Origin of the sequence: Streptomyces sp. NPDC058741 (assembly GCF_042746715.1) — a bacterium.
Taxonomy (GTDB): Bacteria; Actinomycetota; Actinomycetes; order Streptomycetales; family Streptomycetaceae; genus Streptomyces.
On sequence record NZ_JBHYQH010000024.1, the window covers coordinates 1 to 95,629 of the forward strand.

Sequence of the window (95,629 nt, forward strand, 5' to 3'; positions counted from 1 at the left end):
AACCGGGACTTCTACCTCAAGAAGCGCGGCGAAGGCTGCAGACATGTCCAGGCCGTCATTGCCCTGGCGCGGCGTCGGGCGAGCGTTCTGTGGGCCCTCTTGCGCGACAACAGGGTGTTCACCCCCGAGCTGCCGGTCGCGCAGGCGGCTTGACTTCGTCATTGAGACTCCCTCCGGGGTCACGGTCGGGCGACAGGTCGTCCGGGAGCGCCGTTCCAGCGCACTCCCGAAAGGCACGACCATGCGCTTCACTTCCGAACACCGCCTCGACGACGGCGTCCTCGAGCGCGCGTTCACCCTGGGCGAGATCCCCGGCACCCTGTGGACGCCCGGCTCCGCACCGGCCCCGCTGGTCCTGATGGCCCACAACCGGCCCCCCAGGCGGATCCCCGGCTGGTGGCCCGGGCCCGGTACACCGCGGGGCGCGGCTACGCGGTGGCGACCATCGACGCCGTCGGGTGCGGTGACCGCCCCCGTTCCGCCGCCGACGAGCAGGCCCGTGCCGACCTCCGGCGGGCGATGCGGGCGGGCGAGCAGGTCGACGGGATCCTCGAGTCCTTCATCCGCCCGCTGGTCGAGAACGCGGTCCCCGAGTGGGTGACCGCTCTGGGCGCCCTCCTCGACCTGCCCGGGATCCACGGCCCGGTCGGGTACTCCGGCGGGTGGGCCGCCCTCGGCATCCCGCTGGCGGTGGCCGAGCCGCGCATCACCGCCGCCGGCCTCTTCGCCGGCGGGTACCTGCCCCGCGCCCAGCGCGAGGAGGCCCGGCGGATCACCGTTCCGCTGCTGTTCCTGCCGCAGTGGGACGACGAAGGGAACCCCCGGCAACGGGCCCTGGACCTGTTCGACGCCTTCGGCAGCAAGGAGAAGACGCTGCACGCCAATCCGGGAGGGCACACCGGGACCCCGTGGTTCGAACTGGAGGACGGGTGCCGTTTTCTGGACCGGCACCTGAAGTGAGGCCGAGCCGCACGGCCGTCACCTGACGGCCGTGCGGTGCCGGCCAGGCCGTCGTGGAGGACGGGCGCCCACCGGCCCTCCTCGACGGCGGCGGCGTCGAACGGATTCCCCTGTTCATCGAAGCCCATCAGCCGTCACATGCTCGGTGAATGTGGGGCCCGTTCCGGCATCGGCTGCGGTCGGCGATGAACGCACACGTCGGACGCGACTCGCGCACGGTCACCGCCCGCGCCGGCAGCCGGTGGCGACGGGTGCGGACGCGGGAGAGGGCTTAGGGGGCACGGGCGCCAGTGACTGTTCCGTCCAGATGACCTTTCCCCGAGGGGTGTACCGGGTCCCCCACCGCTGGACCAGCTGGGCGACCAGGAACAGCCCCCGGCCGCCCTCGTCGGTGTCCGCGGCCCGGCGCAGGTGCGGTGAGGTGCTGCTGCCGTCGGCGACCTCGCAGATCAGCGTGCGGTCGCGGAGCAGACGCAGCGAGATGGGTTCGCTGCCGTGGCGGAGCGCGTTGGTCAGCAGCTCGCTGACCGTGAGTTCGGTGGAGAAGAGCAGGTCGTCCAGGCCCCATCGGTCCAGCTGCGCGGTGACCTCCGCGCGGACCCGCGGGACTTCCGCGGGGTCGGCGGCCAGCTCCCAGGTGGCGACCTGGTCACCGCCCAGGGCCCGGGTGCGGGCGACGAGGAGCGCGACGTCGTCGGCGGGGTCCGCCGGAAGCCGGGACAGCAGCAGGTCCAGCTGGTGGCAGGTCTGCTCGGGTGTCCCCCGGGCCCCGGTGAGGACGTCACGGAGCCGGTCCATTCCCAGACCGACGTCCCGGTGGCCCAGGTGCTCGATGAGTCCGTCGGTGTAGAGGACGAGCTGGCTGCCCTCGGGGATCTCCAGTTCGGCCGTTTCGAAGGGGTATCCTCCCACGCCCAGGGGCGGCCCTCCCGGCAGGTCCGGATACTCCACGGTGCCGTCGGGCCCGACCAGCGCGGGCGGAGGGTGACCGGCCCGCGCGATGGTGCAGCGCCGTGCGACCGGGTCGTAGACGGCGTAGAGACAGCTCGCGCCGACGATCTCGTCGGTGCCGGTCCCGGCCGGCTCCTGGTCGGCGTCGAGCCGGGCGACGAGGTCGTCGAGGTGGGCGAGGACCTCATCGGCGGCGAGGTCGAGGGCGGAGAAGTTGTGGACCGCGGTGCGCAGTCGGCCCATGGTGGCGGCCGCGTGCAGTCCGTGGCCGACGACGTCCCCGACGACCAGCGCCACCCGCGCGCCGGACAGCGGGATGACGTCGAACCAGTCGCCGCCGACCCCGGAACGCGCCGGCAGGTAGCGGTGGGCCGCCTCGACCGCGTGCTGCGCGGGGAGCCCGCGCGGCAGCAGACTCCGCTGGAGTGCCAGCGCCACGGTGTGCTCACGGGTGAAACGCCGGGCGTTGTCGATGCTCAGCGCGGCGCGGCCGACCAGCTCCTCGGCGAGCAGCAGATCGTCCTCCGTGAAGGGCTCCCGGCGCTCGGAGCGGTAGAAGCTGACCACGCCCAGCAGCGCACCGCGGGCCCGCATCGGCACCGCGATGAGCGAGTGGGCACCGGCTCGCAGAGCCTGCTCGCTGCGCGCCGCTCCCGGGTGGCGGCGGGCGTCGGTCGTCGCCCGTTCCGGTTCCAGGACCGGGCTCTCGGTCGTCAGGCACCTCGCCTGGGGCGTGGACGGCCCGTAGTGGATCTGGTCACCGGCCGCACTCAGCGGGGAATCCTCGCGCACCCCCATGAGTGCGACGCGGCGCAGAGCGCCGTCCACCCGTACCGGTTCCTCACCGGCCGGCATGGCCTCCGGCACGTCGACGGCGGTGAAGTCGGCGAACCGCGGGACGACCACCTTGGTCAGCTCCTCTGCGGTCCGGACGACGTCGAGCGTGGTGCCGACACACGCGGAGGCGTCGTGCAGCAGCCCGAGGCGCTCGCGTGCCTGCAGGGCCAGCGTGCCGATCAGCGGTTCGCCGACCGCCACGAGCCAGGTGTCGCGGCTGCTGTCTCCCGGCTCGGCGTCCGTCCGGGACTCGGGCTGCCCGGACGGCGGCGGGGGCGGCGGCCCGGCGCGGGCCGCGGGCTGCCGCGGGGGCGCGGGAGCCCCCGGGCGGCGCGTGGGGCGGGGGGTGAGAACAGCAGGAGTGCCGCCGTCCGTCAGGACGGCGACGCGCCGGCGGACGCCGGAGGGAAGGGCCGCCTCGACGGCGATCCCGTTGACGCCGGACGGTGTCGTGACCGGCCGGCTGCGCAGGATGGCCGTGCGTCCGCCCGCCAGCCGCACCTCCACGAGGCCGGTGTGCCCGGACGAGATCAACTCCGTCGCACGCTCCTCGATGACGAATCGATCGTTGCGTTCGAGCCACTCGTCGACCACGGTGCCCGGGCCTTCCGCTCCCCCGTCCGGCGCGGGGCGGGCCGCCCGGAACGCCTGGAGCAGGTCGCGCTCGCGGACGGAGGCCTGGGCCAGGAGCCGCTGCTCGACGGCGTGGGCCGCCTCCAGCGTCATGGTGAGCATGGCCGGGTCCGCGTTGGCCCGCATGCTGGTCAGGTTGAGCGCGCCGACGAGCTGCCCGCTGAGCGGGTCGCGCACCGGTGCCCCCGTGCAGGCGAGATCCGCCCAGTAGTCGCCGTAGTGCTCGCGGCCGCAGATGAAGACGGGCCGCCGTGTCACCAGCGCGGTGCCGATGCCGTTGGTGCCCAGTACGCTCTCGGGGACGCTGAAACCGGGCGCGAGCTGCAACGCGTCGAGTCGCCGGTACAGCGCGGTATAGCCCGCTCGCCGGTCGAGCAGCCGGGCCCGCTCGTCGGCGAGGAACACGGCCGTGCGAGTGCCCGAGAGCCGTGACTCCAGCGTCTCCAGCACGGGCCCGGCGGCCTCCGTGAGGTTCCGAGCGTCCTCCAGGTCCTCGTGGTAGGGGAGGTCTCCCTTGTGCTTCTCGGCCAGCCCCTGGGAGCGGCACCTGCGCCAGGAGGCCAGGACCGGTTCCCGTACGGGCAGCGCGGCGACGGGCTCACCCGCCTGCAGTTGGTCGTAAGCCCAGCCGAGGGCGACTTCGTCGTCCCACTTCATAGACACGAGCGCACATCCTCAGCCGGTGCTTGGTACCCCCAGTCTCCTCCCCGAACGGCGTAAAGCAAGACATATCACCCTATTCGATGCCGGCGGGGACGCGCGTGGCGTGCCGGGCTGCGGCTTCTTCCGGGGGGCGGAGGCGGAGGCAGGCCGTCAGGACAGGGCCGCTCGTGCGGCCGGACGGCACCTGGTCCCGCCGGCTGACCAGGGCGGCGTCCCGGCAGGCGGTGGGCCGGCAGACGGTCGGTCGATGCGTGGCCGGGTGGGGTCAGGACCGGATTGCGCCGGGGTCCGGCCACGGGCGGCCCCCGCCATTCGCAGTCCGGATCGCGCCCTCGGAGTCGTCGGCGCACCGGTCGGGCCAGGCCCTGCCCACCGTGACGGTCCGGGTCGGCACGCCGCCGGCGATCTCCTGCACCCCGCACCACCAGACCGAGCTCCTTGTCCCGTCCCCGGGGGTTTCCCCGCGGACCTCAGGGACAAGTCGAGCACGCCGAACCGGTGGGCGTGCAAGAGGAACCGTTCCAGGTCCCCTGGGACACAGGCGGTCAACTGCCTTACCCATGGCGACTCTTGGGGCCCGCGCAGCGCGTCGGCCGCGACGCAGGACAGGCGGCTGCCGACGAAGTGGGCTTCCGCCGCCATCGGCGACCTCCTGGCACGGCACCAGGCTCGAGACCGCCCACGCCCGGGCGGGGCCGGTGACGAGGTGCCACCGGCCGCCGGGGTGAGGGTCAGCGTCTGCGGGCCCGGCCGCCGCCCACGCCGGCCACCTGCAGTGCCAGGCACATCAATCCCAGCAGCATGAGATTCGTCGAAGAGAACACATCGTTGGTGCCGATCTCCGCCGCATTGATCAAGAACGCGATGAAGAACAGCACCGCCGCGGCTGTGCCGAGCATGAACCGAGCTCCTCTCGAAGGGGGTGAAGCCCGTATGCCCCGCCCGCGCCCCCGCAGACACCGGGAGTCCGCTCCGTGCCGGGAGGGGCAGCCGCTCGGGATGGCCTCACATGTCGGCGGCGTCCACCACGTCGCCCAGGTCGACGAACTTGAAGCCGGTCGCGGTCCGCGTGCCGCCCTCGCCGTCGGGGACCTCGGGGGTCTCGCTGCCGTCCTGGACGACCAGCAGGCCGTTCGGGAAGCGGCTGCCGAGCGGGGCGTTCAGGACGGCGGCGCCGTCGCACTCCTCCGACCCGTCGAGGGCCGCCGAGGCCGCGCCGACGCGGAACCCGCCCTCGTACTCGTTGTCCTCGCCCACCTCGCGGTCGTACAACGCGAAGGTGCTGTCACCCTGGCTGGAGGCGAGCAGGTAGCCGTCTCCGTCCGCCTCCTGAAAGAGGGTCAGGCCCTCGACGTCGGCGGCCAGCCGCTCACCGCCGTAGCCGGGGTCGGCGCCGGCCGCGCACTCCTCGGTCTCCTCGTCGTAGACGCCGGTGACGCCGAACTCGCGGACCTTGTCGATCAGGACCGGCTCTCCGGTGAGGGCGGCGGGAATCCGCCAGATGCCGACGTCCTCCTGGCCGGCGTAGAGGGTGCCGTCGGCGGGGTCGACCACCATGCCCTCGACCTGCGGGAGTTCGCCGGGTTCGGCGCAGGGGGACCAGGTGGTGCCGTCGGGGAGGCGGAAGGACGCGGGCAGGTCGAGGGTGCGGACCTTCCGGTAGGTGACGGTGCCGCTCGCGGTCGGCCTCAGCTCGACCAGCGCGAGGCTCGTCCGCTCCCGCCGGCTGACCAGGGCGTAGGCGCGTCCGGTGGACCTGTCCCGCCACGTGGCGAGTCCGTAGGCGGTGCGCTGCTCGTTGATCTCGGCCTGGCCGGCGGAGAACACGGGGGCGGCGGACGGGTCGGTGATGTCGGTCAGCGGGCCGCCGGGCTTCGAGGGGTCGATGCGGAAGATCCGCAGCCGGTCGTTGCCGCGATCGCTCACGACGGCGACGTCGGCCCGGCCGGTGGGGGTGCGCAGACCGGTGACGAGATCGACGTTGTTGTAGCGTCCCGGGGCGTCGTCCTCGTCGGGCGGGCGGGGAGCGGGCAGCGACTGCACCAGGCGGGCCTCCAGGTCGTACACCCGCAGGCCGCCCTCCTTGGCGGTCGCGACGACGAGGCTGCGGCCCGCGTCTGCCGCGTTGCGCCAGATCGCCGGGTCGTCCGCGTCGGAGTCGCCGCCCGCCGCGTCGTCGTGGAGGGCGGGGGTCTCCCCGACGGGGGTCACCGTCGGCAGGTCCTCGGCGGCCCCCGCCGGGGCGGGGGTCAGGAGGGCGAGCACGGCGGCGCCCAGGGCGAGGGCGGCGGTCCGGTACGGCGTGCGATGCGGTCTCATGAGCACTTCCCCGGTAGGCGACGAGGGCACGCCAAGGCTGCCGGGGGAACTTTGCGTGGAAGGGACGGCAGCCTGTACATGTGACCACCGCAGAGCTGTCGGCAGGTCAACTCCCGTTCAGTACGGCCGGATCCTGGCGTACCGCGCTGCCACCCCGCGCACCTGTCCGCCGTGCCGGACGCACCGGTCCTCGCCGGCTCCCCGGCCAAGATCGACTGTCAGTGGTGGGTGAGAAGGTGGATGCACCAAGCCGGGAACGAGGGGGAGTCCGTGATGTCCGGAAGCCAGAACTACATCAACCACGTCGCACTGGTGCTGGACGCCAGTTCGTCCATGGCGCACCTGAGCCGCAAGGTCGTCGAGGTGGCCGACCAGCAGATCGCCTACCTCGCCCGCCGTTCGAGGGAGCTGGACCAGGAAACCCGTGTCACGGTGTACGTGTTCGCGGACGCCGTGGAGTGCGTCATCTACGACAAGGACGTGCTGCGCATGCCGTCCCTCAAGGAGCTGTACCGGGCCGGTGGGATGACGGCCCTCCTGGCTGCCGCGCTGAAGTCGCAGCGGGAGCTCGCGCAGACGGCCCAGCTGTACGGCGATCACAGCTTCCTGACCTTCGTGCTGACCGACGGCCAGGAGAACGCGAGCCACCGCTGCGAGGACGCTCCCAGCAGGGACGCGCGGGAGCTGGTCACGGCCGTGGCCGACATGATGGAGACCCAGCAGGACAACTGGACGCTGGCCGTCCTGGTGCCCGACCAGATGGGCAAGCGCGAGGCCATGCAGTGCGGTTTCCCCAGGGACAACATTGCCGTCTGGGACGCCACCAGCACGCGGGGCCTGGAGGAGGCCGGGCAGGTGATCCGGCAGGCCACCGAGAACTTCATGGTGGGCCGCACGCAGGGCATCCGGGGGTCGCGGGCGGTGTTCTCCACCGGTGCGGACGCGGTCAACAAGGACACCATCAAGGCAGCCGGCCTGACCCCGGTCGACCCGTCGGCGTACCAGCTGATCCCGGTGTCCCGGGACGCGGCGATCCGGGACTGGGTCGTCGAGTGCGGGCACACCTACCGCACCGGCGGGGCGTTCTACCAGCTGAGCAAGTCGGAGAGGATCCAGGCGCGCAAGCGGATAGCGGTGCTGGAGAAGAAGACGGACCGGGTGTACTCGGGCCCCGAGGCCCGGGCCCTGCTCGGTCTTCCGGACACGGAGGTCCGCGTCAGGCCGGACCACAACGACCACTTCACCATCTTCGTGCAGAGCACCAGCGTCAACCGGAAACTCGTGCCCCACACGCGACTGCTGCTCATGCTCTGAGCGCTCGGGGGACCGGGGGGACTCCGGGGGCTTCCCGGCCCCCGGAATCCTCCTGTCAGGCCGGTGACGGGGGACGGACGAGGGTGTTGTCGCCGGTGCGGCCCGAGAAGTAGTCGCTCACGTTGGTCATCGTCGTCTCGGCGATCTGGCCGACCGCGTCGCGGGTGAAGTACGCCTGGTGGGAGGTGACGAGGACGTTGGAGAAGGTCATCAGCCGGGCGAGCCGCTCGTCGGTCATCACCTCCAGGGACTTGTCGAGGAAGAACACGCCGGCCTCCTCCTCGTACACGTCCAGGCCGACGCCGGTGAGCCGCCCCGCGCGCAGTGCCGCCAGCAGGGCGTCGGTGTCCACCAGTCCGCCCCGGCTGGAGTTGATCAGGATCGCGTCGTCCTTCATCAGCGCCAGCGCCTGGGCGTTCACCAGGTGGTGGGTGTCGGGCAGCAGGGGGACGTGCAGGCTCACCAGGTCGGATTCGGCGAACAGCCGCTCGCGCGGGACGTACTCCATGCCGAACGCCACGCACTCGGGGTTCTCCGCGATGTCCCAGCCCAGCAGCCGCATGCCGAAACCGTGTGCGATCCGGGCGAAGGCCGCGCCGATCTTGCCGGTCCCCACCACTCCGGCGGTACGTCCGCGGAAGTCACGGCCCAGCAGACCGTCGAGCCGGAAGTCGAACTCACGGGTGCGGTGGGCCGCCCGGACGATCCTGCGGTTGACGGCGAGGGCGAGCGCCCAGGCGAACTCGGCGACCGAGTACGGCGAGTAGAACGAGACCCGGGCGACGGTCAGCCCCAGCTTCTCGGCGGCGGGCAGGTCGATGTTGTTGTAGCCGGTGGACCGCTGGGCGATCATCCGGGTGCCGCCGTCGGCGAGGGTCTGCAGCACCTGCCCGTCGAGGACGTCGTTGACGCTGCTGAGCACCACCTCGTGGCCCACCGCGGTGGGGGCGGTGTCCCGGTCCAGGAACATCCTCAGGCACCGCAGCTCATGGCGTCCGGCGAACACCTTGTCGAACGCCTGCCGCAGCAGGGCCTCCTCGTCCGCGAGGACGCCGTAAGCGACGATTTCCACGTGCTCTCCTTACGAGAGGGATGACGAGTCCAGCCTAGATCTCCGCCCGCCGTGCCGGCTCTCCGTGACGCGGCGCGGCTCCCCGGCCTTCCCGAGACGGGACGGGTGCTCCCGCTGCTGGCCGGCGGTGCCGGAGTACCACCGGGCGAGCGGCGGTACCCCGACGGCGAGGCTGCGATCGGAGCAGCCGACGGTCGCGGTCGACGGGGGGCAGGCGGGCAGGGCGGTGCCCGGAGTCCCGTCGACTCTCGTCGGCGTCGACCTCGATGTCCCGGTCCCCGTCCGGGGGCGCAGGGGCTGCGGGACCGCAAGGGCGGGGCCAAACGTTCCCGCCCTGACGACCCGGGGGGCCTTTCCGGGAGCTCGGCGAGCACAAGGGGCATGGTGGGAAGCGGCCCGCCGTCCCGGGCCCGGCCCCCGCCGGTCGGACGCGCGGGGAGGGCCGCTCGGCCCTGCTGTCTGCCCGCTCAGCCCTGGGAGCGCGGGCGCCGGTGCCGGACGCTGGAAGCCCGGGGCGGTTCCGCCGGACGGCGTGTCCGGTTCGCCCGTCGCACGGCCGCGGAAGGCCGTGCCGGTTGCCGCACGGACGGAGGCAGGCCACGCGAGCCGGCCGGGTCGAACCGGTCCCGCAGCACCGAGGAGGAGGGCCATGAAACCCACGGAGATCGGGGCGCTGATGGCCCGTGACGTCGTCACGGCCGAGTACGGCACACCGTTCAAGGAAGTCGTCCGGCTGCTCGGTGAGCACCGCATCAGCGGACTCCCGGTCATCGACGAGGACGACAGGGTCATCGGGGTCGTCTCGGAGACGGACCTGATGCTCCGCCAGGCGGCGACGGGAGCGGAGACCTGGCTCACCTGGCTGCGCCGCCTGCGCCACAGCCCTGAGTCGCAGGCCGCGAGCCGAGCCCTCCCCCGGGCCTGGCGTCAGTCGGCCGGAAGCACCCCCGTGGCCGGCGGGCTCATGTCGGCGCCCGCCGTGATCGTACGGGCCGAGGCCACCGTCCCCGAGGCCGCGCGCCTGATGGCCGGGCACGGCATCGAGCGGCTGCCCGTGGTGGACGAGGAGGACCGGCTCATCGGCATCGTCACGCGTTGGCCGGGCGGACACCAGGCCCCAGGCGGACGCAAGGTCGCCGGGCAGGGCCGCCCGCCCGCTCCCCCGGCGATGTCCCGGATCGGTTCGGGCCCGCCGGTGAGAAGGACCAGCGGTCCGGGTCGCAAGGCCGGGTGGCCCTGGGAGCGGGCGAGGTGGGCACGGGAAGCTGGAGCCGCAGGGCGATCACAAGGAGCAGCACATGACCGTCAGGGACAGCAGCGCCGAGCAGGCCCTCGCCGCCGTACGGGTCCGGGCCGAGGGCGATGTCACCGAGCAGGACCTCGCGTACGTCCGCGGGAAGGTCGGCGCGGTCCTGGACCGGCCGGGACTGCCGGACGTCAGCGGTGAGGTGCGGATCGCGAAGGCCGTCGCCCGCCACGTCGAGGAACCGTGGTCGGCCGGCGCCGAACTGCGGGTCGGGCACGACCTCGTGGTCGTCCACGCCCGTGGGACCGGCTCCCGGGAGGTCGCGGACCGTCTGCAGGACAGGCTCCGCGGCAAGGTGGAGCGTCTCGCGCACCGCGCGGACTCGACCCGCAGGTCGGCCGCACGACCACCGTGGCGCGGCGGCCCGGCGGAGGAGGCCGAGCAGGAGTAGGGACGCGGGTACCTCGCCGGAGTACCTCTTGCGCGCGACGCGAGGACCCGGGCGGCCGTTTCCGGCCGCCCGGGTCCTGTTGCGCGGTCACCTCGCAGGCCGCGGGCGACTCACAGGGCACACGCCTCACTTCTCGTCGAGCACGATCGCGACCGGGCGGGCGGAGTGGTGCAGGGCGGGGAGTGGTGCAGGGCGGTGTGGGCGACGGAACCGATGGACGCCGAGCGGGCCGTGGCGCACGCGCCGGCCGACCACGACGAGGGACGCGTCGCCGGAGGCGTCGACCAGGTGGTTGGCGGGGCTGCCGAGGCGGCAGGTCTCGACGACCTCGACGTCCGGGTACTTGCGCCGCCAGGGCAGCAGCGCCTCGGTGAGCTCCGCGGCCCGCTGGCGGCTGAGGTCCTCCCGGGGATCGACGCCTGCCGTCAGGCTGTACACGGAGGAGGGCGGCAGGCTTCAGCCCTGGACGACGGTCAGCGCGGTGCCGCGCAACCGCGCCTCCTCGAAGGCGAGGGCGGTCACGGTCTCATCGGGGCTGTCGGCATCCAGGCCCAGGACGACGGGCCGGAACGCGGTCGCGTCGGACGGGATGCCGACGGCGTCCTCGACGTGCTCGTCGGCGGCCTCCTCCCCGGCGCGGACAAGGACGATGGGCGCCTCGGCCCGGGCGACCACGGACTGGCCGACGGACCCCACGAGGAAGCCGGAGAGCCCGCTCAGTCCACGGGAGCCGAGGACCAGGAGCTCCGTGTCCTCGGTGGCCTTGAGCAGCGCCGGGACGGGCTGACCGGGTATCTCGTCGGCGTCGATCCGCAGGGTGGGACGGCTGCGCGCGACACGTGCGCGCGCCTCGGCCAGCATCTGCCGCGCCCCCGCGCCCTGCTGCTCGGTCGGCGGCACGGGCATGGTGAGGCCGGCCGACGGAAGGGAGGCCGAAGGCGGCGGCTCCCAGGCGTGCACCAGACGCAGTGGCAGCCGTCGTCGGCCCAGCGCCGCCCCAGCGCGCCGTGCTCCATGGTGCCGACGAGGGCGTGTTCCGCACCGTCGAGCGGAGCCCCGCGGTAGGTCAGGGGCACGAGGTACGTGGTCCGGTCGGGGCCGGAGGCGTCGGTGACCACGATGAACTCGATCCCGACCTCGCCCTGCGGATCGTCCAGCCGGAAGCCACCGGCTTTGACCAGCAGCGGTGCGTCCGCTCCACCGCGGTACCACGGCCGGGAGGGCAGCCAGGAGGTCAGCAGTTCCAGCTTGCTCGGCCTGAGGACGGTTCGGTGGATGACGGCCATGACCGACGGTGCCCTCTCGTCGCGGGGAGGTGACTCCCCACACCCTCGCGTCCGGGCGGCGTCGGGCGAGCCTGGTTTTCCCGCGGTCCCCTCGGTCCTGCGGGAACGAGGCAACCCGGTCGGCGCGGTGGACGTCTGTCCTCGTGAACGGGTACGACCTGCCTGCCCGCCCGAACACGCGACGAGGACGAGGATGAGTGACAAGGGCCGCAGACTGTTCGAGGCGCTCGACCTCGATCACGACGGACTGCTCACCCGGGAAGAGGTGATCGTGGCCCTGCGGACGAAGGGACCGTCCCTGGCGGCCGTGGGGGTGCTGCCGTTCTGGGGGGTGCAGGACGCCGACGCTTCCTCCGCGCTGTTCGACTCCGCCGACCAGAACGGCGACTCGGTGCTGACGCTCGAGGAGTTCACCGCGGTGGTGGACCGCCGGTTCGGCTGGAGCTGACGCGCGGGGCTCCTGGGCCCCCAGCGAGGAACATGCGGCGGCGTCCTTCGGCTCCGGCGGTGAGGCTCCGGCGAGGACCGCCGACAGGCAGGGCGAGAGCGCAGCTCGACGACGATGCTCACCCCGGCATCATGCCCGAGGCCCGTGCACCGTGGGGCCCGGGCCGGTCACCGCCCCGCCGCGTCCGGAGCCGCCGTTCCGTACCCTGACGACATGCGCATGCGCCCCACTGTGAGCTGGACCCCGGCCGACGACCTGCCGCCGGGCACCACGGACCTGGAGCCGGTCGCCGAGGCGCTGCGCGCCGGTGGGGTGCTGGTGCTCAGCGGAGCGGGCATCTCGACGGAGTCGGGCATCCCCGACTACCGGGGCGAGGGCGGGAGCCTGAGCCGGCACACGCCGATGACTTTCCAGGACTTCACCGCGAGCGCGCAGGCCCGGCGCCGGTACTGGGCCCGCAGTCACCTCGGGTGGCGCACGTTCGGCCGCGCCCGCCCCAATGCCGGGCACCGGGCCGTGTCCGCCTTCGGGCGGCACGGTCTGCTGACGGGTGCGATCACTCAGAACGTGGACGGCCTGCACCAGGCCGCAGGCAGCGAGGACGTGGTGGAGCTCCACGGGACCCTGGCCCGGGTCGTCTGCCTCTCCTGCGGTGCCCTCAGCCCGCGGCGTGAACTCGCCCGCCGGCTGGAGGAGGCCAATCCGGACTTCGCGCCGGTGGCCGCGGGGATCAACCCGGACGGCGACGCCGACCTCACGGACGCACAGGTCGAAGGCTTCCGGGTGGTGCCCTGCGCGGTGTGCGGGGGCGTCCTCAAGCCGGACGTCGTCTTCTTCGGCGAGAACGTGCCCACGTCCCGCGTCGAGCACTGCCGCGCACTGGTCAGCGCGGCGACCTCGCTGCTGGTCCTCGGCTCCTCACTGACGGTGATGTCCGGGCTCCGGTTCGTCCGCGAGGCGGCCCGGGCCGGGAAGCCGGTGCTGATCGTGAACCGGGACCCGACCCGCGGCGACCAGCACGCCCTGACCAGGGTCGCGCTCCCCCTGGGACCGGCACTCAGCGCCGTGGCGGAACGGCTGGGTGTTCCCCTGGACGGCCGGGCGTCTGTGAGCTCGTGACCGCCGGCGGCATGACCGCCGTCCTGGCGCTTGCCGGGCTCGCCACCCTGGGCGGCAGCCTCTGGTACGCGTACACCGTGATCATGGACGCGTTCATCGGCTGACGTCCGACGCACGAGCTCCACAGGAGCCGGTGGGTCTCAGATCCCCCTGCACATCGGGGCAGTTCTCCCGCTTGGCCGCGTTTGAGTTGCGAGGCCCGTACACGTCGAAGAACAGCAGCGGTCGGCTCGCGGTCTCCCCTTGCCCTGCTCGGCACCGGGTGTGCCGGTGGAGGCGCGGCTGCGGCGAGGGCCTCGGCAACGCACCTGGCGCGATGTGATGCTCGCGCCGCGGCGGGAAGCGCCAGGACGTGAGTCGACGCCAGGTCGCCGCGCCATACCGGCAGCGCCGCGCCCCCGCTGACAGCGGGTCAAGCAATGCTTCCTCAAACCTTCCGCGATGGCACTGTGTGCCTTCTCACGCTCCCCCACCCCTGCCCACGTTGTCTGCATCACAGCGCAAATGTCCTTTTGGCGTCCATGCTCGGAACGGAAAGACGCTCCCGAAGTGGAGCCCGCAGTCACCCTCTTGGGCACGTGACGTTCACGTGGCCCATGACACAGCACGCCTGACCTTCCCCTGTTCTTCTCGCTCTTCTTCTTTCCGTTCTGCTTCCCCTTGGAAGGTGCCCCACCATGGCCGCTTACCTCTGCCCCCCTGCCGTGATACACGGCGAGCACTCCGTGAAGACCAGCCAGATCGTGACGGAGGTGCGTGACCGGCACCCGCATGCGCCCTGGGCGCCGCGCATCGACGCCATCGCGGCCAGTACGGGCATCGAGGCCCGCGGGTGGATGCTGCCGCTGGAGACCGCCGTGGCGCCCGGCAGGGGCAACGCCCTGAGCTCCGTCGGTGTCGAGTCGGCCCAACAGGCCCTGGTGCGCGAAGGGTTCGGCCCGCAGGACGTGGAGCGCGTCGTCGCCGCCCTGGGGACCGTGCCCGCGCCGCAGACCGTGCAGGAGCGCACCGCTCCGGCCTGGGAGGCCGTGCAGGCCTACGGCGAGCGCGCGGCGCGCGGGGCCTTGCAGACAGCCGGTCTGGACGCCTCCGACGTCGACTGTCTGATCACCAGTCACTCCACCACCCCGGCACTGCCGGGACTGGACATGGCCCTGGCCAACACGCTCGGGCTCCGCAGCGACACGATGCTGCTGCCCGCCACGCAGTGGGCCTGCATCGCGGGCACCCGCTCGCTGGCGCTGGCGGCCGACCTCGTGGCCGCCGACCCCGACCGGGTGGTCCTGGTCGTCATCTCGGAGGCGCTGAGCACGACCTATCAGCCCGCGGACGACACTCTCGAGTCCCTGATCGTCCGGTTGCTGTTCGCGGACACGGCGGTCGCCGCGGTGGTCACGGGCCGCCGGCGGCCCGAGTCGGTGCTCAGGCTGGACGCGGCCTGGCACCACACCCTGCCCGGCACCCAGGACCTGCACCGCCTGGAGACGCGGGAGGACGGCACGCACTTCGTGATGGACCGGCGCGGACCGCGCGCCGTCCAGGAGACGGTCACGGCGATGTGGGAGTGGCTGCGCGCCCGCTACCAGGACGAGCCCGACGCCTGGCACCCCGACGTCCTGCTCGCGCACCCCGGAGGCACCCGGGTGCTGGAGTACATGGAGCAGACGATGCCCGACGCGTGGCCGTCGGGGCTGCTGGACTACAGCCGGGAGAGCTACACCAGCGGCAACCGCGGTGGCGCCGCGGTGTTCGACATCCTGCGGCGGGCGTACGACGCCGGGCGGCAGAAGGCCGGCGACCGCGCGGTGCTGTACGCGGCGGCACCGGGTCTGACCGCCACCGCCCTGGAAGGACAGTGGCTGTAGGCGTGCCGCGTACGGCGGAACGGCCCGCCCCCGGAAGGGGTGGGCCCCGTCACCTCGCGACTTCCGCCCAGACGACCTTCCCGGTGTCCGTCCACCGCACGCCCCACCGGGAGGTGAGCCGGTGCACGATGCCCAGGCCGCGGCCGCCGTCGTCGAGCAGATCGGCCCGCCGCAGGCGCGGCCTGCCGTTGCCGGTGTCCCCCACCTCGCACAGCACGCCGTCGCCGGACCTGATCAGCCGTACGGTGACGGGACCGGCGGCGAAGCGCACCGCGTTCGTGACCAGTTCACTGACGAGCAGCAGCACGTTGTCCCGGGTGTCGTCCCGGGTGCGCCACTGCTTCAGCAGCGCCGAGACGTGCGCGCGGGCACGGGCGGGGGCGTCGGTGCGGGCGGGCAGCCGCCAGGTCGCCGTGTCCTCCTTGCGGTAGCCGATCATGCGCGCGAGCAGCAGGGTCACGTCGTCACGCTGGCGCGCGGGAGCCAAGGTGGACACGACGTGCCGTGCGGCCTGCTGCAGGCGGTCCCAGGGATGCACCGTGGAGACCGCGGCCGCCACCCGGGCGATGCCCTCGTCGATGGACAGGGCGGGATCCTCCACCAGACCGTCGGTGTAGAGGGCGAGCAGGGATCCCGGGGGCACTCTGAACGTGTGGACGTCGAACGGCTCCCGCAGTGCGAACTCGGCTCCCAGGCCCGGGTGGGGACGGACCGCCAGCGGTCCCGCCCGGCCGTCGGGGGTGACCAGGACCGGGGGGAGGTGCCCGGCGCTGGCCAGCACCACCTGGTGGGTGACCGGGTCGTAGAGGGCGATGCAGCAGGTCGAGCCGAGGGCGCTGTAACCGGCGGTCAGTCCGGACTCCGCGTCGTCCAGCAGCGACACGGTCTCGTCCAGGTGCTCCAGCACCTCGTCGGGCGCGAGCCCCGCGGACAGCAGCGCGCGGGCCTCCATGCTCAGCTGGCCCATGGTGGCCGCGGCTCCCAGGCCGTGCCCGACGACGTCGCCGACGACCAGCGCGGTCCGTCCGTCCGGCAGCGGGAAGCTGTTCACCCAGTCGCCGCCGACGCCCGCGCTGTCGGGGGTGGCGGGCTGGTAGACGCTGGCGATCTCGACCGTGTCGCCGCCGGTGCGGGGCAGGAGCCGGCGCTGCAGGGCCAGCACCTGCGTGTGCTCGCGCTGGTGCCGGCGGGCCAGGTCGACGTGGTGGGCGGTCCTGGCCACCAGTTCCTGCAGTTCGAACAGCTCACTGTCACGGAAGGGGCTGTCCGCCCGCCGCCAGACCTCCGCCACGCCCAGGACGACGGGCGGCGTGCCGTCCAGGACCAGGGGGATGCACGCGACCCCCGCCGACCGCTCGCCGGGCACCAGGGCGCGCACGACGCGCGGGCTGCCCAGCACCCGCTCGATCGTCGCCCGGTCGGGTATGACGATGGTCTGCGGGGCGTCGTCCCGCAGGACGGCCTGCGCCAGCATGCGGCTGGCGTCGCCGGGAAGGTCGTCGCCCGGAGTCACGTACCCCTCCGGCCACGCCCGGTCGGGCACCAGGGCCGCCCTGCGCAGCCGGATGCGCCGCTGGCCCTGCCCGGTGACGCCCTCGCCCGTCCACACGGCGAAGTCGAGGTCGACGGCGGCCACGTCGCCCCAGGCCAGCAGGGACTCCGCCAGCGACTGCGCGGTCTCGCCGATGTCCAGCGAGGTGCCGATCGCGGTCTCGGCCGCGTACAGGTGCAGCCTCCTGGCCATGGCGATCAGGGAGACGGTCAGGCCCTCCTCCGGGGCGGCGGCGGGCAGGATGCTCATCGAGACCACCAGCTCCGACCCGTCGCCGCGCCGCAGGCGCTGGATCCGGGCGACGTGCGCCTCACCGGTCTCCAGGACCTGCCGCAACCGGCGGGTGACCGTGGGCACGTCCCCGGGGGGCAGGAAGTCGACGAGAGGCCGCCCGGCCTCGACGTGCAGGCCCTCGAAGACCGGAGCCTCCAGGTTGCAGCGGGTGATGACCAGGTCCTTGTTCAGGTTGACCGCCCCGAGGATCTGCTCCTGACGGCCGGTCTCCGGGGAGTCGGTCACCCGCCGGGGCAGGGGCCGGTCCTCGGGCGCGGCGGCGGAGCCGGTGGCCGCTGCCGCTCCACCACGCGGGATGTAGCGCCCCAGGGCCCGGCTGACCAGGTTGAACGCCGATGAGGACGAGGAGGAGGGCGAGGGTGTGGAGTCCATGCGGCTCTCTCAGCAGTCCCCGACACGGTGCCGGGGCGGTACTCGGACTCGTGCGACGGGGCCCCGAGATCCCTGACCGCACACCTCATTGAATAACACGCGGCGCCGCTTCGCCCACACCATGCGCCTGGTCCGCGCAGCCGGCCGAGGGGCCGGGGCGGGTGTCGCCGGTGACGTCGCCGGTGACGTGGACACGGGCGTTCACCGACCGGGGCGAGCCGGCCGTCCCGCGCGAGGACCGGAGGCGGCACGGTGGTGGACGGTTCCGTGCGGGCCCGCCCGGGCGGGCCCGCCGTTTCCGGGCCGCCGGCGCCCCGGCCCGGATGGCAGGGGTGTGGGCGCCGGTGGACGCTGGAGACATGGAAGACGTCCTCGCCTACGCACCTCCGCGGTCCTGGTCGGGCTGTGGGGGGTGTCGCACGCGATCCCGCCCCAGGGCGTCGTCGCCGGATTCGGGAACGTCTCCACGGACAACCGCCGGGTGCTGGTCCAGGAGTGGCTGGCCGAGGCGGTGACCATGTGGTCGTTCGCCGTGCTGGTCGTCGTGGTCACCGCGGTCGGCGGCGGGACGTCCACCGCCGACTGGGTCTACCGCCTCGTCGCCGGGGCGCTGCTGGTCCTGGCCGGACTGACGGCACTGACCGGCGCCCGCACGGAGGTGATCTGGTTCAGGATCTGCCCGGTGCTGCTGGGCGGCTCGGCGGCCCTGCTGCTGGTGGCCGGGCTCCTCTGAGCCGGGCCACCCCAGCCGTGGCACAGTGGCTCCATGTGCGGTCGTTACGTCTCCACCCGCAGTCCCCAGGACCTGAACCGGCTCTTCCACATCACCCAGTGGCACCCCGAGGAGACGCTGGCACCCAGCTGGAACGTGGCCCCGACGGACGACGTCTACGTCGTGCTCGAACGCGCTCCCCGCGGTGACGCCGGGGCGTCGGTGCGCCGGGAGCTGCGGCCGATGCGCTGGGGTCTCGTGCCGTCCTGGGCGAAGGATCCGAAGATCGGCTCCAGGATGATCAACGCGCGGGTGGAGACGGCGCACGAGAAGCCCGCCTACCGCCGCGCCTTCGCCAAGCGCCGCTGCCTGCTTCCGGCGGACGGCTTCTACGAGTGGCAGCCGCTCACGGACGAACGAACCGGCAGGACCCGGAAGCAGCCGTACTTCCTCCACGCAGAGGACGGACAGGTGCTGGCCCTCGCGGGTCTGTACGAGTACTGGCGCGACCCGGAGGTGACGGACGACGAGGATCCGGCCGCCTGGCTGATGAGCTGCACCGTCATCACCACCGAGGCCACCGACGCGGCCGGCCGCATCCACCCCCGCATGCCGCTCGCCCTCGCCCCCGACCGCTACGACGCGTGGCTGGACCCCCGGCGCGAGGACACCGACGCCCTGCGCGCCCTGCTCGCCCAGCCCGCGGACGGGCACCTCGACGCCCGGCCCGTCTCGACCGCCGTGAACGACACCCGCAACGACGGCCCCCAACTCCTGGACGAGGTCGCGGACTGACGGACTTCTCGTGATCGCCCCGCTCGGCTGACTCAGCCGGGGGGCTGCCGCCCAGCGGCTCCCCCCTGGGCCCGAGTGCGGCCGCGGGAAAGATGAACGTCCTGATCTCGGGCAGATGATGCAGATGATCTTCTCATCGTCCAGCAGGGGGCATCTCTTGACCACACCCGCACGTCGGACGCCGGCCGCACACCGTCGGCACCGGTTCGATCTCCGCTCGACGGCGATGTTCTTCGTCCTGCTCGCGTTGGTCGTGTGCGCCCTGGGGGCCACGGTCCGCATGGTGGCCGGTGCCGTCGAGCGGCGGCCCGGCTGGGTGTGCGTCCTGGTCGTGCTGGGCATGGCGGTGTGCGGGGGCCTGGGGCGCCGGTGGCGCGTGGGCAGGGCGGCACGCCGGGCCGCGGCGGCGCTGGACGAGGCGGCGCGTGAGGCGGCCGACGCGCTCGAGACGCCCGTGATCCCGCAACCGCGTCCGGCCGTCGAGGTCACCACGGACCACGACGCGCTGACGCCCGACGAGTTCGAGAGCGCGATCGCCGTGCTGTGCGAGCGGGACGGCTGCTCCGCGGTCGAGGTGGTGGGAGGCGCCGGCGACCTGGGCGCCGATGTGCTCGCCGTGACGCCCGACGGGCGCCGGATCGTCGTCCAGTGCAAGCGGTACGACCGGTCCAACCGGGTGGGCTCCCAGGACCTCCAGCGATTCGGCGGCACGTGCTTCACGGTCCACGAGGCCGATGTCGCCGTGGTGGTGACCACGAGCGAATTCACCGCGCCCGCCCTGGAGTACGCCGACCGGTGCGGCATCGTGTGCGTGGACCGGGAGGCCCTGCGGACGTGGTCGGACGGCACCGGTCCGCTCCCCTGGGACGCCGCACCCGGCGGCTGGATCGCGGGGCCCGGACTGGCCGGCGCCGAGTCATGAACCGTGCGAACCGCGCGAGCGGGGTGCCCGGAGTCCCGGGGGCCGGGCCGCCCGGCGGCGCCGCGGACAGCGGCCGGCGGGTCACCGGTGAGGCCGCGGGAGGCGTGAGGTGTGTGCGGCGCCCCGACCCGGGTAGCCGTACGGAACAGGCCGGTGGACGACACAGCGAGCGACAAGGAACGAGCCCAGATGGTCATCCCGCTTATGAAGCAGGCGGGTGAGCGGGACAGGGACGAGCACGTCGCACTGCACTTCGGTGCGGCGTGGGCCGAGGGTGCTGCCTGCGCGGGCGTCGCGCGCAGGGCCCTGCGTGCCTTTCTCGTCCATGCCCGGCGCACCGGCCACGCTGCCGTACCGACCCCCTTGGCCGTGGATGCAGAGCTCGCCGTCAGCGAACTGGTCACGAACGCGATCCGGCACGCGCCCGGGCCGTGCGGGATGAACCTGCGGCTGTCTCGGGAAGAGCTGGCCATCACCGTGTGGGACGCCTTCGCCCGGGAACCGGTCCTGAGGGAGAAGGACTGGAACCGGCTCGGCGGTCACGGCATGCGGTTGGTGCACACGGTGAGCAGCAAGGTCGCCGTCGTGCCCCGCGCCGGCGGGAAGCACGTGACCGCCTATCTGTCCCTGGCCTCCCCCGCGAAGGCGGGCATCGGCGCCAGGACCGTGCTGTCGTCGCCCCTGACGGGCAGCACGCCGCGGCAGCCCTCCTGAGGGTTCCGGCTTCGTGGCGGCCACCCGGGCCCGGCGCGGAAGACTTCCGCGCCGGGCCCGTCGCCCGTCGCACGCGGTGTGCCCGGTGCCCGTCAGGCGTGGGACAGCGCGAAGGAGAGCAGGAAACCGCCGACGGTGACCAGGCCGATCGCCAGATGGGCCTCCTCGAACGCCTCGGGGATCATCGTGTCGGCGATCATCGCCAGGATCGCGCCGGCCGCCACCGCTGTCACCGCCGCCACCACGGCGGGCGAGAAGCTCCCGACCACGGTGTAGCCCAGCACCGCCGACAGGGTGCCGGCGGCGGCGATCGCCCCCCAGACCCCGAACACGTACCCCTTGCCGCGGCCGGCCTTCTTCATCCCGGCCGAACTCGACAGCCCTTCGGGGACGTTGCTGATGAACACCGCCACCACCGTGACGAGGCTCACGGCACCGCCTTCGAGCAGGCTCAGGCCGATGACCGCGGACTCGGGGACGCCGTCCAGCAGTGCTCCGAGCGCCAGGGCCAGGCCGGATCCGCTCTGTTGCTCCTCGGACGGCTGGCACTGCGCGGTGTGGTGACCGGACCGCTTGCGATGGCGGGCGCCCCGGCGTGCCAGCCACACGTTGCCGGCCGTGTAGGCCGCTGCCCCGGCCAGCGTGCCCACGGCCGCGGGGACGAGTCCGCCCTCGCCGTAGGCCTCCTGCACCAGCTCGAAGGAGACGGCCGACAGCAGCACACCCGAGCCGAAGGCCATCACCAGGGCGATGACCTTCTGCGGAACGCAGAGCGCGTAGCCGAAGGCCGCGCCCAGCAGCAGCGCCGATCCGGCCAGCAGTCCCCAGCCCCCTGCCTCCATGACGTCCATGGCGCACCGACTACCCGCGAGGGCGGTCCCGACTCCCGGCGGTGGCACGCGTTGTGTCCCGGTGGGGGGTGCGCCGCCGGCCGGCCGGCGCGGTGCGGTGGTCGAGCTCGATGGCGAGGGGGGCGGTGAAGACGGAGGAGTACGTGCCGACGGCGAGGCCGATGAGCAGGGCCAGGGCGAAGTCGGTGAGGGTGTCCCCCCGAGCACCGCCAGGGCGGACGGTGAGCTGCGCGGTGCGGCCCAGGACGTCGGCCGCCTGCTTCGGGTCCTGCACGCCGGGCAGTTCGACGATGATCCGGTTGCTGCCGGACCGCTGCAGGGTGGGTTCGGCGACGCAGGCCGCGTCGACGCGGCCGCGCACGGACGGTACGTACGGCACCTGCCCGGGCTGCGCCGAGCCCGTCCCGGCGGAGCGTCTGGAGATCCTCCCCTACACCCCCTACTGCGTTGCCTGCCAGCGCCGCGCCGCCGCCTGACCGGCGCGCCGGTCCCCGCCGTCCTTCGCGATCGCCCTGCCCAAGGGGTGCAGTGGTGAACCACCAGCTCGTCGCCGACCCTTCGGCACACCTGGCGGGACGGACGGCTCTGACGGCTTCGCCGGCCTCGCGGTCATGAAGCGGCGCCGGCGGAAGACCCTCTCGCGTGGTCCCCCGGACACGATCCTCAGGGCCGACCCCGCCCGCGTGGAGGCGCTGCTGCGGCGCGGAGCGCGCCCGGAGCGCGGGAGGGCGACGCCACCACGCCTCTGTATGCGCCGCGGTCCTCGTCGCGGCGGGGCACGGTCCGCGAACGAACCGTCCCCCGGCTCATGGTCCTTCACGGCGGTGCCGGCCCGTGCCGGTGGCCGGCGCCGCGTCGCCGCCGCTCGTACCGCTCGTGCCGGTCGTGCCGTCCTCATCGTCTCCCGCGCCGCCGGTCCGGTCGCGGGTGGCGATGAGGGACCAGGCGATGGAGACCGTGATGGTGGCGGCGATGACGCCCAGGGTGAGGGGGATGGGCAGCTTGCCGACCGGCGTCTCGGACAGGATGAGCTTGACGCCGGCGAAGGCGAGCAGGACCGCCAGGCCGTAGTGCAGGTACTGGAAGCGCCGCAGGAGCCCGGCGAGGCAGAAGTACAGGCTGCGCAGCCCGAGGACGGCGAACGCGTTGGCGGTCCAGACGATGAAGGTGTTGGTGGTGATGGCCAGCACCGCGGCGACGGAGTCGACGGCGAAGACCAGGTCGGTGGCCTCGATCGCGACCAGCACCACGAACAGCAGCGTGGCCACGCGCCGGCCGTTGACGCGCAGGAAGAACTTGTCGCCGTGGAACTGCGGATCGGTGGGGATGACCTTCTTGACCAGCCGGACGACGGGGTTGCGGTCGGGGTGGACCTCCTCGTCCTTGGAGACGGCCATCTTGTAGCCGGTCCAGATCAGGAACGCGCCGAAGAGGTAGGCGGTCCAGAAGAACACCTGGAGCAGTTCGGCCCCGATGAAGATGAACACCAGCCTCGCGCCGAGGGCGCCGATGACACCCCAGAACAGGACCTTGTGCTGGTAGGCGTCGGGTACGGCGAAGAAGGAGAAGACCAGCGCGAAGACGAAGACGTTGTCGATCGACAGCGCCTTCTCGATCAGGTAGCCGGCGTAGTAGGTGGAGGCGGTCTCGCCACCCTGCCAGGCGAGCAGGATCAGGCCGAAGCCCAGGCCGATGGCGATCCACAGCCCGCTCCACACCGCGGCTTCGCGGAAGCCGATCACGTGGTTGTCGCGGTGGGCCAGCAGGTCGACGGCGAGCATCACGCCGATGCCGACGGTGACCGCGGCCCACACCCACAGCGGGACGGCGAACGACAGTTCATTCATGCTTGGTGGACTTCCTCGGTCGACGTCGTACGGACGGACGGTGCAGGGTCGCCGTGGTGATGGCCGGGCCCGTGCGGTACGGAGGGGAGCAGGGCCCGGCCGCTGGTCTCACATGGGCACTCACCTCCCAGGTTGCGGCATGTCCGGGGCAGGCGCTCCGCCGGGCGGCGGCGGCCCGGCGGCGCGGACGCCTCGCGAGGGCGAGCCACAGACCGACGACGACCAGGTCCACCAGCGCCAGCAGCCACCACGGCGCGAGCGCGGTCAGTGCGCTCATGACGCCTCCTCGGCCTCGCCGCTCGCGAGCGGGCTCCGCCGGGCCGGCGGCCCGGCGGTGCTCACCCGGAGCGGCGGCCCCTCGGCCGGTGCCCGTCCGGCACCGGCCACGAGGGGCACCGCCCGGGTGGGTGCGACGGCGTGCACGTGCGGCCCGCCGCGCATCGCCGAGGCGGCGATCAGGCTGTGTGCGTCCAGACCCGCGGGACCCCGGGTCGAGGCCACCACCAGGGGCGAGTGGTGGCGGGCGGCCAAGGCCAGCACCCCGCCCGCGGCCCCCGTCCCGGGCTGCCCGGCGTGCTCGGCCGGGACGCGGTGGGTGACGGGGATGTAGCCCACCCCGGCCCCCCGCAGCCGGGGCAGCACCCTCGCCAGGAGCGTCCGGGCGGTGGCGGCGTCCACGCGGGACCGCGCCGGGGTCCGCCCCCGGGTGGCCAGGACGGCGACCAGCAGGACCGGGGCCTTGCGCGGTGCCGCCAGGCGGACCGCGGCGTCCACCACGGCCAGGTCGTCGGGACGGTTCGTCATCACCGCGGTCACCGGGTGCGTCAGGGCCTGCGCACCGGTGACAGCCGGGGCCGGGTGGGCCGGTAGGGAGTGCTTGGACGGCATCGGACCCCCTTTCAGCGGGGTCGTAGGGGGTGGCGGGGTTGTGTCCAGGTTCACCTGGCCGACCGATGCCCGTCAAGAGTTACGTGAAAAGTTTTTCGCCAATGAGTTTTCGCGAAATGGGCTGGACGCGCGAGGGGGGCTTCGTATGATGAAGGCCATGAGCCAGCCCTCCAGCCAGCGCGGCGACCAGTGGACCTTCCTCACCAACCACGCGCGCGTCCTGATCGCCCTCGCCCGTGATCCCGACGCACGCGGGCGGGACGTCGCCGACGCCATCGGCATCACCGAACGGGCCGTGCAGCTGATCGTCGCGGACCTCGAGGCTTCCGGATACCTCACCCGCACTCGCGTGGGCCGGCGCAACCGCTACACCATCGACCCGACCGTCGCCCTGCGCCACCCCAGCGAGGCCGACCACCCGGTCGGCGACCTGCTGGCCACCTTCCTGCACCGCGAGGACTCCCCCGCCGCCGACCCGGAGCGGGCTGCTTCGTAGAGGGGACGCGGGGCGGCCGTGCGCCGGCGTGCGGATCAGCCCGGCTGCCGCTCGGGCGCCGGCCGGAGCACCTCGGCGAGGCGGCGTTCACCGGTGCGGTGCTCGGCGAGCGGGATATGGGTCCGCAGTCCGCAGGCGGTCGCGCCGCCGTCCCCAGCGTGCTGGCCGCCGTGCAACAGGCCGTGGACGCCTTCGCCGAGGGGTTCGAGCGCGCGCAGCGGCAGGCGGTGCGTCAGGAGGAGGCCGCCCGGCGCGAGTTCATCGACGACCTGCTCTACGGCCGCAGCGACCTGGGGCGTCTCGCCGAACGGGCCGAACGCTTCGGGTTGCGCCTGGCCCAGGCCCATGCCGTCGCCGTCGCGCAGGGCCCCACCGCCTACGAGGAGGGCGACCCCGTCCCCCGCCAGGTGGAACGGGCCCTCATCTCCCGCTTCGGCGACCGCAGCACCCTGCTGACGACCAAGGGCGGTCGGCTGCTGTGCGTCGCCCCCGGTCATCAGGACGAGGTGCTCACCCACTTCGCGAAGCACGCCCATGCCGCCACCGACGGCGGCCGGGTGGCCATCGGCCGGCCGCGGCCCGGCCCCGGCGGGGTCGTCCACTCCTACGAGGAGGCGCTCAACACCCTCGAACTCGCCGAGCGCCTGGACCTGGAGGACCCGGTGCTGCGGGCGGCCGACCTGCTCGTCTACCCCGTCCTGGCCCGCGACCGGCAGGCCATGGCCGAACTCGTCCTCGCCACGCTCGGCCCGCTCACCACGGCCCGCGGCGGACCCCGGCCCCTGCTGGACACCCTCACCGCCTACTTCGACTCCGGCTGCGTGGCCGCGGAGGCGGCCCGCCGGCTCGCCCTCAGCGTGCGTGCCCTGACCTACCGGCTGGAGCGCATCCACCGGCTCACCGGCGCCAACCCGGCCGATCCGGCCCACCGTTACATGCTCCAGACGGCGGTGATCGGCGCGCGGCTGCTGGACTGGCCCGACCAGGACCTCTGACGCGGCCCGGCAGGCATCGGGTGCACGAGTCCGGCTCCGCCGAAGGACACGTCGAAGCGGTCCCACCGGATGGTGACGCCGGTGCAGCGGGACGGGTCTCGCGGTCACCGGGACCACCGACACCACCGCGTCCCTGACCTGGAAGCAGGTCGACGGCGCCGCCCCCTACGTCGTCCGCCGCGGCGGCACCGAGGCGGGCACCACGGCGTCCGCCTCCTACACCGACACCGGGCTGGACACGGCTACGGCGTACACCTACACGGTGGCGGCCGTGGACGCGGCGGGCGCCACGGGCGCCTTCTCCGCGGCCGTGACGGCGACCACCACCGGGTTCACCCCGACGTGCCACACGGCCAGCAACCACGACCACACGGTCGCCGAACGCGCCTACCAGAGCAGCGGCCAGACCTACGCCACAGGCTTCGGGCAGGCCATGGGGCTGTGGAACACCTTCACCACGCACACCCTCGAACAGACCGCGCCCGGCTACTGCGTCGTCGCCGACCACGGCTGCCCGGCCTGAGCCCGCCGCCGCGGCCCGGGCGGGTCACGTCACCGCCGGGGCGGCGGTGTCAGCCGAGCCGTCTGCGCAGGGCCGCCGTCAGCCGGACCGGCGCCACGCGCAGCACCAGGGCCCCTTCCCGGCCGTGGCGGAGGGGCTTGGCGTAGTACGGGCGGCCGAGCCGCGACGCCCGGAACCAGCGTGTGCCGGTCAGTCCCTCGGGGGGCGGCACGGGCAGCCAGGTGTCCGGTTCGCCGGTGCGCAAGGTCAGCGCCCACTGCCCCGGGGGCAGCCGGTCGGCCCGCAGGCGAGCCGTGAGGCCGCCTGGGCCGCCGTCCGGTGCGGGCCGCAGCGGGACCTCCCGCGTCGCGCCCGAGCCGTTCTCGGCGCGCAGGGCTGTGAACCCGGGGCGGCGGTCCGCCGTCTGGTTCAGCTGTGCGGTGACGACGAGCGTGTGAGGGGCGAAGGGGTCCCAGGCGATCGAGGTCACGCGGCATGCGGGCTCGTCCTCGGTCCGCCGGATCTCCAGGGAGAAGTCGCCGTGCGGGGTGAGGAAGGGACGTGCGGTGGCGGGTCCGGGGCCCGGGGGCAGGTGCCGTTCGGGCGGGGCGGTCGTCCTGCCTCCCGGGGCGGTGCGGAGCCGGACGGTCCGGCTGACTCCCTCGGCGCGCACGTCCAGGTACAGGTCCCAGACGCCGGTGCCGAGCGGCCTTCCCGAGGTGGCGTGCGCCAGGTCGATGTCGACGGTGAAGCCCGCTGTCGCCGCGTCGGGTGTGCCCGCCCCGGCATCGGGCCGGCCGGCGGCGGGGGCGACGGTGACGGGCACGTGGATGTCGGGATGCGCGGCGCCGCGGGCCCGCAGCATCAGGCGGCTGGTGGGATCGAGGGGGCCGACGGAGTCGATGCGCGCGTGGCCGGTGAGCCGGAGGACACCGCCGCCGCCCGTCCACGCCGCTCCGGTCAGGTCATGGCGGACGGGGAGCCGGTCGGTGGCGTCGAAGCAGACGTCCGGTACGGCTTTGGCGGGGTCGCGGAAGAAGGGGTGCAGCCAGTACACGCGCCCCTTGTCGACGAGGTGCCCGCGGGCCCCGTCCTCCTTGGCGTGCCGGGCCACGGTCATGAGGTCGTCGTAGCGGTCCGCGCACAGCAGGTGGACGATCAGGCGGTCCGGCGGGGCGAGGAGCCGGACGAGGCCGTCGGTGACGTAGGTGAGGGCCCACTCCCGGAACTGCGGGTAGAAGTGCTCCCGGGCCCGCTGGTCGCTCTCCCGGGGCAGCAGGGCGCGCAGCGGCCCGCACAGTTCCCACTCCACGTGCCGGCGCATGATCCGGTCCCGGCGCGGGCCGGGCTCCAGGTACCGGGCGACCGTCTCGAAGCACAGCCGCGTGCCGTCCATGCGGTGGACGAGGGAGGCGGCCGTGAGGGTGAGGTTGTTGCCGTTCTGGCGGTTGCGCGAGTAGTAGCAGTCGTAGTCGGCGACGACCGAGATGCCGTCGGCGTTGAGGAACGCGGCGGCGGTGAACGGCTTGTCCTCGCAGTTGCGGTAGGGCGGGAAGCGCAGCTCCAGCCGTTCGATGAGCGAGCGGCGGAACAGCTTCCAGCAGCCCAGGGTGCGGTAGGCGTGCGACGAGAAGACGTCGGTGCGGGGCTGGTCGTGGGAGAAGACTGCCGTCGGCACGGCGCGTCCGCCCACGGAGACCATCTTGCCGAGGACCACGTCGGTGCGGTTCTCGTCCGCCATCGCGACCATGCGGCGCAGGGCGTCCGGGCCGAGGTAGTCGTCGGAGTCCAGGAAGAAGACGTAGTCGCCGCGGGCCAGGTCGAGGCCGGTGTTGCGGGGGCCTCCGGCTCCTCCGCTGTTGGGCTGGTGGACGACGCGCAGGCTCGGGCAGGCGCGGGCGAGCCGGTCCAGTTCGGCTCCGGTGCCGTCGGTCGACCCGTCGTCGACGGCGATGATCTCGATCGCGTCCAGGCCGAGGGTCTGCTCCATGGCGGAGGTGACGCACTGCGTCAGTTCCGGCATGGAGTTGTACGCGGGGATGATCACGCTCACGCGCGGCGGGTTCGTACGGGGCATGCTGACTCCTCCCACCGGGCACGGCCGGGCCGGCGGCCGCGGTGACGGAGGCCGGGGACGGACGGTCACTGCTGTCCATGGAGCCCGCGCCGGGGTGCGGGCGCCCCCGCACGGGCGTCCTCGTTGCGCCGGCAGGGTGCGTGGATCACCCGGCCGGGCGTCCGCGCCGGCCTGGATCGTTCCGGAACCGGGGGACGCCGAGCGGCCACCGTGCCCCAGATGGTCACATATCGTCGTTCATGTGGTGAATGGTGGAGACGGGTGGGGCAGCGAGGCGGCTCCGGACGAGGCGCTCAGTGCCACGGTGCCGCGCACGCGGGCGTCGGCGGGAGGCGTGTACCTGCTGCCGACGCCCGAGCCGATGCTGGGCCTGGCGGCCGTCTGCACCCGCGGTGAGCGGCCGGCCGGACCGCTCAGGGCACGAGGCCCTCGCCCTCCGCCTCGTCCTCGACGGTCATGCCCGCGATGTGCGCGGTGACGGTGCCGAGGACGTCCGCCCACGCCGCGTCGTCGCCGAGGACGAGGTAGTTGAGGGTCAGGCCGTCGGTCACGGCGGCCAGGTAGCGCGCCACCGCGGGGACCGGTACCCGCAGCCGCAGGCCCATGGTCCGTCGCAGCTGGTCGATGAGGTCGGCGTAGGTCTCGGCGTACAGCTCGTACTGGCGCCGCGCCAGGTGCTCGAAGCCGGGCCGGCGCAGGGCGTACCGGGTGAGTTCGTAGGTGAGCATGTGCTCGTCGGGGTGGGCGCGGACGTGGTCCCAGTACGCCTCGAAGCCGGCCCGTACGGTCTCCTCGAGGGTGGCTCTGGGCCGCAGGGCCCGCTTCACCAGCGTCACGTAGTGGCCGGTGATGGCGGTGATGACGGACTCGATCAGCTCCTGCTTGGAGTCGAAGCAGTAGTGGAAGACGCTCAGCGAGACGCCCGCCTCGGCGGCGATGGACCGGGGCGTCGTCCTGGGGACGCCGTCCCGGGCCATCACCCTGATCGCCGCTTCGGTGAGCTGTCGCCGCCGCCCGGCGGACGGCAACCGTGCCATGGGTTCCTTCCCCGGGCGGGAGTCAGGTGCCGTGGACGCCGACCTCGCGCAGGGAGTAACCCCACTCGGTGCCGCGCCGCACCCCTTGGACGCGCACGTACCGGGCCGGACCGGCGGTGAACTTCGCCGTGTCCAGTCCGCCGTCGCCGGCTGTCGTGGACCAGGCGGTGCGCCAGGTCACGCCGTCGGTGGAGAGGTCGATGCGGTACGACGCGTCGTCCGCGCGTTCCCAGTCGAGGGTGACGCGTGCGACGGTCCGGGTGGCTCCGAGGTCGACGCGGTACCACTGGTCGTCGCTCCAGTCGCTCGCCCATCGGGTGCCGCGGTCGCCGTCCACGGCCCGGTGAGGTCCTAGCTCGTGAACAGGCTCCGTTCCGAGGAACCGGCCGAGGCGGCCGCGCCGCGCGCGAGGTCGGCCGGGGGCTTGTGGCCCTCGGACGCGGCCCAGGTGTCGGGGGACCTCCACGCCGGCCGGGAGCCTCTTCTCGGCCTCGGCCGCGGTGGCGTCGCCGATGGGGTTGTCGTGCTGGGGGCCGGTGCACTTCTCGGTCTTCCAGAAGGTGCCGGTCGACGGGAACTGGCCGACGTTGATGGCGGTTCCGAGGGTGCCCGAGTCGAAGCGGACCCCGCACAGCGCGTTGTCGAACTTGTGGCACAGGAACATGCTGCGCACGCCCAGCGCGTGCAGTTCGTCCAGGCCCTCGTCGATGTCGGCCTTGTCGCACTGCGCGATGTCGAGGACCTGCGGAGGAGCGACACCACGGTGGCGTTCTTGCGTCTGCGGTACGGGCGTCCGGAACCGGTCACGGCCCACGTCCCTCGGTCGGCGGGATGACGAGGCCGGTGAGCCGGAACGCCGTCCGCCGCCCGAGGGGCCGGGAAAGCCGCGTCGACTTGTCATGACCTCATCCAGGGTGTTGCGAGAATCGCCACTCCCCGGGGTGTGAGTCAAGAGTCCGGGACGGATGACCTACTGACGGGCCATCAGTTCCGCAGGATCACAAGGGCCCCCTCAAACAGACCAGTTGAGGGGGTCGAGGGTGCGTGGGCCCGACGAGCACCCGGAGCCGGGCCCACCGTCAGGGCTCGGCGCCGGACAGCGGGAAGTCCCGGAACGTGGTGCCGCCGCGGTGGACGAACGTCACGGCGGGACCCGGCCCCTCACGGGAGGCCGGGTGCGGAACGAACCGCGTGGGGCTGCCGGCTACAGGACGGGCCCCGGGCCGGTGCCGGAGTCGCCCGGCTGGATGCGGCCCCGCCAGGCACCGGACTCGGCGCCGCGCTCCTCGATGTACTGCTTGAAGCGCTTCATGTCGCCCTTGATCCGCCGGTCGATCGTGCCGGTCATGTCCGCGGCCTTCTCGGCGGCCCCGCTGGTCTCGATGTCCATCACCAGCTCCACCCGGGTGTGGGTGTCGTCCACGCGCTCGAAGCGCACGGAGCCCCTCTGGTGGATGTCCCCGCTGGTCGTGCGCCAGGTGACCCGCTCGTCGACGAGCTGGTCGACGATCTCCGTGTCGAACTCGCGGCGCACTCCGGCGATCTTCGTCGTCCAGTGGTTGTGGCGGTCGTCCACCTGCCTGATCTCTTCGACGCCCTCCATGAAGTTCGGGAACTCCTCGAACTGCGTCCACTGGTTGTAGGCGGTGTGGACGGGGACGTCGACTTCCACGGTTTCCTTGACGGTGCTCATCCGTATGCCTCCGTATCTCACCGATCGACTGCGGAAGGCCTCTCGGCCCGCAACGGTCCGGGACCGCGGCGACCGGGTACCCGTGATGTCCCGGTTGCCACATCGAATTCGGCCGAGGAGCCACAACGGCCCTCACGGCACCGGTCGAACGCGGCTACGATCCCGGCGTGCGCCTTCCCCACTCCGCCTCGGGCTGGACCATGGCCGTCTTCGGCATACTCGCCGCCGCCCTCGGGGCGCTGGGGCTGGTCTCCCCCGTCGCCCAGCTGTCGCTTCTCGGGCTCCCCGCTCCCGGCGGGCGCGCTGCGGGCGACTTCACCCCGGCCTTCATGACGGCGTCGTCGATGGCGGCGCTGAACATGGGGGTCTACTACATCCTGGCGGCGCTGGCCGACTGGCGGGCCTTCTTCCACTGGACGGTGCCGTTCCGGCTGCTGACCTGCACGGTCTTCGTCGTCGCGGCGGTCGGCGGGAGGGCGCCGGGCGCCTTCGTGGGGGTCGGGCTGTGGGAGGGCCTGGGGGCGGTCGCGACGGCCGCGGCCCTGCGGTTCGACCGGCGGCGTGCGACCGGGAACGCCCGTACGGCACCGACGGGCTGACCGGCGCCGCCCGGCCGTGGGACCTCGTCATGGGACGGCACGACGACCGGTCGCGGTGCGCTCGTGCGGGCGGCGTGAACGCGGCGGACGGCACTCCCCCGCGCGGCGGACGGACCCCGGGAGCGCGGAGGCGGTGCTCACGGCCGGCTGCGGGAGCGGCGTCCGGCCGGTGTGTTCAGTAACGCTGCTGCTGCGGTTGGCCGTGCGCCTGGCCGCCCTGGCCGCCCGCGCTCTGGATCCGCAGCTGCTCGGCCTGCTCCTTGGTCACCTTCTGCTCCGCACCGCAGAACGTGCACTGCGTGGCGTACTTCGTCGAGATCGGGAACAAGGGCACGAAGAACAGGGTGAACTTCGTGACGCGCTTCCTCAGGGTGTGTGCGGACGGGTTGCCGCACTGGCCGCACACCAGCGTCAGTATCGCCAGCTGGTGGAGATAGCCCTTGGTGCCGAAGATGATCACGTGTCGGTCCTTCCCGGGTCGGATCTTCCTCCAGTGTCCTGCATCGCGACATCCCGGGCGCGCGGGCCCCTCGTTCGTGTGGAGAGCCCGGCGGGGTGCGGGCCGGACGGGTGACGGCGGCCCGGGGGCCGTGCGGTGCGCCGGTACGGTTCCGCGGTGACCTCGATCTCACCCGAAACGCAGTCCGTGCAGACCGACGACCTGGGCTCCCTCGTCGTCCTGTCCTGGCGGGGCACCGCCCCCGAAGGGGACGTCCCCTACCTCCTGGCCTGCTCCCTCGGAGACGGTGCGAACGGTCCGGAGGCCACGTCGAAGGCCATCGAGGAACTGCTGGCCGACGCGGGCCTCCCCGTCGGCGAGGGCCTCGTCCACGCGACGCAGCGGCCGAGCCTTCCGGTGAGCCTGCTCGTCGTGCCCGGTTCGGCCGTCCTCACGGTGCGGCACCTCAGGGCCCAGTTCGTACCGCCGGAGAACTGGCTGGAGGCCGTGGCCGAAGTCGGTCACGCCTACCTCATCTTCGCGACCCTCCCCTGGCCGGAGGGGGGCGAACCCGGTGACGCCAGGACGCTGGCGGCCTTCACCTCGGACGAGGACGTGATCAGGTCGGCGGCGCACGTCGTCCTGCCCGCCCGGCGCCTGCGCAGCTGACGTACGAGGCCGCCCGGGCCGCCGTGAGGGCGGCCCGGGCTGTCGCGCGTCACGGCGAGGTCAGCCGGACAGCGCCGCCAGCACCACGCCCTTGGCCTCCTCCTGGACCCGGCCGAGGTGGTCGGGGCCGAGGAACGACTCGGCGTAGATCTTGTAGACGTCCTCGGTGCCCGAGGGGCGGGCCGCGAACCAGGCGTTGTCCGTGGTCACCTTGATGCCGCCGATGGCGGCACCGTTGCCCGGGGCCTCGGTGAGCACCGCGGTGACCGGGTCCCCGGCCAGGGTGTCCGCGCTGACCTGCGCCGGGGAGAGCCGGGCGAGCAGGGCCTTCTCCTCGCGGGACGCCGGGGCGTCGATCCGGGCGTAGGCGGGCTCCCCGAAGCGGGTGGTCAGCGCCGCGTAGTGCTCCGAGGGGGTCTTGCCGGTGACGGCCGTGATCTCGGAGGCCAGCAGCGCCAGGATGATGCCGTCCTTGTCGGTGGTCCACACCGAGCCGTCCCGGCGCAGGAAGGACGCCCCGGCCGACTCCTCCCCGCCGAAGCCGAGGGTGCCGCCGGCCAGCCCGTCCACGAACCACTTGAAGCCGACGGGCACCTCGACCAGCTCGCGGCCCAGATCGGCGGCGACCCGGTCGATCATGGCGGAGGACACCAGGGTCTTGCCGACGCCGGTGCCCGCGGGCCAGCGGTCGCGGTGGGCGTACAGGTAGGAGATGGCGACGGCCAGGTAGTGGTTGGGGTTCATCAGGCCCGCGTCCGGGGTGACGATGCCGTGCCTGTCGGCGTCCGCGTCGTTGCCGGTGGCGATGTCGAAGCGGTCGCGCTGCCCGATGAGCGAGGCCATCGCGTACGGCGACGAGCAGTCCATACGGATCTTGCCGTCCCAGTCCAGCGTCATGAACCGCCAGGTGGGGTCGGTGTGCGGGTTGACCACCGTGAGGTCGAGGCCGTGCTGTTCGGCGATGCGGCCCCAGTAGGCGACCGAGGCCCCGCCGAGCGGGTCGGCGCCGATGCGCACCCCGGCCGAGCGGATCGCGTCCAGGTCGAGCACGCCGGGCAGGTCGGCGACGTACGTGCCGAGGAAGTCGTAACGTGCGGTCGTGGGGGCGGCCAGGGCGCGGGGGTACGGGACGCGCCGTACGTCCTTCAGGCCGCCGCGGATGATCTCGTTGGCGCGGTCCTGGATCCGGGAGGTGGCGTCGGAGGCGGCGGGGCCGCCGCTGGGCGGGTTGTACTTGAACCCCCCGTCGGCGGGCGGGTTGTGGGAGGGGGTGACCACGACGCCGTCGGCGAGGCCGGTGGTGCGGCCGCGGTTGTGGGCGAGGATGGCGTGCGAGACGGCCGGGGTCGGCGCGTAGCCGTCCGCGGCGTCGATCAGCACCGTCACCTCGTTGGCGGCGAACACCTCAAGGGCGGTGACGCGCGCGGGCTCCGACAGGGCGTGGGTGTCGGCGCCGAGGAAGAGGGGGCCGTCGGTGCCCTGGGCGGCGCGGTACTCGCAGATGGCCTGGCTGGTCGCGGCGATGTGGTCGTCGTTGAACGCGGCCGCCAGCGACGAACCGCGGTGTCCGGAGGTCCCGAACGCGACGCGCTGCCCCGGGTCGTCGAGGTCGGGACGGAGTGCGTAGTACGCCGTCACCAGCCGAGCGACATCGACGAGATCTTCGGGACCGGCCGGACTGCCCGCTCGCTCGTGCTGCATGGCCCGCTCCTCCGTAAGGGTCGAATCTTCGTGTGCGCTCTCATCCTTCCCCGTCGTCACGGTGACGCGCGAGGGGGGCACTCCGGGAAGGGCCGGATGTGCGCCACGCCACGAGGAGGCGCCGTCGCACGGGTCGCGCGCACGGAGGAGGCGACGCTGCGGACCACCGGGCCGGTGGTGCGCGGCGCCGCCGGCTCCCCTCGTGGCCGTCGCGCCGAAGGCGCGTCGGCGGAGGTCAGATCCGCCCGCCGGTGAGCCGGGTGAGCGGGCCGTACGTCCCGCGCTCCGCGCGGCGGCCCACGGCGTACGACGCGGCGGTCAGGGCGGTGATGCCGGCCCCGACGCCCGCGGCGACGAGCTTGCGGTGGGCGATGACCGTCCAGGCGGTCATCGCCGTGGCCGCGACCTGGCCGGAGGCCGTGACGACCGCCTGGCGGCCCGACTCGACGCCCCGGGCCGCGGTCTGCGCAGCCGCCTTCGTGGTCTGGGCCGTGCGCTGGGCGCCCGACTTGACCGTCTCGGCGGAGCGCTGGGCGCCCGACGTGGCGGTCGACGCCGCGTCATCGGCCTTGCCCGCCGCGCTCTTCGCCGCCTGGGACGCCGACGAGGTCGCCTTGTCCGCCGCGCCGCGCGCCTTCGACCCGGTCTCCCGTGTCGTGGTGGCCTTCTGATTCGTGCGCTTGTTCTCTTCACTCATGGAGACCGCCTTGCCTCTGTCCCGTCCGGCAAACAAGTTCGCCTCACGCCCGGTCGGGTGGTGAGGTGCCTGAGGGTGCCGCCGGGGGGTAGGCGGAGTACGGACGGATACACCGGAGCACGAAGGAAGGAACGTCATGGCCGGAATGCTGAACCGCATCAAGCAGTTCGCCCGCAGCCCGCAGGGGCAGCGGACGATGGAGCAGGCGCGGCGGGCCGCGGCCGACCCCCGCAAGCGGGCCCAGGCCCAGCGTCTGCTCGGCAGGCTCCGCGGCCGCCACTGAAGGAACTGGTCCGACGGGCAGGGCGGGCAACGGCAGGAGGGCACGCGGGCGGTGCGCTCGGCCCATGCCGGGACGGCCGAGGGGAAGACCGCGCGCGTGGCACTGGCGTACTGCGGGACGAGCGGGGCCGGGGGCGGAACTGACCGCACCCACCGCCCGCCGCGAGGGCTCAGCCTGCGCGGATGCGGCATCGGGCAGGATGGGGCGCATGAGCGTAGTCAAGATCAATGTGCTGACCGTACCCGCCGAGCAGCGGGAGACGCTGGAGAAGCGGTTCGCCTCCCGGGCGCACGCCGTGGAGAACTCCGACGGGTTCGAGTGGTTCGAGCTCCTCCGCCCGGTCGAGGGCACCGACACCTACCTCGTGTACACGCGGTGGCGTGACGAGGAGTCCTTCAAGGCCTGGATGGAGGGGCCGATGAAGGCCGCTCACCAGGGCGGCGGCGAGGGCGGCGAGCGGCCCAGGCCCGCCGCGAGCGACGCGACCCTCTGGTCGTTCGAGGTCGTGCAGCAGGCGGCCCCGAAGGGCGCCTGACCCCCGTACGGACGAGGTCCCCCGCCCCGCGGCAGGCGCGGGGGACCTCGTCCGTGGTGCTCAGCCGTGCCGGGAGCGCGACGGGGCGGCCGTACGGCCGACCGCGGCCGCCAGTTTGCGCAGCCGGCGCCAGTCCAGACGCGGCGGCGCCTCGGGGACTCCCGGCCGGTCGCGGGGCACCCGGACCCGCAGGGCGCGCCGTGCGATACGGCAGTGGACGGGAGCCGGCAGGGTGAGCGCCTCGCCGTCGAGGCCCACCTCCAGCCGCGGTTCGTCGGCCTCGACGACGACGTGCTGGGCGGTGAGCACCGTGAGGCCCTCCGGGCGCGGGGAGAGCAGGAGTCCGGCAGCCTCCACGGCACTGTCCACACGGACGGCGAGCACGCCCAGCTTCCCGGAGTTCAGCCGGTCCCGCCGGCCGAAGCCGAACGGATCGTCCATGCGGTAGGCGTTGTTGCTCACCAGGACGGCCTGCGGGTCGGGGATGGTGGTGCCGTCGGCGCGGGCGGTCAGCCGGGGACCGGCCTGCCGGGTGAGGAGCTCGGGCAGCCGCTCCAGCGCCGCGCCCACCTTGCCCTCGCGGTAGCCCGGGCTCTGCACGACGGCCCCGTACACACCGAAGGAGGCGTTGTTGACGAACGGGTGGTCCGCGGCGAAGCCGAGGTCGACGCGGAGTTCGACGCCGTCGGTGAGGGCGTCGAGGCAGGTGGACGGGTCGTCGCGGTCCAGGCCCAGGTCCATCGCGAAGTGGTTGCGGGTGCCGGCGGCGATCACGAGGAACGGCAGGCCGTGTTCCGCGGCGACGGCGGCGACCAGGGCCTGGGTGCCGTCACCGCCCGCGACGCCCAGCAGGTCGGCCCCGTCGGCGACGGCGGCCCGGGCGAGAGCGGTGACGTCCTGGTGCTGCTCGGGATCGAGCAGCACCACCCGGGCGCCGAGCGCCTCGGCCTTCTGCCGGAGGTCGAACTTCTCGACCTTGCCGCCGCCGGAGCGCGGGTTGAGCAGCAGGAAGGGCCGCTGCGGCGGCGGTGTCCTGTACTCCTTGAGGCGCACACGCCTCAGGCCCGTGCTGCGCAGGGCGTAGCGGCCGCTCCAGACGGCCCCGCACCACAGCAGCAGCGACAGGAAGACCACCCACAGCAGGTTCGCCGCGGCGAAGAGGATGACGAGGCCGACCGGAGCGACCAGGGCCAGCGTGGCGGCCGCTATCCGCAGCACGCCGCGCCGGGACAGCACCCACCACAGGGCGGCGGCGGTCAGGGCGAGGCCCGCCAGACCGGCCACGAGCAGCAGCAGGCCCAGCAGGCCGCCGGCGACGAGGGGCATCAGCACCGCCGAGGCGGCGGCGGCCAGGGCTCCCCTGGCGGCCCATCTCTGCCGGCGGTGGTCCCCCACGCTCGACGCCGATCCCATGTCGTCCCTCCGCTCGAAGGCCGGCGCGGGCGGCCCGCGCGACCACGTCCGGCCGTGACCATGGTGCCCGCCGGCGGTCCGGCCCGGCCACTGGCGACCCTGACGGCTCCCCCGCCGAACGGCAGGCCAGAGGTGAAGATCCGCCCGGGGGCCATGCGTAGCGTACGCGGCTCACCGGGCACACCGGTTCCGGACGGCACCCGCTCCGGACATGCGGGCGCCGGAGGCGGGAGCGGGGGTGGCTGGGCGACCGCGCTGATCACCGGCCGACACGCACACCAAGGGGGTTCTCGGTGCGGGCGATGGCGCATGTGACGGACGGGGTGCGGGTGACGAGGCCGGCGCTCGCCTGCCCGCCTGGCGAGCGCCGCCACCTCGTGGTCGGACCGGACGGGCGGTGCCGGTCCGGGACGACAGGGTGGACGTCAGGGCACCGAAGCCGGAGGAGGTACCGGGCGTGGGGGGCGGCAGCCGGGGCTGTCGTACTGTCGCGGCGGCGTGGGTGGTTCCGGAGGGACCGGGCTGGGCGGCCTGGGCGCCCGGGTGCCGGGATCCGGGACCCGGGCGCCCCTGGGGTCAGCTCGTGCCCGTCCAGCTGTGGGCGACGTCCACGATCACCCGGTCCTCCAGCTGGAGCACCCGGAACGGCAGCCGGGCGCGGACGCCGAGGCCGATCTGGGTGTCTCCCTCGAAGCTTCCTGCGAACCGGGTGTCCCGGAACGTGCGGTAGCCGGTGAGGTCGACGCCCGGCAGCGGCCGGCTCACCCGGCCGGGATAGGTGGCGGCCCCGGTCTCCGGGTCGTAGGCGGGCGCGGCCACCCGCACCTCGATGACCGCACCCCCGGCGACGGGGATGAGCCGGCCCGATCCGTCCTGGTGGAGTTCGTCGACGTACTGGACGGTGTAGCCGACGCCGCTGCCCGCTCCGGGCACGTCGACGACCATCCGGTCGAAGCAGGTGTGGCGCCCGGTCCTGATGTTCCGCAGCGGCGCCGCCGTGGCGCCGGCGTCGGTCTTGGCGAGGCTCCCCCACCCGGTCGGGCACGCCGTGGCCGCCTGCGCGGTGGTCTGCTGGGCGGCCGCAGGTGCGGCGCCGGCCGGGATCGCGGCCACGCCGAGCGTGGCGCCGACGAGCGCGAGAGTCGCGCATGCTCTTCCGATGGTTGCCATGGCCGCCCCCGAGGTGTGCAGGTCACTGTTACCCGATGAGACATCCGGCCGGGCCGAAAGGTTGCACTCGTCGCGCCGGACCGCCGACCATGGCACATCCTGGTGGGGAGCGATTGGTGTCCGGTGCGTCCGTACCGGGAGGACGCGACATGGATGAGGCAACCGCCGTACCGGACGGCCCGCGGGCATCCCGTGGCCGGAACCGGGGCGGCGGGGGTGCCGGCGCGGGCCGGGCCGGGGACGCGGAGCGGATCGAGGACGCCCTGACGGCCCCGCTGATCACTGCCGTACGGGATCTCGACGGCTACGGCGGACTCGTCTACCTGCGCTCCCGCGACCGGCGTTCGCTCGTGCTGACGATGGTCACCGGCGTCCCCAGGTCGCTGCTGAGGAGCTGGTGGCGGGTGCCGGTGGGCGGTGCCCTGCCGATGGCGGAGGCCTTCCGTCGTGACGAGACGCTGTGGCTGCCCGACGAGCGCGCCGCCATGGTCCGTTTCCCGCGCTTCACCGCCGGGCTGCCCTACTCCTTCGGCTCCGCCCACCAGCCCGTCCGGTGCGGCGGCGAGTCCGTCGGGGTGCTGGTCGTGCTGCGGTCGGCGGCCCGGACGCCGATGGACGCGGAGGCGGTCGGCCTCGCGCTGCGCCCCGCCGAGCGGGAGATGGGGCAGCGCCTCGCCCGCCTCGTCCCCCACGGGCCGGGGCCCGCCGCGCAGGGGGTCGAGTACGACGACGAGCCCGTCAGCGTGCGGTTGCCGACCCCGGCCGTCCACCCGGTCCGGGTCGGGCTCTTCGAGTGGGACCTGGACAGCGGCCGGTGCACCCTGGACGACGAGGCCCTCGCGCTGCTCGGCGTCGCCCGGGCGGACTTCGGCGGCACCATGGCCGACGTCGAGGCCCGGGTCAGCCCCGACGACCTGCCCGAACTGCGGGCGAGCCGGCGCGACGCGCTCACGACCGGCCGGGTCCGCTACCGGCACTTCCGGGTGCTCGAAGCGTCCCCGGCCGGTGAGGAGACCCGGTACCGGCCCGTCGAGCTGTGGGGCCACTTCGTCGCCGGCGGCGGCACGGCCCGGACGCTGGTGGGTGCCCTGGTCGACGCGGCCGGCGGGCTGACCGCGTCCGAGGCCGCCGAACGGCTGCCCGACGGACTGTTCTCCCTGGACCAGGACGGCCGTCTCACGTACGTCAACCGGTGTTGCGAGGAACTGCTGGACTGCGGCCGGGAGGCGCTGCTGGGCCGGTATCCGTGGGAGGTGATCACCTGGCTGCGGGACCCCGCCTACGAGGACCGCTACCGGGCGGCGATGCTGTCGCAGGAGCAGGTGTCCTTCCTCGTGCGGCACCAGGGCGGGCACTGGCTGAGCTTCGTGCTCCACCCGGACGTGCACGGACTGACCGGCCGCGTGTACCCGACCGGGCCGCCCCCGGGCGGGGAGCCGGCGCGTGCGGGCGGGGCGGGCGCCGTGACCGCCGCCGGGGGCCCGGCCGGGGCTCCGCCGGTCGGGCCGGTGACCGCGGCGCGGGCCGGGGCGTTGTACCACGTGGTGCAGATGGCGAGCGTGCTCACCGAGGCGGTCACCGTCCGGGACGTGTGCCGGGCCGTGTCCGAGCAGCTGCTGCCGGCGTTCGGGGCCCGCGAACTGGCCCTGTACACCGTCCGCGAGGGCCGGATGTACCTGCTGTGGGAGTCGGGCTACCCGGAGGGCTTCCTCACCCCGTTCGAGGGCACCACCCTCGACACGCAGCTGCCGGGCGTGCACGCGCTGACCACGCGCCTCCCGCTGTTCTTCGAGTCGCCGCAGGAGCTGTCCGTCGCCTATCCGGGCATCGCTCTGGACCGGATGAGCGCCTGGTCGTTCCTGCCGCTGATCGCCTCCGGGCACCCGGTCGGGTCCTGCATCCTCGGCTGGGACGCCCCGCACCGGTTCACGCCCGACGAGCGCTCGGCCCTCACCGCGCTGAGCGGGCTGACCGCGCAGGCCATGGAGCGGGCCCGGCTCTACGACGCGGAGTCCGCCGTCGCCCGCGGCCTGCAGGAGGGCCTGCTGCCGCACCGGCTGCCCGCGGTGGAGGGGCTGCGCACCACCGGCCGCTACCTGCCCGGCACCCAGGGCATGGCCATCGGCGGCGACTGGTACGACGTGATCACCACGGGCCGCGGGGTGGCCCTGGTCATCGGGGACGTCGAAGGGCACAGCGTCGGGGCGGCGGCGGTGATGGGGCAGCTGCGCAGTGCCGTGCACGCCTTCGCGGCGAGCGAGCGCCCCCCGCAGGAGGTCGTCACGCACACCAACCGGCTGCTGGCCGACCTGGAGTCGGACGCCTTCGCCACCTGCTGCTACATCGAGCTGGACCCCCGCACGGGGCACGCCCTCGCCGTGCGCGCGGGCCATCCCCCGCCGCTGCTGCGCCACCCGGACGGGCACTCCGAGACCCTGGACCTCGCGGGCGGGGTGATGCTGGGGGTGCAGCCCGACTCGGTCTACCCCGTCACCGAACTCGTCCTGGATCCCGGCAGCGTGCTCGTCCTGTACACCGACGGGCTGGTGGAGTGGCCCGGCAGTGACATCGAGACCGGGATCGACCGGGTCCGCCGCTGTCTGGCCAAGACCCCGGCCGACTCGGTGGAGCACCTCGCCGACCTGCTGATGCGCACCGCCCGGACCGCGCGGGAGCGTCCGGACGACGTGGCGCTGCTGCTGACGGGATACCGCTGACCGGCACCGGGGGACGGTGCGGGCCGGCCGCGCGTGTCCCCGCGGCACCTGGCCTGGAGTAGTGTTGACGTGCCCGGGTCTGTCGGCGAGGCGGTGGTCGGTGGTGGAGTGGCAGAGGTACGCCGAGCAGATGGCGCTGCTCGCGCGCGATCTGCTGGCGCAGGATTCCGTCCAGGCGACGCTGGACGCGATCGCGGAGTCCGCGGTGAAACTGATCGAGGGCTGTGACGCGGCGGGCATCCTGACGGTGTCCAAGGGCCGGACCGTGACCCTGGCCGCCTGCGGCGACGTGGTCGAGGAGTCGGACCGGATGCAGGGCGAGCTGGGCGAGGGCCCGTGCTTCGACGCCGCGCAGCGGGTGGACGGCGAGCGGCTGTTCCGCATCGCCGACATGACGCTTCCGCAGCCGTCCTGGCCGCGCTACTCCCAGGTGGCCCGCGACCTGGGCATCGGCAGCATGACCGGGGTGCTCCTCTACACCGACCAGCAGAACTTCGGCGCGCTCAACCTCTACTCGTACCGCCCCGGGGCGTTCGGCAAGGACATCGAGTCCGCGGGCTGGCTGCTGGCCTCGCACGCCGCCGTCGCGCTGTCCAGCGCCCGCACGGTCGAGCAGCTGGAGCACGCCCTGGAGACCCGGCACGCGATCGGCGAGGCCATGGGGATCCTCATGGAACGCCACCGGCTGAGCCAGGACGATGCCTTCACCGTGCTGCGGCGCCTGTCCCAGGAGCACAACATCAAGCTGCGCGACGTGGCGGGCCACGTCCGGGCCGACGCCGCCCCGCAGAGCTGACCGACCGGCGCGGACGGGACCCGGACCGGGCGATCCGGCAGGGCTCGGACGCTGCTCGCCGGCCGTACCGGATCCGAGGGGGGCTCCGCTCTTCTCGTGGCCGGGGCCAGACCGTCCCCTCCCCCGGCCCTCGCGCCCGGCCGCTCAGAGGCAGTAGCGGACGAGCCACTCGTCCTGGTTGTACGCGGTGCGCGCGGGATCGAGCGTGCCGGCCGGGCGCTCCTCGACCATGTCCTCCACGCGGACCGGCTCCGGGAGTGACCCGAAGCGGGCCCGGCGTGCGGCGGCCTCCGTCTCGCTGCTCTGCTGCGACCTCGCCTCGTCCATGGCGCATCCCCTCTCCGCTGGCCTGCCCGACCGATCGGCTCTGCCTGGGCACAGAGTTGACGCGTGGGGCGCTCCCTTGGTTCCCGTACGGCCGGTCAGCCGTGGACGTCGCGCCGGCGGTGGCCGGGGAGGACGGCCGGTCGGAGTTCCCGTGGGCCGGGCCGTCTCCTCAGACCCGGTGAACTTCCGCCGGGGCGGTTCCCAGTGCGCCCGTCCGACGGCGGTAAACCTTCCTGTCGGTTCCGCGCGGCCGGCCCCCTTCCCACCCCCCACCCTGCTCGGAGGCACCGTGAGACACCCGTCCGTCCCGCCCTCTCGCCGCACCGCCCTCGCGCTGTTCGGCGCGGTCACCGGCAGCCCGTTCCTGCGGCCCGCCCACGCCGCGGCCTCCGTGCGCGCGGGTGGTCCGTCAAACAGCCGTCGAAGTGGACCTCCGGCCGGGCCGTCGTGCTGCCTAGCGTCACGGCCATGAACGCCACCACCACGCGGGGATCCCTGCTCGCCGCGCTCGCCTGTGTCCTCGTCGGAGGGTCCTTCACCGCCAACAGCGTCCTCGGTGACTACCCGTACGCGGGCGGCCAGTTCCTGCGGTACGGGCTGGCGTGCCTGCTGCTGGTCCCGTCGGCCGGGAGGGGCGCCGCCGCCCGTCTGAGGGCCCTCGGGGCACGGCAGTGGGCCCGTCTCCCCCTGCTCGCGGCGGTCGGCATGGTCGGATTCAACCTGGCCGTCATCGCCGCGGAGCGCACGGCCGAACCGGCCGTCCCCGGTGTCCTCGTGGGCTGTGCGCCCGTGGCCGTCGCCGTACTGGTGCCCCTGCTCGACGGCCGCCGGCCGCAACGGCTGGTCCTGTACGGGGCGTTGCTCGTGGCCGCAGGTGCCTTCACCGTCCAGGGCTGGGGGCGCGCGGACGGCGCGGGACTGGCCTTCTCGGTGTGCGCGCTCGCCGGCGAGGTCGGTTTCGCCGTGCTGGCCGTGCCCGTGCTGCGGCCCCTCGGGCCCCGGCTGCTGTCGGCGACGGTGTGCGCGGTCGCGGCGCTGGAGTCGGCGGCGGTCGGCGTCCTGGTGGACGGGGCCGGCTGGCTGCGGCCTCCGGACGCCGTGGAGACCGGGGCGCTGCTGTGGCAGGCGGTGGTGGTCACCGTGATCGGCTTCGTCTGCTGGTACATCGGCATGCAGCGCATCGGCGCGGAACGCGCCACCCTGTTCTCCGGCCTCATCCCCGTCGCAGCCGCCTGCACGGCACCACTCGTCGGCACGGGCTCCTACGGTCCCGCGCAGGCGGCGGGCAGCGCGCTGGTCGGCCTCGGGGTGGCCCTGGGATCCGGGGCGCTCACACGGGCGGGGGGACACCGGGGGACCCCGATCCCCGACCTCCCCGAACAGGCACCGGCACTGCCCCGGCAGCCCCCTCGCCAGGGCACGGCCGCAGGCGGGCGCGCGCAGTCCGCGCCGGAGTGATCGCGCGGTCCTCCGGCGGACGGCAGCGCACCTCCGGCCGGCGCGGGAGCCGAGCGCGGACACGCGAACGGCGGCGGGACCGGTCCGGGTCCCGCCGCCGTCGCGCACCCGCTCCGGGCGTTCGGCTCAGGTGCGCCGCACGCGGCGCAGCACCACGAGGCCCGCGATCACCAGGACCGCGCCCGCCGCTCCCGGCCAGAGCTGGGCTCCGGTGTCCGCCAGGCCGCCCTGACCGACCGCCTGCGGCTCCGTCCGCGACGGGGCCGACGGAGTCGCGGCGGCGCTGGTGGCCGCGCCGACCGCCTGGCCCCCGCCGCCGTCACCGCCGTCGTCTGCCACGTCACCCGCGTCGTCCTTCCTGCCGCCCGCGTCGCCGCCGTCGGGCGACGTCGTGGTGAGGGTCCCGGGCGCGGTCGTGGCGGGAGCCGCGGAGATGTCGCCGGGCTCCGGCTTGTCCGCCGGGGGCTCGGAGGCCTCGCCCCTGCCGTCGCCCTGGTCACCGCCGTCGCCGGGCTTGCCGCCGGCGTTGTCGCCCCCGTTCCCGTTCTGCGGGGCCCCGGGGGCCTTCGTCGGCTGCTCCTGCGGGGCCTCGGGCGTCTGCGTCGGCTCCTCCTTCGGGGGCTCGGGCGCCTGCGACGGCTCCTCGCCGGGCTGCTCGCCCGCGCCGACGCCGCACTTGCGGCCCTCGTTGATGCAGTCGACCATCTCCTGCATCAGTTTCTCGTCGAAGACGTTGACGAAGTCGCCGTGGTCGGTGACCGGCTTGTGCAGCTGCTCGGGGAAGGAGTCCACCGCGAACAGCGGGGTCGTCCGGCCGCCGTCCTGGAGGCTGGGCGCGTCGACGTCGTAGACGATGCGCTGGACCAGCTGCGGGATGGGCCGGAAACCGGACGGGCAGGCGCCGGCGGCGTCTGCGAACGCCACGTGCGTACGGTGGTTGGCGCTGTCGATGTTGCGGCCGTCCCAGCAGCTCTGGAACGTGAACGTCCGCACGACGTCGCTGCCCTGCGGGCACAGCGGGTACTTGTCCTTCAGCTGCCGGTCCTCGAAGCCGGTGCAGCTCCAGGACGCGTTGGCGTTGGCGGGTCCGTTGAGGAAGGCCTTGGCGTCGCCGGTGATGATGCGCAGCAGCCGCGGCATGGCCGTGACCTTCCCGCGCGGGTTGCCGACGAAGTCCAGCGTGACCTGCTTGGGCGTGACGATCTCGCCGGCGTTGCCCTCGATGCCGCCCCCGGGCTTGTCGGCGTCCTGCTCCCGGGTGCCGTTCTGCAGGCGCAGCACGGGCCAGTAGTAGGTGGACTTGTCGCCCTGGTCGACGCAGCTGGTCTCGGCGTTCTCGAGGTCCCGGTCGCTGGCGAAGGCGTTGTTGGCCTGGTTGCCGACGTAGTCGTGGAAGTGGTGGGCGCCGTTGGAGACGCCCGGGGCCACGATGATGTTGTCGGAGTTGAACAGCCCGTTCTCGTTGACTCCGCACCTGGTGGCGAAGGAACCGCGGGAGGCGTCGCCGCCCTGCTGGGGGCTGTCGGCGTTGGGCTGGACCTTCCTGATGTCCGTGAAGTCGGCGGCGACGGGGCCGTTGCCGGCCTGCCCGCCGTTGCTGCCCTGGCCCTGCTCCTGGCCGCCCGGTTCCTGGCCCGGCTGTTGACCGCCGTCCCCGGCCCGGCCTTCGCCCTGGGCGGGGGCCTGGTTGCCGGACTCCCGTACGGTGCAGGCCGCGAGGGCCTCTAGTCCTTCGGGCCGGTCCCCGACGCGGTCGATGGCGATCGAGATGCGTTCGAGGGTCGCGGCCCGCTTCTCCTTCAGCGGGTTCGTGATCGCGTCGTCGGCGAAGCCGGAGTCCCGCTGAATCTCCTGGGCCGACTCGCTCAGCCGCTGGTAGGCCTGGGTGATCTGCTCGTCCAGAAGGGCGAGTTCCTTGTCGACCTCGGACCTCGCCTGGTCGGGGACCGAGGTCAGCTTGCTGCCCACGTCCGGGCAGTCGATCGTCGTGCCCGCGGTCGGAACCCCCGTGCCGGAACGTGTCTCGGCGGCCTCACCGCCCGAACCGCCGTCCGTGGCCGAGGCGTAGACGTTGGCCGCCATGAGTCCGCCTCCGCCCAGGATCAGCGCGAATGCGGCGAAGGTCGCGCGTCGTGGGCCTGTAGGGCGTCTTCGCGTGTTGCGTCCCAAGGGTGCTCTCCTGCGCTTGTGGCGTGCGGGCATGAAAATCCCCTCGCCCCATACGCACGGGAGACCCGGCGCGTTCAGGTGCCCCGAAGATTTTCGGAACACTCTCATGAGGCACGCACGGCCCGGGTCCCCGCCGGACCTCCCCGCCCGGCGGGGAGGCGCAGGTCAGCGGAAGTTCACGTCACTGCACAGGAAGTACGTCTGGTCCCTGTGCGAGGCCTGCCAGATCGTGTGGACGACGTGCCTGCCGCTCAGTCCGGACGTGTTCACGGGGATCGAGTAGTTCCGGCTGGGGCGTACTTGCCGGAGCGGGCCACCAGTTGGAGGTCGCTCCACTTCAGCGACTGGGTGACGGGGGCGAAGCCCCGCCGGGTGACGTAGACCAGGAAGCAGTCGGCGCCGTGGCCGGCCTGGTCGTAGGGCTTCACGGTGAAGTTGGCGGTGACGTCCGTCGTCTTCCAGGCGGCCACCCGTGTCCGGGGAGTCGTGGCGGCCACCCTCGGTCCGGCCGCCGCTGCACAGCTGGCCGTCGGGGACGACGGCCTGGAAGTGCCCGGCCGACCGGTTGCGGTACAGCCCGTTCCGGTTCCACATGGCGTTCGGACGTCGGGAGTGTGGTGCTTGCGGTGTGCCGTTCCGTTCATGGGATTGCGCCACTTCCGTGCCTCCTGGCCGTCTCGTGGCGCGTTCGACGCGTTCGACGGAAGAGCCGTCAGAGTTGTTCGAGTTCCTTGGTGGTGCGTCCGAGGAAGGTGGTCGGCCCGGGGTCGCGGACGTGGAGCTCGTGGAAGCCCATGCGGTCGTAGAAGGCCCGGGCCGGCGTGTTGCCGGTCGCCATGGCCAGATGGACGGCGGGGACGCCCCGGTTCTGGAGGGTCGCGAGGAAGGTCCGCATCAGACGCCGCCCGAAGCCGCGCCCCTGCCAGTCCGGCAGCAGGTCGATGTGCAGGTGCGCGGGGTGGGCGGCCAGCTCGGGCAGGACCATGCGCTCGGGGTGGTGCAGCAGGTGGGCGATCTCCTCGTCCTTGCTGCGGGGCGGCTCGGGCGGCTTCGGGTAGCGGTCGGCGACCAGGGGCAGCCAGGTGTCGCGGAAGGCTTCGGCGAAACGCGGGGTGTCGGCGGCGCCGACGATGTAGCCGACGGCGCCGCCCCGGCCGTCGTCCAGCACGAAGGCCAGTTCCGGCTCCAGGTGGACGTAGGGGGCGGCGAAGGTCGCCGGGAGGACGCCCGGGTCGGTGCAGTGGGGGCGGCCGTCCTGGCCGCGGTGCGCGGTGCGGACGCAGATGTCGTCGAGGGCCGGGCGGTCCTCGGGGCGGTACGGGCGAATGGCGGGGGACGTGGTCATGACGGCATCGTGCCGCGCATGGGAGCGCTCCCTCAAGCAGGGGCGCCGGGTCGGCCCCCTCGGGCCGGCGTCCTCGCGGTGTGTCCCGCTGCTCCGGTCCAGGCCCTCGCGGCACCGCCGCGTGCGGCGGCACATTCGCCGTCAACGACACGGCTTAAGGGCACGACCTGGGGTTACTCGAATCACATGGTGAAGCTGCATATTCCCGGACGAAAAGAACACAAGGCGGACGAGTCTCCGCCTCGGGCCGCCGAGCCCGGCCCCCAGCAACCCGGGCCGGGCCCTGACGTGGAGCGCGCCGCTCCCGACTCGCCGACCGACCTGCCGAAGAAGTCGTGGGGCGCGATCCTGAAGGGCAGCCTGCGGGAGTTCAAGGACGACGAGCTCACCGACCGGGCCGCCGCGCTGACGTACTACGGGGTGCTGGCGCTGTTCCCGGCGCTGCTGGTGCTGGTGTCGCTGCTGGGTCTCACCGGGCGGTCGACCACGGACAAGGTGCTCGACAACCTCCGGCAGCTCGCCCCCGGCCCGGCCCGGGACATCATCACCCGGGCGGTCGAGCAGTTGCAGGGCAACGCCGGCATCGGCTCGCTGATGGCGATCGTCGGTCTGCTCCTGTCGCTGTGGTCGGCCTCCGGCTACGTGGGGGCGTTCATCCGCTCCGCGAACGCCGTCTACGACATGCCCGAGGGCCGGCCGATATGGAAGCTGCTGCCGGTGCGGCTGGGTGTCACGGTGGTGCTGATGGTGCTGGCCGTCATCAGCGCGCTGATCGTGGTCTTCACCGGCGGGCTGGCGCAACAGGCGGGCACGGCGCTGGGGATCGGTGACACCGCGCTGACGGTGTGGGCGATCGCCAAGTGGCCCGTCCTCGTGGTGCTGGTCACCATCATGATCGCGCTGCTGTACTGGGCGACCCCGAACGCCAAGGTGAAGGGGTTCCGCTGGATCACCCCGGGCAGTCTGCTGGCCCTGCTGATCTGGCTGGTCGCATCGGCCGGTTTCGCGGTCTACGTCGCGAACTTCGCCTCCTACAACAAGACCTACGGCACGATGGCAGGTGTCATCGTCTTCCTGATCTGGCTGTGGATCACCAACCTGGCGATCCTGCTGGGTCTGGAGTTCGACGCGGAGACGGTGCGCCAGCGGGCCATCGCCGGCGGCCACCCGCCGGAGGCCGAGCCGTACACGCAGCCGCGTGACACCCGCACCTGGGATGAACAGGACCGCCGCCGGCTGGAGGAGAACGAGCCCTGAGCCGGACGGTCAGGTCATGAGCCCGGCGGCGACCGTGGCGCCCAGCTCCCAGCACTTCTCGACGTCGCCCTTGTCCGGCTCGCCGGTCACGGTCACGGCCTCGGAGGCACGGCGCCAGCCGAGGCCCGTCGTGACGGTCTCGATCCCGCGCACCGCTCCGGTGACGTCGTTGCCGCCGTGCACCCAGTAGCCGAAGGGGCGTCCGCGGGTCGCGTCGAGGCAGGGGTAGTAGACCTGGTCGAAGAAGTGCTTGAGGGCTCCGGACATGTAGCCGAGGTTGGCGGGGGTGCCCAGGAGGTAGCCGTCGGCGGCGAGGACGTCGGACGCGGTGGCCGACAGCGCGGGCACGCGCACCACGCGCACGTCCTCGATCCCGGGGTCGGTCGCGCCGGAGAGGACTGCTTCGAACAGCGCCCGGCAGTTGGGCGAGGGCGTGTGATGGACGATCAGCAAGGTGGCCACGGCACCCGACCATGCCGTTCCGGCCCCCGTCATCGCAAGCAGCGACGGGGGCCGGTGTCGGTGGCCGGCCCTGGGGTCAGCCCCTGGAGCGGCGGCGGAACAGCAGGAAGGCCACCACGGCGGCGCCGGCCAGCAGGGCGGCCCGGTGGTCGCGCACCTGCTGCGGGGCCTTGTCCTGCCAGACCTGCCCGGCCTGTGCCGCCTTGGCCCTCGCCTCCTCGGCGGCGGCCGCGCCCTTCTGCTTCAGGGGCTCGGGCAGCTTCTCCTCGACCGTCCGGGCGACGTGCGCGGCCTTCGCCCTGGCCTGTCCGCTCCAGGCCTGGGCCTTGGTCCCGGCCTGTTGCCTGACCGCGGCCGCCTTCTCCCGGGCGCGGGCCTTCACGTCGGTCCGGTCCGCCAGCGCCTGGACGGTGTCGCCCAGTTCGTGGCGGGTGCGCTCGACCTGTTCCCGCAGCTCCTCCGGGCTGCTGGTGGTCGGCTCGTCGTGCGGGGGCTGGGTCATCGGTGAGCACTCTCCTTGATCTCGGCCACGTCGGCCTTGACGCTGTCGACGGTCCGCTGCGGGGTGGCGGGTGCGGCGCCGCGCACCTGCCTGCGGCCGGCCAGTGCCGTGACGCCGGTGGCGACGGCCAGGACGGCCGTGACGATCAGCGCCGCGGCCCACACCGGCAGCGGGACGGCCAGAGCGGCGATCACCGTGGCGACCAGGGCCTGCAGGGTCACGAAGCCGAGCACGCCGGCACCGCCGAACAGGCCGCCGCCCTTGCCGAGGCGTTTCCCCTTCTCCGTCATCTCCGCCTGGGCGAGGCGCATTTCGCTCCGCACCAGATCGGAGAGCTGTGCCGTGGCTCGCTGCACCAGCTCGCCCACGGGCTCGTCCCCGGCCGTCTGCGCGGTCCCCGGGCGGGGAGGGGTGGTGGTCCTGCGGTCCGTGTCGGCCATGGCGATCACCTCCGGGTCTGTCGTTGTCGCGGAGCCGGGTACCCCGCGGTCGGCGGAAAGGACACCCCGCCAGGTGAACAAGTCGTGGTGACCAGGAGTGACCGGCGTGCGATCTGGTACCCGTCCCCCGCTTCGGCCCAGATCAGCCGTACGAGAAAGGGAGGTTCCGCCTTGTCGCAGGTAGAGGAATCCATCGAGGTCCGTGTCCCGGTGCACACCGCGTACAACCAGTGGACGCAGTTCGAGTCGTTCCCCCGGTTCATGGACGGCGTCGAGCGGATCGAGCAGCGCACCGACACCCTGACGCACTGGGTGACGAAGGTGGGCGGCCAGAAGCGTGAGTTCGACGCGGAGATCACCGAGCAGATCCCCGACGAGCGGGTCGCCTGGACGACCGTGAGCGGTGAGGCCGAGCAGGCCGGTGTGGTGACGTTCCACCGCATCCAGGACGACACGACCAAGGTCATGCTGCAGATGGACGTCGACCCCACCGGCCTGGCCGAGACGGTGGGCGACAAGCTCGGCTTCGTGCAGCGTCAGGTCGCCGGTGACCTGCGGCGGTTCAAGGAGTTCATGGAGGCGCGTGGCACGGAGACGGGCGCCTGGCGCGGCGAGGTCTGACACGGCGGCACACGGAGCGGCCGCCACCATCGCGGGGTGGCGGCCGCTCCGTGTGCCCGCGTCCGTCAGGCAACGGGGCGGACGTTCCCGCTCTGCATCGTGCGGCGGGCCTGCCGGCCCAGGTCGTTCAGCCGCAGGGCGAGCCGGGTCGCCGCGTCGTAGAGCAGGTGGACGGCGTGCAGGCGTTCCAGGCGGGGGGCCAGGGCGGACAGCGCGATGGCCAGGAAGACGCCGGCCCAGGCCGCGGGCCCGAGCGGGGTGCAGCCGAAGAAGTGGCTGACGCCGGGCGTCTGGACGAGCGCGGCGAGCACGGCTGCGGAGCCGAGGGCCGTGACCCACACCAGCGGGCTGTGGCGCCGCCCGGAGAGGGTCTGCACGAGTTGGGCGCCGACCACGCCGCACAGGGCCATGGTGGTGGACCGGCGTTCGGTGCCGGGGGTGAGGCGGCCGATGAGGTACGCCGCGACGGCGCCGAAGCAGGTGGTGATGCCGCGTCGGCGGATGGAGCGCAGCAGGGGCGCTCCCAGGACGTTCAGTCCCATGGGGCCGGTCTGCGCGTGTTCCGCCGTCGAGGGGTCGTTGCTGGGCGTCACCGCGACGGCCATCGCCGGGAACATGTCGGTGAGCAGGTTGACCAGCAGCAGCTGCCGGGTCGACAGGGGCGAGGCGCCGGCCAGCAGGGTGCCGAGGACGCTGAAGCCGACCTCGCCGGCGTTGCCGCCGATGAGGATGCTGACCGCGTCGGCGACGCTGCGCCACAGCGCACGGCCCTCGACGACGGCGTCGACCAGGACGGACAGGTCGCCGGTGGTGAGCACCAGGTCGGCGGCGTTGCGGGCGGCGGCGGAGCCGCGGGACTCGACGCCGACCCCGACGTCGGCGGCACGGATGGCGGCGGCGTCGTTGGCGCCGTCGCCGGCCATCGCCACGACCCGGCCGGCCTGCTGCAGCGCCTCCACGACGTGGAGTTTCTGCTCGGGTGCGACCCGGGCGACGACACCGGCCACGCGCAGCACCCGCACGCGCTCGCTGCGTTCCATGGCGACCAGTTCGTCGCCGGTGACGACCTCGGTCTCCTCCGGCCAGCCCAGCTGCTGGGCGATGGCCCGCGCGGTCTCCGGGTGGTCGCCGGTGAGCATGACGGGCAGGATCCCGGAGCGGCGCAGTTCCACGAGCAGGGCCTGCGAGGTCTCGCGGGGCACGTCGGCCAGCGCGATCAGGCCGCTGAACTCCAGGTCGGCCAGGGGCGCGTCGAGTTCGGCCTCGGCTTCCTCGGCCCGGCAGGGGCGCCGGGCGACGGCGAGGACGCGCAGGCCCTGCCCGGCCAGTTCGTGGGCGGTGTCGGCGGCGTGGGCGGGAAGTCCCGGGCAGGCGGGCAGGATCGTCTCGGGGGCGCCCTTGACGACGAGGAGGTCGCCGAAGTCGGGGTGGCCGTCGCGGCCGATGGCCGCCGCGTAGCCCCGGCGTGTCTCGAAGGGCAGTTCGCCGCTCGGGGCCCAGCCCTCGTCGGGCGGGGCGACGTCGAGGACGGCTTCGTCCGTGGCGTGCGCGACGCGGCGGCCCTGCCCGGTCTCCTCCTGCGGGCAGGCGCGGGCGGCCAGGCGCAGGACCTGCGCGGCCCGCTCGTCGTCCACCCGCAGGACGGTGCCGTCGGCGGTGGCGACGCGGATCAGCCGCAGCCGGTTCTCGGTGAGGGTGCCGGTCTTGTCGAAGCAGACGGTGTCGACCCGGCCGAGCGCCTCCAGGGTGCGCGGGGTGCGGACCAGGACGCCGCGCCGGGACAGCCGCCGGGCAGCCGCCATCTGCGCGACGGTGGCGACGAGAGGGAGCCCCTCGGGAACGGCGGCCACGGCGACGGCCACCCCTCCGCTGACGGCGCGCCGGACGGCGCTGCCGCGCAGCAGGGACAGCCCGGTCACGGCGGCGCCGCCGGTGAAGGTGACGGGCAGCGCCTTGCGGGTGAGTTCCTGCAGCCGGGCCTGGACGCCGGCGGGCGGCGGGGTGCGGGCGGCGAGCGTGACGGCCCGTCCGGCCTCGGTCTGGTCGCCGGTGTCGACGACGAGCGCGGTGGCCCGGCCGGCCACGACGGTGGTGCCCTCGAAGACCATGCAGGTGCGCTGGGCGACGGGCAGGCCGGGGGTGGCCTCGACGGCCTTGGTCACCGGCAGGGACTCGCCGGTGAGGGCCGACTCGTCGACCTCCAGACCGTCGACGTCGAGCAGGCGCGCGTCGGCGGGGACGACGTCGCCCGCGCCGAGGCTGATCTCGTCGCCGGGGCGCAGCCGGGTCGCGTCGACGGTGACGGTGCGCCGGTCGCCGTTGTGCTTGCGGGCCTTGGGCTGCTGCCGGGCGGCGAGCCGGGCCAGGGCCTGTTCGGCGCGCAGCCGTTGCAGGCCGCCCGTCACGGCGTTGAGGTCCATGGCGCCGACGACCAGCAGCGCGTCGACGAGCGAGCCGAGCAGCGCCGAGGCGACGGCGCCGGTGGCGAGGACGGGGGTGAGCGGGTCGTCCAGTTCGCGGCGTACCGCGCCGGCGGCCTGCCAGGTCCAGCGGGCGGGGGTGACGGCCGGGTGCCGGGCCAGGCGCCCGGCCCGCTGCCGGGTCCGGTCGGCGACCAGGGCGAGTCCGCGCGGTTCGCTCTCGCGGTGGGTGCGGCCGATCCGGTCGCGGGCCTCGTGGGGTTCGAGGGCGTGCCAGGGGATGTGCAGCCGGGGCGGGGGCGGGGTGGCCCGGGCGACGCGGGAGGCTTCGAGCCAGCCGGTGAGCAGGGCGCCTGCGGCGGCGATGTTGACCGGGGCGTGCCGGGTCACGCGCCAGGCGAGCTGCCGGCCGGGGGGCTGTCCGCCGCGGGCGACAAGGAGGCCCGAGAGGGCGGCGCCGGCGCGGGCGAGGGTCTGCGACCGGCGTCCGACGCGGCGGGCCGCGGGGATGGCCGTGAGGAGCCGCCAGACGTCGGCGAGGCCGCCGGGGGCGAGCGCGTCGGCACCCCAGGAAACGGCGGCGCGGCCGTCGGTGAGGGCGATGGCCACGTCTCCGGCGGGCAGCCCGTCGACCACGTGCCCGCCGCCGGCGGCGTCCAGCCGTGCGACGGTGACCACCACGTGCCCGTCGTCCTGGAGGGCGCGTACGACGTCGCCGAACGGGCGGGTGCCGGGCGCGACCTCGTCGGCGAGCCGGACGATGTCCTTCAGGTCGGAGCCGCCCGCGATCACGACGTGCAGTCCCGCGCGGCGTGCGGCGTCGAGGACGGCCTCGGCGAAGGGGTGCACCGGGTCCTCGGGCGCGGTGTCGGCGTCACCGTCGGGGCCGTGGCGCCGGCGCAGGGCGTCGGCGTGCAGGACGAGCGCGTCGGCGATCTCCAGTTGCCGCAGCCGCTCGGCGCTGCGCACGAGGATGCCGGCGTGCGCGAGGAAGGTGCCGAGGGTCGCGGCGAAGACGGCCGGTCCGTACCGTGCCGCCTTCGGGGAGCCGGCCAGGACCGCTTCGGCCGCGTCCCGGGCGTTGTGCGTGACGAGGAGGGTGGCGGCGGCGCCGGCGAGGCTTCCGGTGCTGGCGTGGGAGGCGTACTCCTGCGCGGGTGTCACCTTCAGGGGCGGGCGGGCCTGGGCCGGTGAGGACAGACTGGTGCGCTCCGGCCGGCAGACGTCGTCGTGCAGGGCCTCGAAGGCCGCGGCCCTGGCCACGGCCTCGGTGAACTGGGTGCCGCGCAGCAGCCCGTCGAGCACGAGCGCGAGCGGGGTCTGGCCGGCGCCGTGGGCGGCGGCGTTGGCGGCGGTGAGCAGGAGCTCCATCGCGTACGGGCCGAAGCGCTGCCGGAGCAGGCCGCGGAGGCGGGGGTTCTCGCGCAGGAGGGTGACGGTGGCGGTGACGATGCGCGAGCTGGGCGGCAGGCGCAGGGAGCGGCCGGCCAGGGCGCCGGCCGCTCCGGCGGCGTCGAGCAGGACGGCCGCCGCGGTGACGCGCACCTCTCTCGGATCGCCGGGGTGGGCGCTCTCCTCGGCCTCCGGGTCGGCTCCCTCGTCCAGGCCGAGGCGGGTGGCGAGGGCGGTGGCCCGTTCCGTGACGCGGTCGGTGGCGGCGTCCTCCACCAGGGTGATCACCAGGCGGGACAGGCCTTCGTCCCAGTACGCCGTGAGCACGTCCGGATGCTCGGCGATCTCTTCCGCCACCCGGCGGGCGAGCACCGCGGCGTCGCCGTCGACGCGGCGCAGGGCGAGGTGGAGGCGCTGTCCGGCCTGCCAGTGCTCTCCGCGGGTCAGGGCGTTGCGCGCGACGTTGCGCACTCGGCGCGTGGTGTCGTAGACGGACGTCATGCCCTGGGCGGTGCTGCGGGCGGCCCCGGCGGCCGCCCCGGCCATGGCCCCGACCAGCGGGGCCACGTCGAAGCGTCGTGTGAGCATCTCCTGCTTCCCGACTCAGCCGGTGGGGCGGCTGTGGTGGTGCCCGTGGGCCCGCTGGCCGTGCGGTTCCTCGTGGTGTGCCGTGGCCTCGGCGACCTGCTTCAGGGCGGAGGCGGTGGCGGTGTCGCCGACCTTGGCGGGCTGTTCGTGGACGTGCTGCTCCGGCCGGTCGTGGCGGTAGTGCGAGGAGGCCAGGCGGGCGCCGGGGCCGTAGGAGGAGGTGTCCGGTTCCTCCTCGGGGCCGGTGTCCGCGGTGCGCTCGACGGCCGTGGCCTTCTGCGCCGCGCCGACCGGTGACGTGCCGTCGGTGTGCTGGGGCCTCGGCCGGGTCAGCCAGGCGACGGCCGCGCCGGTCAGCGCCACCGGCCACTCGACCACTCCGGCGACACCGAGCACGCCGGCGCCCGTGTAGACGGCGATCCGGCGCCCGCGCGGTGAGACGGCGCCGATCCGGTCCAGGGCCCCTTCGGCGACCTTGCCGACCTGGTGCGCGCCGGGCAGGTGCCTGAGTCCCGCGGCGACGGCCCGCAACGGCTGAGGAAGATCGGACGACTGTGCTGTCTTGTGGTTCATGTCGACCTCCACAGGCGCGTTGTCCGGCGACTTCGACCGGGTTTCCAGCTTTTTGCCCCATACTCCGTCTTCGGTGGGACACGCGCTTGCGGTGTTCACCGGAGCTCGTGCGCACGGGAGACCGATCGGCCGCTGGCGGCTCCCGTCGTGCGTCACCTGCCGCGCCCGGCGGGCGGCGGGGTCCGCCGGACGACGCACGCGCCGCGGCGCCGGGAGGCCCGCTCCCCGCCCGGAGCCGTGCCGGCCCGTGTCGGGCCGGGAGCCCCGGTTACTCAACGCGGGCACACGGGCCGTCTCGGGCCCGGACGCCGCACGGGCGCGGGCCGTCCGGCCCGTCGAATGGAGTGGTCAGCAGTTCCTGGCTGAACCAGGTCGAGCGGTGGTTCGGACTGCTCACCGACAAGCAGATACGGCGAGGGGTCCACAGGAACGTCCAGGCACTGGAGAAGGACATCCGCAACTGGATCAAGACCTGGAACCAGGATCCGAAGCCCTTCGTCTGGACGAAGACCGCGGACGAGATCCTCGAACGCCTCGCCGGATATCTGAACCGAATTCCCGACTCAGGACACTAGGCGGAATCCGTCCCGGTGGGCCCACAGCCATTCGACGGCGCGCACCCCGACGGTGTGGATCAGGCGGGTGTCTGTCGTACCGGTGCTCCTTGTCCGGCGGTGGCCAGGGCCGCCGCGAAGGCCGCCGTGAGAGTGGAGTGGTAGAAGTGCCAGCCCGCTCCATTGACCACTCCCGTCGGTCGCTAGCCCTTCTTCGGGCGCGGGGTCGGGGGCGACAGCGGCAGCTTGCCGGTCGAGTGGGCCAGCGCCAGTGGCGCACTCACGTCTGTCGCGGTGGACACCGTCGAGTTCAGCCGGGTCGAGCGCCGCCTCGATGTCGACGCTCGGGACGCCGGTCAATTCCTCGATGACCTTTTCGGAGGGCATGGCACCATCCGCCCGGGTGAGTGAGTGCCTTCACGTCCCGGATCATCGAAATCGGGCAAACCATGCCTAGTTTCCCAGAATTCACTTCAATGACATCTTCAACATCTCAGGGATGCGCAGCCGTTCCTCGCGCCACGACCCGCACCGTCCGCACGGAGGCGTCGGCCGCGTCCGGGATGAGCACCCCGTGCTCCACGCCGCTGCGCAGGTAGTCCAGGACCTCGTCCGTGACGACCTCGCCGGGTGCCACCACCGGAACACCCGGCGGGTAGGGGCTGATCATCTCCGCGGCGATCCGTCCCGCGGCCCGCTCGGCGGGCACGTGCTCGACCGGTGCGAAGAACGCCGCGCGGGGCGCCATCGCCTGCTCCAGCTCCAGCGCCGAGGGCTCGGGCAGCCGGACCGGCGGGCGCCGTTCGACGGAGTCCGCGTTCTCGACCAGCGCGTGCAGGGCGCCGATCAGGACCTCCTCGGTCTCGTCGTCGTCGGCGTGCGTGATCGAGGCGCTGATCCGGCAGCTGTCCGAGCCGCCGACGTCGACGTGCCGGTGCTCGCGCAGCCACTCGGCGGCCTGCATCCCGCTCATGCCGAGCTTGCGGACGTCGATGACGAGCTTGAGCGGATCGAGGCCGGCGGCGAGCCCCTCCTCCACGACCTCCCGGCCCATCGGGCGCAGCCCCGGCAGGTCGGCGACCGCGGACCGGATGCGCCGGGCCCGGCGCAGGGCCGTGTCCAGGAGGCCCTGGCCCTGCTCGACCATCTGGCGGCGCCAGCCGTCGAGGGTGGCGAACACCAGGGAGGAGGCGCTGGTCGTGCCGAGCAGGTCCTCGCGCTGCGCCAGGGCCTCGGGTGAGACGCGGTCGTACTGGAGGTGGAAGACGGAGCTCTGCTCCACCGCGCCGCCCATCTTGTGCACGCTGGTGACCACCAGATCGGCCTCGGCGTCCATGCCCCAGGCGGGCAGGTCCGGGTGGAACGGCAGATGGGCGCCCCAGGCCTCGTCGACGATGACCGGCACGTCGAACTCGTGGCACACCCGGGCCACTCCCCGGATGTCCGCGCAGGACCCCCAGTCGGTGGGCGTGATGAGCAGCATGCCCTTGGCGTCGGGGTGTTCCCGTAGGCGCCGGCGGACGGCGTCGGGCTCGGGCGGATGGGCCACGTGCCGTTCGGTGTCGAACTTCGGGTGCACCCAGACCGGTTCGACGCCGTTGACGACCACGGCCGCGACGACGGACTTGTGCGCGTTGCGCGACAGCAGCAGCTTCTCGCCCGGCCCGGCCGCGGCGAGCATGGCCGTCTTCACCGACAGGGAGCTGCCGCAGGTGGAGAAGAACGCGTGCTCGGCGCCGACCGCGTCGGCCATCAGCTCCTGCGCACGGCTGATCACGCCCTGGGACTGACGGCGGTCGTCGAGTCCGTTGAGGGACAGCACGTCGGAGCGGAAGACGTCGAGTCCGACGATCTCCGCGACCCGGGGGTCGACTCCCCTGCCCTGCTTGTGGCCCGGCGGCCCGTAGGCGATGTCGCCGCGGCGGCGGAAGTCCCGCAGCGCCTCGAGCACCGGCACGCGCGAGTGGTCCATGGTTCCTCCCAGGTCCGGCCCGCCGGCCGCCGCGCGATCTCCACGCTGTCGTGGCCCGGCGGGTACACCGACCGTGTTGCACCCGGGCACCGGTCGAAACGCGCAGGTGTCGTGGAGCGGGGCGGTGAAACCCGGGCGGCAGGACACCGCAGCGATCCCGCAGGAGGCCGCCCCGTGACGCGCACCCGTGACGACCTGCACCGAGCCCTGCGCGAGGAGGTGGCGGCACGGGCCGACGCCCTGTGGGACGTGGCCCTGCGGCTGCACGCCGACCCCGAGTACGCCTTCGCGGAGCACCGGGCGGCGGCGCTGCTGTCGGGCGAGCTGGAGCGTGGGCGGTTCGCGGTGCGGCGCGGGGTGGCGGGGATGCCGACCGCGTTCACCGGGCGCCGGGGCCGGGGCCGGCCCGCCGTGGCGCTGCTGATGGAGTACGACGCGCTGCCCGGCCTCGGCCACGCCTGCGGCCACAACCTGATCGCTGCGGCGGGCCTGGGGGCCGCGCTGGCGGTGGCCGCGGTGCCGGAGGTGTCCGCCGGCTCGGTGCTGGCGGTGGGGACGCCCGCCGAGGAGGACGGCGGCGGCAAGGTCCTGGAGGCGGAGGCGGGCGTCTTCGACGACGTCGACGCGGCACTGATGTTCCACCCCGGGGTGTACAGCTGGGCGCGGGCGCCGCTCACCGCGCAGGTGCAGTACCGGGTCGCCTTCCACGGCCGGGCCGCGCACCCCACCGGCAACCCGGCGGAGGGCGTCGACGCGCTCGCGGCGCTGGTGGAGCTGTTCAACGTGCTGGCCGCCCTGGGGAGACGGCTGCCGGAGGGCTCGCACGTGCAGGGCGTCGTCACCCACGGCGGCACCGCCACGAACATCGTCCCGGAGTACGCCGAGGGCCTGTTCGGCCTGCGCGCGGCGACGACCGGGGCGCTGGAGGATCTGACGGAACGGCTCCGCGAGTGCGCCGCCGGCGTGGCCCGGGCCACCGGCACCACCGCCCGGGCGGAACGGGCCACCGTGCGCTACGAGCACTTCCGGGACAGCGAGGTGCTCTCCGAACGGTTCGCCGCCCACCTGGCCCGGGCCGGGATCGCGCTGTCGCCCCCGCGGCCCGGCGTGTACCTGGGCTCGTCCGACATGGGGAACGTCAGCACGCGGGTGCCCGCCGTGCACCCCTTCGTCGCGATCATGGACGAGGACGGCTCCGACCACACCCCGGAGTTCGCCGAGGCCGCCGCCTCGCCCCGGGCCCGCCGGGTGCTGACCGCCGTCACCCAGGCCCTCGCGTGCACCGCCGCCGACGTCCTGATGTCGGCGGAACTGCGGGAAGAGGCGTGGGCCCGGCACCGGGCGGCGTGATCCGGGTGAGTGCCACCGCCCCGTCAGGGGAACCCGGTCGGGCACCGTAACCACCGACACCACTGGAGCGGGCCATGAGTCTGTTGCGCGTCCTCGGCCGTCCCCTGCTGGCCTCGATGTTCCTGACCGGCGGGGCGAACTCCGTCCGCAATCCCAAGGAGGTCGCCGACATCGCCGAGCCTGTCGTCCAGCCCGTCACCGAACGCGTCGCGGCACTGCCGGACCGCACCGAGCAGGTCGTACGGCTGAGCGGCGGCGTACAGGTCGTGGCGGGGCTGATGCTGGCCACGGGGCGCATGCCGCGCCCGGCCGCGCTGGCGATCGCGGCCACGCTGGTGCCCACGACCCTGGCGGCCCACCGCTTCTGGGAGGTGGAGGACCCCTCGGAGCGGACCCAGCAGCGCATCCACTTCTTCAAGAACATGTCGATGCTCGGCGGGTTGCTGATCGCCGCCGACGACACCGGCTCCCGCCCCTCGCTGCTGTGGCGCGGCACCCACGCCGCCCGCGGGCTGCGGCACGACGCGGGACTGGTGCGCCGCTCGGTCCGGGCGACCGCACGGCCCGCCGCCGCGGCCGCACGGGTCCGGTCCAAGCTCCCCGCCTGAACCGCCTCCCGGGCCCTCGTGACCTGGTCCGCGTCCTTCTTGCGGTCTTGTTGGCCGGACGGCGGCGCAACCATGGCCGACAAGGAGACCCACCTCTTCCCGGCGCTGCGCCAGGCCTGCCCGCCGTGGGCATGGTCGACCGGCTTGCGCGACGCGCTGAGCGGCCGGGGCGAGTCCGCGTAGCGCAGCACCCCACACCGGGCAGAAGGGCCCGTCGTCACGGACGACGGGCCCTTCTCCGTGTCCGGACGCCCTCCTTCCGCCGTGGCCGCCGCCACACGGCCGGGGTCCGTGATCACCGGCTGTGATCAACCACACTCGCCGCCCCAAGGGCCGGAGGGCCGACGGCATTTGGGACATGCGGCGGCAGTGGGCGGGTGCGGAGGGAACCGACCGGGGGCTTGCCTCTGCCACGATGGTCCGCGCCGTTCCGGCGTGGGGAGCCACCGTGCAGCGCGGCCGGTGCCTCCCGTTCCCCTCGCCGCCCTCCTGCTGAGTCGTCCGACTCGTCTTGCGAGTACCGTCCTGTGTCTTCGTCACCCTCCCCTGCCCGCCCCGTGTCGCGTTCACCCTGGCGGTCGTTGCGCCACCGCGGCATGCGCTGGTGGTCCGCCGCGAACTTCGTGTCGAACGCCGGTACCTGGATGCAGCTCACGGTGCAGAACCTGCTGGTCCTGCAGATCACCGGGTCCGCCGCCGCGACCGGGCTCTCCATGTCCGTGCAGGCCGCTCCCGCCCTGCTGATGAGCGTCCTGGGCGGGGCCGCGGTCGACCGGTGGCCGAGGAAGCTGACGGCTGCCGTGAGCCAGGCGCTGCTCGGTCTGATCGCCTTCACGACGGCGGTCCTCGTGGCGCTGGACCGGCTCGACATGACCGCGCTGCTGGTGCTGGCCGCCGTCACGGGCGTCGTCGCCACCGTCGACAACCCGGCGTGCGCGCTGCTCGGCAACGACCTCGTCCCGCCGGAGGACGTGCCCTCGGCCATCGGGGTCGGGGCGCTGGTGCACCAGGCGGGCCGGCTGGTCGGGGCCGCTCTGGCCGGTGTGACGGTCGGCTTCCTCGGCACGGCCTCCGCGTACGCCGCGAACGGGCTGTCGTTCCTGTTCGTGGCGTCGGTGATCCCGTTCCTGCGCCCGGCGGCGGGGGCCGTGCGGCAGGACGCGCCCGGCCCGGAGCACCCCACGTCCCGCTCCGGCACCTCCCGCTCCGGCTCCGGCTCCGGCTCCGGCTCCGGCACGAGCGTGGGGGAGGGGCTGGCCTTCTTCGCGCGGCGGCCCCGGCTGATGGCGCTCGCCGGTGTGACCGGGATCAGCGCGGTGTTCGGCCGCAACTACCAGCTCACCCTCGCCGTGCTGGTCACCGGGCCGCTCGCGGGCGGCGCCGGGGCCTTCGGCACGGTGTCGACCGCGCTCGCGCTCGGCGGCATCCTCGGGGCGGTGCTCGGCGCCCGGCTGCGCCGGCCGTCGGTGCGGCTCGTGGGGGCGCTGGCGGCGGCCGGGGCGCTGCTGCAGGTTCTGGCGGGGCTGTCGCCGTCGCTGGCGGTGCTGCTCGCGCTGGTGCTGCCGATGGCCGTGGTGGAGTCCGTTTCCGACACCGCCGGCACGGCCGTCCTGCAGACCGACCCGCCCGCCCGGCTGCGCGGTCGCGTTCTGGGCGTCTGGGGCAGCATCGGCACGGTGTGGGGCCTGGGCGGTCCGCCCGCGCTCGGCCTCCTCATGGAGTTGGCCGGACCGCGCGGCGCCCTCGTCACCGGCGGTCTGCTCATCGTGGGAACCATCGGGGCCGGCTACGCGCTGCGGCAGCGCCGGGTGACGACGCCGGTGCTGCTGTGCACGGAGGAGGGCGAGCCCGCGGGGCGGCCGGCGCTGGGCAAGGCGGCCTGAGCGCGGCGTACGCACCCCCGCGCCTCACGACCCCGACGGCCGCAGCGCCACCGTCGCCGCCTTCGCCGCCCTGCGGGTCAGCAGGGTCGTGGAGCGGCCGTCCAGGTAGGGCAGGACCACGGCCTGGCCGCCCCACGTGCGCAGCACCTCCGCCTCGGGCAGGTCCTGGACGGAGTAGTCGCCGCCCTTGACCCAGACATCCGGCCGCAGCCGGGCCAGGACCGCCTCGGGGGTGTCCTCCTCGAAGACGACGACGGCGTCCACGCTGCCGAGCGCGGCGAGGACCCGGGCGCGGTCGGCCGCCGGGTTGAGCGGGCGGCCCGGGCCCTTGCGGCGGGCGACGGAGGCGTCGGAGTTGAGGCACACGATGAGGCAGTCGCCGATCCGGCGGGCGCTCTCCAGCAGCCCGACGTGCCCGGCGTGCACCAGGTCGAAGCAGCCGCCGGTGGCGACGACGGTGCCGCCCCGGGCCCGGACGCTCTCGGCGAGACGGAACCCGTCGGTCGCCGGGTCGTCCGCGGGCCCGGGCGCCGGCTCGGTGCGCCACAGCTCGGGGTTGCCCGCGCCGCCCGCCGCGACGAAGGCGGCCGCCTCGGCCACGGCCCGCTGCAGCGCCTCCTCGGGGAGCAGGCCGTCGGCGAGGGCCGCCGCGGTGGTGGCCGCGAAGCAGTCGCCCGCGCCGCACGGGTCCCCCGCGGCCCGGTAGGGCACCGGCACCAGCATGGGAGTGCCGGATCCGGGCCGGGCCAGGAGCACGCCGCGTTCACCCAGGGTGACGGCGACGCCCGCCGCCCGCCACCGCTCGGCGAGCCGTGCCCCGCGCTCGGCGTACGCGCCCAGGGAGGTCTGCCCCGTGCCGGGACACAGGGCCTGTGCCTCGGCGGCGTTCGGGGTGACGAGGCGTGCGCCGGGCACGGGCGGGTCGCCGTGGGGGTGGGGGTCCCAGACCAGGGGGGTGCGGTGGGCGGCGTCCTCGAGGTACGGACGCAGGGCGCCCGCGGTGTGACGGCCGTAGTCGGCGACGAGGATCGCGTGGGCTCCGGCCAGGGCCTCGCGGACGGCGGCGCCGGGCTCGCCCGGGGTGCCGCCGCCGCGGTCGATGCGGACGACGGGTCTGCCGCCGGCCAGGACCCGGGTCTTCACCGGCAGGGTGCCGTGGAGCGGGATCTCCAGCAGGCGGACGCGGTCGCGCAGGTCGCGGCGTACGGCCGCGCTCGCCTCGTCGTCGCCGAGCGCGGTGACCAGCACGACGTCCCGGCCGCCGCGGGCGGCGAGGGCGGCGGCCAGTCCCGCTCCCCCGGGGTGCCGCCGGTCGCCGGTGACGTCGACGACGGGGGCGGCGGCGTCCGGGGAGAGCCGGGTGGAGACGCCTTCGATGTCCTCGTCGAGGAGGACGTCCCCGACGACGGCGAGGGGTTTCGGGCCGCTCATGAGGTGCTTCCCCGCGTGAGGACGGTGCCTCGTGCGAGGGGCGTGGACACGGCCGTGTCGAAGCACTCGCACAGCAGGTGGACGGCGACGAGGTGGGTCTCCTGGACGTTCGCGGAGCTGCCGGCGTCGACGCAGAGGGATTCGTGGGCGGCCTCCGCCAGCGGGTTGGGGCCACTTCCGGTGAGGGCCCACACGCGCAGTCCGGCCTGCCGGGCGGTGACGGCCGCCGCGACGAGGTTGGCGCTACGGCCGGAGGTGGACAGCAGCATGAGGATGTCGCCGGGACGGCCGTGGGCGGTGACCTGGCGGGCGTAGACATGGTCGAAGCCGTAGTCGTTGCCGATCGCGGTGACGCTGGAGGTCTCGGCGTGCAGGGCGAGCGCGGAGTAGGCGGGGCGCTCCCGGCGGTAGCGGCCGACGAGTTCGGCGGTGAGGTGCTGGGCCTGGGCGGCGCTGCCGCCGTTGCCCGCGGCCAGCAGCCGTCCGCCTCCGGTGAGGACGTCGGCGAGGTGGACGCCCCAGCCGGCGATCCGGTCGACGCCGTGCCGGCGGAACCTGCCGAGTGCCTCCTCCAGGGAACGGCAGTGCAGACGCGCGGCGTCAAGGGCGGGGTGTGCAGAGGGTTCGCTCATGCTGATCGGGCTGCGGCCGTCGGGGACGGCGGCGGGCCCGCACCTCCTTCGGTCTTCGGGCGTCGGCGCGTACGGAACGGGACCGGCCGGGTCAGCCCGCGCCGGACCTGGCGGGGACGGCGTCAAGGACGGCGCAGTAGGCGGCCTCGGTGGCCGCGGCGACCCGGTCCCAGCCGAAGCGGCTGAGGACGCGGCGGCGGCCGGCCGCCCCGCAGGCCACGCGGGCCGCCGGATCGGCGAGCAACCCCGCGATGGCACGGGCCAGGGCCTCCGCGTCGCGGGGCGGTACCAGCCGTCCGGTGCCGGGGTCGGCGACGGTGTCGAGCTGCCCGCCGACCGCACTGGCCACGACGGGCACGCCGCAGGCCATGGCCTCCAGCGGGACGATGCCGAAGGGTTCGTAGTCGGCGGGGCAAACCACGACGTCGGCGGAGCGCAGCAGCGGCGGCACGCGCTCGCTGGGGACGGCGCCGGTGAAACGGACCCGGCAGGCGACACCGGCGCCGCGCGCCGCGTCGCGCAGGCGCCGTACCTCCGGGTCGTCGTCGAGGCGGTCGGCGGGTGGCCCGCCGACCACGAGCAGCTCGGTCCCGGGCAGCCGGGCCAGCGCGGCGACGGCGACCGCGGCGCCCTTGCGCGGCACGAGCCGGCCGAGGTGCAGCAGCCGGTGCCGGTACGGTCCGCGGGGCGCGGCCGGGCCCTTCGGGGTGAACAGGCGGGTGTCGACACCGCAGGGCACGACGGCGACCTTGTGCGGCGGGATGCCCATGCGGGCCAGCTCGGCGGTCTCGTCCCGGCAGGTGGCGACGACGTGGTCGCAGCCCAGCCCGATCTCGACCTCGGCGGGGATGCGTTCCGGGGGGCTGGTGTCGGCGAGCCGCTGGTGCCGCCTCTTCACCGTGCCGAGGGCGTGGTAGGTGTGCAGCAGCGGCAGGCCGCGTATGCGGGTCGCGTGGATCGCGGCCAGGCCGGACATCCAGTAGTGCGAGTGGACCAGGTCGGGTGCGCGGGTGCGCCAGCAGCGGGCGAGGTAGCGGCCGAACTCGCCCATGTGGGGCAGCAGGGCGTCCTTGGGGAGCGGTTCGGCGGGCCCGGCGGGCACGTGGTGCACCTCGACGCCGTCGCGCAGTTCCACCCGGCAGGGCAGGCCGGGCGCGTCGCGGCGGGTGTAGACGGTGACGCGGTGGCCCCGGTCGGCGAGGGCGCCCGCCAGGCAGGCGACGTGCACGTTCTGCCCGCCGGCGTCGGCCCCGCCGAGGGCGGCGAGGGGACTGGCGTGCTCGGAGACGAGCGCGATGTCGAGGACGCCCGGGTCGAGGGGGTCGCCGCCGACCGGTCCGCCGGGCAGGGGGCTGAGTGACGGGTTCATGCGCACACCTCCGTGATCAGGCGCTCCCAGTCGGCCAGGAAGCGCTTGAGCCCGTAGCGTTCGAGGGCCGCCTGCCGGGCCCGGGCCCCGTCCGCGACCGCCGCCTCGGGTTCGTGGAGGTAGCGGCGGGCGGCGCGGGCCAGGACGTCGGGGCGGGTGGAGAGAGTGCCGGCGCCCGGCGGGACCGCCCGGACCGCCTCGGTGGTGGCGAGGGCCAGCACGGGCATGCCCAGGTGCATCGCCTCCAGCAGGGACAGGCCGAGGGAGGTCCAGCGCACCGGGTGCAGGTACATACGGCGTTCGGCGAGGGCCGTGTGCAGCTCGCCCTGCGGCAGGTCGGCCGTGCGGCACCGGTCGGGCGGCAGGCCGAGGTGCCGGGCCAGGCCCTCGGTGCCCATGCCGAACACGTCGAGGGGTGCCGCCTCGGCGAGGGCGGGCAGCAGGTCCGTGCCGGTGTACCGGGCGCGCCGCACGGGTTCGTTGACGACGACGGCGGCGCGGGCGAGCCGGCCGGTGTAGCGGTGGCCGGGGTCGACGATGCCGTGCTCGACGACCTCGGTGCGGGTGGTGCCGCAGTCCCAGAACAGCCGGTTGAAGTGCGTGACGTGCACGATCGTCAGATCCGGGCGGTCGGCGCACGGGTGCCGGGTGTCGGGGACGTCGCCGTCGGGCGCGTTGTGCTCCAGGTACACGGCGGGCACGTCCCGGCCGGGGCGGCGCCCGCCGAGCCAGCGCTCGGCCAGTTCCGGTTCGTGGGGCCGTTGCAGCACGACCAGGTCGACGGGCGTGTCGCTGAGTTCCCCGGGGGTGACCTCGCGGACCGAGGCGGGCCAGGAGAAGGTGCGGGCCCGTCCGAGGCCGTCCGGGTCGCGGCCCGGGGTGACGGGGACGAGGTAGGTGTGGGGGCCCTGGACGAACGCTGTCGTCCAGGAGCCGTGCACGTGCCACAGCAGGATGTTCATACGGTCGCTCCTCGCTCCGTGTGTTCTCCCTGGCCGGCCGGGTCGTCGGTGAGGGCCGCCACGGCCGCGAGCACCTCGGCGTCGCCGATGCCGTCGAGGCAGGGGTGTCCCGCCACCGGGCACCGCCGGGCCCGGGTGCCGGCGCACGCGGCCCGGGGGTCCCCGAGCAGCCGGTGCGGGACGCCGTGGGGGGCCCACCGCTCGGCCGGCACGACGGGCGCGAAGAGGCTGACGACGGGGGTGCCCACGGCGGCGGCGAGGTGCGCAGGGCCGGTGTTGCCGACCACCACCACCCGCGCGCCCGCGAGGACTCCGGCCAGTTCCGGCAGGCCGGTGGCGCCGCCGAGGTCCAGGCCGTGCCGTCCGGCGACCCGTGCGGTCAGTTCGCGCTCGGCCCGGCCGCCGGTGACGACCACCCGGTGGCCCTCGGCGGACAGCGCGGCCACGGCGCGTGCGGCCCGGCCGGGGCTCCAGGCCCGGGCGGGCACGGCGGCGCCGGGGTGGACGACGACGTAGGGCCCCGTGCCGGTGAGGTGGGTGGTGCGCGGCGGCGGGGTGACGCGCAGCCGCCCGTCGTCGCCGGGCGGCAGGGTGAAGCCCGCGGCCCGGGCCAGGTCCAGCGCGGCCAGGGCCTCGTGCCGGTGCGGCACTCTGCGGTGGCGCAGGTCGAGCAGCGCGCCGGGGTAGTCCTCGCTGTCGGCGGCGACGCGCTCCACTCCGGCCAGCTTCAGCAGCAGGGCGGCCGGCAGCGGGCTCTGGTGGTACGACACGAGCACGAGCGCACGGTCGAAGCGCCGCGCGGTGAGGGTCCGCATCAGCCGCCGGGTGGCGGCCCGGGTGATCGGCGGCGGCTCCAGCCCGACCCACGGGGCGTCGTAGGTCAGCACCTCGTCCACGCCGGGCAGCAGCCGTCCGGCCGCGGCGCCCTGCGGTCCGCACAGCAGCGCGGTGCGGGAGGACCCGGCAGCCACGGCGCGTACGGCGGGTCCCGCCAGGAGCACGTCGCCCGCGCTGTCGAGACGGACGACGAGGGTACGGGGCAGGCGACGGCGCAGGAGGGTCATCGCGGCACCCCCGTCGGCGGGAGTCCGCGCCGCGGGGCGTGCGGGGGCGGCGGCCCGCCGGTGGGACCGCCCGCACCGGAAGACGGCCGCCGGTTCACGACCGCTGCCGTTCCCTGGCCAACGGGCGGGCCGCGGGCGCCGGCTCCGTGGGACCGGACGGGCTGTGCCGCCGGGCTCCGCGGTGGGCCAGTCGGCCGCGGAGCCAGTGCCAGGTCGCGGCGGGCGGGACGAGGACGCTGGTCACGGCCATGGTGAGCACCTCGTCGCGGGTGCCGGGACCGGGCAGGATCCGGGCCAGGGTGAACTCGGCGGTGCCGGCCAGCCAGGCGGCGGCGCACGCCCCGGCGAGGCGGTGCCGCCCGAGCAGGGCGCAGCCGGCGGCCGCCACCCCCGCCCCGGTCATCGCCAGGTGCAGGGGAAGGCGTCCGCGCGGGGCCTCGGCGCGCCGCCACCAGTGGCGGCCGTGCAGACGGGTCATCAGGACGTCGTCGGCGTTGCCGGCCTGCTGCAGGACGGAGATCCAGCGTCCTGCGGGCCGCACGGGGTGGGTGGTGGCGCGTCGGCCGCCGGTGAGGGTCCAGCCCGCGTCGAGCATGCGCAGGGCGAGGTCGGCGTCCTCGCGGAAGGCCCGCCGGAACCGCTCGTCGAAGCCGCCGACCGCCATCAGCGCGGCCCGGCGGTAGGCCATGTCGGCGGTGATCCAGTGGGCGCCGGCGAGCCCGGCCGTGTTGCGTTCCCAGTCGGTGGGCCGGCGGTCGGCGGGCAGGGGGACCTGGATCCGGGCGGTGATGCCGGCGGTCCGGTCCGAGGCCGTGACCAGGTCGAGGGCGAGGTCGTCGCCCCAGGTGGGCCCGGGGACGACGTCGTCGTCGAGGAAGACGATCCAGGGCACGTCTCCGGCCGCGCGCCAGCCGAGGTTGCGTGCGGCGGCCGGTCCGCGCGCCCCGCCCGGCACCACGATGGTGCGCGTGCGCAGCGCGGGCGGGACGTGGGCGGTCAGGGGCCTGCGGTCGGCGTCGGGCCGGTCGTCGACGAGGACCACCCGGACCGGGCCGGGCCCGGTCGTCTCGGCGAGGGCGTGCAGGCAGGCGCCGAGGCTGGGCCGGCCGAGCGTCGGGACGACGACGGCGTACTCGGTGTCCGGCAGCGGGGCGGCGGAGCCGGTCATCGGGTGCCTCGGGCATCGTCGGTGAGGACGTCTCCCGGGGAGCCGGTGGTCGTGCCGGTGCGGAAGAGGCCGCCGCGGCGGATCGCGTACGGGCCGATGGCCAGCAGGTCGACGGGCGAGGAGCCGAAGCACTCCAGGGCGTCGCGCGGGTCGTCGACCATGGGCCGCCCGGCGGTGTTGAGGCTGGTGTTGACGACCACGGGCAGCCCGGTGAGCTGTTCGAAGGCGCCGAGCATGCGTGCGACCAGGGGTGAGCGGGCCGGGTCGACGGTCTGGATGCGGGCGGTGCCGTCGACGTGCACCACGGCGGGGATGCGGTCGCGCCACGCCGGGGCGACGTCGTGCACGAACAGCATGTACGGGCTGGGCAGCGGGCCGTCGAAGATCTGGGCGGCCCGGTCGGCGAGCACCATGGGGGCGACAGGCCGGAACTGCTCGCGGCCCTTGACGTCGTTGAGCCGCTCCAGGTTGCCCGCGTGCCCGGGGTGGGCCAGCAGGGAGCGGTGGCCGAGGGCGCGGGGGCCGTACTCGGAGCGCCCCTGGAACCAGGCGACGATCTGGTTGTCCGCCAGGGCGCGGGCGGCGGTCTCGGCGATGTCCGGGGACCGTTCGAAGGGAACGGCGGCGGTCTTGAGCCAGGCGCCGAGTTCCGCGTCGGACCAGTCGCGGCCGAGGTCGGCGCCCGTCATGGGCTCCGGCTCGTCGCCCCCGGCCGCCGCCAGCAGCAGGGCGCCGCCCAGCGCGGTGCCCGCGTCACCGGCGGCCGGCTGCACCCACACGCGGGAGAACGGGCCCTCGCGGGCGATACGGGAGTTGGCGACGCAGTTCAGCGCGACGCCGCCGGCGAGCGTCAGGACGCTGTCGTGGGTGCGGCCGTGCAGCCAGCGGACCAGGTCCAGCAGGGTCTCCTCCAGCACGGCCTGGGTACTGGCGGCGACGTCGGCGTGGTCCTGGGTCCAGGGCTCGTCGGGGCCGCGCGGCGCGCACAGTTCGGACCACGGCACGCCGGTGGCGCGGAAGCCGCCGTCGCCGGTGGGGTACACGTGGCGGCGCAGTGCGGCGAGCATGCGCGGCCTGCCGTGGGAGGCGAGCGCCATCACCTTGAACTCGTCGGAGGAGCGCAGGAATCCGAGATGCTCGGTGAGTTCCTCGTAGACCAGGCCGAGCGAGTGCGGCAGATCCTGGGCGTGCAGGGCCTCCAGCCGGTCGCCCACGCGGCGTGCGGCCAGGTGGGAGGCGCGTTCGCCGCGGCCGTCCAGGACGAGGACGGAGGAGTCGCCGGCGTCGGGCGCGGCGAAGGCGCCGGAGGCGGCGTGGGCCATGTGGTGGGGCACGAAGCGGACGAGGCCGGCGTCGAGGCCGGGCAGGGCGGTGCGCAGGAAGGCCGGGGCCTCGCGGGCGTAGGTCAGCCGCAGGTGGTCCCAGGGGTCGCCCAGGCCCATGGCGCCGGCCGGGCGGGCCAGGCGCGGGTCGAACGAGTAGGCGACCGCGTCGAGGTCCTGGGGGCGCAGTCCGGCCCGTTTCAGGCACCAGGCGGCCGCCTTCTCCGGCAGTTCCCAGGCGGAGAACGGCAGGGGCCTCTTGCCGTGCTTGCGCCGTGAGAACCGTTCCTCCTCCGCGGCGGCGACGGTCTGACCGTCGATCACCAGGGCGGCGGCGGGGTCGTGGAAGAGGGCGTTGATTCCGAGGATGCGCATGAGGGCGGGGGCCTTTCGGCGGTGGGGGGACCGGACGCGGCGCGGCGAGCGGGGTCAGTCGTCCGGGGCGTTCTCGCGGAACCAGGTGATCGTGCGCCGCAGGCCCTCCTCGGCGCGCACCCGCGGCTCCCAGCCGAGCTTGTCGCGGGCCAGGGTGATGTCCGGGCAGCGCACGGCCGGGTCGTCCACCGGGCGCTCGATGAAGCGGATCTCCGAGGCGGACGAGGCGAGTTCGACGACCAGCCGGGCCAGGTCGAGCATCGTGATCTCGGACGGGTTGCCGATGTTGACCGGCCCGCGCATCCCGTGGGCGGCCGCCGCGAGGATGCCGCGGACCGTGTCGTCGACGTGGCACAGCGACCGGGTCTGGCAGCCGTCGCCGGTCACGGTGAGGGGTTCGCCGGCCAGGGCCTGCCGTACGAAGGTCGGCACCGCGCGTCCGTCGTGGCCGCGCATCCGGGGACCGTAGGTGTTGAACAGCCGCACGATGCAGGTGTCGGTTCCGTGGGTCTCGGCGTGGGCGGTGGTGAGGGCCTCGCCGAAGCGCTTGGCCTCGTCGTAGACGCTGCGCGGTCCGACGGGGTTGACGTTGCCCCAGTAGCGCTCGTCCTGGGGGTTCTGCTGCGGGTCGCCGTAGACCTCGGAGGTGGAGGCGAGGACGAAGCGTGCGCGGGCGGAGTGCGCGAGTTCGAGGGCGTTGCGGGTGCCGAGGCTGCCGGTCTCCATGGTGTGCAGCGGCAGGCGCAGGTAGTCGGCCGGGGAGGCCGGGGAGGCGAAGTGCAGGACGAGGTCCGGCGGGCGCTTGATCCGCATCCCGTCGGTGACATCGGCCTGCACGAGCGTGAAGCCGGGCTGTTCGAGCAGTGGGGCTATGTTCTCGGGCCGGCCGGTGCTGAAATCGTCCACGCAGGTGACGGCGGTGCCCGCGTCCAGCAGGGCGGCGCACAGGTGGGAGCCGACGAATCCGGCGCCGCCGGTGACGACGGCGTGTTCCCAGGCCCGTGAGAAGGCGGTGGTCATGGTCGTCTCTCCTCCGTCGGCGGCGTCACTGCCCCCAGCGTCCGCCGACGGCGGGCGCGGGGCACGGTCGCTTACGGCAAACCGGTGACGCACGGAGAGTGACCAGGCGTGCGCGGGTGGGGGTTCGCGCAGGTCGGGAGGGTGTTCTGCGGGAGACGGCGGTGTGCCTGCCGCGAGGGGACCGCATCCCGCACCGCCGTGGGTCCGGCCTCGTCCGTGCCCCTGCCTCACGGGAATCGCTCGCCCCGTACGTCCCGGAGGTCCCGTTTCGCGGCTGACGGTCGGGGCACCCGCCCCGCGTGCTCTTCCACGGATCCGAATCCGCCGGTGCGACGCGGGGTGCGCGGCACCGGCCGCCGGTGCGTTCGCTGCGCTTCGACGGATGGATCGCCGGGATCGGCACACGGTCGGGTACCCGCATGGTGCTCGGGCACTGGCGGGGGTCGCCGTTCGGGCCGTTCAGCGACGTGGTGGTCGAGGAACCGGACGGGCACCGGCCGCCGCTTGCGCCGACGCGGCGGATCGCGGACTTGGTGGCCGCCACCCACGTCTTCGACGAGGTGCGGGTCGTGCCGGTGCGGGTCACCGGCCGCCGGGACGGGCACGTCTCGGCCCCGCCGCTCGACCTCCGCTTCAGCACCGGCCGCAGGAACCTCACCGGGCTCGCCCTGCGTGCCGTGCCGGGTCCGCTCGCCACCCGACCGGGCCGGCTCGCGCTGTGGGACCGGCCGGCGCGGCTGCTGCTGCGCGCTCGCACCCACGCCACGGCCCGGGCCGGCCGGCACCAGTGGTACGACGCCCGGGACCTTCACCCGGTCGTCTCGGCGAAGGCCGTCCACGAGGGCCGGAGCCTCGGCGGCCTGGCCCCGGTCGAGCCGCCCGTGCGGCTCGGGTCCGGCTCGGCCCCGGCCCTCCCTGCCTCGTACGCGTCACGACCACCGTGACCGTGCGGCGGGACCGGAGCACGACAGGAGCAGCGTCATGACGGAACAGGGAGCGGGTTCGCCGGGCACCGGGCGGGCCCCGGCCACGGACATGTCCCTGCTGGGCATCTACCTCAACGACCACCTCACCGGTGCCACCGCCGCCACCGCGCGGGCCCGCTCGGTGCTGCGCGGATGCCGGGACACGCCGCTCGCCGGCGCGCTGGCCCCGGTCGTCGCCGAGATCGCCGAGGACCGGGCGAGCCTGCTCGGCATCCTGCGGCGGCTCGACGTGCCGGTGCGGCGCTACAAGGTCTACGCGGGCCGTGCCGCCGAGCAGGTGGGGCGTCTGAAGGGCAACGGCAACATGATCCGGCGCTCGCCGCTGAGCACCCTGTGGGACCTGGAGGCGCTGCGGCTGGGGGTGGAGGGCAAGAGGGCGGGCTGGCAGACGCTGCGCGAACTGGCCGCCACGGACACCCGGCTGGACGCGGGCCAGCTCGACGAACTCCTCGCGCGGGCCCGGCGCCAGCGCGACACGCTGGAGGACCTGCGCCGCGAGCAGGCCGGAGTGGTCTTCCGCCGGACCTGAGAGGCCCGGGTGCATGCCGCGCCGAACCGGGAGCGCCTACCAGAACCTGCTGCTGAGGGCGGGCTGGTGGGCCAGCTCCACGGCGTCGCGCAGGCGCAGGGCGACGCTGATGGTGGCGCGCAGCGCGGAGGGCGGTACGGTCTGGGCCGTCTCGGTGGCCAGGACCAGCAGGCAGGACGCCGCCTGTTCCACCACCGGCAGCGGCAGGACGAAGTCGCTGTCGGCGGCCGCGCGGAACGCCTTCAGGGGGACGCCGGCTCCGTCGATGGCGCGGCGCGCGGCCTGCTCCAGATGCTCGGCGGCCTCTTCGCAGACGGGAGCGGGCAGGGCGATGGTGCGTTGGAACGATGAGGTCGTCATGACCCGACTGGTCCCCCGGCACCGGGCCGTCCTGTCGTCAGGCGGCGGTATTTCACCGTCCCGCGTGACCGGCACGTGCCCAAGGCGCGGTGCCCGCAGGGAGTTGCAGAAGGAGGACAGGGAGCGCGTATGAGCGACCGTGCGGAGGTCGTGGCCCGGCTCACCGGGCGGGTGGTCAGCGGGGAACGCCCCCTGTCCGGTGCTCTCGCCGAGGTCGTTCTCGACGACGGACGGGTCGTGGTCGTCAAGCGGGCCGAGGAGGCGGGGGCGGCGTGGGCCGCGGTCGCCGGGTTGCGGTGGCTGTCCGCGGCCGGGACCGTGCCGGTGCCGCGGGTGCACGGCCGGGAGGCGTGCTGGCTGGTCCTCGACCGGGTCGCGCGGGGGCGGCCGAGCCGGGAGGCGGCGATCCGCTTCGGGCTGGAGTTGGCCGGGCTGCACGCCGCCGGGGCGCCCGCCTTCGGGGCGCCGCCCCCGACGGGCCCGTGGACGCGTACATCGGCCTCGCACCGATGCGCAACGAGCCCGGCACCGACTGGCCGGGCTGGTACGCCGAGCGCCGCGTGCTGCCGTATCTGTGGCGCGCCGTCGACCAGGGCACGCTGCGCCCGGCCGAGGCGGCCGTCGTGGAACGGCGGTGCGCGCGGCTTCCGCAGCTCGCGGGACCCGCCGAGCCGCCCTCGCGGCTGCACGGCGACCTGTGGAACGGCAACGTGCTGTGGGGAGCCGACGGACGGGTGTGGCTCATCGACCCGGCCGCGCACGGCGGGCACCGCGAGACCGACCTGGCGATGCTGCGGCTCTTCGGCTGCCCCCGTCTGGAGGAGATCCTCGACGGCTACCAGGACCGGGCGCCGCTCGCCGACGGCTGGACCGCACGCGTCGGCGTGCACCAGCTGTTCCCGCTGCTGGTGCACGCCGTGCTGTTCGGCCGCGGCTACGCGGAACAGGCCCTCGCCGTAGCCCGTGCCGCCCTGTCGGAGTGACGGTCGCGCCGGGGTCACGGTCAGCGCGTCACGACGTGCCGTTCGTCGGGGACGCAGTGGGTCATGGTGAGCCCTTCGACGTCGCGCGGCTTGTTCCGGCCGAGGTTGGACAGGCGCTCACGGTCGTCGTCGGTGAGGTCCCGGCTCGCCAGCGGCTCCGGGCCCGCCACGTCCTCGGGGGTGATGCCCAGGCCCTCCCCGACGCGCAGGCCGAGGTCGTTCTCGACCAGCAGGAAGTGCCAGACCATGCGCTCCTGCACCGGACGGTCGCACCGGGACAGCAGGTCCACGAGGTTCTTCACCAGGTCCTCCCGCTCCCAGGTCTCCAGCAGCAGATAGCGCTGCCCGGCCTGGAGGTAGTCGTGGGTGCGGGGGATGCGCCTGCGGGTGAGCCGGCCGCTGATCTGCGGGCCCTGCTCGTCGTGGGTCGGGTAGCGGGCCTCGCGCACACCTCGCCCTCGACGGAGACCGGATCGGCGTCGTGACCACCGAGGGCGTCGGCTACGTGAAGGACGGTGCGACCAGCACCGGCTGGACGAGGTCAACACCGAGTTCGTGAAGGAGCACTTCCCTGCAGTGCACAGCAATACCGACACTTGCCACAGATGTGAACAGACGGCAGTCGCTTTCGAAACGAAGTGCCGCTCCACCGTGCGAGATCGGGCGATGACGGTGTGTACTGTGCACCGGATGGTCCGCCCGAGCACCGCGGACTCCGCCCTGCCCTCCTGCCCCCTGGAATCGACGCCCCGTCCGACTCCCCACTGGAATCGACTCGATGATCGAAATACCGGACCTGGTCGCCGGCGGTCTCGCCGTCGGCACGCTGTCCGCGTTCGCCCTCGGCGGCGGGCTGCTGCGCTCCCGGCGGCAACTGGCCGCGCAGCGCGCGAAGACGACCGCGCTGCGAGCCCAACTCGACGGTACCTCGCGGTCCTTCGCCGCCGAGGTCGAGCACCTGGCGGCACGGCGCCTGCCCGCCGCGGCCCGGCGGGTCGCGCATCCGCACGTCACCGTGCCCGGCCCGCTCAACCCGCAGCTCGCCGCTTCCCCCCTGGGACCGGCGCTGGAGCAGGTGCTCGAGGCGCTGCACACCGAACTCGTCGCGCAGCGCACCCGGATCGACGCCGCCGCACAGGCCGGCATGCGCGGAGCCACCCGCGAGATCCAGGCGGCGCTGTACCGGCTGCAGGACGGCCTGCGCGGGCTGCAGCAGCGCTACGACGACCCGGAACTGGCGCAGACCCTCTTCGCGCTGGACCACGAGAACGAGCAGTCGCTGCGCCGTGCGCAGATCGCCGCGGTGGTGTGCGGGGCCTGGGTGGGACTCGCCCGGGAGGAGTCCCACCTCGTCGACGCGGTGACGGGCGGTCAGGCCCGGCTCGCGGGCTACCGGCGCGTCCGGGTCCACAACCACCTGGCGGCCGGGACGGCCCTGGTGTCCCACGCCGTCGAGCCGGTCGCGATCATCGTCGCCGAGCTCCTCGACAACGCGCTGCGGCACTCCGCGCCCGATACCGACGTGGTGGTCAACCTGGAGGCCGTCCACCACGGGGTCTGCGTCACCGTCGACGACGCCGGGCTGGGCATGACGCGGGACGAACGGGCCCGCGCCCAGCGGCTGGTGGGCGGTTGCGAGCCGATCCTGCTCACCGAGCTCGGCGACCCGCCGCGCATGGGCCTGGCCGCCATCGGCCAGCTGACCCGGCAGTTCGATCTGAGCGTGGATCTGTCCTCCCCGTCGCCGTACGGCGGGGTGCGGGCGGTCCTGCGGGTCGACAGCCGTCTGCTGACGCGGATCGACCCCGAGGAGCTTCCCCCGGCGGCCAGCGCACCGCGCCCGACCCGCAAGCCGGAGAGGGACGCGCCGGGTGCCGCCGCTCCCCGCACGGCCGACGCCCCGGACACGGAGCCGCTCCCGGCAGGGCGGAGCGGGCGGTCCGAGCCGGGCGCGACGGTTCCGGACCGGGAATCCGGTCCGGGTCCGGCCCCTGCGGCCGGCAGCCACGCGCCGGACCCGGGCACGCCGTCCCAGGCGCCCGAGCCCGCCTCCCCCGCCGCCTCCGGCCCGTCGGGCACCCCCCGGAGCCCGGGCGGCGGAGACGACCACCGATACGGCGCCGAGCAGGACGGCCACGCCGCCGCCCCGGCCCCCGGACACCAGGGCCCGCGCGACAGCGGAGGTCTCCCGCAGCGGCGCCGCCGCCGTCGCGTCGGGGCCCAGGACGCCCCCGCCCGCGCGCCGCAGCAGCCCACGCCGCGGCGCCCGGAGGAAGCCGCCGCCGCGCTCGGCGCCCTCCAGTCCGGCACGGCGGCCGCGCGATCGGCCGTCCGCTCGAACACCGACGAGGTTCCGTCCGTATCTGACGGTGCCCCGGCCACGACCTCGGCCGACACGGCATCCGGCGACACCGACCACGCATACGAAGGAGGAAAGGCTCCATGAGCGGCCACGCAGCGGGGGACACGGCATGGGTGCTCGAACCGGTCCTGGAGGTGCCGCACACCGTGGCCGCCGTCCTGCTCACCCGGGACGGGCTCGTGACGGGCTACACGGACGCGCTGTCGCAGCCGTCGGCGGAGCGGGTGGCGGCCATCACCAGCACCGTGCAGGGCGCGTGCCGCACCGCGGCAGCGGCGTTCGCCGACTCCGACCGGGCCGACATCCGGCAGGTCGTCATCGAGTCGGACCACGGCTACGTGCTCATCGTGCCGACGGACCACGGCACCTGCGTGGCCGCGTACGGCGATCCCGAGGTGCGCCTGGACCTGCTCGCCCACCGGGTGCACTCCCAGGTGGCGCGGCTGGGTGAGAAGGCGATGGCCGCGGGGCCGCGAGGCACCGACGGCGACGCACCGGCATGACCGGTCGCCGAGGCGGCCGTCCCCTGGTTCCCGCGTATCTGTCGACCGGCGGAGTGGCACGGCCCAGCCGTGCCCACCTCGAACGGCTGTCGGTCCTCACCCGCAGCGGTGAACCGGCTCCCGCCGACCTGCCCGCCGCCCAGGCGGCCCTGCTCGAGGAGCTGGAGCACGGATCGCTGACGGTGCTGGAGGCCGCGGCGCTGCTGCGGCTGCCCGTCTCCGCCGTGCTGGTGCTGGCCGCCGAACTCCTGGACCGCGACCTGGCGCTGGCCCGCGCGCCCATCCCGCCCGCCCGGCGCTTCGACCCCGACCTGCTGAAGAGAGTGGCCGATGGCCTCCGCGACCTCAAGCACCGCTGACGCCCGGACCGGCGGTGCGGACATCCACCTCCCCGACACCGCGCGCGACCTGGTGAAGATCCTGGTGACGGGGCCGTTCGGGGTGGGCAAGACGACCCTGATCCGCTCGGTGTCCGAGATCCGCCCGCTGCACACCGAGGAGCTCCTCACCGAGGCCTCCGCGCAGGTGGACGATCTCGCCGGGGTGCGCGACAAGTCGACGACCACCGTCGCCATCGACTTCGGCCGGATCAGCCTCCCGGGCGGGACCGTGCTGTACCTGTTCGGCACGCCCGGCCAGGAGCGGTTCCGGGAGCTGTGGGACGACATCGCCTACGGGGCACTCGGCGCGCTCGTCCTGGTCGACGCCCGCCGTATCGACGCCTCGTTCGACGTGCTCGGGCTCGTCGAGGAATCCGGGCTGCCGTACACGGTCGCCCTCAACACCTTCCCGGACGCGCCCCGCCACCACACGCCCGAGCAGCTGCGCGCCGCCCTGGACCTGGAACCCACGACCCCGATGGTGGCCTGCGACGCGAGGGAGGCGGACTCCTCCGTCGACGCCCTGCTCACGCTGGTGCAGCACCTGATCGACCACCACATCCCGGAGAACCGGTGACCCACCCCTCCCCCGCCGAGCAGGCCTTCTCCCTCGCGGCGCCCGTCCGCCTGTGGGAGGACGGCTTCGCCCGCGACCCCTACCCGTACTACGCGGCCCTGCGGGCCCAGGGCCCGATCGGCTGGGCCGAACTCGCGCCCGGTGTCCCGGCGTACGTCGTCACGGACCGGCGGGCGGCGCTGGACCTGCTGCACGACACGGAGGCGTTCTCCCACGACTCCCGGCCGTGGGAGGCCACCGTCCCGGACGACTCGCCGGTGCTCGGCATGATGCGGTGGCGGCCCAACCTGCTGTTCGCCGACGGCGACGCGCACATCCGCTACCGGACGTCCCTGATCGACGCCTTCGACCTGGTGGAGCCGCACGATCTGCGGGACCGGGTGCACAAGGCGGTGCACCTGCTGGTGAGCCGGTTCGGCCCGCACGGCGAGGCCGACCTGGTGGGCGAGTTCACCAGGCCGCTGATGGCGCTGATCTTCAACAGCCTGTTCGGGCTGCCGGACAGCGCCAGCGAGCGGCTGGACGCCGCCATCGGCAAGATGATCGAGGGTGGCGCGCAGGCGGCCCAGGGCGAGGCCGAGTACGCCGGGTACGTGCTGGAGCTGATCGCCGCCAAGATCGAGCAGCGCGGGGAGGACCTGGCGAGCCGGCTGCTGGACCACCCGGCGGAGCTGACCCACGAGGAGGTCACCTGGCAGGTGTTCCTCACTCTCGGCGCGGGGCACGAGCCGACGGCCAACCTGGTGGCGAACGCACTGTCCAGGATCCTCGGCAACCCGGCCTACTACTCGACGCTGACCAGCGGCGCCCGCCCGGTCACGGACGCGGTGCTGGAGGTCCTGCACCACGAGACACCGCTCGCCAACTACGGCATCCACTACGCCCGCACGCCCCTCGCCTTCCACGGCACCTGGATCCGGGCGGCCGTGCCGGTCGTGATCAGCTACGGCGCGCTCGCGCACACGGCCGAGCAGGAGCGCGGCGCCGACCGCCACCACGGCGACGCCTCCCACCTGTCCTGGTCGGCGGGCCCGCACGCCTGTCCCGTCCGGCAGCAGGCCCTGCTCATCGCCACCGAGGCCATCGAACGGCTCACGCAGTGGCTGCCCGACCTCGAACCCGTGCTGCCCCGCGAGCGCCTCACCTGGCGGCCGGGGCCGTTCCACCGCTCGCTCACCGCACTGCCCGTCCGTTTCAGCCCCCGCTCCCCCGACCAGCCTGGAGGACGACCGTGACCATGACCGACCGCATCGCTCTCGACCCGTTCGGCGCCGACATCGCCGGCGAGAGCGCCCGGCTGCGCGCGCTCGGCCCGGTCGTCCCCGTCGAGCTGCCCGGCGGCATCCCCGCCTGGGCGCCCACGCGGTACGACACGCTCAAGGAGCTCATCCTCGACCCGAAGGTCAGCAGGGACCCGCGGCTGCACTGGCGGCTGTGGCCCGAGATCGGCGAACACCCGTCCTGGGCCTGGATCCTGGGCTGGGTGGGCGTGGTCAACATGCTCTCCACCTACGGCACCGACCACACGCGGTTGCGCAGGCTGGTGGCGCCCAGCTTCACGCACCGGCGCACCGAGGCGATGCGGCCCCGGGTCGAGGCGATCACCGCGGAGCTGCTGGACGCGCTCGACGCGTCCGGCGAGGAGGTCGTCGACGTCAAGGAGCGGTTCGCCCATCCGCTGCCGATGCGGATGATCTGCGAACTGTTCGGCGTGCCGGACGCGTTGCGCGCGGCCACCGCCCGCCTGGTCGCCGCCATCATGGACACCACCGACCCGAGCCCGGAGCACGCGGCGTCCGTCCAGCAGCAGATCGGCACGGTGCTGCCGGCGCTGATCGCCCACAAGGCCGCCCACCCCGGCGACGACATGACCACGGAGCTGATCCGGGTCCGGGACGAGGACGGCGACCGGCTCAGCGACGAGGAGCTGCTGTACACGCTGCTGCTCGTCATCGGAGCCGGGTACGAGACCACGGTCAACCTGGTGGGCAACGCGGTCGTCGCCCTGCTGCGCCGCCCTGAGCAGCTGGCGGCCGTGCGGTCCGGGGAGATCGGCTGGGACGCCGTGATCGACGAGACGCTGCGCGTGCACCCCTCGATCGCCTCGCTGCCGCTGCGGTTCGCCGTCACCGACGTCACCGTCGGCGGCGTGCGGATCCCGGCCGGCGACGCCATCATCACCACGTTCGCCGCCGCGGGCCTCGATCCGGAGCACTACGGGCCGGACGCCGACGGCTTCGACGCAGCGCGCGCCGCCGACGACCATCTGTCGTTCGGGATCGGCGTGCACCGCTGCATCGGGGCACCGCTGGCCCGGCTGGAGGCCCTCACCGCGCTGCCCGCCCTCTTCGACCGTTTCCCGGACCTGCGCCTGGGCGCGGACGAGGAGGACCTGCGCCAGGTGCCGTCCTTCATCGCGTTCGGCTGGCAGGAGATCCCGGTGCGGCTGCGGGGCTGAGCCGGGCGCGGCCGCGCCACAGCAACACACGGAAGGGCGCGGGAGCGCGACCGGTCCCCCGTTCCGGTCGTGCTCCCGCGGTTGACAGAACCTACGTCGACGGAGGCGGCCTTGTGAATCGCGTCGGTGCCCGCTGCACCCGTGTCAGGGCTCACCCGTGCACAGCTGAGTCCGGATGGCCCGTGTTCGTCCCGCCCGGATCCGCCCGGCCTCTTGCCCCGGAGGCAAAAGACGTCAGCCGTCGCGGTGGAGACGCGGCAGGTCGAGGTCGCCGACGGCCAGATGGGCCAGCACGACCTCGTACGCGGTGGCGGTCCGGGCGAGGCTCTGCCGGACGCTGCCGCCGAGGAAGAGGTCGGTGCGCCGTCCGACCAGGGGAGCGCAGGGCGTCGCCGGTGGTGTCACGCGGGCCGACGACGATCACGTGCCCGTCCATGGCGGGGCAGCGCACCACCAGGGCGTCCTCCCGGGTGCGGTCCAGGCACTCCTCGGCGACGCGGTCGCGCACGGCGGGCGCGGACTCGACGACGTACACGCACGCCGTGTCGGTGTCGAGCAGGCCGGGCCACAGTCCCGCGGCGACCCGGCGGGCGGCGGGCAGCCACCTCGGCCTCCCCCCTCCCTCCTCGCACCGCCTCCGGCGCACCGGCGGGGACGTTACCCCAGACGTCCTACGACCGCCGTCCGCGGGCCCGGCACCCGCCCCTGCGCATCCGGCGCGCCACGGCGGCATAAGCTCGGCGGATGGCGAAGTACTACGACGTGCACCCCGACAATCCCCAGCCGCGCACCATCGGCCAGATCGCCGACAGCATCCGCGCGGGCGCTCTTGTCGCCTACCCGACGGACTCCTGCTACGCACTGGGCTGCCGCCTGGGCAGCCGGGACGGCATCGAGCGGATCCGCGCGATCCGCAAGCTGGACGACCGGCACCACTTCACCCTGGTGTGCCAGGACTTCGCGCAGCTCGGCCGGTTCGTGCGGATCGACAACGACGTGTTCCGCGCGATCAAGGCGTCGACGCCCGGCAGTTACACGTTCATCCTGCCCGCGACGAAGGAGGTGCCGCGCATACTGCAGCACCCCAGGAAGAAGACGGTCGGGGTGCGCATCCCCGACCATGTCGTCACCCAGGCCCTGCTCGCGGAGCTCGGTGAGCCGCTGCTGTCGAGCACGCTGCTGCTGCCCGGCGAGGAGGAGCCGATGACACAGGGCTGGGAGATCAAGGACGAGCTCGACCACGTCCTGGACGGCGTCGTCGACTCCGGCGAGTGCGGCAAGGAGCCGACGACCGTCATCGACTTCTCCGGCGGGGAGGCCGAGATCATCCGGCACGGCGCGGGCGACACCGCGCGCTTCGAGTGAGGACCGGGAGAGGGCGCCGCCCATGACCGCCGTACGGGGAACCACCGTCGACATCCCCACGCCGGACGGCACCGCCGACGCGTATCTGGCCCACCCCGCCGACGGGGCCGCCCACCCGGCGGTCCTGCTCTTCAGGCGCCCCGGCACGGGTGACCCGGCGGGTGCGTCTGGTCGCCGGGCTGCTCGGCTCCGGCCGCCGGCCCGACCGGGCCAGGCGGTTGCGGCTGCCCGTGCGGAAGATCTACACGTCGTTGTTCTCGCCGGGCTCGGCGACCTACAGCCCGCCGTTCTTCAAGTGCTTCCTGCGCCTGGACGTCTCCCCGGAGTCCGTGCGGCTGCGCTGCTACGCGGCCACCGGCAACCGCGCCCAGGAACTGGACCCGCCCGTCGAGGACGAGGTGACGATCCCGCTGCGCCGATCCGGCTCACCTGGCAGGCCGCCCCGGGCCCGTCACCAGCGTCCGGGCGCGCTGCCGGTGATCGCCTCGGAGGGCGTGCCGTCCACCCCGGCCGGCACGTCCCCGGAGAGCATCACCCGGTGCATGACGCGCGGGTGGCCGAGGTGCGCGGTGTCGCCCGGGGCCAGGTGCATGGTCGCGTGGCGCCGAGGAGGGCAGCGGTGATCAACCGCACGGCGGCGCGGAGGCCCAACGAGACCGGGGTCGGCCGGGCCGTGGCCGCCGGTGCCGCGCCGCGCGAGGAGATCGTCGTGACGACGAAGCTCCCGGGCCGCCACCACGGCTACGAGGAGACCTTCGCCTCCTTCGAGCAGTCCCGGGCCCGGCTGGGCCTGGAGCACGTCGACCTCTCCCTGATCCACTGGCCGCTGCCCCGCCTGGACCGCTACGTCGACTCCCGGAAGGCCATGATCAAGCTGCGCGAGGACGGTCTCGTACGGTCGATCGGCGTCTCGAACTTCACCGTCGGGCACATCGAGCGGCTGGAGAAGGAGACGGGCGTGCTGCCCTCGGTCAACCAGATCGAGCTGCACCCCTTCCTGCCGCAGGACGACCTGCGCGCCTTCCACACCGCCAAGGGCATCCGCACGGAGAGCTGGAGCCCGCTGGGCCGGGGCACGTCCCTGCTGGACGACCCGGCCCTGGCGCGGATCGCCGAGCGGCACGGGGTGACGCCCGGGCAGGTCGTGCTGCGCTGGCACACACAGCTGGGCGCGGTGCCGATCCCCAAGTCGGCGAACCCGGAGCGGCAGCGCGCCAACCTCGACGTGTTCGGCTTCGAGCTGGGCGAGGAGGAGATGCGGGCCGTGGCGGACCGGGCGCACCGGCGGGTCGGCGGGGATCCCGAGGTGCACGAGGAGTTCTGACGGGTGCCCCGGGCGCGCGAGGCAGCGGACCGTCCGCCGGAGGACGAGGGGGAGTTCGAGGGCGTGATCCCGCGCGGCGGGTACGGCGGCGGCACTGTGATCGTCCGGGACCACGGCACGTACGAGCCGCCGAGCCGCGACCGCCGGGTTCGGCCGGTGTCCTCGCGCGGTCGGGCGCGGGCCGTACCCACCGACCCGGCTCCGCGGCGGCGGCGAGGACCCGGGGCGCGGACACACCACGTCCCGTCTGCGCGGGTCCGGGCCCGCCGCACCGACCCGGCGCCTCGGCGGTGACGACGAAGCCTCCCGGCTGCCCGTGAGGGCCGGTCACGGCGCAGACCCTGACGCGGAGCCCGGCCAGGTGACCGTCGCGGTGGCCCACCAGGACGGTGCCCGAGGGCGCGGACAGCACCTCGGGCGACACGTCCTCGGCGGGCAGGTCCCGTACGGCCCGGCCCACGGCCTCCCCGGGCGCATGGCCGGTCAGCCTCCGGGCACCGTCGCTGCACCCCGTCACGACGCCGCGGGAGCCGATGATCGCAACGGCGGAGGCGTCCGCCATTGCTCCAGGATCATCCCTGCACCACCGGATCCCAACCGCGCGGCGGTCTACGGCGCCGGGTCAGCCGCGGTGGGCGCGCAGGGCGGCGAGCGCGCGGTCGGCGTGGGCGTTCATGCGCAGTTCGCTGCGGACGACGTCCAGGACGGTGAAGTCCTGGGCGATGACGAACGTGGTGCGCTTGGTGGGCGCCAGGGAGAAGCCCCGCTTCACGCCGTACCGTTCGCGGACGGTGCCGTCGGCGTCGGACAGCAGCGGCATGCCGAGGGAGTGCCGGTCGGTGAACTCCTGCTGCCGCTCGACGGCGTCGCCGCTGATGCCGACGGGCCGGGCACCGACGGCGGCGAACTCCCCGGCCAGGTCGCGGAAGTGGCAGGCCTGGGCGGTGCAGCCGGGCGTCAGGGCAGCCGGGTAGAAGAAGAGGACGACCGGGCCCTCGGCGAGCAGGCCGGACAGACTGCGCTCGGTACCGGTCTCGTCGGGCAGGACGAAGTCCGCGGCCTTGTCCCCGGCCTCCGGCCGCGCGCTCACGAGCGGCCCTCCGCGTTCTTCGCCACGCCGCGGGCCCACAGTACGAGCGGCACCTGCAGGGGCAGGCGCCCCAAGGCTGCCGCCTTCTGCGGGGCCGGACGGTGACGCCAGTCGGCGGCCATCTTCACGTTGGCGGGGAACACGCCGACGAAGAAGGCGGCGGTGGCCAGCGCGGCCGTCCTGCGGGTCCGCGGCAGCGCGAGCCCGGCGGCGAGCGCGAGTTCGGCGACTGCGCTGGCGTAGGTCCAGGTTCTGGGGCTGCCCGGGAGGCCGCGCGGGACGATCGCGTCGAACTGGCGCGGCACGGCGAAATGGGCTGCTCCCGCGGTGGCCAGCAGACCGGCGAGCAGCAGGGGCGAGCGTTCGGACCGGGGCACGGTTCCTCCTCTGGTGGCCTGCCGCGCGATATTACTGGACGGTAGAGGCGTCGGTGCGGGGGCCCCGGCAGCTCCGGTGACCGGCACCCGGGGTGTAGCCCAGGGACCGGCGGAAGACGTCGACGAACGCGACACCGCTGCGGACGGCGCCGCTGCCGCCGATCGTCCTGCCCACGCCGGGCCGGCTGCTGCTGGTGCCGGCTGCGGGAGCCCGGCGCGCGAGGTCGCCGAACGGGAGGATCAGCGGGTGTGACGGCCGGGGCTCAGGCGCGGGTTCCCCCGGCGACCAGGGCACCGGCGCCGCCCGGATGCCGCGTCGGCCGCACCGTGCGTGTGACGTAAGGGGCCTCCACGCCCAGCCGCGCGGCGACTCCCCCGGCCGCCGCCACGGCGCGACGGTGGCACGGCCGAGCGGTACGCCCGCTGAGGCCGGCAGCGGCTCGTGCCGACGGGCGCGCGTGCTCGGGCAGGCGGTGCGGGTGAGCGCACGGCACGGGGCCGGGCACCGCCCTGTCGCCTGACCCGAGTGCAGCGGGTGGCCCTCGCGCGGACGCCGTTCAGGCGAAAGAGCCGGACATCGCGCGTGACCGCGTCCCGGCTCGTCGACACCTCACCCGTGGACCTGCCGCTGATCCCGCCGATGCTCGCCACGTCCGGCTCCCTGCCCCCGCCCGCGCAGGACGCGCGCTGGGCCTACGAGACCAAGCAGGACGGCCAGCGCGTGGTGGTCTACCTCCCCGGGGACGGCAGTGTGCTGCTGCGCGCCCGGTCGGGCGAGGACATCACGGCCGCCTATCCCGAACTCCGCGCGCTGGGCACCGCGCTCGGAGCCACGCCCGCCGTGCTGGACGGGGAGATCCTGGCCCTGGACGCCGGGGGCCGGGCGAGCTTCCAGTTGCTGCAGTCCCGGATGGGGCTGGCCCACGCACCGGCGCGGGCGGCGCGGCGGGCGGCGGAGGTGCCGGCCCAGCTCATCGTGTTCGACGTCATGCACCTGGCGGGCCGGTCGCTGCTGCGCCTCCCCTACGCGCGACGCCGCTCGGCGCTGGAGGACCTCGGTCTGAGCGGCCCCTCCTGGTCGACCCCGGCCGCGCTCGTCGGCCACGGCGCCGAGGCGCTGCGCGCCACCCGGGAGCACGGTCTGGAGGGCCTGGTCTGCAAGCGGCTGGACTCGGTGTACGAGCCGGGTGTGCGCTCCCGGGCGTGGATCAAGATCCGCAACACGCGCACCGAGGACGTCCTGGTCGGCGGCTGGCAGCCCGGCAGGGGACGGCTCACGGGCCTGCCGGGCGCGGTGCTGGTCGGGCAGCGCGCCGCGGGGCGGCTGCGGTACGTGGGAAGTGTCGGCACCGGCTGGAGCGAGGCAGAACGCACGGAACTGGCCGCGCTGCTGGCGGCCGCCGCGACGGGCGTCTGCCCCTTCGACCCGGCGCCCCGTGCCCCGGGCGCGCACTGGGTGGTGCCGCGGCTGGTGGGCGAGGTCCGCTACAGCACGCGCACCCGGGAGGGCTTGTTGCGGCAGCCGTCCTGGCTGCGGCTGCGGCCGGACCTCGCCCCCGAGGAGGCGGCGGCCGACATCCCGGACGACCTGCCCTGAATCACCGCCGGCCCTCAACTGTTGGGCGGCGATTCACCGTGGGGCCGCTGCGCCCCTCTTGGCATGGACGCGTTCAGCGTGGAAGCTGAACGTCCCTTTCCCCCACAGCCGTTGGGCTGCGCCCGGATGACGAGGAGGACGCAGTGTCGTCACGCAGGTTCGTACACAGCAGGAGATGGTTCACCACGGCGGCCGGTGCCGCGGCCCTCGTTCTGGCCTTCCCCGCCACGGCCTTCGCCGCCCCGCCGCAGGCGCTGCCCTCCAACGCGGACGCGCTGGAGCGGACGTACCAGCCGGCCTACGACTACGACACCGACGGCTGCTACCCGACGCCCGCGATCGGCCCGGACGGCACGGTGAACGGCGGGCTCAAGCCGACCGGGGCCCTGAACGGCAACTGCCGGGACGCCGCGGACCTGGACAACACCAACGGCTACGCGCGCTCCACGTGCAACAACGGCTGGTGCGCGATCCTGTACGCGCTCTACTTCGAGAAGGACCAGGCCGTCGCCGGCAGCGGCATCGGCGGCCACCGGCACGACTTCGAGCACGTCGCGGTGTTCGTGCAGGACGGACAGGTCAAGTACGTGTCGACGTCCGCCCACGGTTCGTTCGACGTGCACCCGGCGTCCGAGGTCCGCTTCGACGGCACCCACCCGAAGGTCGTCTATCACAAGGACGGCATCGGCACCCACTGCTTCCGCCTGGCCGGTTCGGGCGACGAGCCGCCGGAGAACCACAAGGGCACCTGGCAGTACCCGGCGCTGGTCGGCTGGAACGGTTACCCGGCAGGGGTGCGCGACAAGCTGGCGTCCCACGACTTCGGCAGCGCCAACTTCGGCCTGAAGGACAGCGACTTCGCGAGCAACCTGGCGGAGGCGAAGCCCTCGGGCATCGCCTTCGACCCGTACGCCTGATCCCGCGCGTCCGGCCGGGGCCACCCGGTGGCCCCGGCCGGACGACCCGGATGGTGCCGGGCCGGGTGCGGGGCGGCGCATCCCGAGCCCGAACCGACGTACCCCGAGCGAGGGTTGTGGAGGGACGGCGCGGACGAGCCCGCCGCAGGGTCTATCGTGTCCGCATGTCCGTCCCCGAACTGATCCGCATCGTCTCCCGCGACTCCCCCATGGCACTCGCCCAGGTCGAGCGCGTCAGGGCCGAGTTGGCCGCCGCCCACCCCGGAGTCCGCACCGAGGTCGTCCCGGTGAAGACCACCGGCGACAAGTGGCTGGGCGATCTGTCCGAGGTCGAGGGCAAGGGCGCCTTCACCAAGGAGGTCGACGCGGCCCTGCTGGCCGGGGAGGCCGACCTCGCCGTGCACTGCGTGAAGGACGTGCCCGCCGACCGGCCGCTGCCCGCGGGCACGGTGTTCGCCGCGTTCCTGAAGCGCGACGACATCCGCGACGCCCTGATCCACCCGGGCGGGCTCACCCTGGCCGAGCTTCCGGCCGGCACCCGCATCGGCACCTCCTCGGTGCGCCGGGTCGCCCAACTGGCCGCCACGCACCCGCACCTGGAGTGCGTGCCGTTCCGGGGCAACGCCAACCGGCGCCTGGCGAAGATGGAGGCCGGGGAGGCCGACGCCCTGCTGCTCGCGGCCTCCGGCCTGGAACGCATCGGCCGGACCGACGTGATCAGCGAGATCCTCCCGACCGAGACGATGATGCCGCCCATCGGCGCCGGCGTCCTGGCGCTCCAGTGCCGCGAGGACGACGCCGACCTGATCGACGCGGTGAGCGGTCTCGGCGACCCGGACACCCACCGCGAGACGACCGCCGAGCGCATGTTCCTGCACGTGCTGCAGGGGCACTGCAACAGTCCCATCGCCGGTTTCGCGAGGGTGGACCACAGCGGCGAACTGTCCTTGCGCGCCTGCGTGTTCACTCCGGACGGCAAGACCCGGCTGAACGCCCACGAGTGGGCGGGCCGGCTCGACCCGGCCACACTGGGCACCTCGGTCGCCGTGGCCCTGCTGCGTCAGGGAGCCCGCGAGATCATCGACGGCATCCCGCACTGATCGGGGCCGCGCCCAGAGAGTCAATCAGGCGGCAGGTAGGCGTATCCGGCGCCGTTGCGGCGGTCCTTGTCCGGGACGCCCACCCCCGCCTGACACGGGATCAGGCGGTCCCCTCCTCCGCCTGGTCCCGCAGGAAGACGCTCACCTGGTGCGCCAGGCTGTCCCGCACCGCGCCGTGCTGGGCCCCGTTGGCCCCCTCGTGGGCGCCGATGGAGCCGGACCACAGACGGCGGTCGGTCCACTCCTCCTCGACGCGCAGCTGCACCTGGACGTCCACCAGGCCCAGGGACTCCTCCGGCCCGGCCGCGTACAGCACGGCGGTGGCGCGGCGCAGCGGATAGACGTCGAAGCCCTCGATGAACTGCGAGTTGCGCCAGTCGAGGAAGGCACTCTCGCCGTCCGCGCCGATCCGCACGTCGATCTGGCCGTCCTCGAGGTGGACGCCGAGGTGCCGGCTGCCGCGGTTCTCGACCGTGACGCGGAGGCGGAAGTAGGTCAGCCCGTCCGCGGCGTCGTCGCGACCCCGGGGCGGCTCCGCCGGTTCCAGACCGTGGACGCGGACCCGCAGACCGGCATGCTCGTCGTACTCCTGCCAGTCCCCGACCACGTTCGGCTCGTACACGCTGCACCTCTCGACCTCTGGAAGCTGCTTCCTATCTGTGGTCTCAGCGCACTGTCAAATGAGCAGAATGCGCTGTGGCCAGGCAGTTCGCCCTTTCTGATCGGTGATCAAGCGCTGCCCAGCGGTTATCCGGGAATGAACGGGGAAAGCGCTTGCTCCGGCGTGCCGCACATCACTTCCACGGGTGAAGATCAATCAGCCGCCCACCCCACCATGCGGCGGCCACCGGCCTCCGGCGAGCGCACGTCGGCAGACCCGGCGCCCGCTCCACGGAGCCGAGACACCCCGAATGTCGTATTGTCGGACTTGTGTCCCTCTGTTCCCTGCCCCGACACGGGCAGGGAAAGTGCTTCGGACAGGAGGCACGTCCGTGGGAGCCGGTCACGGGTCCCGGGCCCCGCGAGGCCCGGCCCCGCGCTCCCCATCCCGCGGGCACCGTCCCTTCCGCACCTGCTCAGGGAGGTGCGCACCATGCGTATCGCCGGCAGCACCCGAACGCACCCCCACGACGACGCCCCCGACACCGCCGCACGGTTCGAGCGGCTCAGGCGGCTGCCCGAGGGGCCCGAGCGCAAGGCCCTGCGCGACGAGCTGGTCGAGGCCTGGCTGCCGATGGCCGAGCGGATCGCCATCCGCTTCCGGGGCCGCGGGGAGTCCCTCGAGGACCTGTACCAGGTGGCGGCCCTGGGCCTCGTCAAGGCCGTCGACCACTACGACCCGGCCCGCGGCTTCGCCTTCGAGGCCTATGCCGTCCCTACGGTCACGGGAGAGATCAAGCGTCATTTCCGCGACCACATGTGGACACTGCACGTGCCCCGCCGGGTCCAGGACCTGCGCAACCGGGTGCGCCAGGCCGCCAAGGAGCTGTCGCAGAGCACGTCCGGCCGCTCCCCCACCGTCGCCGAGATCGCCGGCCACACCAGGCTCTCCGAGGCCGAGGTGCGCACCGGCATGGAGGCCCTGGAGTGCTTCTCCGCGCTGTCGCTGGAGGCGGAGATGCCGGGCACGGACGGCTACGCCCTGGGGGACGCGATCGGCGGCCCCGACCCGGCGTTCGACACCGTCGTCGACCGGGTGGCGGTCAGGCCCTGTCTGGAGGCGCTGCCGGAGCGCGAGCGGATCATCCTCTACCTGCGGTTCTTCAAGGGCATGACCCAGAGCCGGATAGCGGAGCAGCTCGGCATCTCGCAGATGCACGTCTCCCGGCTGCTCAGCAGCTGCTTCGCCCAGCTGCGCGAGGAGCTGCTGGCCGAGGCCCGCTGAGAACGGCGGCGGGCGGAAACCGGTGCCGCCGGGACCCGTCAGTCACGCGCGCCACGGGCCGGGAACCGGTGCCGCCGGGACCGTCACGCCTCCGGCGGCGCTCCCGGAATCCGGGTCGGCCCGGTACGGTCGAGGGCGTCTTCCAGGGCGGCCCGTATCTGCTCGGGCATGATCCCGGTGCGCCCCCAGACGAGGATCAGTTCCGCGACGCTGCGCAGTTTGATGTTGGTGTGCTGGGAGACCTCCTTCAGCACCGCCCATCCCTGGTCGGGCGAGAGGCGGCCGAGCGCCATCACCATCCCGATCGCCTGGTCCACGACGGCGTGGGAGACGACCGCCGCCTTCAGCTGATGGACCTCTTCCTGCAGTGCGAGGATCCGCTCCGAGCCCCCGTCCGTGGGCATGGTCACCTCCCGGTCCGGTGCGCCGCTGTCCCGAACGGCCCACACAGTGCTTGAGTGCCCTGACGCAGTGTTCGACACCTCCATCCTCGTCAGTCGGTCCACCCGCTGCCACCGGGGCGGACCGGTTTCCCGGCGTCGTTTCGGTGCCGCCGCCGGGGTACCCGACAGGCGCCCGCAACGGTTCCGGTCGGACACTGGTGTCAAGCTTCCGGTGACTGCCAGGCCGACGAGATCAGGACGCGAACGACATGAACCACGACAGGCCCACCTCCTTCGGCACGAAGCACGTCCTCTCCTCGCACTCCGTGTTCGGGGCACCCTGCTGGGTGAGTCTGACCAGCCGGGACGTCAAGGCGACGGAGGACTTCTACGGGGCCGTGCTGGGCTGGCAGTGGCGGCCGGCCAAGCTCGGCGACCGCTTCCGGATCGCGCTGGTGGACGGTTCGCCGGTGGCCGGGATCGCCGGGGTGGCGGCCATGTGGCAGATGGCGGTGGCGTGGACGCCGTACTTCGCCGTGCGCAGCGCGGACGACGCCGTGGCGCGGGTGCAGGAGCGCATGGGCACGGTCGCGGTCGGGCCGATCTCCCTGCCGCCCGGGCGGGCGGCGCTGCTGGCCGACCGGGACGGGGCGGCCTTCGGGATCTGGGAGGGCGACCTCTTCACCGACTGGGAGACCTGGCGCAACGCCCAGCCCGCCTTCATCACCCTGCACACCCGCGACGCCTTCGACGCGGCGATCTTCTACGGCGAGGTCCTCGACTGGGCGTCGGAGCGCCACGGCTGCTGCGAGGTCCACTACGAGGGCGGCGAGGTCGTGCTGCGCAGCCGCGGGGACGTCGTGGCCCGGATCGAGTCGGGGGCGCTGGAGGCGGCTCCCGATCCGACGATCCGGCCGCACTGGCAGGTCCACTTCTTCGTGGACGAGGTGGAGGCCTGCGCACGGGCCGCGGAACTGCACGGCGGCAGCGTGCTGTCGAAGGGCGGCGGCGAGGCGGTGCTGCGCGACCACGACGGCGCGCAGTTCACGGTGACCCGGCGCCGTGACCGCTGACCCGGCGCCGGGCTCCGGCCCTGCGGACCGCTCGGTCCGCTCGGTCCGCGGGGGCGCCCCGTCTCCCCCGTCCGTCATCGGGGCCGGCCGTGCCCGGCCTTCGAGGGCCGGGACAGCAGCACCATGCTGCGGGCCCCGACCGTGAGCCCCGCACCCGCCTTGTGCTCCGCCTCGTCGGGGACGGCCTCCGGGTCGGCCGTGTCGATCAGGGCCGTCCAGCGTTCGCCGTAGGCGGCTCCCGGGAGGCGGAAGCCGACCGGCTCCCAGTGGCTGTTGAACAGCAGCAGGAACGAGTCGTCGACGACGGGACGCCCGCGGGCGTCGGGTTCGGCGATGGCGTCGCCGTTGAGGAAGACGCCGACGGAGTGCGCGTCGCCGCGCTGCCAGTCGGCGTCGGTCATCTCGCGGGCGTCGGGCGCGAGCCAGACCAGGTCGGGCAGCGGCTGGTCCGCGCGGGTGAGCGTCTCGCCGAGGAAGAAGCGGCGGCGGCGCAGCACGGGGTGCTCGGTGCGCAGCCGGATGATCCACCGGGTGAACTCCAGCAGGTCGCGCTGCTCCTCGGTGAGCCGCCAGTCGATCCAGGAGGTCTCGTTGTCCTGGCAGTAGGCGTTGTTGTTGCCGCGCTGGGTGCGCCCGAGCTCGTCGCCGTGGCAGAGCATCGGGATGCCCTGGGACAGCAGCAGCGTGGCCAGGAAGTTGCGCTGCTGGCGGGTGCGCAGCTCCCGTACGGCAGGGTCGCGGGTCGGGCCCTCGGCGCCGCAGTTCCAGGACCGGTTGGTGCTCTCGCCGTCCTGGTTGTCCTCGCCGTTGGCCTTGTTGTGCTTGTCGTTGTAGGAGACGAGGTCGCGCAGGGTGAAGCCGTCGTGCGCGGTGACGAAGTTGACGCTGGCGCGGGGCCGGCGCCGGTGGTGCGCGTACAGGTCCGAGGAGCCGGTCAGCCGGGAGGCGAACTCGCCGAGCGTGTGGTCCTCGCCGCGCCAGAAGTCGCGGACCGCGTCGCGGTACATGCCGTTCCACTCCGACCACAGCGGCGGGAAGTTGCCCACCTGGTAGCCGCCCTCGCCGACGTCCCACGGCTCGGCGATCAGCTTGACGCGGCTGATCACCGGGTCCTGCTGGATCAGGTCGAAGAACGCCGACAGCCGGTCCACCTCGTGGAACTGCCGGGCCAGGGTCGCCGCGAGGTCGAAGCGGAAGCCGTCGACGTGCATCTCGGTGACCCAGTACCGCAGCGAGTCCATGATCAGCTGGAGTACGTAGGGGTGGCGCATCAGCAGGCTGTTGCCGGTGCCGGTGGTGTCGTAGTAGTGCTCCCAGTCACCGTCGACCAGGCGGTAGTACGAGGAGTTGTCGATGCCGCGGAAGGAGAGCGTGGGGCCCCTCTCGTTGCCCTCGGCGGTGTGGTTGTAGACCACGTCGAGGATCACTTCGAGGCCGGCCTCGTGCAGCGTCTTCACCATCCGCTTGAACTCGGCGACCTGCCCGCCGCGCGTGGCGTGGGCGGCGTAGCCGTTGTGCGGTGCGAAGAAGCCGATGGTGTTGTAGCCCCAGTAGTTGGACAGGCCGCGGTCGTGCAGCACCCCGTCGTGGACGAACTGGTGGACGGGCATCAGCTCGACGGCCGTGACCCCCAGCGAGGTCAGGTGCTCGACGATCGCGGGGTGGGCCAGCCCGGCGTAGGTGCCGCGCAGTTCCTCGGGTACCTCGGGGTGGGTGCGGGTCAGGCCCTTGACGTGCGCCTCGTAGATCACGGTGTCGGCGTAGGGCCGGCAGGGCCGGGTGTCGTCGCCCCAGTCGAAGGCCGGGTCGGTGACCACGCCGAGCATGGTGTGCCCGGCGCTGTCGGCCGGGTCGGGGCCGTCCGGGTTGCGCTCGTAGAGCGAGGGGTGGTTGTCGATCTGCCCGTCCACGGCGCGGGCGTACGGGTCGAGCAGCAGCTTCGCGGGGTTGCAGCGGTGGCCCGCGGCAGGCGCCCAGGGCCCGTGCACGCGGTAGCCGTAGCGCTGGCCGGGGCCGACGCCGGGCAGGTAGCCGTGCCAGACGAAGCCGTCGACCTCGTTCAGCGGGACCCGCGTGTGGGTGCCGTCGTCGTCGACGAGGACCAGCTCGACGCGTTCGGCCACCTCGCTGAAGAGCGCGAAGTTGGTGCCCTCGCCGTCGTGGTCGGCACCGAGCGGGTAGGGGCGCCCGCTCCACGCGGACACCCCTTTCCGGGTCGGGCGCCGGGTCACCGGGCGTCCTCCAGGAGGACGTCCTCGGTGAGGGCCGGGGCGGCCAGCTGGGCCGCCGGGAGTTCGCGGGGCACCTGGAGGCCCTCGCTCTCGCGCGGCGGGGGCGCGGTCGGCACCAGTGGGACGCGCTCGCCGGCCCGGGCACGCTGGGAGAACCAGATGATCTTGCTGCCCGTCTCGGTGGCGCAGCATCCCCAGCCGTCGCTCATCGCGGCGAGGTGCTGCAGGCAGCCGCGCAGCTCCTGGTCCGGGCGCAGGGCCCGGTCGTTGTCCCCGATGGCGGTGATCAGGTGCTGCCCGTTCCACCACATCTCGATCGACGTGTTCTTGTCCGTGGCGTGCTCGTCGATGGCCTTGAGCAGCATCTCGGCACCGCCGCAGACGGGCTGGACGAGGTTGTCCAGGTCCCAGAACCTCAGGTGCGCGGCCAGAATGCGGCTGACCTGTCCCACCCGGTCCGGGCTGACTTCCACGTCGAGGTGGTAGTAGCAGGGCACTGCGGTCTTCATCGGTCGGCTCCTCACCGCGAAGCTCAGCTCCTCCTCGTCCGCGGTCTGCGGAACGAGCCCCGAACACAGAACGTGAGCGCCTATCGCTTCTGAGTCACCTTCAGGGTGAGGCTACTAGCCCGTTCGTGCAACACGAGCGCACGCCTGAGGCGCCCCGGCATACATGTGAGCGGGTCGAGGGGCTCGAACGGCGCAGCAGAGCCACCGTTGGTTGAAGTTCCAACAGGACGCTGCGTCATCACCCGTGCACCATTTGTCAAGAACTCGATCGCCGTCACGGGTCCGTGTCGCTGCGCACGGCACGCCGTCCGACCGTCGGGAGACCGTGCCCCTCGAGCCCGAAAGGTGATCGGCGCCATGCTGCTACCCGCCAAAGCCGAAGTCGCCCGGCAGTTGCGGCGTTACCGGGCCTGGGAACGCGTGATGCTCGCGGCTCCCGACGACCGCACGGTGCGGACCACGTTCGAGGACTCGGGCTACACGCTCTGCGTGCTGATGGGCAAGCGCTGTGCGCGGGAGGCGGCGGACGCGGCCGAGCGGTACCTGAGCGCCGGTCAGGCCGGAACGCTCCAGGAGCCGCAGGTCACCTGCCTGCAGGAGCCGGGCGAACGGCGGCGGGCCGCCGCGATCGGCCGAAGACCGTCGGCGGCGGAACGCCTGTCCCCGGCGGCCGAGCGCCGAGCCCCGGCCGTGGAACGGCGGTCCCCCGCGGGGCGGTGACGCCCCTCGCGCACATCCTGTCCCCTGAACCGGGCCGCGCGGCCCGGCTTTCGAGCACGGTGGAGGTGAGGACCATGAGCAGGACCCGGGCCATCGGCCGCATCCCGGTACGGGACGTCCGCCCGGCCGTGGAGGGCGGCAACCGGCCGGCCAAGGCGGTCGTGGGAGAGACGTTCGAGGTCACCGCCACCGTGTTCCGTGAGGGGCACGACACGGTGGCCGCCAACGTGGTGCTGAAGGACCCCGAGGGCCGTCCCGGCCCGTGGACGCCGATGCGGGAGCTGACGCCCGGCAGCGACCGCTGGGGCGCCGAGGTCACCCCGGACGCGACAGGCCGCTGGACGTTCCGGGTGGAGGCCTGGAGCGATCCGGTGGCCACCTGGCGCCACGCGGCGGGCATCAAGGTCCCGGCCGGCATCGACCCGGGACTGGTCCTGGAGGAGGGAGCGGACCTCTTCCGGCGGGCGGCGGCCGGCGTGCCGAAGGAGGAGGGCCGCGGTGTGCTGCTCGACGCGGCCGCGAGGCTGCGCGACGACTCGCTGCCCCCGGCGGTGCGGCTGGCGGCGGCGCTGACCCCCGAGGTGGTCGCGGTCCTGGACCGGCACCCGTTGCGGGACCTGGTCAGCACGTCCGAGCCGCTGCCGCTGCTGGTGGAGCGGGAGCGGGCCCTGTACGGGTCCTGGTACGAGTTCTTCCCCCGTTCCGAGGGCACTCCGGAGAAGCCGC

The 95,629-nt window shown here is 74.0% G+C and carries 86 protein-coding genes and 16 pseudogenes; 49 read left to right on the forward strand and 53 right to left on the reverse strand.

All coding sequences use genetic code 11. The features are described from left to right. Together ACFW6P_RS19915 and ACFW6P_RS19920 are read left to right on the forward strand one after the other, a co-directional pair. Positions 1-153, forward strand: a pseudogene (locus tag ACFW6P_RS19915) (IS110 family transposase); the annotation flags it as partial. A gap of 88 nt (positions 154-241) precedes the next feature. Next, positions 242-960 (forward strand): annotated as a pseudogene (locus ACFW6P_RS19920) (dienelactone hydrolase family protein). Between the two features lie 219 nt (positions 961-1,179). On the opposite strand, the gene ACFW6P_RS19925 reads toward ACFW6P_RS19920, so the two are convergent. The 3 genes from ACFW6P_RS19925 to ACFW6P_RS19935 form a co-directional block, all read right to left on the reverse strand. After that, positions 1,180-4,038 (reverse strand): SpoIIE family protein phosphatase, encoded by a 2,859-nt coding sequence (locus tag ACFW6P_RS19925; RefSeq protein ID WP_386359349.1) that lies wholly within the window; start codon positions 4,036-4,038, stop codon positions 1,180-1,182. A 737-nt stretch (positions 4,039-4,775) separates the two neighbouring features. Then, positions 4,776-4,943, reverse strand: coding sequence for a hypothetical protein (locus ACFW6P_RS19930; protein ID WP_386359346.1), 168 nt, complete (start codon positions 4,941-4,943; stop codon positions 4,776-4,778). A gap of 106 nt (positions 4,944-5,049) precedes the next feature. Beyond that, on the reverse strand, positions 5,050-6,363 hold the full coding sequence (locus ACFW6P_RS19935) for a phytase (protein WP_386359345.1): 1,314 nt from the start codon (positions 6,361-6,363) through the stop codon (positions 5,050-5,052). Between the two features lie 273 nt (positions 6,364-6,636). Here ACFW6P_RS19935 and ACFW6P_RS19940 point away from each other — a divergent pair, with 273 nt between their 5' ends. Next, positions 6,637-7,677 (forward strand): vWA domain-containing protein, encoded by a 1,041-nt coding sequence (locus ACFW6P_RS19940; protein WP_386424300.1) that lies wholly within the window; start codon positions 6,637-6,639, stop codon positions 7,675-7,677. Between the two features lie 55 nt (positions 7,678-7,732). Here the strand turns inward: ACFW6P_RS19940 and ACFW6P_RS19945 are convergent, their stop codons facing one another. Further along, on the reverse strand, positions 7,733-8,749 hold the full coding sequence (locus ACFW6P_RS19945; protein WP_386359343.1) for a 2-hydroxyacid dehydrogenase: 1,017 nt from the start codon (positions 8,747-8,749) through the stop codon (positions 7,733-7,735). A gap of 649 nt (positions 8,750-9,398) precedes the next feature. Here ACFW6P_RS19945 and ACFW6P_RS19950 point away from each other — a divergent pair. Together ACFW6P_RS19950 and ACFW6P_RS19955 are read left to right on the forward strand one after the other, a co-directional pair. Then, positions 9,399-9,845, forward strand: a pseudogene (locus ACFW6P_RS19950) (CBS domain-containing protein); the annotation flags it as partial. 202 nt (positions 9,846-10,047) lie between these two features. Next, positions 10,048-10,446: a hypothetical protein gene (locus ACFW6P_RS19955; RefSeq protein ID WP_386359342.1), complete on the forward strand. Its 399-nt coding sequence runs from the start codon at positions 10,048-10,050 to the stop codon at positions 10,444-10,446. Positions 10,447-10,572: 126 nt separating this feature from the next. Here ACFW6P_RS19955 and ACFW6P_RS19960 read toward each other — a convergent pair whose 3' ends face one another. The 3 genes and pseudogenes from ACFW6P_RS19960 to ACFW6P_RS19970 all read right to left on the reverse strand — a co-directional run. Further along, entirely contained in the window at positions 10,573-10,884 is a 312-nt protein-coding gene (locus tag ACFW6P_RS19960; RefSeq protein ID WP_386359341.1) for a stress-inducible protein, read from the reverse strand. A gap of 18 nt (positions 10,885-10,902) precedes the next feature. Next, entirely contained in the window at positions 10,903-11,406 is a 504-nt protein-coding gene (locus ACFW6P_RS19965) for a universal stress protein (protein WP_386359340.1), read from the reverse strand. Between the two features lie 8 nt (positions 11,407-11,414). Continuing rightward, positions 11,415-11,732, reverse strand: a pseudogene (locus ACFW6P_RS19970) (1,4-alpha-glucan branching protein); the annotation flags it as partial. Positions 11,733-11,925: 193 nt separating this feature from the next. Between ACFW6P_RS19970 and ACFW6P_RS19975 the strand changes: the two are divergent. The 3 genes from ACFW6P_RS19975 to ACFW6P_RS19985 all read left to right on the forward strand — a co-directional run bounded on the left by ACFW6P_RS19975 (position 11,926) and on the right by ACFW6P_RS19985 (position 15,164). Then, the gene (locus tag ACFW6P_RS19975; RefSeq protein WP_386359339.1) at positions 11,926-12,180 is read left to right on the forward strand and encodes an EF-hand domain-containing protein; all 255 of its coding nucleotides are present in this window, start codon (positions 11,926-11,928) and stop codon (positions 12,178-12,180) included. 213 nt (positions 12,181-12,393) lie between these two features. Next, complete coding sequence (locus tag ACFW6P_RS19980; protein WP_386359338.1) at positions 12,394-13,299, forward strand: NAD-dependent protein deacetylase; 906 nt, start codon at positions 12,394-12,396, stop codon at positions 13,297-13,299. 677 nt (positions 13,300-13,976) lie between these two features. After that, positions 13,977-15,164 (forward strand): type III polyketide synthase, encoded by a 1,188-nt coding sequence (locus tag ACFW6P_RS19985; RefSeq protein WP_386424302.1) that lies wholly within the window; start codon positions 13,977-13,979, stop codon positions 15,162-15,164. Positions 15,165-15,213: 49 nt separating this feature from the next. Here ACFW6P_RS19985 and ACFW6P_RS19990 read toward each other — a convergent pair whose 3' ends face one another. Continuing rightward, on the reverse strand, positions 15,214-17,382 hold the full coding sequence (locus ACFW6P_RS19990; protein ID WP_386359336.1) for a SpoIIE family protein phosphatase: 2,169 nt from the start codon (positions 17,380-17,382) through the stop codon (positions 15,214-15,216). 412 nt (positions 17,383-17,794) lie between these two features. Between ACFW6P_RS19990 and ACFW6P_RS19995 the strand changes: the two genes are divergently transcribed. From ACFW6P_RS19995 to ACFW6P_RS20010, 4 genes are all read left to right on the forward strand, one after another. Then, entirely contained in the window at positions 17,795-18,115 is a 321-nt protein-coding gene (locus ACFW6P_RS19995) for a hypothetical protein (RefSeq protein WP_386359335.1), read from the forward strand. Positions 18,116-18,148: 33 nt separating this feature from the next. Continuing rightward, entirely contained in the window at positions 18,149-18,889 is a 741-nt protein-coding gene (locus tag ACFW6P_RS20000; protein ID WP_386359334.1) for an SOS response-associated peptidase, read from the forward strand. A 157-nt stretch (positions 18,890-19,046) separates the two neighbouring features. Next, complete coding sequence (locus tag ACFW6P_RS20005; RefSeq protein ID WP_386424304.1) at positions 19,047-19,811, forward strand: restriction endonuclease; 765 nt, start codon at positions 19,047-19,049, stop codon at positions 19,809-19,811. A gap of 153 nt (positions 19,812-19,964) precedes the next feature. Beyond that, on the forward strand, positions 19,965-20,525 hold the full coding sequence (locus ACFW6P_RS20010) for an ATP-binding protein (RefSeq protein WP_386359332.1): 561 nt from the start codon (positions 19,965-19,967) through the stop codon (positions 20,523-20,525). A 92-nt stretch (positions 20,526-20,617) separates the two neighbouring features. Here ACFW6P_RS20010 and ACFW6P_RS20015 read toward each other — a convergent pair whose 3' ends face one another. The 3 genes and pseudogenes from ACFW6P_RS20015 to ACFW6P_RS20025 all read right to left on the reverse strand — a co-directional run. Continuing rightward, positions 20,618-21,376 carry a ZIP family metal transporter gene (locus ACFW6P_RS20015; RefSeq protein ID WP_386424305.1) on the reverse strand — a complete coding sequence of 253 codons (759 nt, stop codon included), beginning with the start codon at positions 21,374-21,376 and terminating at the stop codon, positions 20,618-20,620. Positions 21,377-21,386: 10 nt separating this feature from the next. Next, positions 21,387-21,551 (reverse strand): hypothetical protein, encoded by a 165-nt coding sequence (locus ACFW6P_RS20020; RefSeq protein ID WP_386424318.1) that lies wholly within the window; start codon positions 21,549-21,551, stop codon positions 21,387-21,389. A 36-nt stretch (positions 21,552-21,587) separates the two neighbouring features. After that, positions 21,588-21,737 (reverse strand): annotated as a pseudogene (locus ACFW6P_RS20025) (hypothetical protein); the annotation flags it as partial. Between the two features lie 4 nt (positions 21,738-21,741). Between ACFW6P_RS20025 and ACFW6P_RS20030 the strand changes: the two are divergent. Continuing rightward, a pseudogene (locus ACFW6P_RS20030) lies at positions 21,742-21,852 on the forward strand (TraR/DksA C4-type zinc finger protein); the annotation flags it as partial. Positions 21,853-22,182: 330 nt separating this feature from the next. Here the strand turns inward: ACFW6P_RS20030 and ACFW6P_RS20035 are convergent. Genes ACFW6P_RS20035 through ACFW6P_RS20045 form a run of 3 tightly spaced genes read right to left on the reverse strand, consistent with a single transcriptional unit; the run spans position 22,183 to position 24,111 of the window. Continuing rightward, a complete protein-coding gene (locus ACFW6P_RS20035; RefSeq protein ID WP_386359330.1) occupies positions 22,183-23,223 on the reverse strand; it encodes a TerC family protein in 1,041 nt (346 codons plus the stop codon). Then, positions 23,216-23,500, reverse strand: coding sequence for a hypothetical protein (locus ACFW6P_RS20040; RefSeq protein ID WP_386424307.1), 285 nt, complete (start codon positions 23,498-23,500; stop codon positions 23,216-23,218). Before ACFW6P_RS20040 ends, ACFW6P_RS20035 begins: the two co-directional genes overlap by 8 nt. Continuing rightward, positions 23,497-24,111 carry a universal stress protein gene (locus ACFW6P_RS20045; protein WP_386359328.1) on the reverse strand — a complete coding sequence of 205 codons (615 nt, stop codon included), beginning with the start codon at positions 24,109-24,111 and terminating at the stop codon, positions 23,497-23,499. Before ACFW6P_RS20045 ends, ACFW6P_RS20040 begins: the two co-directional genes overlap by 4 nt. A 157-nt stretch (positions 24,112-24,268) precedes the next feature. Here ACFW6P_RS20045 and ACFW6P_RS20050 point away from each other — a divergent pair, with 157 nt between their 5' ends. The 3 genes and pseudogenes from ACFW6P_RS20050 to ACFW6P_RS20060 all read left to right on the forward strand — a co-directional run bounded on the left by ACFW6P_RS20050 (position 24,269) and on the right by ACFW6P_RS20060 (position 26,125). Beyond that, positions 24,269-24,607 (forward strand): helix-turn-helix transcriptional regulator, encoded by a 339-nt coding sequence (locus ACFW6P_RS20050; protein WP_386359327.1) that lies wholly within the window; start codon positions 24,269-24,271, stop codon positions 24,605-24,607. Between the two features lie 155 nt (positions 24,608-24,762). Then, a pseudogene (locus ACFW6P_RS20055) lies at positions 24,763-25,602 on the forward strand (PucR family transcriptional regulator); the annotation flags it as partial. Positions 25,603-25,864: 262 nt separating this feature from the next. After that, on the forward strand, positions 25,865-26,125 hold the full coding sequence (locus ACFW6P_RS20060; protein ID WP_386424308.1) for a hypothetical protein: 261 nt from the start codon (positions 25,865-25,867) through the stop codon (positions 26,123-26,125). 49 nt (positions 26,126-26,174) lie between these two features. Here ACFW6P_RS20060 and ACFW6P_RS20065 read toward each other — a convergent pair whose 3' ends face one another. The 4 genes and pseudogenes from ACFW6P_RS20065 to ACFW6P_RS20080 form a co-directional block, all read right to left on the reverse strand. Then, a complete protein-coding gene (locus ACFW6P_RS20065) occupies positions 26,175-28,181 on the reverse strand; it encodes a glycosyltransferase (protein WP_386424310.1) in 2,007 nt (668 codons plus the stop codon). Positions 28,182-28,594: 413 nt separating this feature from the next. Continuing rightward, positions 28,595-29,218 carry a TetR/AcrR family transcriptional regulator gene (locus ACFW6P_RS20070; protein ID WP_386359323.1) on the reverse strand — a complete coding sequence of 208 codons (624 nt, stop codon included), beginning with the start codon at positions 29,216-29,218 and terminating at the stop codon, positions 28,595-28,597. Between the two features lie 22 nt (positions 29,219-29,240). Beyond that, a pseudogene (locus tag ACFW6P_RS20075) lies at positions 29,241-29,963 on the reverse strand (discoidin domain-containing protein); the annotation flags it as partial. Between the two features lie 459 nt (positions 29,964-30,422). Further along, the gene (locus tag ACFW6P_RS20080; RefSeq protein ID WP_386359322.1) at positions 30,423-30,911 is read right to left on the reverse strand and encodes an SRPBCC family protein; all 489 of its coding nucleotides are present in this window, start codon (positions 30,909-30,911) and stop codon (positions 30,423-30,425) included. 200 nt (positions 30,912-31,111) lie between these two features. Between ACFW6P_RS20080 and ACFW6P_RS20085 the strand changes: the two genes are divergently transcribed. After that, a complete protein-coding gene (locus tag ACFW6P_RS20085; RefSeq protein ID WP_386359347.1) occupies positions 31,112-31,510 on the forward strand; it encodes a hypothetical protein in 399 nt (132 codons plus the stop codon). 175 nt (positions 31,511-31,685) lie between these two features. On the opposite strand, the gene ACFW6P_RS20090 is transcribed toward ACFW6P_RS20085, so the two are convergent. Further along, positions 31,686-31,970: a zinc-ribbon domain-containing protein gene (locus tag ACFW6P_RS20090; protein WP_386359321.1), complete on the reverse strand. Its 285-nt coding sequence runs from the start codon at positions 31,968-31,970 to the stop codon at positions 31,686-31,688. A 156-nt stretch (positions 31,971-32,126) separates the two neighbouring features. Between ACFW6P_RS20090 and ACFW6P_RS20095 the strand changes: the two genes are divergently transcribed. Further along, a complete protein-coding gene (locus ACFW6P_RS20095; protein ID WP_386359320.1) occupies positions 32,127-32,618 on the forward strand; it encodes a DUF5949 family protein in 492 nt (163 codons plus the stop codon). A 60-nt stretch (positions 32,619-32,678) separates the two neighbouring features. Here ACFW6P_RS20095 and pgm read toward each other — a convergent pair whose 3' ends face one another. Next, positions 32,679-34,319, reverse strand: a complete 1,641-nt coding sequence (gene pgm / locus ACFW6P_RS20100; RefSeq protein WP_386359319.1) for a phosphoglucomutase (alpha-D-glucose-1,6-bisphosphate-dependent) — start codon at positions 34,317-34,319, stop codon at positions 32,679-32,681. A 235-nt stretch (positions 34,320-34,554) separates the two neighbouring features. Next, entirely contained in the window at positions 34,555-35,016 is a 462-nt protein-coding gene (locus ACFW6P_RS20105) for a hypothetical protein (protein WP_386359318.1), read from the reverse strand. A 136-nt stretch (positions 35,017-35,152) separates the two neighbouring features. On the opposite strand from ACFW6P_RS20105, the gene ACFW6P_RS20110 reads away from it, so the two are divergent. Continuing rightward, complete coding sequence (locus ACFW6P_RS20110; RefSeq protein ID WP_386359317.1) at positions 35,153-35,299, forward strand: hypothetical protein; 147 nt, start codon at positions 35,153-35,155, stop codon at positions 35,297-35,299. 208 nt (positions 35,300-35,507) lie between these two features. Then, positions 35,508-35,834, forward strand: coding sequence for an antibiotic biosynthesis monooxygenase family protein (locus ACFW6P_RS20115; RefSeq protein WP_386359316.1), 327 nt, complete (start codon positions 35,508-35,510; stop codon positions 35,832-35,834). 60 nt (positions 35,835-35,894) lie between these two features. Here ACFW6P_RS20115 and ACFW6P_RS20120 read toward each other — a convergent pair whose 3' ends face one another. Both ACFW6P_RS20120 and ACFW6P_RS20125 read right to left on the reverse strand, forming a co-directional pair. After that, positions 35,895-37,247: a diacylglycerol/lipid kinase family protein gene (locus tag ACFW6P_RS20120; RefSeq protein ID WP_386358867.1), complete on the reverse strand. Its 1,353-nt coding sequence runs from the start codon at positions 37,245-37,247 to the stop codon at positions 35,895-35,897. Positions 37,248-37,823: 576 nt separating this feature from the next. Further along, positions 37,824-38,417: a hypothetical protein gene (locus ACFW6P_RS20125; RefSeq protein WP_386358869.1), complete on the reverse strand. Its 594-nt coding sequence runs from the start codon at positions 38,415-38,417 to the stop codon at positions 37,824-37,826. A 149-nt stretch (positions 38,418-38,566) separates the two neighbouring features. Here ACFW6P_RS20125 and ACFW6P_RS20130 point away from each other — a divergent pair, with 149 nt between their 5' ends. Beyond that, positions 38,567-41,134 (forward strand): SpoIIE family protein phosphatase, encoded by a 2,568-nt coding sequence (locus ACFW6P_RS20130; RefSeq protein WP_386358870.1) that lies wholly within the window; start codon positions 38,567-38,569, stop codon positions 41,132-41,134. A 130-nt stretch (positions 41,135-41,264) separates the two neighbouring features. Next, the gene (locus tag ACFW6P_RS20135) at positions 41,265-41,930 is read left to right on the forward strand and encodes a GAF and ANTAR domain-containing protein (RefSeq protein WP_386358941.1); all 666 of its coding nucleotides are present in this window, start codon (positions 41,265-41,267) and stop codon (positions 41,928-41,930) included. A gap of 144 nt (positions 41,931-42,074) precedes the next feature. Here ACFW6P_RS20135 and ACFW6P_RS20140 read toward each other — a convergent pair whose 3' ends face one another. After that, entirely contained in the window at positions 42,075-42,257 is a 183-nt protein-coding gene (locus ACFW6P_RS20140; RefSeq protein WP_386358872.1) for a hypothetical protein, read from the reverse strand. 468 nt (positions 42,258-42,725) lie between these two features. Here ACFW6P_RS20140 and ACFW6P_RS20145 point away from each other — a divergent pair, with 468 nt between their 5' ends. Next, positions 42,726-43,715, forward strand: a complete 990-nt coding sequence (locus tag ACFW6P_RS20145) for a DMT family transporter (protein WP_386358874.1) — start codon at positions 42,726-42,728, stop codon at positions 43,713-43,715. 126 nt (positions 43,716-43,841) lie between these two features. Here the strand turns inward: ACFW6P_RS20145 and ACFW6P_RS20150 are convergent, their stop codons facing one another. The 4 genes from ACFW6P_RS20150 to ACFW6P_RS20165 all read right to left on the reverse strand — a co-directional run bounded on the left by ACFW6P_RS20150 (position 43,842) and on the right by ACFW6P_RS20165 (position 47,229). Further along, the gene (locus ACFW6P_RS20150; protein ID WP_386358875.1) at positions 43,842-45,797 is read right to left on the reverse strand and encodes a DUF1996 domain-containing protein; all 1,956 of its coding nucleotides are present in this window, start codon (positions 45,795-45,797) and stop codon (positions 43,842-43,844) included. Positions 45,798-46,049: 252 nt separating this feature from the next. After that, positions 46,050-46,154 carry a lytic polysaccharide monooxygenase gene (locus tag ACFW6P_RS20155; RefSeq protein ID WP_386358877.1) on the reverse strand — a complete coding sequence of 35 codons (105 nt, stop codon included), beginning with the start codon at positions 46,152-46,154 and terminating at the stop codon, positions 46,050-46,052. Beyond that, entirely contained in the window at positions 46,151-46,528 is a 378-nt protein-coding gene (locus ACFW6P_RS20160) for a lytic polysaccharide monooxygenase (protein ID WP_386358878.1), read from the reverse strand. Before ACFW6P_RS20160 ends, ACFW6P_RS20155 begins: the two co-directional genes overlap by 4 nt. A gap of 68 nt (positions 46,529-46,596) precedes the next feature. Then, positions 46,597-47,229 (reverse strand): GNAT family N-acetyltransferase, encoded by a 633-nt coding sequence (locus ACFW6P_RS20165; RefSeq protein ID WP_386358880.1) that lies wholly within the window; start codon positions 47,227-47,229, stop codon positions 46,597-46,599. 186 nt (positions 47,230-47,415) lie between these two features. On the opposite strand from ACFW6P_RS20165, the gene ACFW6P_RS20170 reads away from it, so the two are divergent. Beyond that, positions 47,416-48,486 (forward strand): YihY/virulence factor BrkB family protein, encoded by a 1,071-nt coding sequence (locus tag ACFW6P_RS20170; protein WP_386358882.1) that lies wholly within the window; start codon positions 47,416-47,418, stop codon positions 48,484-48,486. Between the two features lie 9 nt (positions 48,487-48,495). On the opposite strand, the gene ACFW6P_RS20175 is transcribed toward ACFW6P_RS20170, so the two are convergent. The 3 genes from ACFW6P_RS20175 to ACFW6P_RS20185 all read right to left on the reverse strand — a co-directional run bounded on the left by ACFW6P_RS20175 (position 48,496) and on the right by ACFW6P_RS20185 (position 49,890). Next, the gene (locus tag ACFW6P_RS20175) at positions 48,496-48,948 is read right to left on the reverse strand and encodes a flavodoxin family protein (protein WP_386358883.1); all 453 of its coding nucleotides are present in this window, start codon (positions 48,946-48,948) and stop codon (positions 48,496-48,498) included. Between the two features lie 76 nt (positions 48,949-49,024). Beyond that, positions 49,025-49,450 (reverse strand): DUF3618 domain-containing protein, encoded by a 426-nt coding sequence (locus tag ACFW6P_RS20180; protein ID WP_386358884.1) that lies wholly within the window; start codon positions 49,448-49,450, stop codon positions 49,025-49,027. After that, a complete protein-coding gene (locus tag ACFW6P_RS20185; RefSeq protein ID WP_386358885.1) occupies positions 49,447-49,890 on the reverse strand; it encodes a phage holin family protein in 444 nt (147 codons plus the stop codon). The genes ACFW6P_RS20180 and ACFW6P_RS20185 overlap by 4 nt, the downstream gene beginning before the upstream one ends. A 171-nt stretch (positions 49,891-50,061) precedes the next feature. Between ACFW6P_RS20185 and ACFW6P_RS20190 the strand changes: the two genes are divergently transcribed. Beyond that, positions 50,062-50,511 (forward strand): SRPBCC family protein, encoded by a 450-nt coding sequence (locus tag ACFW6P_RS20190; protein WP_386358887.1) that lies wholly within the window; start codon positions 50,062-50,064, stop codon positions 50,509-50,511. A gap of 65 nt (positions 50,512-50,576) precedes the next feature. Here the strand turns inward: ACFW6P_RS20190 and ACFW6P_RS20195 are convergent, their stop codons facing one another. Together ACFW6P_RS20195 and ACFW6P_RS20200 are read right to left on the reverse strand one after the other, a co-directional pair. Then, a complete protein-coding gene (locus ACFW6P_RS20195; protein WP_386358889.1) occupies positions 50,577-54,911 on the reverse strand; it encodes an HAD-IC family P-type ATPase in 4,335 nt (1,444 codons plus the stop codon). Between the two features lie 15 nt (positions 54,912-54,926). Continuing rightward, positions 54,927-55,484, reverse strand: coding sequence for a hypothetical protein (locus ACFW6P_RS20200; RefSeq protein WP_386358890.1), 558 nt, complete (start codon positions 55,482-55,484; stop codon positions 54,927-54,929). Positions 55,485-55,834: 350 nt separating this feature from the next. Between ACFW6P_RS20200 and ACFW6P_RS20205 the strand changes: the two are divergent. Further along, positions 55,835-56,059, forward strand: a pseudogene (locus ACFW6P_RS20205) (IS630 family transposase); the annotation flags it as partial. A gap of 182 nt (positions 56,060-56,241) precedes the next feature. Here ACFW6P_RS20205 and ACFW6P_RS20210 read toward each other — a convergent pair. Beyond that, positions 56,242-56,425, reverse strand: a pseudogene (locus ACFW6P_RS20210) (hypothetical protein). Between the two features lie 106 nt (positions 56,426-56,531). Then, positions 56,532-58,010, reverse strand: coding sequence for an aminotransferase class I/II-fold pyridoxal phosphate-dependent enzyme (locus ACFW6P_RS20215; RefSeq protein ID WP_386358892.1), 1,479 nt, complete (start codon positions 58,008-58,010; stop codon positions 56,532-56,534). 174 nt (positions 58,011-58,184) lie between these two features. On the opposite strand from ACFW6P_RS20215, the gene ACFW6P_RS20220 reads away from it, so the two are divergent. From ACFW6P_RS20220 to ACFW6P_RS20230, 3 genes are all read left to right on the forward strand, one after another. Beyond that, a complete protein-coding gene (locus ACFW6P_RS20220; protein WP_386424312.1) occupies positions 58,185-59,360 on the forward strand; it encodes an amidohydrolase in 1,176 nt (391 codons plus the stop codon). Between the two features lie 74 nt (positions 59,361-59,434). Further along, the gene (locus tag ACFW6P_RS20225) at positions 59,435-59,968 is read left to right on the forward strand and encodes a DoxX family protein (RefSeq protein WP_386358896.1); all 534 of its coding nucleotides are present in this window, start codon (positions 59,435-59,437) and stop codon (positions 59,966-59,968) included. 596 nt (positions 59,969-60,564) lie between these two features. Then, positions 60,565-61,851 carry an MFS transporter gene (locus ACFW6P_RS20230; protein WP_386424313.1) on the forward strand — a complete coding sequence of 429 codons (1,287 nt, stop codon included), beginning with the start codon at positions 60,565-60,567 and terminating at the stop codon, positions 61,849-61,851. Between the two features lie 24 nt (positions 61,852-61,875). On the opposite strand, the gene rfaE2 is transcribed toward ACFW6P_RS20230, so the two are convergent. The 8 genes from rfaE2 to ACFW6P_RS20270 form a co-directional block, all read right to left on the reverse strand. Beyond that, a complete protein-coding gene (rfaE2, locus tag ACFW6P_RS20235; protein ID WP_386358899.1) occupies positions 61,876-63,282 on the reverse strand; it encodes a D-glycero-beta-D-manno-heptose 1-phosphate adenylyltransferase in 1,407 nt (468 codons plus the stop codon). Beyond that, on the reverse strand, positions 63,279-63,914 hold the full coding sequence (locus ACFW6P_RS20240; RefSeq protein WP_386358901.1) for an SIS domain-containing protein: 636 nt from the start codon (positions 63,912-63,914) through the stop codon (positions 63,279-63,281). Before ACFW6P_RS20240 ends, rfaE2 begins: the two co-directional genes overlap by 4 nt. 91 nt (positions 63,915-64,005) lie before the next feature. Continuing rightward, positions 64,006-65,283 carry a glycosyltransferase gene (locus ACFW6P_RS20245; protein WP_386358903.1) on the reverse strand — a complete coding sequence of 426 codons (1,278 nt, stop codon included), beginning with the start codon at positions 65,281-65,283 and terminating at the stop codon, positions 64,006-64,008. Then, entirely contained in the window at positions 65,280-66,245 is a 966-nt protein-coding gene (locus ACFW6P_RS20250; protein WP_386358905.1) for a glycosyltransferase, read from the reverse strand. The genes ACFW6P_RS20245 and ACFW6P_RS20250 overlap by 4 nt, the downstream gene beginning before the upstream one ends. After that, the gene (locus tag ACFW6P_RS20255) at positions 66,242-67,309 is read right to left on the reverse strand and encodes a glycosyltransferase family 9 protein (RefSeq protein WP_386358907.1); all 1,068 of its coding nucleotides are present in this window, start codon (positions 67,307-67,309) and stop codon (positions 66,242-66,244) included. The genes ACFW6P_RS20250 and ACFW6P_RS20255 overlap by 4 nt, the downstream gene beginning before the upstream one ends. 94 nt (positions 67,310-67,403) lie before the next feature. Further along, positions 67,404-68,477, reverse strand: a complete 1,074-nt coding sequence (locus ACFW6P_RS20260) for a glycosyltransferase family 2 protein (protein WP_386358909.1) — start codon at positions 68,475-68,477, stop codon at positions 67,404-67,406. After that, complete coding sequence (locus tag ACFW6P_RS20265) at positions 68,474-70,174, reverse strand: carbamoyltransferase (RefSeq protein WP_386358911.1); 1,701 nt, start codon at positions 70,172-70,174, stop codon at positions 68,474-68,476. The genes ACFW6P_RS20260 and ACFW6P_RS20265 overlap by 4 nt, the downstream gene beginning before the upstream one ends. Positions 70,175-70,228: 54 nt before the next feature. Further along, entirely contained in the window at positions 70,229-71,194 is a 966-nt protein-coding gene (locus tag ACFW6P_RS20270; protein ID WP_386358913.1) for an NAD-dependent epimerase/dehydratase family protein, read from the reverse strand. Positions 71,195-71,553: 359 nt separating this feature from the next. On the opposite strand from ACFW6P_RS20270, the gene ACFW6P_RS20275 reads away from it, so the two are divergent. Together ACFW6P_RS20275 and ACFW6P_RS20280 are read left to right on the forward strand one after the other, a co-directional pair. After that, complete coding sequence (locus ACFW6P_RS20275) at positions 71,554-72,138, forward strand: hypothetical protein (RefSeq protein ID WP_386358915.1); 585 nt, start codon at positions 71,554-71,556, stop codon at positions 72,136-72,138. Between the two features lie 37 nt (positions 72,139-72,175). Beyond that, entirely contained in the window at positions 72,176-72,709 is a 534-nt protein-coding gene (locus ACFW6P_RS20280; RefSeq protein WP_386358917.1) for a hypothetical protein, read from the forward strand. Between the two features lie 36 nt (positions 72,710-72,745). On the opposite strand, the gene ACFW6P_RS20285 is transcribed toward ACFW6P_RS20280, so the two are convergent. Then, on the reverse strand, positions 72,746-73,069 hold the full coding sequence (locus ACFW6P_RS20285) for a hypothetical protein (protein ID WP_386358919.1): 324 nt from the start codon (positions 73,067-73,069) through the stop codon (positions 72,746-72,748). Positions 73,070-73,198: 129 nt separating this feature from the next. Here ACFW6P_RS20285 and ACFW6P_RS20290 point away from each other — a divergent pair. Next, positions 73,199-74,052, forward strand: a pseudogene (locus ACFW6P_RS20290) (fructosamine kinase family protein). Positions 74,053-74,072: 20 nt separating this feature from the next. On the opposite strand, the pseudogene ACFW6P_RS20295 reads toward ACFW6P_RS20290, so the two are convergent. Next, a pseudogene (locus ACFW6P_RS20295) lies at positions 74,073-74,504 on the reverse strand (catalase-related domain-containing protein); the annotation flags it as partial. A 326-nt stretch (positions 74,505-74,830) separates the two neighbouring features. Between ACFW6P_RS20295 and ACFW6P_RS20300 the strand changes: the two are divergent. From ACFW6P_RS20300 to ACFW6P_RS20325, 6 genes are read left to right on the forward strand one after another with little or no spacing between them, the layout of a single operon-like run. Continuing rightward, positions 74,831-76,498, forward strand: a complete 1,668-nt coding sequence (locus tag ACFW6P_RS20300) for an ATP-binding protein (RefSeq protein WP_386358921.1) — start codon at positions 74,831-74,833, stop codon at positions 76,496-76,498. Beyond that, positions 76,495-76,917: a roadblock/LC7 domain-containing protein gene (locus tag ACFW6P_RS20305; RefSeq protein WP_386358922.1), complete on the forward strand. Its 423-nt coding sequence runs from the start codon at positions 76,495-76,497 to the stop codon at positions 76,915-76,917. Before ACFW6P_RS20300 ends, ACFW6P_RS20305 begins: the two co-directional genes overlap by 4 nt. Beyond that, on the forward strand, positions 76,914-77,276 hold the full coding sequence (locus ACFW6P_RS20310; RefSeq protein WP_386358924.1) for a DUF742 domain-containing protein: 363 nt from the start codon (positions 76,914-76,916) through the stop codon (positions 77,274-77,276). Before ACFW6P_RS20305 ends, ACFW6P_RS20310 begins: the two co-directional genes overlap by 4 nt. Beyond that, positions 77,248-77,874, forward strand: coding sequence for an ATP/GTP-binding protein (locus tag ACFW6P_RS20315; protein WP_386358926.1), 627 nt, complete (start codon positions 77,248-77,250; stop codon positions 77,872-77,874). Before ACFW6P_RS20310 ends, ACFW6P_RS20315 begins: the two co-directional genes overlap by 29 nt. After that, entirely contained in the window at positions 77,871-79,109 is a 1,239-nt protein-coding gene (locus tag ACFW6P_RS20320; protein ID WP_386424315.1) for a cytochrome P450, read from the forward strand. The genes ACFW6P_RS20315 and ACFW6P_RS20320 overlap by 4 nt, the downstream gene beginning before the upstream one ends. Next, positions 79,106-80,332, forward strand: a complete 1,227-nt coding sequence (locus tag ACFW6P_RS20325) for a cytochrome P450 (protein ID WP_386358929.1) — start codon at positions 79,106-79,108, stop codon at positions 80,330-80,332. Before ACFW6P_RS20320 ends, ACFW6P_RS20325 begins: the two co-directional genes overlap by 4 nt. Positions 80,333-80,605: 273 nt before the next feature. Here the strand turns inward: ACFW6P_RS20325 and ACFW6P_RS20330 are convergent. Beyond that, positions 80,606-80,927 (reverse strand): annotated as a pseudogene (locus ACFW6P_RS20330) (PucR family transcriptional regulator); the annotation flags it as partial. Between the two features lie 149 nt (positions 80,928-81,076). Here ACFW6P_RS20330 and ACFW6P_RS20335 point away from each other — a divergent pair. Next, entirely contained in the window at positions 81,077-81,697 is a 621-nt protein-coding gene (locus ACFW6P_RS20335) for an L-threonylcarbamoyladenylate synthase (protein WP_386358930.1), read from the forward strand. Positions 81,698-81,831: 134 nt separating this feature from the next. After that, positions 81,832-82,110: pseudogene (locus ACFW6P_RS20340) on the forward strand (metallophosphoesterase); the annotation flags it as partial. 38 nt (positions 82,111-82,148) lie between these two features. On the opposite strand, the pseudogene ACFW6P_RS20345 reads toward ACFW6P_RS20340, so the two are convergent. Continuing rightward, positions 82,149-82,295, reverse strand: a pseudogene (locus tag ACFW6P_RS20345) (TauD/TfdA family dioxygenase); the annotation flags it as partial. On the opposite strand from ACFW6P_RS20345, the gene ACFW6P_RS20350 reads away from it, so the two are divergent. Both ACFW6P_RS20350 and ACFW6P_RS20355 read left to right on the forward strand, forming a co-directional pair. After that, positions 82,236-83,021, forward strand: coding sequence for an aldo/keto reductase (locus ACFW6P_RS20350; RefSeq protein WP_386358932.1), 786 nt, complete (start codon positions 82,236-82,238; stop codon positions 83,019-83,021). The pseudogene ACFW6P_RS20345 and the gene ACFW6P_RS20350 overlap by 60 nt on opposite strands. A 27-nt stretch (positions 83,022-83,048) precedes the next feature. Further along, positions 83,049-83,180: pseudogene (locus tag ACFW6P_RS20355) on the forward strand (3'-phosphoesterase); the annotation flags it as partial. Between the two features lie 463 nt (positions 83,181-83,643). Here ACFW6P_RS20355 and ACFW6P_RS20360 read toward each other — a convergent pair. Beyond that, a complete protein-coding gene (locus ACFW6P_RS20360) occupies positions 83,644-84,111 on the reverse strand; it encodes a peroxiredoxin (protein WP_386358935.1) in 468 nt (155 codons plus the stop codon). After that, positions 84,108-84,488, reverse strand: a complete 381-nt coding sequence (locus tag ACFW6P_RS20365; RefSeq protein WP_386358937.1) for a hypothetical protein — start codon at positions 84,486-84,488, stop codon at positions 84,108-84,110. The genes ACFW6P_RS20360 and ACFW6P_RS20365 overlap by 4 nt, the downstream gene beginning before the upstream one ends. A gap of 616 nt (positions 84,489-85,104) precedes the next feature. Here ACFW6P_RS20365 and ligD point away from each other — a divergent pair. From ligD to hemC, 3 genes are all read left to right on the forward strand, one after another. Next, positions 85,105-86,085: a non-homologous end-joining DNA ligase gene (gene ligD / locus ACFW6P_RS20370; protein ID WP_386358943.1), complete on the forward strand. Its 981-nt coding sequence runs from the start codon at positions 85,105-85,107 to the stop codon at positions 86,083-86,085. A 143-nt stretch (positions 86,086-86,228) separates the two neighbouring features. Continuing rightward, entirely contained in the window at positions 86,229-87,002 is a 774-nt protein-coding gene (locus ACFW6P_RS20375) for an NPP1 family protein (RefSeq protein WP_386358939.1), read from the forward strand. Positions 87,003-87,166: 164 nt separating this feature from the next. Further along, positions 87,167-88,102, forward strand: a complete 936-nt coding sequence (gene hemC, locus ACFW6P_RS20380) for a hydroxymethylbilane synthase (RefSeq protein ID WP_386359936.1) — start codon at positions 87,167-87,169, stop codon at positions 88,100-88,102. Positions 88,103-88,202: 100 nt separating this feature from the next. Here hemC and ACFW6P_RS20385 read toward each other — a convergent pair whose 3' ends face one another. After that, positions 88,203-88,724, reverse strand: a complete 522-nt coding sequence (locus ACFW6P_RS20385; protein ID WP_386359933.1) for a hypothetical protein — start codon at positions 88,722-88,724, stop codon at positions 88,203-88,205. Positions 88,725-89,195: 471 nt separating this feature from the next. On the opposite strand from ACFW6P_RS20385, the gene ACFW6P_RS20390 reads away from it, so the two are divergent. Continuing rightward, complete coding sequence (locus ACFW6P_RS20390) at positions 89,196-89,987, forward strand: RNA polymerase sigma factor SigF (RefSeq protein WP_386359930.1); 792 nt, start codon at positions 89,196-89,198, stop codon at positions 89,985-89,987. Between the two features lie 83 nt (positions 89,988-90,070). Here ACFW6P_RS20390 and ACFW6P_RS20395 read toward each other — a convergent pair whose 3' ends face one another. Beyond that, complete coding sequence (locus ACFW6P_RS20395) at positions 90,071-90,391, reverse strand: ANTAR domain-containing protein (RefSeq protein ID WP_386359927.1); 321 nt, start codon at positions 90,389-90,391, stop codon at positions 90,071-90,073. Between the two features lie 248 nt (positions 90,392-90,639). Between ACFW6P_RS20395 and ACFW6P_RS20400 the strand changes: the two genes are divergently transcribed. Then, a complete protein-coding gene (locus tag ACFW6P_RS20400) occupies positions 90,640-91,443 on the forward strand; it encodes a VOC family protein (protein WP_386359924.1) in 804 nt (267 codons plus the stop codon). A gap of 74 nt (positions 91,444-91,517) precedes the next feature. Here the strand turns inward: ACFW6P_RS20400 and glgX are convergent, their stop codons facing one another. After that, positions 91,518-93,674, reverse strand: a complete 2,157-nt coding sequence (gene glgX / locus ACFW6P_RS20405) for a glycogen debranching protein GlgX (RefSeq protein WP_386359921.1) — start codon at positions 93,672-93,674, stop codon at positions 91,518-91,520. After that, positions 93,671-94,183 (reverse strand): pep a2, encoded by a 513-nt coding sequence (locus ACFW6P_RS20410; RefSeq protein WP_386359918.1) that lies wholly within the window; start codon positions 94,181-94,183, stop codon positions 93,671-93,673. The genes glgX and ACFW6P_RS20410 overlap by 4 nt, the downstream gene beginning before the upstream one ends. A gap of 357 nt (positions 94,184-94,540) precedes the next feature. Here ACFW6P_RS20410 and ACFW6P_RS20415 point away from each other — a divergent pair, with 357 nt between their 5' ends. Beyond that, positions 94,541-94,903 carry a DUF5133 domain-containing protein gene (locus ACFW6P_RS20415; protein ID WP_386359915.1) on the forward strand — a complete coding sequence of 121 codons (363 nt, stop codon included), beginning with the start codon at positions 94,541-94,543 and terminating at the stop codon, positions 94,901-94,903. Between the two features lie 74 nt (positions 94,904-94,977). Continuing rightward, positions 94,978-95,629 (forward strand): maltotransferase domain-containing protein (locus tag ACFW6P_RS20420; RefSeq protein WP_386359912.1); only part of this gene is annotated, 652 nt, incomplete at its 3' end.

Bases quoted from the DNA above. Each gene is read 5' to 3' on its own strand.
- ACFW6P_RS19925 (WP_386359349.1), bottom strand. From the start codon at position 4,038: ATGAAGTGGGACGACGAAGTCGCCCTCGGCTGGGCTTACGACCAACTG.
- ACFW6P_RS19930 (WP_386359346.1), bottom strand. From the start codon at position 4,943: ATGCTCGGCACAGCCGCGGCGGTGCTGTTCTTCATCGCGTTCTTGATC.
- ACFW6P_RS19935 (WP_386359345.1), bottom strand. From the start codon at position 6,363: ATGAGACCGCATCGCACGCCGTACCGGACCGCCGCCCTCGCCCTGGGC.
- ACFW6P_RS19940 (WP_386424300.1), top strand. From the start codon at position 6,637: ATGTCCGGAAGCCAGAACTACATCAACCACGTCGCACTGGTGCTGGAC.
- ACFW6P_RS19955 (WP_386359342.1), top strand. From the start codon at position 10,048: ATGACCGTCAGGGACAGCAGCGCCGAGCAGGCCCTCGCCGCCGTACGG.
- ACFW6P_RS19975 (WP_386359339.1), top strand. From the start codon at position 11,926: ATGAGTGACAAGGGCCGCAGACTGTTCGAGGCGCTCGACCTCGATCAC.
- ACFW6P_RS19980 (WP_386359338.1), top strand. From the start codon at position 12,394: ATGCGCATGCGCCCCACTGTGAGCTGGACCCCGGCCGACGACCTGCCG.
- ACFW6P_RS19985 (WP_386424302.1), top strand. From the start codon at position 13,977: ATGGCCGCTTACCTCTGCCCCCCTGCCGTGATACACGGCGAGCACTCC.
- ACFW6P_RS19990 (WP_386359336.1), bottom strand. From the start codon at position 17,382: ATGGACTCCACACCCTCGCCCTCCTCCTCGTCCTCATCGGCGTTCAAC.
- ACFW6P_RS20000 (WP_386359334.1), top strand. From the start codon at position 18,149: ATGTGCGGTCGTTACGTCTCCACCCGCAGTCCCCAGGACCTGAACCGG.
- ACFW6P_RS20015 (WP_386424305.1), bottom strand. From the start codon at position 21,376: ATGGACGTCATGGAGGCAGGGGGCTGGGGACTGCTGGCCGGATCGGCG.
- ACFW6P_RS20035 (WP_386359330.1), bottom strand. From the start codon at position 23,223: ATGAATGAACTGTCGTTCGCCGTCCCGCTGTGGGTGTGGGCCGCGGTC.
- ACFW6P_RS20040 (WP_386424307.1), bottom strand. From the start codon at position 23,500: ATGAGCGCACTGACCGCGCTCGCGCCGTGGTGGCTGCTGGCGCTGGTG.
- ACFW6P_RS20045 (WP_386359328.1), bottom strand. From the start codon at position 24,111: ATGCCGTCCAAGCACTCCCTACCGGCCCACCCGGCCCCGGCTGTCACC.
- ACFW6P_RS20050 (WP_386359327.1), top strand. From the start codon at position 24,269: ATGAGCCAGCCCTCCAGCCAGCGCGGCGACCAGTGGACCTTCCTCACC.
- ACFW6P_RS20065 (WP_386424310.1), bottom strand. From the start codon at position 28,181: ATGCCCCGTACGAACCCGCCGCGCGTGAGCGTGATCATCCCCGCGTAC.
- ACFW6P_RS20070 (WP_386359323.1), bottom strand. From the start codon at position 29,218: ATGGCACGGTTGCCGTCCGCCGGGCGGCGGCGACAGCTCACCGAAGCG.
- ACFW6P_RS20080 (WP_386359322.1), bottom strand. From the start codon at position 30,911: ATGAGCACCGTCAAGGAAACCGTGGAAGTCGACGTCCCCGTCCACACC.
- ACFW6P_RS20085 (WP_386359347.1), top strand. From the start codon at position 31,112: ATGGCCGTCTTCGGCATACTCGCCGCCGCCCTCGGGGCGCTGGGGCTG.
- pgm (WP_386359319.1), bottom strand. From the start codon at position 34,319: ATGCAGCACGAGCGAGCGGGCAGTCCGGCCGGTCCCGAAGATCTCGTC.
- ACFW6P_RS20105 (WP_386359318.1), bottom strand. From the start codon at position 35,016: ATGAGTGAAGAGAACAAGCGCACGAATCAGAAGGCCACCACGACACGG.
- ACFW6P_RS20110 (WP_386359317.1), top strand. From the start codon at position 35,153: ATGGCCGGAATGCTGAACCGCATCAAGCAGTTCGCCCGCAGCCCGCAG.
- ACFW6P_RS20115 (WP_386359316.1), top strand. From the start codon at position 35,508: ATGAGCGTAGTCAAGATCAATGTGCTGACCGTACCCGCCGAGCAGCGG.
- ACFW6P_RS20120 (WP_386358867.1), bottom strand. From the start codon at position 37,247: ATGGGATCGGCGTCGAGCGTGGGGGACCACCGCCGGCAGAGATGGGCC.
- ACFW6P_RS20125 (WP_386358869.1), bottom strand. From the start codon at position 38,417: ATGGCAACCATCGGAAGAGCATGCGCGACTCTCGCGCTCGTCGGCGCC.
- ACFW6P_RS20130 (WP_386358870.1), top strand. From the start codon at position 38,567: ATGGATGAGGCAACCGCCGTACCGGACGGCCCGCGGGCATCCCGTGGC.
- ACFW6P_RS20135 (WP_386358941.1), top strand. From the start codon at position 41,265: ATGGCGCTGCTCGCGCGCGATCTGCTGGCGCAGGATTCCGTCCAGGCG.
- ACFW6P_RS20140 (WP_386358872.1), bottom strand. From the start codon at position 42,257: ATGGACGAGGCGAGGTCGCAGCAGAGCAGCGAGACGGAGGCCGCCGCA.
- ACFW6P_RS20145 (WP_386358874.1), top strand. From the start codon at position 42,726: ATGAACGCCACCACCACGCGGGGATCCCTGCTCGCCGCGCTCGCCTGT.
- ACFW6P_RS20150 (WP_386358875.1), bottom strand. From the start codon at position 45,797: ATGGCGGCCAACGTCTACGCCTCGGCCACGGACGGCGGTTCGGGCGGT.
- ACFW6P_RS20160 (WP_386358878.1), bottom strand. From the start codon at position 46,528: ATGAACGGAACGGCACACCGCAAGCACCACACTCCCGACGTCCGAACG.
- ACFW6P_RS20165 (WP_386358880.1), bottom strand. From the start codon at position 47,229: ATGACCACGTCCCCCGCCATTCGCCCGTACCGCCCCGAGGACCGCCCG.
- ACFW6P_RS20170 (WP_386358882.1), top strand. From the start codon at position 47,416: ATGGTGAAGCTGCATATTCCCGGACGAAAAGAACACAAGGCGGACGAG.
- ACFW6P_RS20180 (WP_386358884.1), bottom strand. From the start codon at position 49,450: ATGACCCAGCCCCCGCACGACGAGCCGACCACCAGCAGCCCGGAGGAG.
- ACFW6P_RS20185 (WP_386358885.1), bottom strand. From the start codon at position 49,890: ATGGCCGACACGGACCGCAGGACCACCACCCCTCCCCGCCCGGGGACC.
- ACFW6P_RS20195 (WP_386358889.1), bottom strand. From the start codon at position 54,911: ATGCTCACACGACGCTTCGACGTGGCCCCGCTGGTCGGGGCCATGGCC.
- ACFW6P_RS20200 (WP_386358890.1), bottom strand. From the start codon at position 55,484: ATGAACCACAAGACAGCACAGTCGTCCGATCTTCCTCAGCCGTTGCGG.
- ACFW6P_RS20215 (WP_386358892.1), bottom strand. From the start codon at position 58,010: ATGGACCACTCGCGCGTGCCGGTGCTCGAGGCGCTGCGGGACTTCCGC.
- ACFW6P_RS20225 (WP_386358896.1), top strand. From the start codon at position 59,435: ATGAGTCTGTTGCGCGTCCTCGGCCGTCCCCTGCTGGCCTCGATGTTC.
- ACFW6P_RS20230 (WP_386424313.1), top strand. From the start codon at position 60,565: ATGCGCTGGTGGTCCGCCGCGAACTTCGTGTCGAACGCCGGTACCTGG.
- rfaE2 (WP_386358899.1), bottom strand. From the start codon at position 63,282: ATGAGCGGCCCGAAACCCCTCGCCGTCGTCGGGGACGTCCTCCTCGAC.
- ACFW6P_RS20240 (WP_386358901.1), bottom strand. From the start codon at position 63,914: ATGAGCGAACCCTCTGCACACCCCGCCCTTGACGCCGCGCGTCTGCAC.
- ACFW6P_RS20245 (WP_386358903.1), bottom strand. From the start codon at position 65,283: ATGAACCCGTCACTCAGCCCCCTGCCCGGCGGACCGGTCGGCGGCGAC.
- ACFW6P_RS20250 (WP_386358905.1), bottom strand. From the start codon at position 66,245: ATGAACATCCTGCTGTGGCACGTGCACGGCTCCTGGACGACAGCGTTC.
- ACFW6P_RS20255 (WP_386358907.1), bottom strand. From the start codon at position 67,309: ATGACCCTCCTGCGCCGTCGCCTGCCCCGTACCCTCGTCGTCCGTCTC.
- ACFW6P_RS20260 (WP_386358909.1), bottom strand. From the start codon at position 68,477: ATGACCGGCTCCGCCGCCCCGCTGCCGGACACCGAGTACGCCGTCGTC.
- ACFW6P_RS20265 (WP_386358911.1), bottom strand. From the start codon at position 70,174: ATGCGCATCCTCGGAATCAACGCCCTCTTCCACGACCCCGCCGCCGCC.
- ACFW6P_RS20270 (WP_386358913.1), bottom strand. From the start codon at position 71,194: ATGACCACCGCCTTCTCACGGGCCTGGGAACACGCCGTCGTCACCGGC.
- ACFW6P_RS20280 (WP_386358917.1), top strand. From the start codon at position 72,176: ATGACGGAACAGGGAGCGGGTTCGCCGGGCACCGGGCGGGCCCCGGCC.
- ACFW6P_RS20285 (WP_386358919.1), bottom strand. From the start codon at position 73,069: ATGACGACCTCATCGTTCCAACGCACCATCGCCCTGCCCGCTCCCGTC.
- ACFW6P_RS20300 (WP_386358921.1), top strand. From the start codon at position 74,831: ATGATCGAAATACCGGACCTGGTCGCCGGCGGTCTCGCCGTCGGCACG.
- ACFW6P_RS20305 (WP_386358922.1), top strand. From the start codon at position 76,495: ATGAGCGGCCACGCAGCGGGGGACACGGCATGGGTGCTCGAACCGGTC.
- ACFW6P_RS20310 (WP_386358924.1), top strand. From the start codon at position 76,914: ATGACCGGTCGCCGAGGCGGCCGTCCCCTGGTTCCCGCGTATCTGTCG.
- ACFW6P_RS20315 (WP_386358926.1), top strand. From the start codon at position 77,248: ATGGCCTCCGCGACCTCAAGCACCGCTGACGCCCGGACCGGCGGTGCG.
- ACFW6P_RS20335 (WP_386358930.1), top strand. From the start codon at position 81,077: ATGGCGAAGTACTACGACGTGCACCCCGACAATCCCCAGCCGCGCACC.
- hemC (WP_386359936.1), top strand. From the start codon at position 87,167: ATGTCCGTCCCCGAACTGATCCGCATCGTCTCCCGCGACTCCCCCATG.
- ACFW6P_RS20390 (WP_386359930.1), top strand. From the start codon at position 89,196: ATGCGTATCGCCGGCAGCACCCGAACGCACCCCCACGACGACGCCCCC.
- ACFW6P_RS20395 (WP_386359927.1), bottom strand. From the start codon at position 90,391: ATGCCCACGGACGGGGGCTCGGAGCGGATCCTCGCACTGCAGGAAGAG.
- ACFW6P_RS20400 (WP_386359924.1), top strand. From the start codon at position 90,640: ATGAACCACGACAGGCCCACCTCCTTCGGCACGAAGCACGTCCTCTCC.
- ACFW6P_RS20410 (WP_386359918.1), bottom strand. From the start codon at position 94,183: ATGAAGACCGCAGTGCCCTGCTACTACCACCTCGACGTGGAAGTCAGC.
- ACFW6P_RS20415 (WP_386359915.1), top strand. From the start codon at position 94,541: ATGCTGCTACCCGCCAAAGCCGAAGTCGCCCGGCAGTTGCGGCGTTAC.